The organism is Aeromicrobium endophyticum (assembly GCF_003586285.1).
Lineage (GTDB): Bacteria > Actinomycetota > Actinomycetes > Propionibacteriales > Nocardioidaceae > Aeromicrobium > Aeromicrobium endophyticum.
Genome location: NZ_QUBR01000002.1, coordinates 502,128 through 614,535, shown reverse-complemented (window position 1 = coordinate 614,535; position 112,408 = coordinate 502,128). Strand labels below are relative to the sequence as shown.

At 69.6% G+C, this 112,408-nt stretch carries 114 protein-coding genes (1 of these 114 running past the window's edge); 63 read left to right on the top strand and 51 right to left on the bottom strand.

What is annotated here, in order from left to right:
- Positions 1-38 precede the first annotated feature (38 nt).
- A complete protein-coding gene (gene arsB / locus DX116_RS13600; protein WP_119704789.1) occupies positions 39-1,130 on the top strand; it encodes an ACR3 family arsenite efflux transporter in 1,092 nt (363 codons plus the stop codon).
- Complete coding sequence (locus DX116_RS13595) at positions 1,127-1,522, top strand: arsenate reductase ArsC (protein ID WP_119704788.1); 396 nt, start codon at positions 1,127-1,129, stop codon at positions 1,520-1,522. Before arsB ends, DX116_RS13595 begins: the two co-directional genes overlap by 4 nt.
- On the opposite strand, the gene DX116_RS13590 is transcribed toward DX116_RS13595, so the two are convergent.
- A complete protein-coding gene (locus tag DX116_RS13590; RefSeq protein WP_199716079.1) occupies positions 1,523-1,894 on the bottom strand; it encodes a MerR family transcriptional regulator in 372 nt (123 codons plus the stop codon).
- 80 nt (positions 1,895-1,974) lie between these two features.
- Between DX116_RS13590 and DX116_RS13585 the strand changes: the two genes are divergently transcribed.
- Complete coding sequence (locus DX116_RS13585; RefSeq protein WP_233556769.1) at positions 1,975-3,492, top strand: SulP family inorganic anion transporter; 1,518 nt, start codon at positions 1,975-1,977, stop codon at positions 3,490-3,492.
- A gap of 28 nt (positions 3,493-3,520) precedes the next feature.
- On the opposite strand, the gene DX116_RS13580 is transcribed toward DX116_RS13585, so the two are convergent.
- From DX116_RS13580 to DX116_RS13570, 4 genes are all read right to left on the bottom strand, one after another.
- Positions 3,521-3,856, bottom strand: coding sequence for a hypothetical protein (locus tag DX116_RS13580; protein ID WP_119704786.1), 336 nt, complete (start codon positions 3,854-3,856; stop codon positions 3,521-3,523).
- Positions 3,857-3,947: 91 nt separating this feature from the next.
- A complete protein-coding gene (locus DX116_RS13575; RefSeq protein WP_119704785.1) occupies positions 3,948-5,333 on the bottom strand; it encodes a serine/threonine-protein kinase in 1,386 nt (461 codons plus the stop codon).
- A gap of 85 nt (positions 5,334-5,418) precedes the next feature.
- A complete protein-coding gene (locus tag DX116_RS20155) occupies positions 5,419-5,580 on the bottom strand; it encodes a GPGG-motif small membrane protein (RefSeq protein ID WP_199716078.1) in 162 nt (53 codons plus the stop codon).
- A 62-nt stretch (positions 5,581-5,642) separates the two neighbouring features.
- Positions 5,643-5,843, bottom strand: a complete 201-nt coding sequence (locus tag DX116_RS13570; protein WP_119704784.1) for a DUF6458 family protein — start codon at positions 5,841-5,843, stop codon at positions 5,643-5,645.
- A gap of 150 nt (positions 5,844-5,993) precedes the next feature.
- Between DX116_RS13570 and DX116_RS13565 the strand changes: the two genes are divergently transcribed.
- The gene (locus tag DX116_RS13565; RefSeq protein ID WP_119704783.1) at positions 5,994-6,362 is read left to right on the top strand and encodes an ArsR/SmtB family transcription factor; all 369 of its coding nucleotides are present in this window, start codon (positions 5,994-5,996) and stop codon (positions 6,360-6,362) included.
- Positions 6,363-6,415: 53 nt separating this feature from the next.
- Here the strand turns inward: DX116_RS13565 and fdhA are convergent, their stop codons facing one another.
- From fdhA to DX116_RS20370, 5 genes are all read right to left on the bottom strand, one after another.
- Positions 6,416-7,636, bottom strand: a complete 1,221-nt coding sequence (gene fdhA, locus DX116_RS13560) for a formaldehyde dehydrogenase, glutathione-independent (RefSeq protein WP_119704782.1) — start codon at positions 7,634-7,636, stop codon at positions 6,416-6,418.
- Positions 7,637-7,798: 162 nt separating this feature from the next.
- Positions 7,799-9,553 carry a pyruvate dehydrogenase gene (locus DX116_RS13555; protein WP_119704781.1) on the bottom strand — a complete coding sequence of 585 codons (1,755 nt, stop codon included), beginning with the start codon at positions 9,551-9,553 and terminating at the stop codon, positions 7,799-7,801.
- 58 nt (positions 9,554-9,611) lie between these two features.
- Positions 9,612-9,974: a UBP-type zinc finger domain-containing protein gene (locus DX116_RS13550; protein WP_119704780.1), complete on the bottom strand. Its 363-nt coding sequence runs from the start codon at positions 9,972-9,974 to the stop codon at positions 9,612-9,614.
- A 179-nt stretch (positions 9,975-10,153) separates the two neighbouring features.
- Complete coding sequence (locus DX116_RS13545; RefSeq protein WP_119704779.1) at positions 10,154-11,200, bottom strand: sodium:calcium antiporter; 1,047 nt, start codon at positions 11,198-11,200, stop codon at positions 10,154-10,156.
- A 65-nt stretch (positions 11,201-11,265) separates the two neighbouring features.
- Positions 11,266-12,015 (bottom strand): metal-dependent transcriptional regulator, encoded by a 750-nt coding sequence (locus tag DX116_RS20370; RefSeq protein WP_233556767.1) that lies wholly within the window; start codon positions 12,013-12,015, stop codon positions 11,266-11,268.
- Between the two features lie 27 nt (positions 12,016-12,042).
- Between DX116_RS20370 and DX116_RS20365 the strand changes: the two genes are divergently transcribed.
- The 3 genes from DX116_RS20365 to DX116_RS13530 are packed head-to-tail and all read left to right on the top strand — an operon-like array spanning position 12,043 to position 15,950.
- Positions 12,043-12,453, top strand: coding sequence for a hypothetical protein (locus tag DX116_RS20365; RefSeq protein ID WP_233556765.1), 411 nt, complete (start codon positions 12,043-12,045; stop codon positions 12,451-12,453).
- A gap of 58 nt (positions 12,454-12,511) precedes the next feature.
- A complete protein-coding gene (locus DX116_RS13535) occupies positions 12,512-13,912 on the top strand; it encodes a MoxR family ATPase (protein WP_119704778.1) in 1,401 nt (466 codons plus the stop codon).
- A complete protein-coding gene (locus DX116_RS13530; protein ID WP_119704777.1) occupies positions 13,905-15,950 on the top strand; it encodes a vWA domain-containing protein in 2,046 nt (681 codons plus the stop codon). Before DX116_RS13535 ends, DX116_RS13530 begins: the two co-directional genes overlap by 8 nt.
- Here the strand turns inward: DX116_RS13530 and DX116_RS13525 are convergent, their stop codons facing one another.
- Entirely contained in the window at positions 15,951-17,417 is a 1,467-nt protein-coding gene (locus DX116_RS13525) for a serine/threonine-protein kinase (protein WP_119704776.1), read from the bottom strand.
- A gap of 70 nt (positions 17,418-17,487) precedes the next feature.
- Positions 17,488-19,023, bottom strand: coding sequence for an acyl-CoA carboxylase subunit beta (locus tag DX116_RS13520; protein ID WP_199716077.1), 1,536 nt, complete (start codon positions 19,021-19,023; stop codon positions 17,488-17,490).
- Positions 19,024-19,115: 92 nt separating this feature from the next.
- On the opposite strand from DX116_RS13520, the gene DX116_RS13515 reads away from it, so the two are divergent.
- From DX116_RS13515 to DX116_RS13495, 5 genes are all read left to right on the top strand, one after another.
- Positions 19,116-19,535, top strand: a complete 420-nt coding sequence (locus DX116_RS13515) for a Fur family transcriptional regulator (RefSeq protein WP_119704775.1) — start codon at positions 19,116-19,118, stop codon at positions 19,533-19,535.
- Positions 19,536-19,588: 53 nt separating this feature from the next.
- Complete coding sequence (gene katG / locus DX116_RS13510) at positions 19,589-21,841, top strand: catalase/peroxidase HPI (protein ID WP_119704774.1); 2,253 nt, start codon at positions 19,589-19,591, stop codon at positions 21,839-21,841.
- A 648-nt stretch (positions 21,842-22,489) separates the two neighbouring features.
- Positions 22,490-23,011 (top strand): hypothetical protein, encoded by a 522-nt coding sequence (locus DX116_RS19770; RefSeq protein WP_147393669.1) that lies wholly within the window; start codon positions 22,490-22,492, stop codon positions 23,009-23,011.
- 72 nt (positions 23,012-23,083) lie between these two features.
- A complete protein-coding gene (locus tag DX116_RS13500) occupies positions 23,084-25,036 on the top strand; it encodes a hypothetical protein (RefSeq protein WP_147393668.1) in 1,953 nt (650 codons plus the stop codon).
- A gap of 118 nt (positions 25,037-25,154) precedes the next feature.
- A complete protein-coding gene (locus tag DX116_RS13495) occupies positions 25,155-25,355 on the top strand; it encodes a hypothetical protein (RefSeq protein WP_119704771.1) in 201 nt (66 codons plus the stop codon).
- A 1,884-nt stretch (positions 25,356-27,239) separates the two neighbouring features.
- Here the strand turns inward: DX116_RS13495 and DX116_RS13490 are convergent.
- Entirely contained in the window at positions 27,240-28,514 is a 1,275-nt protein-coding gene (locus DX116_RS13490) for a hypothetical protein (protein WP_147393667.1), read from the bottom strand.
- 221 nt (positions 28,515-28,735) lie between these two features.
- Here DX116_RS13490 and DX116_RS13485 point away from each other — a divergent pair, with 221 nt between their 5' ends.
- The 4 genes from DX116_RS13485 to DX116_RS13470 all read left to right on the top strand — a co-directional run bounded on the left by DX116_RS13485 (position 28,736) and on the right by DX116_RS13470 (position 33,015).
- Entirely contained in the window at positions 28,736-30,460 is a 1,725-nt protein-coding gene (locus DX116_RS13485; RefSeq protein WP_119704769.1) for a DEAD/DEAH box helicase, read from the top strand.
- A 36-nt stretch (positions 30,461-30,496) separates the two neighbouring features.
- Entirely contained in the window at positions 30,497-30,862 is a 366-nt protein-coding gene (locus DX116_RS13480; RefSeq protein WP_119704768.1) for a hypothetical protein, read from the top strand.
- A 92-nt stretch (positions 30,863-30,954) separates the two neighbouring features.
- Entirely contained in the window at positions 30,955-31,737 is a 783-nt protein-coding gene (locus tag DX116_RS13475) for an oxidoreductase (protein WP_119704767.1), read from the top strand.
- 144 nt (positions 31,738-31,881) lie between these two features.
- Positions 31,882-33,015, top strand: coding sequence for an HNH endonuclease signature motif containing protein (locus DX116_RS13470; RefSeq protein ID WP_119704766.1), 1,134 nt, complete (start codon positions 31,882-31,884; stop codon positions 33,013-33,015).
- Positions 33,016-33,093: 78 nt separating this feature from the next.
- Here DX116_RS13470 and DX116_RS13465 read toward each other — a convergent pair whose 3' ends face one another.
- Positions 33,094-33,843, bottom strand: a complete 750-nt coding sequence (locus DX116_RS13465; RefSeq protein ID WP_119704765.1) for an SDR family NAD(P)-dependent oxidoreductase — start codon at positions 33,841-33,843, stop codon at positions 33,094-33,096.
- A 95-nt stretch (positions 33,844-33,938) separates the two neighbouring features.
- Here DX116_RS13465 and DX116_RS13460 point away from each other — a divergent pair, with 95 nt between their 5' ends.
- Positions 33,939-34,523 (top strand): TetR/AcrR family transcriptional regulator, encoded by a 585-nt coding sequence (locus DX116_RS13460; RefSeq protein WP_119704764.1) that lies wholly within the window; start codon positions 33,939-33,941, stop codon positions 34,521-34,523.
- A 22-nt stretch (positions 34,524-34,545) separates the two neighbouring features.
- Here DX116_RS13460 and DX116_RS13455 read toward each other — a convergent pair whose 3' ends face one another.
- Together DX116_RS13455 and DX116_RS13450 are read right to left on the bottom strand one after the other, a co-directional pair.
- Entirely contained in the window at positions 34,546-35,481 is a 936-nt protein-coding gene (locus DX116_RS13455; RefSeq protein WP_119704763.1) for a hypothetical protein, read from the bottom strand.
- 58 nt (positions 35,482-35,539) lie between these two features.
- Positions 35,540-36,178 (bottom strand): dihydrofolate reductase family protein, encoded by a 639-nt coding sequence (locus tag DX116_RS13450; protein ID WP_119704762.1) that lies wholly within the window; start codon positions 36,176-36,178, stop codon positions 35,540-35,542.
- A gap of 88 nt (positions 36,179-36,266) precedes the next feature.
- Between DX116_RS13450 and DX116_RS13445 the strand changes: the two genes are divergently transcribed.
- On the top strand, positions 36,267-36,707 hold the full coding sequence (locus tag DX116_RS13445) for a VOC family protein (RefSeq protein WP_119704761.1): 441 nt from the start codon (positions 36,267-36,269) through the stop codon (positions 36,705-36,707).
- Here DX116_RS13445 and DX116_RS13440 read toward each other — a convergent pair.
- Entirely contained in the window at positions 36,676-37,896 is a 1,221-nt protein-coding gene (locus tag DX116_RS13440) for an MFS transporter (RefSeq protein WP_119704760.1), read from the bottom strand. The genes DX116_RS13445 and DX116_RS13440 overlap by 32 nt on opposite strands.
- A 29-nt stretch (positions 37,897-37,925) precedes the next feature.
- Here DX116_RS13440 and DX116_RS13435 point away from each other — a divergent pair, with 29 nt between their 5' ends.
- Together DX116_RS13435 and DX116_RS13430 are read left to right on the top strand one after the other, a co-directional pair.
- On the top strand, positions 37,926-38,681 hold the full coding sequence (locus DX116_RS13435; RefSeq protein ID WP_119704759.1) for a DeoR/GlpR family DNA-binding transcription regulator: 756 nt from the start codon (positions 37,926-37,928) through the stop codon (positions 38,679-38,681).
- 17 nt (positions 38,682-38,698) lie between these two features.
- Positions 38,699-39,139 carry a nucleoside deaminase gene (locus DX116_RS13430; RefSeq protein ID WP_233556763.1) on the top strand — a complete coding sequence of 147 codons (441 nt, stop codon included), beginning with the start codon at positions 38,699-38,701 and terminating at the stop codon, positions 39,137-39,139.
- Between the two features lie 3 nt (positions 39,140-39,142).
- Here the strand turns inward: DX116_RS13430 and DX116_RS13425 are convergent, their stop codons facing one another.
- A complete protein-coding gene (locus DX116_RS13425; protein ID WP_119704758.1) occupies positions 39,143-39,472 on the bottom strand; it encodes a nuclear transport factor 2 family protein in 330 nt (109 codons plus the stop codon).
- A gap of 79 nt (positions 39,473-39,551) precedes the next feature.
- Between DX116_RS13425 and DX116_RS13420 the strand changes: the two genes are divergently transcribed.
- Genes DX116_RS13420 through DX116_RS13410 form a run of 3 tightly spaced genes read left to right on the top strand, consistent with a single transcriptional unit; the run spans position 39,552 to position 42,136 of the window.
- Positions 39,552-40,379, top strand: coding sequence for a MerR family transcriptional regulator (locus DX116_RS13420; protein ID WP_119704757.1), 828 nt, complete (start codon positions 39,552-39,554; stop codon positions 40,377-40,379).
- A 34-nt stretch (positions 40,380-40,413) separates the two neighbouring features.
- A complete protein-coding gene (locus tag DX116_RS13415; RefSeq protein ID WP_233556761.1) occupies positions 40,414-40,941 on the top strand; it encodes a SigE family RNA polymerase sigma factor in 528 nt (175 codons plus the stop codon).
- On the top strand, positions 40,934-42,136 hold the full coding sequence (locus DX116_RS13410; RefSeq protein ID WP_119704755.1) for a hypothetical protein: 1,203 nt from the start codon (positions 40,934-40,936) through the stop codon (positions 42,134-42,136). The genes DX116_RS13415 and DX116_RS13410 overlap by 8 nt, the downstream gene beginning before the upstream one ends.
- 90 nt (positions 42,137-42,226) lie before the next feature.
- Here DX116_RS13410 and DX116_RS13405 read toward each other — a convergent pair whose 3' ends face one another.
- A complete protein-coding gene (locus DX116_RS13405; RefSeq protein ID WP_233556759.1) occupies positions 42,227-42,724 on the bottom strand; it encodes an Lrp/AsnC family transcriptional regulator in 498 nt (165 codons plus the stop codon).
- A gap of 121 nt (positions 42,725-42,845) precedes the next feature.
- On the opposite strand from DX116_RS13405, the gene hppD reads away from it, so the two are divergent.
- The 4 genes from hppD to DX116_RS13385 are packed head-to-tail and all read left to right on the top strand — an operon-like array spanning position 42,846 to position 47,251.
- On the top strand, positions 42,846-44,045 hold the full coding sequence (gene hppD, locus DX116_RS13400) for a 4-hydroxyphenylpyruvate dioxygenase (RefSeq protein ID WP_119705633.1): 1,200 nt from the start codon (positions 42,846-42,848) through the stop codon (positions 44,043-44,045).
- A 2-nt stretch (positions 44,046-44,047) separates the two neighbouring features.
- Positions 44,048-45,229, top strand: coding sequence for a homogentisate 1,2-dioxygenase (locus DX116_RS13395; RefSeq protein ID WP_119704753.1), 1,182 nt, complete (start codon positions 44,048-44,050; stop codon positions 45,227-45,229).
- Positions 45,226-46,362: a fumarylacetoacetate hydrolase family protein gene (locus tag DX116_RS13390; RefSeq protein WP_233556757.1), complete on the top strand. Its 1,137-nt coding sequence runs from the start codon at positions 45,226-45,228 to the stop codon at positions 46,360-46,362. The genes DX116_RS13395 and DX116_RS13390 overlap by 4 nt, the downstream gene beginning before the upstream one ends.
- 13 nt (positions 46,363-46,375) lie before the next feature.
- Entirely contained in the window at positions 46,376-47,251 is an 876-nt protein-coding gene (locus DX116_RS13385; protein ID WP_119704752.1) for a phenylalanine 4-monooxygenase, read from the top strand.
- On the opposite strand, the gene DX116_RS13380 is transcribed toward DX116_RS13385, so the two are convergent.
- Positions 47,188-49,611 (bottom strand): ATP-binding cassette domain-containing protein, encoded by a 2,424-nt coding sequence (locus tag DX116_RS13380; protein WP_119704751.1) that lies wholly within the window; start codon positions 49,609-49,611, stop codon positions 47,188-47,190. The two genes, DX116_RS13385 and DX116_RS13380, sit on opposite strands and share 64 nt — an antisense overlap.
- A gap of 10 nt (positions 49,612-49,621) precedes the next feature.
- The gene (locus tag DX116_RS13375) at positions 49,622-50,107 is read right to left on the bottom strand and encodes a MarR family winged helix-turn-helix transcriptional regulator (protein WP_158591997.1); all 486 of its coding nucleotides are present in this window, start codon (positions 50,105-50,107) and stop codon (positions 49,622-49,624) included.
- Positions 50,108-50,184: 77 nt separating this feature from the next.
- Between DX116_RS13375 and DX116_RS13370 the strand changes: the two genes are divergently transcribed.
- Together DX116_RS13370 and DX116_RS13365 are read left to right on the top strand one after the other, a co-directional pair.
- Positions 50,185-52,188, top strand: coding sequence for an MMPL family transporter (locus tag DX116_RS13370; protein ID WP_233556756.1), 2,004 nt, complete (start codon positions 50,185-50,187; stop codon positions 52,186-52,188).
- Positions 52,185-52,403: a hypothetical protein gene (locus tag DX116_RS13365; RefSeq protein WP_119704748.1), complete on the top strand. Its 219-nt coding sequence runs from the start codon at positions 52,185-52,187 to the stop codon at positions 52,401-52,403. The genes DX116_RS13370 and DX116_RS13365 overlap by 4 nt, the downstream gene beginning before the upstream one ends.
- A gap of 4 nt (positions 52,404-52,407) precedes the next feature.
- Here DX116_RS13365 and DX116_RS13360 read toward each other — a convergent pair whose 3' ends face one another.
- Together DX116_RS13360 and DX116_RS13355 are read right to left on the bottom strand one after the other, a co-directional pair.
- Complete coding sequence (locus tag DX116_RS13360) at positions 52,408-52,989, bottom strand: flavin reductase family protein (RefSeq protein WP_119705631.1); 582 nt, start codon at positions 52,987-52,989, stop codon at positions 52,408-52,410.
- Entirely contained in the window at positions 52,986-53,396 is a 411-nt protein-coding gene (locus DX116_RS13355; RefSeq protein ID WP_119704747.1) for a DoxX family protein, read from the bottom strand. Before DX116_RS13355 ends, DX116_RS13360 begins: the two co-directional genes overlap by 4 nt.
- 137 nt (positions 53,397-53,533) lie before the next feature.
- On the opposite strand from DX116_RS13355, the gene DX116_RS13350 reads away from it, so the two are divergent.
- On the top strand, positions 53,534-55,027 hold the full coding sequence (locus DX116_RS13350) for an MFS transporter (protein WP_119704746.1): 1,494 nt from the start codon (positions 53,534-53,536) through the stop codon (positions 55,025-55,027).
- A 7-nt stretch (positions 55,028-55,034) separates the two neighbouring features.
- On the opposite strand, the gene DX116_RS13345 is transcribed toward DX116_RS13350, so the two are convergent.
- Positions 55,035-55,787 (bottom strand): endonuclease/exonuclease/phosphatase family protein, encoded by a 753-nt coding sequence (locus tag DX116_RS13345; protein ID WP_119704745.1) that lies wholly within the window; start codon positions 55,785-55,787, stop codon positions 55,035-55,037.
- 37 nt (positions 55,788-55,824) lie between these two features.
- On the opposite strand from DX116_RS13345, the gene DX116_RS13340 reads away from it, so the two are divergent.
- From DX116_RS13340 to DX116_RS13330, 3 genes are read left to right on the top strand one after another with little or no spacing between them, the layout of a single operon-like run.
- Entirely contained in the window at positions 55,825-56,544 is a 720-nt protein-coding gene (locus DX116_RS13340) for a CPBP family intramembrane glutamic endopeptidase (protein WP_119704744.1), read from the top strand.
- Between the two features lie 17 nt (positions 56,545-56,561).
- A complete protein-coding gene (locus DX116_RS13335) occupies positions 56,562-57,413 on the top strand; it encodes a phosphatase PAP2 family protein (RefSeq protein WP_119704743.1) in 852 nt (283 codons plus the stop codon).
- Positions 57,317-57,910 carry a hypothetical protein gene (locus DX116_RS13330; protein WP_119704742.1) on the top strand — a complete coding sequence of 198 codons (594 nt, stop codon included), beginning with the start codon at positions 57,317-57,319 and terminating at the stop codon, positions 57,908-57,910. Before DX116_RS13335 ends, DX116_RS13330 begins: the two co-directional genes overlap by 97 nt.
- Here the strand turns inward: DX116_RS13330 and DX116_RS13325 are convergent.
- The 3 genes from DX116_RS13325 to DX116_RS13315 all read right to left on the bottom strand — a co-directional run bounded on the left by DX116_RS13325 (position 57,861) and on the right by DX116_RS13315 (position 61,514).
- Complete coding sequence (locus tag DX116_RS13325) at positions 57,861-59,141, bottom strand: glycoside hydrolase family 16 protein (RefSeq protein ID WP_147393666.1); 1,281 nt, start codon at positions 59,139-59,141, stop codon at positions 57,861-57,863. The genes DX116_RS13330 and DX116_RS13325 overlap by 50 nt on opposite strands.
- 91 nt (positions 59,142-59,232) lie before the next feature.
- Positions 59,233-60,639: a VWA domain-containing protein gene (locus tag DX116_RS13320; protein ID WP_119704740.1), complete on the bottom strand. Its 1,407-nt coding sequence runs from the start codon at positions 60,637-60,639 to the stop codon at positions 59,233-59,235.
- The gene (locus DX116_RS13315) at positions 60,636-61,514 is read right to left on the bottom strand and encodes an AAA family ATPase (protein WP_199716076.1); all 879 of its coding nucleotides are present in this window, start codon (positions 61,512-61,514) and stop codon (positions 60,636-60,638) included. Before DX116_RS13315 ends, DX116_RS13320 begins: the two co-directional genes overlap by 4 nt.
- 15 nt (positions 61,515-61,529) lie before the next feature.
- Here DX116_RS13315 and DX116_RS13310 point away from each other — a divergent pair, with 15 nt between their 5' ends.
- Both DX116_RS13310 and DX116_RS13305 read left to right on the top strand, forming a co-directional pair.
- On the top strand, positions 61,530-61,934 hold the full coding sequence (locus DX116_RS13310; RefSeq protein ID WP_119704739.1) for an SRPBCC family protein: 405 nt from the start codon (positions 61,530-61,532) through the stop codon (positions 61,932-61,934).
- A gap of 36 nt (positions 61,935-61,970) precedes the next feature.
- Entirely contained in the window at positions 61,971-63,263 is a 1,293-nt protein-coding gene (locus tag DX116_RS13305; protein ID WP_119704738.1) for a M20/M25/M40 family metallo-hydrolase, read from the top strand.
- A 36-nt stretch (positions 63,264-63,299) separates the two neighbouring features.
- Here the strand turns inward: DX116_RS13305 and DX116_RS13300 are convergent, their stop codons facing one another.
- Positions 63,300-63,485, bottom strand: coding sequence for a DUF5703 family protein (locus DX116_RS13300; protein WP_056610197.1), 186 nt, complete (start codon positions 63,483-63,485; stop codon positions 63,300-63,302).
- Positions 63,486-63,499: 14 nt separating this feature from the next.
- A complete protein-coding gene (locus DX116_RS13295; protein WP_119704737.1) occupies positions 63,500-64,453 on the bottom strand; it encodes an aldo/keto reductase in 954 nt (317 codons plus the stop codon).
- A 48-nt stretch (positions 64,454-64,501) separates the two neighbouring features.
- Here DX116_RS13295 and DX116_RS13290 point away from each other — a divergent pair, with 48 nt between their 5' ends.
- Positions 64,502-65,335, top strand: coding sequence for an undecaprenyl-diphosphate phosphatase (locus tag DX116_RS13290; RefSeq protein WP_119704736.1), 834 nt, complete (start codon positions 64,502-64,504; stop codon positions 65,333-65,335).
- On the opposite strand, the gene DX116_RS13285 is transcribed toward DX116_RS13290, so the two are convergent.
- Both DX116_RS13285 and corA read right to left on the bottom strand, forming a co-directional pair.
- Complete coding sequence (locus tag DX116_RS13285; RefSeq protein ID WP_119704735.1) at positions 65,332-65,610, bottom strand: hypothetical protein; 279 nt, start codon at positions 65,608-65,610, stop codon at positions 65,332-65,334. The genes DX116_RS13290 and DX116_RS13285 overlap by 4 nt on opposite strands.
- A 62-nt stretch (positions 65,611-65,672) precedes the next feature.
- Positions 65,673-66,632, bottom strand: a complete 960-nt coding sequence (corA, locus tag DX116_RS13280) for a magnesium/cobalt transporter CorA (RefSeq protein ID WP_119705629.1) — start codon at positions 66,630-66,632, stop codon at positions 65,673-65,675.
- 30 nt (positions 66,633-66,662) lie between these two features.
- Between corA and mshC the strand changes: the two genes are divergently transcribed.
- A complete protein-coding gene (gene mshC, locus DX116_RS13275; protein WP_119704734.1) occupies positions 66,663-67,889 on the top strand; it encodes a cysteine--1-D-myo-inosityl 2-amino-2-deoxy-alpha-D-glucopyranoside ligase in 1,227 nt (408 codons plus the stop codon).
- Here the strand turns inward: mshC and DX116_RS13270 are convergent.
- The 6 genes from DX116_RS13270 to metH form a co-directional block, all read right to left on the bottom strand.
- On the bottom strand, positions 67,886-68,761 hold the full coding sequence (locus DX116_RS13270) for an FHA domain-containing protein (RefSeq protein WP_147393665.1): 876 nt from the start codon (positions 68,759-68,761) through the stop codon (positions 67,886-67,888). The two genes, mshC and DX116_RS13270, sit on opposite strands and share 4 nt — an antisense overlap.
- A gap of 11 nt (positions 68,762-68,772) precedes the next feature.
- Complete coding sequence (locus tag DX116_RS13265) at positions 68,773-69,033, bottom strand: hypothetical protein (RefSeq protein WP_119704732.1); 261 nt, start codon at positions 69,031-69,033, stop codon at positions 68,773-68,775.
- A 90-nt stretch (positions 69,034-69,123) separates the two neighbouring features.
- Positions 69,124-69,381 (bottom strand): hypothetical protein, encoded by a 258-nt coding sequence (locus DX116_RS13260; RefSeq protein WP_119704731.1) that lies wholly within the window; start codon positions 69,379-69,381, stop codon positions 69,124-69,126.
- 3 nt (positions 69,382-69,384) lie between these two features.
- The gene (locus tag DX116_RS13255; RefSeq protein WP_233556753.1) at positions 69,385-70,236 is read right to left on the bottom strand and encodes a PAC2 family protein; all 852 of its coding nucleotides are present in this window, start codon (positions 70,234-70,236) and stop codon (positions 69,385-69,387) included.
- Positions 70,233-71,543, bottom strand: coding sequence for a hemolysin family protein (locus DX116_RS13250; RefSeq protein ID WP_119704730.1), 1,311 nt, complete (start codon positions 71,541-71,543; stop codon positions 70,233-70,235). Before DX116_RS13250 ends, DX116_RS13255 begins: the two co-directional genes overlap by 4 nt.
- Before the next feature lie 186 nt (positions 71,544-71,729).
- Positions 71,730-75,524, bottom strand: coding sequence for a methionine synthase (metH, locus tag DX116_RS13245; RefSeq protein ID WP_267897696.1), 3,795 nt, complete (start codon positions 75,522-75,524; stop codon positions 71,730-71,732).
- A 213-nt stretch (positions 75,525-75,737) separates the two neighbouring features.
- Here metH and DX116_RS13240 point away from each other — a divergent pair, with 213 nt between their 5' ends.
- The 3 genes from DX116_RS13240 to DX116_RS13230 are packed head-to-tail and all read left to right on the top strand — an operon-like array spanning position 75,738 to position 79,550.
- The gene (locus DX116_RS13240; RefSeq protein ID WP_119704728.1) at positions 75,738-78,344 is read left to right on the top strand and encodes a hypothetical protein; all 2,607 of its coding nucleotides are present in this window, start codon (positions 75,738-75,740) and stop codon (positions 78,342-78,344) included.
- Between the two features lie 11 nt (positions 78,345-78,355).
- Positions 78,356-78,904: a hypothetical protein gene (locus tag DX116_RS13235; protein ID WP_147393664.1), complete on the top strand. Its 549-nt coding sequence runs from the start codon at positions 78,356-78,358 to the stop codon at positions 78,902-78,904.
- 1 nt (position 78,905) lies between these two features.
- Positions 78,906-79,550: an HAD family hydrolase gene (locus DX116_RS13230; protein WP_119704726.1), complete on the top strand. Its 645-nt coding sequence runs from the start codon at positions 78,906-78,908 to the stop codon at positions 79,548-79,550.
- On the opposite strand, the gene DX116_RS13225 is transcribed toward DX116_RS13230, so the two are convergent.
- From DX116_RS13225 to DX116_RS19965, 3 genes are read right to left on the bottom strand one after another with little or no spacing between them, the layout of a single operon-like run.
- Positions 79,540-80,028, bottom strand: a complete 489-nt coding sequence (locus tag DX116_RS13225) for a hypothetical protein (RefSeq protein ID WP_119704725.1) — start codon at positions 80,026-80,028, stop codon at positions 79,540-79,542. The two genes, DX116_RS13230 and DX116_RS13225, sit on opposite strands and share 11 nt — an antisense overlap.
- On the bottom strand, positions 80,025-80,861 hold the full coding sequence (locus DX116_RS13220) for a RecB family exonuclease (RefSeq protein WP_119704724.1): 837 nt from the start codon (positions 80,859-80,861) through the stop codon (positions 80,025-80,027). The genes DX116_RS13225 and DX116_RS13220 overlap by 4 nt, the downstream gene beginning before the upstream one ends.
- A 34-nt stretch (positions 80,862-80,895) precedes the next feature.
- The gene (locus DX116_RS19965; protein ID WP_158591996.1) at positions 80,896-81,036 is read right to left on the bottom strand and encodes a hypothetical protein; all 141 of its coding nucleotides are present in this window, start codon (positions 81,034-81,036) and stop codon (positions 80,896-80,898) included.
- Positions 81,037-81,088: 52 nt separating this feature from the next.
- Here DX116_RS19965 and DX116_RS13215 point away from each other — a divergent pair, with 52 nt between their 5' ends.
- Genes DX116_RS13215 through DX116_RS13200 form a run of 4 tightly spaced genes read left to right on the top strand, consistent with a single transcriptional unit; the run spans position 81,089 to position 85,153 of the window.
- Positions 81,089-82,021 carry a site-2 protease family protein gene (locus DX116_RS13215; RefSeq protein ID WP_119704723.1) on the top strand — a complete coding sequence of 311 codons (933 nt, stop codon included), beginning with the start codon at positions 81,089-81,091 and terminating at the stop codon, positions 82,019-82,021.
- Positions 82,018-82,908, top strand: coding sequence for a tRNA (adenine-N1)-methyltransferase (locus DX116_RS13210; protein WP_119704722.1), 891 nt, complete (start codon positions 82,018-82,020; stop codon positions 82,906-82,908). Before DX116_RS13215 ends, DX116_RS13210 begins: the two co-directional genes overlap by 4 nt.
- Positions 82,909-82,966: 58 nt before the next feature.
- Positions 82,967-84,673 (top strand): proteasome ATPase, encoded by a 1,707-nt coding sequence (arc, locus tag DX116_RS13205; protein ID WP_119704721.1) that lies wholly within the window; start codon positions 82,967-82,969, stop codon positions 84,671-84,673.
- Complete coding sequence (locus tag DX116_RS13200; RefSeq protein ID WP_119704720.1) at positions 84,674-85,153, top strand: GNAT family N-acetyltransferase; 480 nt, start codon at positions 84,674-84,676, stop codon at positions 85,151-85,153. It begins immediately after the preceding gene.
- Here the strand turns inward: DX116_RS13200 and DX116_RS13195 are convergent.
- The gene (locus tag DX116_RS13195; RefSeq protein WP_158591995.1) at positions 85,140-86,015 is read right to left on the bottom strand and encodes a DMT family transporter; all 876 of its coding nucleotides are present in this window, start codon (positions 86,013-86,015) and stop codon (positions 85,140-85,142) included. The two genes, DX116_RS13200 and DX116_RS13195, sit on opposite strands and share 14 nt — an antisense overlap.
- Before the next feature lie 58 nt (positions 86,016-86,073).
- On the opposite strand from DX116_RS13195, the gene DX116_RS13190 reads away from it, so the two are divergent.
- From DX116_RS13190 to prcA, 5 genes are read left to right on the top strand one after another with little or no spacing between them, the layout of a single operon-like run.
- Positions 86,074-86,655 carry a TetR/AcrR family transcriptional regulator gene (locus DX116_RS13190; RefSeq protein WP_158591994.1) on the top strand — a complete coding sequence of 194 codons (582 nt, stop codon included), beginning with the start codon at positions 86,074-86,076 and terminating at the stop codon, positions 86,653-86,655.
- Positions 86,656-86,664: 9 nt separating this feature from the next.
- Entirely contained in the window at positions 86,665-88,167 is a 1,503-nt protein-coding gene (gene dop, locus DX116_RS13185; protein WP_119704717.1) for a depupylase/deamidase Dop, read from the top strand.
- Positions 88,168-88,183: 16 nt separating this feature from the next.
- A complete protein-coding gene (locus tag DX116_RS13180; protein ID WP_119704716.1) occupies positions 88,184-88,381 on the top strand; it encodes a ubiquitin-like protein Pup in 198 nt (65 codons plus the stop codon).
- Positions 88,381-89,202, top strand: a complete 822-nt coding sequence (gene prcB / locus DX116_RS13175; RefSeq protein ID WP_119705627.1) for a proteasome subunit beta — start codon at positions 88,381-88,383, stop codon at positions 89,200-89,202. The genes DX116_RS13180 and prcB overlap by 1 nt, the downstream gene beginning before the upstream one ends.
- A 24-nt stretch (positions 89,203-89,226) precedes the next feature.
- A complete protein-coding gene (prcA, locus tag DX116_RS13170) occupies positions 89,227-89,925 on the top strand; it encodes a proteasome subunit alpha (RefSeq protein WP_119704715.1) in 699 nt (232 codons plus the stop codon).
- On the opposite strand, the gene DX116_RS13165 is transcribed toward prcA, so the two are convergent.
- Positions 89,922-90,503: a hypothetical protein gene (locus tag DX116_RS13165; protein ID WP_119704714.1), complete on the bottom strand. Its 582-nt coding sequence runs from the start codon at positions 90,501-90,503 to the stop codon at positions 89,922-89,924. The genes prcA and DX116_RS13165 overlap by 4 nt on opposite strands.
- Positions 90,504-90,638: 135 nt before the next feature.
- Here DX116_RS13165 and pafA point away from each other — a divergent pair, with 135 nt between their 5' ends.
- The 8 genes from pafA to DX116_RS13125 all read left to right on the top strand — a co-directional run bounded on the left by pafA (position 90,639) and on the right by DX116_RS13125 (position 99,685).
- A complete protein-coding gene (gene pafA, locus DX116_RS13160) occupies positions 90,639-92,000 on the top strand; it encodes a Pup--protein ligase (RefSeq protein WP_119704713.1) in 1,362 nt (453 codons plus the stop codon).
- Between the two features lie 67 nt (positions 92,001-92,067).
- On the top strand, positions 92,068-93,006 hold the full coding sequence (locus DX116_RS13155; protein ID WP_119704712.1) for an FKBP-type peptidyl-prolyl cis-trans isomerase: 939 nt from the start codon (positions 92,068-92,070) through the stop codon (positions 93,004-93,006).
- Between the two features lie 12 nt (positions 93,007-93,018).
- Positions 93,019-93,990 carry a helix-turn-helix transcriptional regulator gene (locus DX116_RS13150; RefSeq protein WP_119704711.1) on the top strand — a complete coding sequence of 324 codons (972 nt, stop codon included), beginning with the start codon at positions 93,019-93,021 and terminating at the stop codon, positions 93,988-93,990.
- Positions 93,987-94,961, top strand: a complete 975-nt coding sequence (locus tag DX116_RS13145) for a helix-turn-helix transcriptional regulator (protein WP_119704710.1) — start codon at positions 93,987-93,989, stop codon at positions 94,959-94,961. Before DX116_RS13150 ends, DX116_RS13145 begins: the two co-directional genes overlap by 4 nt.
- Positions 94,961-95,197 (top strand): Sec-independent protein translocase subunit TatA, encoded by a 237-nt coding sequence (tatA, locus tag DX116_RS13140; RefSeq protein ID WP_119704709.1) that lies wholly within the window; start codon positions 94,961-94,963, stop codon positions 95,195-95,197. The genes DX116_RS13145 and tatA overlap by 1 nt, the downstream gene beginning before the upstream one ends.
- A gap of 57 nt (positions 95,198-95,254) precedes the next feature.
- A complete protein-coding gene (gene tatC, locus DX116_RS13135; RefSeq protein ID WP_233556751.1) occupies positions 95,255-96,064 on the top strand; it encodes a twin-arginine translocase subunit TatC in 810 nt (269 codons plus the stop codon).
- Between the two features lie 3 nt (positions 96,065-96,067).
- Positions 96,068-96,949 carry a YegS/Rv2252/BmrU family lipid kinase gene (locus tag DX116_RS13130; RefSeq protein ID WP_119704707.1) on the top strand — a complete coding sequence of 294 codons (882 nt, stop codon included), beginning with the start codon at positions 96,068-96,070 and terminating at the stop codon, positions 96,947-96,949.
- 9 nt (positions 96,950-96,958) lie between these two features.
- Positions 96,959-99,685 carry a DEAD/DEAH box helicase gene (locus DX116_RS13125; RefSeq protein ID WP_119704706.1) on the top strand — a complete coding sequence of 909 codons (2,727 nt, stop codon included), beginning with the start codon at positions 96,959-96,961 and terminating at the stop codon, positions 99,683-99,685.
- On the opposite strand, the gene DX116_RS13120 is transcribed toward DX116_RS13125, so the two are convergent.
- On the bottom strand, positions 99,675-100,592 hold the full coding sequence (locus DX116_RS13120) for a 5'-3' exonuclease (protein WP_233556749.1): 918 nt from the start codon (positions 100,590-100,592) through the stop codon (positions 99,675-99,677). The two genes, DX116_RS13125 and DX116_RS13120, sit on opposite strands and share 11 nt — an antisense overlap.
- A gap of 269 nt (positions 100,593-100,861) precedes the next feature.
- On the opposite strand from DX116_RS13120, the gene DX116_RS13115 reads away from it, so the two are divergent.
- A complete protein-coding gene (locus tag DX116_RS13115; RefSeq protein ID WP_119704705.1) occupies positions 100,862-101,941 on the top strand; it encodes a M24 family metallopeptidase in 1,080 nt (359 codons plus the stop codon).
- Positions 101,938-103,434, top strand: a complete 1,497-nt coding sequence (gene lnt, locus DX116_RS13110; protein ID WP_119704704.1) for an apolipoprotein N-acyltransferase — start codon at positions 101,938-101,940, stop codon at positions 103,432-103,434. Before DX116_RS13115 ends, lnt begins: the two co-directional genes overlap by 4 nt.
- A 58-nt stretch (positions 103,435-103,492) precedes the next feature.
- On the opposite strand, the gene DX116_RS13105 is transcribed toward lnt, so the two are convergent.
- The 5 genes from DX116_RS13105 to DX116_RS13085 all read right to left on the bottom strand — a co-directional run bounded on the left by DX116_RS13105 (position 103,493) and on the right by DX116_RS13085 (position 108,333).
- Positions 103,493-103,885, bottom strand: coding sequence for an RNA polymerase-binding protein RbpA (locus DX116_RS13105; protein ID WP_119704703.1), 393 nt, complete (start codon positions 103,883-103,885; stop codon positions 103,493-103,495).
- Positions 103,886-103,959: 74 nt separating this feature from the next.
- Positions 103,960-105,309 carry an MFS transporter gene (locus tag DX116_RS13100; protein WP_119704702.1) on the bottom strand — a complete coding sequence of 450 codons (1,350 nt, stop codon included), beginning with the start codon at positions 105,307-105,309 and terminating at the stop codon, positions 103,960-103,962.
- Positions 105,306-106,073 carry a glycerophosphodiester phosphodiesterase family protein gene (locus DX116_RS13095; RefSeq protein ID WP_119704701.1) on the bottom strand — a complete coding sequence of 256 codons (768 nt, stop codon included), beginning with the start codon at positions 106,071-106,073 and terminating at the stop codon, positions 105,306-105,308. The genes DX116_RS13100 and DX116_RS13095 overlap by 4 nt, the downstream gene beginning before the upstream one ends.
- Before the next feature lie 49 nt (positions 106,074-106,122).
- A complete protein-coding gene (locus tag DX116_RS13090) occupies positions 106,123-107,658 on the bottom strand; it encodes a UDP-N-acetylglucosamine 1-carboxyvinyltransferase (RefSeq protein WP_119704700.1) in 1,536 nt (511 codons plus the stop codon).
- A 15-nt stretch (positions 107,659-107,673) separates the two neighbouring features.
- On the bottom strand, positions 107,674-108,333 hold the full coding sequence (locus tag DX116_RS13085) for an MBL fold metallo-hydrolase (protein WP_158591993.1): 660 nt from the start codon (positions 108,331-108,333) through the stop codon (positions 107,674-107,676).
- A 56-nt stretch (positions 108,334-108,389) separates the two neighbouring features.
- Here DX116_RS13085 and DX116_RS13080 point away from each other — a divergent pair, with 56 nt between their 5' ends.
- Positions 108,390-109,274, top strand: a complete 885-nt coding sequence (locus DX116_RS13080) for an alpha/beta hydrolase (protein WP_119704698.1) — start codon at positions 108,390-108,392, stop codon at positions 109,272-109,274.
- 12 nt (positions 109,275-109,286) lie between these two features.
- Here the strand turns inward: DX116_RS13080 and DX116_RS13075 are convergent, their stop codons facing one another.
- Complete coding sequence (locus DX116_RS13075) at positions 109,287-109,673, bottom strand: low affinity iron permease family protein (RefSeq protein ID WP_119704697.1); 387 nt, start codon at positions 109,671-109,673, stop codon at positions 109,287-109,289.
- Positions 109,674-109,758: 85 nt separating this feature from the next.
- Here DX116_RS13075 and DX116_RS13070 point away from each other — a divergent pair, with 85 nt between their 5' ends.
- Positions 109,759-110,016: a DUF3072 domain-containing protein gene (locus DX116_RS13070; RefSeq protein ID WP_119705625.1), complete on the top strand. Its 258-nt coding sequence runs from the start codon at positions 109,759-109,761 to the stop codon at positions 110,014-110,016.
- 201 nt (positions 110,017-110,217) lie between these two features.
- A complete protein-coding gene (locus DX116_RS13065; RefSeq protein ID WP_199716073.1) occupies positions 110,218-110,526 on the top strand; it encodes a hypothetical protein in 309 nt (102 codons plus the stop codon).
- Positions 110,527-110,666: 140 nt separating this feature from the next.
- On the opposite strand, the gene DX116_RS13060 is transcribed toward DX116_RS13065, so the two are convergent.
- Positions 110,667-111,209 carry a hypothetical protein gene (locus DX116_RS13060; RefSeq protein WP_147393663.1) on the bottom strand — a complete coding sequence of 181 codons (543 nt, stop codon included), beginning with the start codon at positions 111,207-111,209 and terminating at the stop codon, positions 110,667-110,669.
- Between the two features lie 356 nt (positions 111,210-111,565).
- Between DX116_RS13060 and DX116_RS13055 the strand changes: the two genes are divergently transcribed.
- Positions 111,566-112,306, top strand: coding sequence for a class I SAM-dependent methyltransferase (locus DX116_RS13055; protein ID WP_158591992.1), 741 nt, complete (start codon positions 111,566-111,568; stop codon positions 112,304-112,306).
- Here the strand turns inward: DX116_RS13055 and DX116_RS13050 are convergent.
- Positions 112,299-112,408, bottom strand: partial view of a pyridoxamine 5'-phosphate oxidase family protein gene (locus tag DX116_RS13050; RefSeq protein ID WP_119704693.1) — the end only. The gene runs 451 nt beyond the window's last position; 110 of the gene's 561 nt are visible here — the last part of the coding sequence; its start codon lies beyond the right edge, outside the window; the stop codon is at positions 112,299-112,301. The two genes, DX116_RS13055 and DX116_RS13050, sit on opposite strands and share 8 nt — an antisense overlap.

Here is a 112,408-nt window from a genome sequence, read left to right as displayed (position 1 = left end):
AGTTTGACTGAGCGTCCGCGAAAGGTCAAGATCATGCCGTGACCACATCACCCGGGACCACCCGACCGGACGACGCAGACGTGATCGGCGGCCTGTCCCGCCTCGACCGGTTCCTGCCCGTCTGGATCGTCGTCGCGATGGCCGTCGGGCTCGTCCTCGGGCGCACCGTCGACGGGCTCGACGACGCACTCGAGGCCGTGAAGATCGGCTCGGTCTCATTGCCGATCGCCATCGGTCTGCTGGTCATGATGTACCCGGTGCTGGCGAAGGTCCGCTACGACGAGACGCGCCGGGTCACCGGCGACCGCCGGCTGCTGGTCGCGTCCTTGGTCATGAACTGGGTCCTCGGCCCGGCACTGATGTTCGCCCTGGCCTGGCTGCTCCTGCCCGACCTGCCCGAGTTCCGCACGGGCCTCATCATCGTCGGCCTGGCACGGTGCATCGCGATGGTGATGATCTGGAACGACCTCGCGTGCGGCGACCGCGAGGCTGCTGCCGTGCTGGTCGCCATCAACTCGGTCTTCCAGGTCTTCGCCTTCGCCGCGCTCGGCTGGTTCTACCTGCAGACGCTGCCCGGCTGGCTCGGCCTGTCCACCGCCAGCGCGAACTTCTCGGTGTGGGCCATCACCACCAGCGTCCTGGTGTTCCTCGGAGTCCCGCTCGTCGCCGGGTTCCTGACGCGCACGATCGGCGAGAGGGTCAAGGGGCGCGACTGGTACGAGGGCGCTTTCCTTCCCCGGCTGGGCCCTTGGGCGCTGTACGGGCTGCTGTTCACGATCGTGGTGCTGTTCGCCCTGCAGGGCGACGCCATCGCCAGCCAGCCGCTCGACGTCGTCCGCATCGCCATCCCGCTGCTGGTCTACTTCGCGATCACGTTCGGTGCCGGCATGCTGGTCGGCCGCTGGCTCGACCTCGGCTACGCCAAGACCGCGACCTTGGCCTTCACGGCAGCGGGCAACAACTTCGAGCTCGCCATCGCCGTGGCCATCGGCACCTTCGGCGTCGCGTCCGGCCAGGCCCTGGCCGGGGTGGTCGGCCCGCTCATCGAGGTGCCGGTGCTCGTGGGGCTGGTCTACGTCTCGCTGTGGGCCCGCCGATTCTTCACCCGTCCGCAAGGAGTCTCCGCATGAGTCGTCCCACCGTGCTGTTCGTCTGCGTCCACAACGCCGGGCGGTCCCAGATGGCTGCGGGCTTCCTCACCGCCCTGGCGGGCGAGCGCGTCGAGGTCCTCTCGGCCGGCTCGATGCCGGGCGACCAGATCAACCCGACCGCCGTCCAGGCCATGGCAGAGGTGGGCATCGACATTGCGGGGGAGCAGCCCAAGAAGCTGACCGAGGATGCGGTCATCGCGTCCGACGTCGTCATCACGATGGGGTGCGGCGACGAGTGCCCGTACTTCCCGGGCAAGCGCTACGAGGACTGGGTGCTCGACGACCCGGCCGGGCAGGGCATCGACGACGTCCGTCCCATCCGCGACGAGATCAGGCGGCGGATCGAAGGGCTGATCGCCTCGCTGGACTGACTACGGCGCCTCGCGGTCGAGGATGCCGATGAACTCGTCGGCCATCTCGAGCTGACGGACCAGCTTCTGGCGGCGCTCTCCGGCATCGGCCCGCACCGCGGCCAGGTGGGCGACCGCGCGCTCACGGACGGCACCGTCGGTGGCCGGGTCGCGCAGGGCCTCGAGGTGGGCGAGGGCGTCCTTCATCTCGTCGAGGCTGAAGCCGAGCGGCTTCATGCGACGGATGGCGAGGATCTTCTCGACATCGCCGTCGGTGTACAGGCGGAACCCGCCGTCGGTGCGTCCGGACGGCGTCAGCAGGCCGACCTCCTCCCAGTGCCGCAGGCTGCGGACTGACAGGTCGGTCCGCGCGGCGACCTCGCCGATGTGCATCGCCCCACCCGTCACCGCGACCTCTTCCATTCCAGACGTGATTTCAACTCTACCCTTACGTGAGGGTAGAGTTGGTGAGCGTGACTACTCGCTCTCCCGAGGCCCACCCTAGAGCCGAGCTCGAGCCGACCGTGCGCAACGCCTTCCGCTCGCCGAGGCTGATGCGCACCGAGGTGCTCGCCGGCCTCGTCGTCGCCCTGGCACTCATCCCCGAGGCCATCTCGTTCTCGATCATCGCCGGCGTCGACCCCCAGGTCGGTCTGTTCGCCTCGTTCACGATGGCGGTGGCGATCTCGTTCCTCGGTGGACGTCCCGCCATGATCTCCGCGGCCACCGGTGCCGTCGCCCTGGTGATCGCGCCGGTCATGAAGGACCACGGCTACGACTACCTCATCGCGACCGTCCTGCTGGGCGGGGTGATCCAGGTCGTCCTCGCCGTCGCGGGCGTGGCCAAGCTGATGCGGTTCATCCCGCGCTCGGTGATGGTCGGCTTCGTCAACGCCCTGGCGATCTTGATCTTCGAGGCGCAGATCGACCACCTGGTCGACGTCCCGTGGGCGGTCTACCCGATGATCGCCGTCGGCATCGCGGTCATCGTCGGGCTGCCGCGCATCAGCTCGGTGGTCCCCGCCCCACTGGTCGCGATCGTGGCGCTGACGGCGTTCACCGTCGTAGCCGCCGTGAACGTGCCGGACGTCGGCGACGAGGGCACCCTGCCTGACAGCCTGCCCGCATGGTTCGTGCCCGACGTACCCCTCACCGTCGAGACGCTGAAGATCATCGCCCCCTACGCCGTCGCGATGGCGCTGGTGGGGTTGCTCGAGTCGCTGCTGACGGCCACGCTCGTCGACGACATCACCGACACGGGCTCGGACAAGACCCGCGAGGCGTGGGGCCAGGGAGCGGCGAACGTCATCACGGGCTTCTTCGGCGGCATGGGCGGCTGCGCCATGATCGGCCAGACCATGATCAACGTGAAGGTCTCGGGCGCCCGCACACGTGTGTCGACCTTCCTCGCCGGCGTGTTCCTGCTCGTGCTGGTGGTCGGGTTCGGTGACGTCGTCGCGCTCATCCCGATGGCGGCGCTGGTCGCGGTGATGGTGATGGTGTCGGTCGGGACGTTCGACTGGCACTCCGTCCGCCCCAAGACCCTGCGGAGGATGCCCAAGAGCGAGACGACCGTCATGGTCGTGACCGTCGTCGTGACGGTGCTGACCCACAATCTCGCGATCGGCGTCGTCGCGGGCGTGCTGGTCGCCATGACGTTGTTCGCGCGTCGCGTCGCCCACCTCACCGAGACCCACCGCACCCTCGAGCGCGATGCGGACGGCAACACCCGCGCGGTCTACACCGTCACGGGCGAGCTGTTCTTCGCCTCGAGCAACGATCTCTCCACGCAGTTCGACTACGTCGCTGACCCCGACCACGTCGTCATCGACCTGGCCGCGTCGCACATCTGGGACGCGTCGACGGTCGCCTCGCTCGACGCGATCACGACCAAGTACGAGCGCAAGGGCACGACGGTCGAGATCGTCGGCCTCGACGCTGCCAGCGCCGAACGGCACGGACGCCTCAGCGGCGGGCTCGGCGGGCACTGACCCGATCGGTGGAGCAGCCCGCCAGGTGTCAGTCGTCGGTCGTGGTGCTGCCCGTCAGCTCGCGGTACTGCGCGACGGTGTGCCCGTCGTCCTGGCGCAGCACGAGCTCGCCGCGCTCGCCGCAGCTGGCGCACCAGTGGGGGAGGACGATCAGGTGTCGGCGGCCGGGCCTGCTGCCGTCGCCGATCGTCGCGGTCACCACGGACAGGCCCTCGCCTCCTGCGGCGTGCAGAGGGACGACGTCCGCGCCGGGGTCGATGAGGGAGACCTCGTCGAAGTGCAGACCGCTGTCGGACTGGCACCGGGGGCACTTGACCGCTCGGTCGCCTTGCAACGGGATCGTCAGCTCGAGCTGCTTCGCCATGGTGCCTCCTGGTGCAGTGGTACGGCCGTGCCATCGATGAGCGTCGATCCACCATACCCGGCCCTCCGGCCCTCGGGCCCAGCCGTGTGGATCAGCGCTTCTTGTCCTTGCCCTTCCCGTGCCCCTTCCCGTCGGGCTTGCCCTTGGCGCGCTGAGAGGGTGCGCTGCCGCGGGCGTCCTTGCGGGGGTCGGCCTTCTGGGTGTCGCCCGCGGTGGTCGCCGCTGGGGTCGCCGTCTCGGCGGGGGCGTCCTCGTCGGGTGAGGCGGACAGTGGCACCGCGACGTCGAGGGTGACGGTGGCGCCCAGCGGGACCTGCCCGGTGCGGTCGACGCCGACGACGACCCCGGACGTCTGCGAGCTGGCGACGTCATTGCGCGCTGCGGTGAGCCCCAGCCGTTGCAACGTCGCGGCGGCCTCGTCGACGGTGCGGCCGACGAGGTCGTCCGCGGACACGGCCACCGTGGTGGGTGCTGCGACCTGCTCGACAGGTGTCGGGTCGGGGGCCGGTGAATCGGGGGCGCCGGACGTCATCCGGTCGACGCCGAGCAGGAGCGCGGCAGCGACGACGAGGGCGACACCCGAGTAGAGGACGCGCGGGCGGCGGACTCGTCTACGCACCGGCGGCACGATCAGCGTGGTGGCCGGCACGACGACCGGGTGGGCAGCACCGGCACCTCCGGCGCGTCGAGCGACCTCGGCAGCATCGGCGGGACGGTCGACGGGGTTCTTCTCGGCCAGGTGCCGCACCAGGTCGCGCACCTCGTGGGGAACCGACGGGTCGAGCGCGGGCAGCTCGTCCTGCAGGTGGGCGAGGGCCGTGGCGAGGTGGTGGTCGCGCCGGAACGGAGAGGTGCCGGTCAGGCACTGGTAGGCGACGACACCGAGCGAGTAGAGGTCGGAGCGCGGAGTGGCGGGACGTCCGGCGGCCTGCTCGGGGCTCAGGTAGTCGGCGGTGCCGATCAGGGCGCCGGTCTCGGTCAGCGGCTCGCTCGCAGCCGAGCTGGCGATGCCGAAGTCGACCAGGACGGCCCGCCCCGTCGCGGTGAGCATGATGTTGGCGGGCTTGAGGTCGCGGTGCACGACGCCGGCGGCGTGAGCGGCCGCGAGGGCGTCGGCCACCTGCTGCACGACCGACATGACCTGCTCGACCGGGAGCCGGCCTTCCTCGCGCAGCACCCGCGCCAGGCTCCGGCCCTCGATGTACTCCATCACGATGAAGGCCATGCCGCCGTGCGTCGAGCTGCGGTCGTCGTAGTCGTAGATCTGGGCGACGCCGGGATGGTGCACCGTGCTGGCGAGGCGCGCCTCGCTGCGCATGCGCGAGCGTGCCACCTCGTCGGCCAGGGCGCCGCCGCGCAGGGCCTTCACGGCCACCGTGCGTCCGAGACGGGTGTCGGTGGCCCGGTAGACGGCGCCCATCCCGCCGGCGCCCACGATCTCGCCGAGCTCGTAGCGTCCGTTCAGCATCTGGCTCATCGCTGCACAGTCCTCCGGTGGGTGACGCGACGCACCTCGCCCGCCGCGAGAGCGGCGGGCGAGGTGCAGGGGTGCGGCATGGTGGTCAGGCGCGCGATCCGCGCCGGTTGAAGATCGACCATCCACCGGGACCGACGGCCAGGCCGACGACGATGAGGATGATGCCGAGCAGAATGCTGCCGTTGATGAGCGAGATGACGCCGTAGATGACGAGTGCGACGGCGATGATCCAGAGCAGGAAGCCCATGGTGTGTCCTTTCGTGGGCGGGCGACGCGCGATGCGCTGCCCGGGTGGAGGAGAGGCTGGTGTCAGCGCGGCGGGACGTCGTCGCGCACGACGACGCGGTCGCGTCGGCCGTTGGCGACGAGGCTCAGGACGATGCCGAGGGCACCGGCCGCCATGCAGATGTAGCCGACGACGACGAGGTCGACGCCTGAGATCCGGTCTTGCACGGCGAACGACAAGATGGCGCCGATGGCGATGAGGGCGATGGATCCACCGAAGTACATGGGGTGTCCTTCCGACGTGCGGTGCGGCCGCCAAGTGGCGACCCAGGGAGACGTGCCCCTGTAGCACGGGGCTCAAACCCACCGGATCGACATTTGTCGATCTGTGGCGATCGACGCCTGCGATTGGAGTGATCGGGCACAATTGACGACATGGTGTCTCTGCTGCCCATCGACGAGTCCGAGGCTGCTGACGTCTGCACTCCTGTGGCGAAGGAGGCGCTGCCGGCCGACGAGGCCGTCGCTCTGGCCGCACGCCTGAAGGCTCTTGCCGAGCCGGCCCGCCTGCGACTGCTCTCGGTGATCGCGGCGCACGAGGGGCGCGAGGCGTGCGTGTGCGACCTGACCGAGCCCGTCCGGCTCTCGCAGCCGACGGTGTCGCACCACCTCAAGATCCTCGTCGACGCGGGCTTCCTGACACGTCACAGGCGAGGGGCGTGGGCGTTCTACGCGCTGGTGCCGGGTGCTGTCGACGAGCTCTCCGCGGTGCTGCGGACAGCGGTCGACGTCCGGTCCGGCTAGGGCTCGAGACGCGCGACAGCCCGCCTCCCTGAGGAGACGGGCCGCCGGAGTTGTCAGGCCGAGGTGAAGCCGTGCGGATCGAGCACGTACTTGGTGGCGGCGCCGGCATCGAACTCGGCGTAGCCGCGCGGGGCGTCCTCGAGCGGGATGGCCTTGGCGTTCACGGCGTCGGCGATCTGCACCTTGTCGTGCAGGATCGCCATCATGAGCTGACGGTTGTACTTCATGACGGGGCACTGACCGGTCGTGAACGACAGCGACTTGGCCCATCCGGTGCCCAGCGACAGCGACAGCGAGCCGACCTTGGCGGCGTCGTCGACGGCACCTGGGTCGCCCGTCACGTAGAGGCCCGGGATGCCGATGGCACCACCGGCGGCGGTGACGTCCATCAGCGAGTTCAGCACCGTGGCAGGCGCCTCCTCGGCCTGCGCGCCGCCTCCGTGGCCGCGAGCCTCGAACCCGACGGCGTCGACCGCAGCGTCGACCTCGCGCACGCCGAGGATCTGCTCGAGCTGGTCCTCGACGCTGCCCGCTCCGACGTTGACGGTCTCGCAACCGAAGCTACGTGCCTGAGCGAGACGGTCGTCGTTGAGGTCGCCGACGATGACGACGGCGGCACCGAGCAGCTGAGCGCCGGCCGCAGCGGCGAGACCCACCGGACCGGCGCCGGCGATGTAGACCGTGGACCCCACCGTGACGCCCGCGGTGACGGCACCGTGGAACCCGGTCGGGAAGATGTCCGACAGCATCGTCAGGTCGAGGATCTTCTCGAGCGCCTGGTCGCGGTCGGGGAACTTCAGGGCGTTCCAGTCGGCGTACGGCACCATCACGTACTCGGCCTGCCCGCCGACCCAGCCGCCCATGTCGACGTACCCGTAGGCGCTGCCCGGACGATCGGGATTGACGTTGAGGCAGATGCCGGTCTTGCCCTCCTTGCAGTTGCGGCAGCGGCCGCACGAGATGTTGAACGGCACCGAGACGATGTCGCCGACCTTCAGGAACTCGACGCCGGGGCCCACCTCGACGACCTCGCCGGTGATCTCGTGGCCGAGCACCAGGTTCTTGGGAGCGGTCGTGCGTCCGCGCACCATGTGCTGGTCGGAGCCACAGATGTTGGTCGTCACCGTCTTGAGGATGACGCTGTGCGGTACCTTGCGGCCGACGTTCTCGGGGTTGACGCCCGGTCCGTCCTTCAGCTCGAACGTGGGGTAGTCGATGTCGATGACCTCGACGACGCCGGGCTCCTTGTAGGCAACTGCTCTGTTGTTCGGCATGTCATCCCTTTCGGTGCCGCGTGCCCAGCGGCGCTGACGGCGTCAGCGGAGTTGCCCCGAAAGGCGGTGACGAGCTGGGACACGCGTCGTGACGAACATCGCACTGTGGTGCAAGCCGGACAACGCAGATTTCACTCGGTGGAAGGTTGCCGCCGTCAGGGGCTACGGGCGGGGCACGTTGCGCAGGTTCGAGCGAGCCATGCTCATGGCCTCGCCGACGCCCCCGTTGAGCACGACCTTGCTGAGGGCTGTCGCGAACCCGCGCACCTGCTCGCCCGTGATGGTCGGCGGGATGGACAGGGCCAGCGGATCGGTGACCAGCTGCACGAGGGCGGGACCGTCCGTCGCGAACGCGCTCTCGAGCGCTTGGCGGATGTCCTTGGGGTCGTCGACCCTCTGCGCGTGGATGCCGGCGGCCGCAGCGATCGCGGTGTAGTCGACCGGGGGCACGTCGACCCCGAAGTCGGGCAGCCCGTCGACCAGCATCTCGGCCTTGACCATGCCGAGCGTGGAGTTGTCGAACAGCACGATCTTGACCGGCAGCCGGTACATCGCGACGGTCAGCAGCTCCGACAGCATCATCGACAGGCCGCCGTCGCCCGAGATCGACACGACCTGGCGGCCCGGGTGCGAGATCTGCGCACCGATCGCGTGGGGGAGGGCGTTGGCCATCGAGCCGTGCAGCATCGACGCGATGAAGCGGCGCTGACCCGTGGGGTTGATGTAGCGGGCGGTCCACACGTTGCACATGCCCGTGTCGGTCGTGAAGATCGCATCGTCGTCGGCGACCTCGTCGAGCACCGAGGCGGCGTACTCGGGGTGGATCGGCACGAGCGACTCGGCCGAGCGCGTGTAGGCGCCGACGGTCTTGTGCATCATCTTCTGGTGCTTGTCGAGCCACCGGTCGACGAAGCGTCGGTCGTCCTTGCGGCGCACGAGCGGTGCGAGCGCCTGCAGGGTCGCCAGCACCTCGCCGTGCACCGGCAGGTCGACCCGCGTGCGCCTGCCGATGACGCTGGCGTCGACGTCGACCTGCGCCGTGGTGACGTCGTCGGGCAGGAACTGCGAGTACGGGAAGTCGGTGCCGAGCATCAGCAGCAGGTCGGCGTCGTGCATGCCGGCGTGGGCGGCACCGTATCCGAGCAGACCGGTCATGCCGACGTCGTAGGGGTTGTCGTACTGGATGAACTCCTTGCCACGCAGCGAGTGGCCGACGGGCGCGCCGATCGTCTCGGCCAGCGCGACGACCTCGTCGTGGGCGCCTCGGACGCCGTAGCCGGCGAAGATCGCGACGCGCTCGGCGGCGTTGATGGCCTCGGCGAGCCGCTCGACGGTTGCCTGGTCGGCGACGATCGACGGACGTGCCGGCAGCGACAGCGGCACCGTGGCGCCCTCGGCCGACAGCTCGGCGACGTCGCCCGGCAGGGTCACGACCGAGACACCGTGGCCGCTCGTGGCGGAGTGGATGGCCGCACGGAACATCCGGGGTGCCTGCGCGGCGGTCAGCACCAGCTCGTTGAAGCCCGAGCACTCGCCGAAGATGCGGTCGGGGTGCGTCTCCTGGAAGTAGCCGGAGCCGATCTCGACGCTGGGGATGTGCGAGGCGATGGCCAGCACGGGTGCGCCGGAGCGGTGGGCGTCGTAGAGCCCGTTGATGAGGTGCAGGTTGCCAGGGCCGCACGATCCCGCACACACGGCGAGCTCGCCGGTCAGCTGGGCGTCAGCCGACGCGGCGAACGCGGCCGCCTCCTCGTGGCGCACGTGGATCCAGTCGATCCCGCCCTTGGCTGATCCGCCGGTGCGGCGCACCTCGTCGACCACGGGGTTGAGGCTGTCGCCGACGATGCCGTAGATGCGGCGCACACCGGCTTGGACGAGGTAGTCGACCAGCTGGCCGGCGACGGTGTTCGAGCTCATCGGACGCTTTCGTGGATCATCGTGTCTCCTTGAAGGGTGTGGGGGCGGTCGGCGCCGCTCAGTCCTGCCGGTTCGCCAGGATGTCCTGCCAGTCCGCGGGCAGCCGCTCGGCTGGCCCCGGCGCGGACTGCGTGACCGGATGGTGGTGAGGCGCGACGAGCTCGGGGCCGTCGAAGGCGGTCTGCGACGCGAAGTCCCAGAACCAGTCCTCACCGGGCTCGAAGCTCTGCATCACGGTGTGCCCGGTCTCGTCGTAGTGCTGGGTGGCGTGGCGCGAGAGCGAGTCGTCGCAGCAGCCGATGTGGCCGCACCGTGCGCAGCGGCGGAGGTGGAACCACCATCCACCGGTCTGCTCGCACTCGACGCAGCCCGTGCCCGTGGGCGGGACCGTCGGCACGAGGTCGTCGGGATCGATCTGCATGGTCGTTCCTCCCCAAGGGTGCTGGCACCGACGCGACGGTGCGCCTGCTCCAGTCATACCCTTCCACCACCAGGCGGTCCGTGCCGAGGTGCAGGGCACGCGCCCAAGATGTCGGCACTTGTGGTGCCTTTGAGCAGTCAGAACGGTGCAGAAGTGCCGACATCTTGGCGTCGGCAGGCTCAGACCGTCAGCACGAGCCCGGCGGCGAAGACCAGGTAGAAGCCGCCGGCGTAGAACAGCTTCGTCGCCGTGAACGACTTCTGGTGCATGACCCACAGCAGGTAGGCCACCGAGGCGAGGGTCGCGAAGCCCGCGAGCATCAAGGGGGTGTCGAACTTCCAGCTCGTGAAACCGATCCCGATCGCCGACGGGACGGTCGCCTGGATCATCATCGAGCCCGAGATGTTGGCGAGGGCCAGGTTGGCCTTGCCCTGGCGCACCCAGATGATCGCGTTCATGATCTCGGGCAGCTCGGTCGCGATGGGCGACAGCAGCAGGGCGACGACGACGGCCGGCAGGCCGAGGGCAGGACCGGCCCACTCGAGCTGCTTCACGAACACCTGCGACGCCGCGAAGATCACGGCCAGCGAGCCGACGGTCTGGGCCACGACGAACCACGTGCCGGGGGTGGCAGCCTTCGGACGCAGCTTGAGCGGCTCGAGGTCGTCGGCCGACGCGTCCTCGCCCTCGCTGGTCATCTCGCGGTAGAAGTAGACGCCGTAGGCCGCGAGGAACAGCAGGCCGAGCCACGGCTTGATCGCGAACGCCACGAGTCCGAGCGCCACCTTGAACACGAAGATGCTGAGGAACCAGACCTGGTCGCGGGCGAGGCGATGGGTGTCGATTCCCTCGTCGATGCGCAGGTCGTGACCTCCGGGGGCCGGCTCGCCAGGGCCCGCAGCGGCCAGCGCCATCGCCCGCTTCTTGCGGAACCGCAGGAACAGCATCGCCCCCGTGACGGCGTAGGCCAGGGTGCCGACGACGAGCGGGCCACCCATCGCGGCACCGACCGCGATGTCGTTGCCGTTCTTCTCGCTGCCGAACAGCACCGCCATCAGCGTCACGACCGACTCGGGCAGCGCGGTGCCGGCTGCGGCGAGGATCGTGCCGACCGCGACCCCGCCGACCTTCATGCGGACGCCGAGCCACTCGATGGCGTTGACGAACCACTCGCACGAGAGATAGATCGCGACGGCGCAGACGACCAGCAGGAGCACGTGAACCATGCGTCCGACGCTATGGTCGTGCGCGACCGAGGCAAACGTCGTCGCCCCAACAGCAGAGTTCGGGTTTACGAACTCTCCGGTCCGACGTGCTCGCACGCGGCGTAGTGGCAGCCGCCGGAGGTCGCGTCGACCGGGGGAGTGGGGCCGATCCAGAGCGCGGCGACGGCCTGCAGCCCCAGGTCGAGCGTCGTCGAGCCGTCGGCGGTGTCGACCCGTACCTCGGTGGCACCTCCGAACGGCTTGCGACCCGTCACGGTGAGGCCGACGTCGAGCACCAGCCCGTGCTCGGCGAACCAGCGCAGCAGCTCGGGGTCGTCGTCGTCGATGCGGACGACGTGGCCGCCCTCGTCCTCGGCGAGCTCGCCGAGCGGACGGGCGACGGGTCGGTGCAGGACGCCCTCGGACGTCGGGATCGCGTCGCCGTGCGGATCGCGCCACGGCTGGCCGAGCCGCCGGTCCATCCGGTCGAGCATGAGGTCGGAGATGGCGTGCTCGAGCACCTCGGCCTCGTCGTGCACCTCGTCCCAGCCGTAGTCGAGCGCCGTGACGAGATAGGTCTCGATGAGCCGGTGGCGTCGCACCATCTGCAGGGCTCGCGCGAGCCCGGTCTCGGTCAGGTCGACGTGGCCGTAGCGCTCGTGCTCGACCAGGCCGTCGTCGGTGAGGCGCTTGACCATCTCCGAGACCGACGAGGTGGACGCCCGCAGCCGGGCTGCGATGTCACCGACGGTGCGCGCGGACTCGTCCCACTCGCCGACGGAGTAGATGGCCTTGAGGCAGTCCTCGACCGCGACCACGTTGCGTCTGTTCGCCACGCCGAGAGGATACGACAGACTCGTGGCATGGAGACCGTGCGCGCGTTCGTCTACTACCGCGAGAACTACCTGATGGGCGTCGCCCGCCCCGGAGCCCTGACGTCCGACGGCAGCCACCTGACGCTGCAGTCGAACGACCTGCAGGTCGTCTGGCAGGCGCCCGTGAGCGACGTCCGGGTCAAGAAGGGCATGGGCATCCTGACCGTCAGCATCGAGGGCGAGAAGGCCTCGATCCTCACCGCCGTGGGAGGACGGACGTCGCCCCGGCCGTCCGACGAGCTGACGGCGCTGCTCGAGTCGGGCACCGGCATCGCCGGAGCGCCGGCGATGAGCGACGCGCAGCACGTCTCGTGGCGCGGCATGCCGGACGTCGGCGCCTACGCGCAGGGCCAGAAGGCGCTGCGCGAGTTGTTCGAGTCGCTCGGCGTCCTGGACTGACCGGACGGCGGTGGCTGGAGCGCCCTCCACCGTTGCGGGCAGGAGTAGCGTTTTGGACGTGACTGCATCCACCGCTCCCGCTCCTGCCATCTCGACCCTGGGCGAGCTGCGCGCCTCGGGGCACGTGCTCAAGACCCTGCGCGTCGAGATCCGCGACAACCTGCTCGCCGCCCTGCGCGAGGGCCGCGATCCGTGGCCGGGCCTGCACGGCTTCGAGTCGACCGTCGTGCCTCAGCTCGAGCGCGCCCTCATCGCGGGGCACGACATCGTGCTGCTGGGCGAGCGCGGCCAGGGCAAGACTCGCCTGCTGCGCACGATGGTGGGCCTGCTCGACGAGTGGTCGCCGGTCATCGAGGGCTCCGAGCTAGGGGAGCACCCCTACGAGCCGATCACCACGGCCAGCCTGCGCCGGGCCGCCGAGCTGGGCGACGACCTGCCGGTCGCGTGGCGCGGCCGTGACGAGCGCTACGCCGAGAAGCTCGCCACCCCCGACACGTCCGTCGCCGACCTGATCGGCGACGTCGACCCCATGAAGGTCGCCGAGGGACGCAGCCTGGGCGACCCCGAGACGATCCACTTCGGGCTCATCCCACGCAGCCACCGCGGCATCGTCGCCATCAACGAGCTGCCCGACCTCGCCGAGCGCATCCAGGTCGCGATGCTCAACGTGATGGAGGAGCGCGACATCCAGATCCGCGGCTACGTGCTGCGCCTGCCGCTCGACGTCCTGGTCGTGGCCAGCGCCAACCCCGAGGACTACACCAACCGCGGCCGCATCATCACGCCGCTGAAGGACCGCTTCGGCGCCGAGATCCGCACGCACTACCCGACCGAGCTGGTCGACGAGGTCGCCGTCATCCGTCAGGAGGCCGACCTGGTCGCCGAGGTGCCCGACTACCTCGTCGAGATCCTGGCCCGGTTCACGCGTGCTCTGCGCGAGTCGCCGGCGGTCGACCAGCGCAGCGGCGTCAGCGCCCGCTTCGCGATCGCGGGTGCCGAGACGATCGCCGCCGCGGCGATCCACCGCGCCACGCGCCAAGGCGAAGACGTCGCCGTCGCACGACCCGTCGACCTCGAGACCGCCGTCGACGTGCTCGGCGGCAAGATCGAGTTCGAGTCGGGCGAGGAGGGGCGCGAGGACGAGATCCTCGACCACCTGCTGCGCACGGCCACCGCGCAGACGGTGCGCGAGCACTTCCGTGGCATCGACTTCACGCTGCTGGTCGAGGCCATTGAGAACGGTGTCATGGTCACGACGGGCGAGCAGGTCACGGCCCGCGACTTCCTGACCGGCCTGCCGACCCTCGGCGAGTCCGAGCTGTACGACGAGGTGTGCGACCGCCTCGGCGCGACCAACGACGGTCAGCGGGCCGGTGCCATCGAGCTGGCGCTCGAGGGCCTCTACCTCGCGCGCAAGGTCAGCAAGGAGAGCGGCGGGGGCGAGACCATCTATGGCTAGGGCCAACCGCCGCCTCACCCGCGCGTCCCGCTACGGCAAGTACGTCGACGGGCCCGATCCGCTGGCCCCGCCGGTCGACCTGTCCGAGGCGCTCGACCAGATCGGCGAGGACGTCATGGCCGGCTACTCGCCCGAGCTCGCGATGCGCGAGTTCCTGCGGCGGGGAGGACGCGACCAGGCCGGTCTCGACGACCTCGCTCGACGGGTGCAGGAGAAGCGACGCGAGCTCGCCCAGAAGCACAACCTCGACGGCACGCTGCAAGAGATCAAGGAGCTGCTCGACCGCGCCGTCCTCAGCGAGCGCAAGCAGCTGGCCCGCGACGTCGAGATGGACGACGCCGACCGCACGCTGGCCGAGATGCAGCTCGACAACCTCTCGCCGTCGCCCGCAGCCGCCGTCAGCGAGCTGAACGGCTACGAGTGGCAGAGCAGCGAGGCTCGCGCCGACTTCGAGAAGATCAAGGACCTGCTCGGTCGCGAGATGCTCGACCAACGCTTCGCCGGCATGAAGGACGCTCTCGAGAGCGCGACCGACGAGGACCGCGCCGCGATCAACGAGATGCTCGACGACCTCAACAGCCTGCTCGAGAAGCACCGCAGCGGTGAGGGCACGCAGGAGCAGTTCGACGAGTTCATGGCCAAGCACGGCGAGTTCTTCCCCGAGAACCCGCAGACGGTCGACGAGCTGCTCGACGCGCTGGCCCAGCGGTCCGCCGCGGCGCAGCGCATGCGCAACTCGATGACGGCCGAGCAGCGCGCCGAGCTCGACGCGCTGGCGCAGCAGGCCTTCGGCTCGCCCGAGCTGATGCAGTCGCTGGCCCAGCTCGACGGCAACCTGCAGGCCATGCGTCCCGGCGAGGACTGGGGCGGCTCCGAGCGCATGGACGGCGAGGAGGGTCTCGGCCTCGGCGACGGCACCGGCGTCTTCCAGGACATCGCCGACCTCGACGATCTCGCCGAGCAGCTGGCGCAGTCGTACGACGGCTCGCGCATGGACGATCTCGACCTCGACAAGCTCTCGCGCCAGCTCGGCGACGAGGCGGCGGTCGACGCCCGCACGTTGCAGCAGCTCGAGAAGGCGCTGCGCGACAGCGGCACGCTCAAGCGCGGCTCCGACGGGCAGCTCAAGCTGACCCCCAAGGCCATGCGGCAGCTCGGCAAGGCGCTGCTGCGCGACGTCGCCGACAAGATGTCCGGACGCCAGGGCGCCCGTGACGTCCGCCAGTCCGGTGCGGCCGGCGAGCGGTCGGGCGCCACCCGCGAGTGGGCCTTCGGCGACACCGAGCCGTGGGACGTCACCCGCACCATCACCAACGCCCTGACCCGCACGGCGGGCGAGGGCGGGGCCACGGGCCACGGCGTCCGCATCGAGATCGGCGACGTCGAGGTGCAGGAGACCGAGGCCCGCACGCAGGCCTGCGTCGCGCTGCTGGTCGACACGTCCTTCTCGATGGCGATGGACGGCCGCTGGGTGCCCATGAAGCGCACCGCGCTGGCGCTGCACACGCTCATCAAGAGCCGCTTCCGCGGCGACGACCTGCAGCTCATCGCGTTCGGCCGCCACGCCGAGGTGATGGACATCGAGCAGCTCACGGGCCTCGACGCGATGTACGCCAAGGGCACCAACCTGCACCACGCGCTGCTGCTGGCCAACCGGCACTTCCGCAAGCACCCCAACGCGCAGCCGGTGCTGCTGATCGTCACCGACGGTGAGCCGACGTCGCACCTCGAGAGCAGCGGCGAGGTCTACTTCGAGTACCCGCCGCACCCGCTGACCATCGCGTACGCGGTGCGTGAGCTCGACAACGCGACCCGTCTCGGTGCACAGACCACGTTCTTCCGCCTGGGTGAGGACCCGGGTCTGGCGCGCTTCATCCAGTCGATGGCCCAGCGGGCCGGCGGCACCGTCGTGGCGCCCGAGCTCGACGACCTCGGCGCGGCGGTCGTCGGCTCGTACCTGGGCTCGCGCCGGCGCGGCGGCGGAGGCGGTGGCCCCGGCGACATGTTCGGCGGCCGACGCGGCTTCTGGGCCGGCTGATCAGACCTCGCCGGCGATCAGGAAGCTGTCGCCGGACTTCTCGAGCTGCAGCGTGACCGCGTCGGAGCGCGAGTCGCCGTCGAGGTCGTACGAGTAGGTGTACGACACGCGCAGCGACGCGGGGTCGGCCGAGACCTGCTGGACGTCGAGGTTCGACACGCGGCCCCAGAAGCCCTTGTATCCCTTGATGCCCTTGCTCTGCTTCTGGAAGTCGGGCGTCAGCATCGCGAAACCGGCGTCCGGGTCGTTGGGCGCCGTCGTGAGGTAGTCGGCGACAAAGCCCTTGAGGGCCTGCGTCGTGGCGTCCTCAGCGGGAGCGTCGGTCGTGGGTGCTGACGTGGGGGCGGGTGCCGACGAGCTGGGGGAGTCGGCGACCGGCTGGTCGTCGTCGCCGCCTCCGAGCCGCAGCCCGACGACCACCGCGATCAGCGCGGCGACCGCGCCGACGGCGACCCAGATCATCCGCGAGCGGCGCGGCGTGTCGCCCGCGTGCGACGCGACCAGGGGCGCCGCCTGTGGGTCTGGCTCGGGCTCGCGCTCGGGGATCGGCGGAGCCAAGGGCCTGAACGCGGTCGTGGCGCTCGGGGGAGCGGCGACGGTCGGCGCCTCCGGCACGGGCTGTGTCTCGCCGAAGGCCGCGAACCCCTGTGTCGCCTCGAGGTCGATCGGCGGCGCGACCGGGCCTCGTGGCAGCGATGCCGCGGTGTGCTCGACGGCAGCCATCGACGGCCGTGCGTCGGGATCGTGCTGCATCATCGAGGTGACCAGCGCGGTCATCGGGCCGTCGTCGAGACGCGGCGGCTCCTCGTTGACGATGCGGTACAGCGCGCCCAGCACGTTGTCGCCGACCGAGTACGGCGGGTGCCCGCTCAGGGCGTGGAACAGCGACGCGCCGAGCGACCAGACGTCGCTCGCGCTGGTGGCGGTGCGTCCGCTGGCGACCTCGGGCGACAGGTACGCGGGGGAGCCGGTGACCAGTCCGGTCTGGGTGAGCGAGGCGTCCGCCTGGGCCCGGGCCACCCCGAAGTCGGAGAGCTTGGCGACCCCGCCGCTGGTGAGCAGGATGTTGGACGGCTTGACGTCACGGTGCACGATGCCGTGCGCGTGGGCGGCGGCCAGCGCGCGGGCCACCTGCTCGGCGATGGGGGCGAGGTCGGCGGCCTCGATCCACCCGCGCTCGGCGATGAGGCCGGCCAGTGTCGGACCGTCGACGTGCTCCATCACCAGCCACTGGAAGCCGTCCTCGTCGACGAGGTCGTAGACGGCCACGACGTTCTGGTGGTTGATGCGGGCGGCCAGGTGGGCCTCGCGCTCGGCGCGCTCGAGGTCGGGTGCGGTGCCGCCGGTCGTCATGCCGATCTGCTTGACGGCGACGTCGCGACCCAGCACGGTGTCGTGACCGAGCCATACCGAGCCCATGCCGCCGCGACCGATCTCGTGATCGAGCTCGTACCTGCCTGCGAGCATGCTGCCTCCTGTCGTCCGTCATCCAACGTAGGGGATGGACGGCGACACCGCGGCGTCGAGGCGAGCCGGATCACCAGGTGTCGATGCGGGCGCCGCTGCCGGTGAGGCGTCCGTCGCGTGCTGCGGCGGAGATCAGCTGTGCGACCAGGCCGCGCGTCTCGGCCGGATCGATCACGTCGTCGATCTCGAAGTGTCGAGCGACGTTGAGCGCCGAGGCGTTGGCCTGGGCGTGGGCGGTCAGCTCGCGCACCTGCTGCTCACGCTCCTCGAGGTCGTCGATGGCCTCGAGCTCCTTGCGCATCGCGAGGCGGACGGCGCCCTCCAGGCCCATCGCCCCGAGATGTGCCCCGGGCCAGCCGACCGTCATGAGCGGCTCGTGGGTACTGCCGCCCAGCATCGCCTGGGCGCCGAGCCCGTAGGCGCGTCGCAGCACCACGCCGATGAGCGGGACGCTCAGCTGGGCGCCGGCCACCAGCAGCCGGGACGTGTGCCGCACCAGCCCGGTCTGCTCGGCGTCCGGGCCGACCATCATGCCGGGGGTGTCGACCAGCGAGACGACGGGGAAGCCGTGGGCGTCGCACAGCTGCAGGAACCGGGCGGCCTTGTCGCCGGCGTCGGCGGTGATGGCGCCGGCGGTGTGTCGCGTGTCGTTGGCGACGATGCCGACCGTGCGGCCCTCGACGCGTCCGAGGGCGGTGACGAGCTCGGGAGCGAACGAGGGGCGCAGCACCGTGACGCTGTCGTCGTCGCAGATGGTCTTGACGATCGGGACGACGTCGTACGAGCGCCGCTCGCCCTCGGGCACGGCCTCGCGCAGCCACGACTGGTCGGGTGCCGTCCAGTCGTCCGTCGGCCCGGTGAAGTAGCCGAGCAGGCGGCGGGCCTCGTCGATGACGTCGTCGGCGTCCACCACGACGTCGATGACCCCGTTGGCGGTCATGACGTCGACCGGTCCCACGTCGGCGGCATCGACGTCGCCCAGGCCGCCGCCGGCGATCATGGCGGGACCGCCCATGCCGAGGGACGCCCGCGGGGTGGCGACGATCAGGTCGGCGCAGCCCGCGATGACGGCGTTGCCGGCGAAGCAGCTGCCGTCGACGACGGCGATGCGCGGCACGCGGCCCGACAGCCGCGCCCACGCGGCGAAGGTCGTGACGTCGAGGGCCGACACGAGCGGGATGTCGGTGTCGCCGGGACGTCCGCCGCCGCCTGAGGCGAAGAACACCGTGGGCAGCGCGAGCTGGGTGACGACGTCGAGCAGGCGGTCGGTCTTGCGGTGGCCGCGCATGCCCTGGGTGCCGGCCATGACGAGGTAGTCGTACGACATGACGGCGCAGGCGTGCCCGTCGACGGTGGCGATGCCGCCCACGATGCCGTCGGCCACGGTGCGGTCGAGCAGGTCGTCGTCGGTGCGGCGCCCGGCCTGGGCGGCGGTGACGAAGCGTCCGTACTCGACGAAGCTGCCGTCATCGACGAGGTCGGCGACGTTCTCGCGGGCGGTGCGGCCGCCGCGGGCGTGCAGGCGCTCGACGGCGTCGGGACGGGCTGCGTCCTCGGTCAGTGCGCGTCGGGCCAGCAGGTCGAGCAGCTCGGGTCGGATCGTCACGAACGCACGCTAACAGCCACGCGGCGGTGACGATCGGGAGAACAGCGCGTGTCTTTCCTTGACTCATTCAAGTTTGTCCGTAGGGTGGAGACATGCCCACCGCCGTCGAGATCGAGCAGCTCGTCCGAGCAGCCGACCTGCGCGTCACGCGTCCGCGCGTCGCGGTGCTGACGGCGGTGCACGAGCACCCGCACGCCGACACCGAGACCATCATCGGCGAGGTGCGCACGCAGGTGGGCGACGTCTCGCACCAGGCCGTCTACGACGTGCTCAAGGTGCTGACGGGTGCCGGTCTCGTCCGCCGCATCCAGCCGTCCGGCTCGCTGTCGCGCTACGAGGCGCGGGTCGGCGACAACCACCACCACGTGGTGTGCCGGTCGTGCGGCTCGATCGCCGACGTCGACTGCGCGCACGGCAGCGCGCCGTGCCTGGTGGCGTCCGACAACCACGGCTACGCGATCGACGAGGCCGAGGTCATCTACTGGGGCACCTGCCCCGCCTGCACTCCCTGATCCCTGCACGACGCTGATCTTTCTACGACCACGCCCCACCCGGAAGGAACCACATGACCGAGAACACCCACCACAACGCCGTCGTCGGCGACATGGACGACGAGAGCAACGAGGGCGTCGGCAAGTGCCCGGTCATGGGTGGCGAGCGTCCGCACCCGACCGCCGGTTCGGCCAACCAGGAGTGGTGGCCCAACCAGCTCAACCTCGGCATCCTGCGCAAGCACCCCGTCGTCGCCAACCCGATGGGTGACGACTTCGACTACGCCGCAGCGTTCAACGAGCTCGACCTCGACGCCGTCAAGGCCGACCTGGCCGCGCTGATGACCGACTCGCAGGACTGGTGGCCGGCCGACTTCGGTCACTACGGCCCGTTCTTCATCCGCATGGCGTGGCACAGCGCCGGCACCTACCGCACCAGCGACGGTCGCGGCGGCGCCGGAGCGGGCATGCAGCGCTTCGCGCCCCTGAACAGCTGGCCCGACAACGGCAACCTCGACAAGGCCCGCCGTCTGCTGTGGCCCATCAAGAAGAAGTACGGCGCCTCGATCTCGTGGGCCGACCTGATGATCCTCACCGGCAACGTCGCGCTCGAGACCATGGGCTTCGAGACGTTCGGCTTCGCCGGTGGCCGCGCCGACGTGTGGGAGCCCGACGAGGACGTCTACTGGGGCCCCGAGAGCGAGTGGCTCGGCGGCGAGCAGGGCGGCAAGCTGCGCTACAAGGGTGACCGCGAGCTCGAGGACCCGCTCGCAGCCGTCCAGATGGGCCTGATCTACGTCAACCCCGAGGGCCCGGAGGGCAACCCCGACCCGCTCGGCTCGGCGCGCGACATCCGCGAGACCTTCGGCCGCATGGCCATGAACGACGAGGAGACCGTGGCGCTGATCGCCGGCGGCCACACCTTCGGCAAGACGCATGGTGCGGGCGACCCCGACCAGTTCGTCGGCCCCGAGCCCGAGGGCGCCTCGATCGAGGAGCAGGGCCTCGGCTGGAAGCAGACGCTCGGCGACGGCAAGGGCGACAACGTCATCACCAGCGGCCTCGAGGTCACCTGGACGTACCACCCGTCGCGCTGGGACAACGAGTTCTTCCACATCCTGTTCGCGTACGAGTGGGAGCTGTTCCAGAGCCCGGCCGGCGCCAACCAGTGGCGTCCCAAGAACAACGCCGGCGACGACCTGGTGCCCCTGGCCCACGACGACAGCAAGCGTCGTGAGCCTCGCATGCTGACGTCCGACCTGGCACTGCGCTTCGACCCGATCTACGAGCCGATCGCGCGCCGCTTCAAGGACGACCAGGCGGCCTTCGCCGACGCGTTCGCCCGTGCCTGGTTCAAGCTGACGCACCGCGACATGGGCCCGATCCAGCGCTACCTTGGCCCCGAGGTGCCGCAGGAAGAGCTGATCTGGCAGGACCCGCTGCCCGTCGCGCCCGCCGAGGTGATCGATGCCAACGACATCGCGGCGCTCAAGCAGCAGATCCTCGACACGGGCCTGACGGTCTCGCAGCTCGTCTCGACCGCGTGGGCGTCGGCCTCGACGTTCCGCGGCAGCGACAAGCGCGGCGGCGCCAACGGTGCGCGCATCCGTCTCGAGCCGCAGAACGGCTGGGAGGTCAACAACCCCGACCAGCTCGCCACGGTGCTGCGCACGCTCGAGGGCGTCCAGACGGCGTTCAACGCCGAGGGCACCAAGGTGTCGCTGGCCGACGTCATCGTCCTCGGTGGTGTCGCGGGTGTCGAGCAGGCGGCCAAGGCTGCCGGTCACGACGTCACGGTGCCGTTCACGCCGGGTCGCACCGACGCGCTGCAGGAGCAGACGGACGTCGAGTCGTTCTCCGCGCTGGAGCCGTCGGCCGATGGCTTCCGCAACTTCCTCGGCAAGGGTCACCGCCTGCCGGCGGAGTTCCTGCTCGTCGACCGCGCCAACCTGCTGACGCTGAGCGCTCCGGAGATGACCGTCCTCGTCGGCGGCCTGCGGGTGCTGGGCACCAACTGGGACGGGTCGCAGCACGGTGTACTGACCGACGCGCCGGGCACGCTGACGAACGACTTCTTCGCCAACCTGCTCGACATGGGCATCTCGTGGAAGGCGACCTCGGACGCCGAGGACGTCTTCGAGGCCCGTGACGACAGCGGCACCGTCAAGTGGACCGGCACCCGCAACGACCTGGTGTTCGGCTCCAACTCCGAGCTGCGCGCCCTCGCCGAGGTCTACGCCAGCGACGACGCCAAGACCAGGTTCGTCACCGACTTCGTCGCAGCGTTCGACAAGGTCATGAACCTGGACCGCTACGACGTCGCCTGAATCACCACCTAGTTCGCACAGAGCCTCCACCGGCACCCTGCCGGCGGGGGCTCTGTGTGTTGGTGGGGGTATGCGGTGCGCCGAGCGGTGGGTGGTCGCTCGCCGGCGCGCCGCGTATCACAGGTCAACCGCGGGATAATTGCGCGACATTCCGCCCAGAATGACGCGGGTCGCGCCTTGAGCGATAGCGCCGTAGACAGTCCATAGTTCCTGCCAGTGAAGGTCGGCATCAGGAGCTGGACCCGCGAGGCAGCAGTTTCCGTCCGCAAATCAGGTAGACTCTCAGTCACAACTCGAAATTTGTTTTCGCTGTAGTCGTCTGCCACCGCGGGCCCACCTATCGCTGAGAGATCCACTGGTTCGATCAGCACCTATATGCCGAAGCCTCACGTCACGACGTCGGACTCCGCCACCCAAGCTCTCGACCAGCCGCTACACGGACACGAACACCGGTCTCGTCGCAACTGCGACGTCGCGCCGGGATCGTCGAAGGGGCGTCGGACCGCATCCCGAACACCACAGCAACCCGCTGGGGCGTATGCGGCAATTACACCGGGAGCAAGACCGATGGACCCCTCCGATCCTCAGGCGTGCACGCGCCGGCGGCCTTCAGCGCCGTACCGCGTACCGCCCGACCAGGGCTGAACCGTGAGTGCCGCAAGCAGGCACCTCGGCGCCGAGCACAACGATGACCCGTCGGCAAACCCCGACGAGGTCGAGCCAGACTTTGCCGTCACCCCGGAACCGACTCCGACGCAATCAGTCGCGCCCGGAACCTTGCAGGTAGACCCATCGCCTGCGCTCCCGGCAATCGCCGAGCCGCCCCCTGGCCCGGTGTCGAACTACATCCTTCGGATCGTGCCGGTAATCCGATCGGCTCACGTGGTCATCCGCGCGCTCGGAGACGTCGGCGAGGACCAGCCTTGGGCTGCCATCGCAGCCAAAACCTCGCTTCGATTCCTCGGTTTTTGGCTGTTCGGCACCTCGGTGATCCACCAGGCCCAGGACCCGTCGGCGCCGACCCCGACCGACCGCATTCTCGGCGTAGCCGGCCAGTGGCACACCTGGGTGCTGGCGCTCCTCGTCGCCGAGGCAGCCTGGGCCTGCTTCAAGCGCGTCCGGAATTGGCGGCGACGGCGCAACGCCGAAGGCCAGGTCGGCTTGGACTGAATGCCGCGATTCCCTGCCCCAGCCGAACCTCTCGCGCAACACCGACTCTCAACACGGAAGTGAGGACGTCACGTGACCCACGCCCCTGACCTCGACATCCCCAGCCCCCTGCCGCCGATGCCCGAGCTCCCGAAGGCGCCAGCGGTCCAGAGGCTCATCACCACACTGACCGGACGAGGCATCCACCTCCACACGGCTCGGGCCATCGGGTACGCCGTGTGCGACCCCTCTGCAGTACGACGCCAGCTCGAGGAACCGGCCGAGATCCGCGTCAACGGTGGAGCACTTCTTGCCGTCCACGCACAAGTCTGGGTGCCCGGCGTCCTCATGTGGCCCGAGAACCCCCGCCTTCTGCCCGGACTCACCTACGCCGTTGAGAGCCGCGCCAAACGCCGCCACCCCCTGCCTCCGACACATCCCGGTTCAGATCCGGCTTCCCCTGAACTAGTCATGGACATGGTGCCCACCGCAGAACTCGTGGGCTACCTCGACAACCAGATGTCGTACCTGCGCAACACCAACGACCTGAGCACCAGCGTCGGGAACCACGGCATTCTCTCCGAACTCCTGCTCGTGCCGCTGGTCTTCAACAGCGGGTACGCGGATCCCGACGACGTCGACCTGCTCAAGGATCTTGAGATCGCTCACGATGACGGGAGCCGGACGGTCCTCACCTCGGTCGACGGAAACTCGCGCCTGGCCGGCGCATACCGGCACCTCCGGCTCGACCCCTCCGACGTCCTGACCAAGCTGGTCAACAGCCCCCGTACGCTGCGCCAGCGCATCGGGACCTACCTTGCCTTCGCGGACAACCCGGAGATGACCCTCGAGGAAGCAGCGGCGCTCCGGAGCCTCACTGCCCCCGCCGCGATTGTCGTCGGGTTCCGCGCAGACACCCCGCACATCAATCTTGTAGAGGCGGTTCAGTCGCGCCTGGGTGCGATCCATGTGTCTCCCGCAAGTCCCTGGAGCACCTCGAGCCAGCTCGACATGCTTCTGAACGCGACCCTCGATGCACGTCAGTCCGACTTCGAGTCGTGGTCCAACGTCAACGAGGGCGCTTTCACCGCCGGGCAGTACCGCGACTGGCTCGCCGGAAACCTCGACGCGGACCAGGCAACCGAAGCCGGCCTGGACCCACATCCAGACGTACGAGCTGCGTCGCTGCGATGGTGGCTGCGCGATCATGACCTCCAAGTCGCCAAAGCCATCCGCCGCCTCGACGTCGTCAGGTCGATGGACGCGTCAGTCCGAACGAACATCGCTGCGGAAGGCGCTCTGCGCTCATTCCGCTCTGAACTTCGCACCGACTCAGAGGCCGACAACGTCCGTCGTGTACTCGTCGCCCTCTGGCAGATAGACGACCTCAAGGGGGATTGGGAAGTCGACGACGACGAAGGGCTTGGGTCCTTGAAGAAGCTCATGACCGACGCCACAGGAGAGGTCGCACTCCTCGGCCGTCCCGGGGACCGAGGGCGGCTCCTCATGGTCGTCGCGTTCTACTGGATGGCCCGAGCGCGCCTCGTGCCCCTGCAAACTCGCGGTGGCATGAAGGACCGTCGCAAGGTGGGCGACGTCGTCACACTGATGTGTCGCACCGAACACGGGATGCGTCAGTTGGCGCGCATCGTTCACGACTCCCGCGCCGAACGCACACCCGTCCGGGTGAACCCCAAGGGACAGCCCATCCTCGGCCCGGACGGGCGCGAACTCCTCTTCACCGACGAATGGATGCGCGACACCTGGTCGAGCGGGTATTCCAAGAGCCCGGTCGTTCCGCTTTCAGCCGAGAAAGACCTCGAGAACCGCGAGGCGGTTCTCGTAGGGGCCATCGAGAAGGTCGTCCACGAGCTCGCCAGCCTGCGCGAACCTCAGGCCGGTGACGGAACCCCACTCGTCGACACCTCAGGAATCCAAGTTGCTAACGCCGATAGGGCGCTGGCACAGCTCAAAGAGATCGCAGAGACAGTGACCGAGTACAGGTTTCTAGCAAGGCGTGCCAACCCGGCAGCAGATGCCGAGTAGGCGCGATATTCAGCACACCGGAGCTGCAACCAACCTTCAATGGGTCCAGGTTGTTGCAGGTCTGACAATCCAAACCTGTCACGCGAGAAGCGTCGGACCCTTCGGGCACGATCTAGGCATGGATACCTACGACTCACTGGAACTGGCACGGGAGTTCAAGCCCCTGCGCAAAATCCTTGGCTTCGTGCTCGTCGTGGCCGCGATTTTCTTCAACGATGAGCTCGTCTCCTTCATCATCGCGATAAGCCAGGAGCACACCGCAAACATCCTCGAACCGTTCCTCGAGACACTCACGCCTGCTCCGGCGCCCGCCGGCTGACTCGGCCGCACCTCTATCCCGACCCTTCGGGAGGAGACGGATGACTGACGACTCACCTGGGTATGTGGTGATTCGCGAAGACATCGACAACAAGCTTTCGTTCGAAGCGGGTGGCCCGGTCACCACGTAATCGCGAGCTGGTGTCGGGTTAATGGTTGACCTGTCCCGGATTTCCCGGACGGGTCAGTGGGTCAGTCCACCGCAACTGCTCTGCACAATCAGGTCGAGCAATCCGATCGTTTGGTTGCTCGATCGACGTTGAATTTCCGACAGTCTGAGCCTCTGCGCAGCAGTCGGTCGTCACGGCTCATCCAATCTTCAATAGAACAGTCGACACGACCAACCGGACTGCAGGTCTATAGATGCATCTCAGAACTGACCTACCGTTGGGTGACGCTAGGAGCGTGGCATCAATCGAGTTGATTCGTTCGATATGGGAAATGGCAGCCCAAATTGACAACGCCCCCTCCAAACACCATGCCCTAGCCGCCCTAGTCGCGCTGCTACCGCAGTCCGAGCGCGCGTAACCCGCAGTGGTATGAGTCTTCCTCGCCCACTTGCATGGCCATCGGACTCCGGCAAATAGGCCATTCCGCCGCTTTCTAGGATTAGGGACTTTTTCACCCGCATGTGCCGAAGATGCGAGATTCAGTTCTGGTTAGCAGCGGCCATTAGTGCCGGGTGGCACTGAGCGTCGTCGCACGAGCCGCGAACTTAGAGCTGTAGACCCGGACGAGCCCGCGCGAGCACCCGGCATGCGCCTCCCACCCTGAGGGCTGGAGGGGGCGGCGAGACGCTTGCGAGATAGCGACAATGTTGACAGGAAGGTCGCCGAGAACGTTCCGAAGACGAGAGCGGCGGCCGCGGAAACTGTGGCGAGGTGCTGCGCCTGCGCCTGATCTAGGACGGTTCGTCTTGCCTGGAATCCGGTCTGCCCACTCCAGTGAGGGCTCGGTGCCACCTTCAACTCTGGTTGCGCTATTTCGGTCAACGCATTCAGGTTGCTGGAGGACGCCTCTACGGAGGTGAAAAGACCGGGCGGAATGATCGCTCCTTCAATGCTCAGCTCAGGGATCTCAAACTCGCCGCTATCGCCGAGAGGTCGGTCCGGCATCGCGCCCATCAGCGGCATCGTCTCGGCAATCCGGGGAGCCGTGAAAGGCCAGTACCTTCGAGTCGAAACGATCGGGGCAGAGATATTGCCCTCGATTCTGGTTGCTCTCCCAACGAAGCCGGTGTCGTCGGATTGCACGGTCGAGATACAGGGGTCCAGCTTCGAAATGTCAATGGCTAGCGACTGGATGTCCCCGAGGGGAACTGTCCCATCGAAGGACGCGCCAGACAGCTGGGCCTCACTCGTGAACTGCAGACGACCGTCGGAGAGGTCCCCCAGACCGAAGGAGGCGTCTGTCAAGCGGGCGTCGCCGCCGAAAATCAGGTGACCGCTGATGGCCCCTTCTCCGCACGCCGCAAGGTCTACGCGTATTCGCGGTCGAGGACCGTAGGACAGCGGGCCAAGGGCGAGCCAAATCTGCTGCCCAGATCCGAGAGTGGCCGTGTCTTGGAGAAACACGACAAATCCATTGAACTGTTCATCGCGCGGAACCGATGACGAAGCCAAACTAGAAGAGACAAACGCTCCGGCCGCTAGCGCGGAGACTACGCCCGTGACGATCAACGGGAACCGCGCAGCCCACTTTGAAAGTCTGGTGCCCGAGCTATTCACGAAGGTCACGATACCGATCGTCTGCGCCCGTCGTGCCAACCTCGGGACGTCGTCGATGGCTGGACGACCGCGTCATTCCCCGCCTACTAAGTGAAGCGTCATTCTCGCGTTCAACAGATGTGCAGCGAGACCCTCACCGGTTATACCTCGAAACGAAGCTATCGCTCAAGGCGTCGGTTGGTCTCATACAGGTAGAACAGCTCGTTGCTCTCTACGTCGCCAGTTGCAGCGCGGCGAGTACGAACAGCGCTGAGAGCGACTGAGGCCGCTTGAGGTACGGCAGATGCCCCGGTCGCCACCAAGCCGGTTGCTAGCGCATCAAGGCTCGTCGAGTTCGCGAAAGCAAAGTAGGTCCCGGACGTCCAGAAGCCGAAGTTGCGGACGTCCTTCACATTCAGCGAGCGAGCCAGTTCTCTCACAAGTCCGTGATCGGCCATCTCGTCTTTTAAGTCCATCAGCATCGGCTTCACGCTCTCATCCCAACGCTGCTGCACTTCGAATGCCAGACCCTCGCCAACCATTGGCTCAATGTTCTTTGAGAAGCGGATCACAGCGCCCCGATATCTCGCCAGCGGCAATGCAAGCTCTGCGCGCAAATCAATCAATTCGTCCATCTTCGCCATGGGAAAGGCGGGGAGACGCTCTGCAAATCCCGCCCCCAGAGCGGCTTGAGCGGCTAGCCGCATCCCCTGCGGGCTTGCAGGGATCTTCCCCTCGTCGTACATCGACTGGATCAGATTCCCGGCGTCCCGATCGAACAGAAGACGCGTTCGCCGGTCCGTAAGTCTCGATATGAGCGCGTCAATCCAGTTCCAGATCTGCTGGTCGGTCTCGGTGGCACGAACGTCCGCAGGCCGGAGCGTCGTGGACGGAGTGATACCCAAGTCGGCGACCTTGACCACTTTGGCGCGCAAGGCGACGACGAGTTCAGTGGCTCCGAACTGCTCAAACAATGCTTCGATGTCGGCTTGGGTGCTACTGCCTATCTCCTCGGCCGCCTCCCGAAGTTCGCGCAGCACCTGAGCGCTCCCCGGATCGGTACGCTCAAGAGCGTTCGGATCCAGGGCAAGGGCCCGGCCGAGCATCTCTCTCCAATTGACCGGCAGCTCAGCGTTCCCGCCCTGACTTGCGATATGCGCGAGTGTTTCATCGTCCATCGCGGCCAAAAGGTCGAAACCGCCATGATCGCCCGAGTTCATGGCCTGCTGCAGTTCATCGAACATCGACACGCCGAGGCTGACAATTTCAACTTCGTCCGCGTAGAGAAGTGCGGCTTTGACGAGCGCGACGTCCTGATGCATCTCCGGTTGGCCGTCCGAACCGGACTTCGGTGTTGTCGCAATCGCGACCTTGATCGGCTCCTCGCTGACGGTCGGCCTACTCCGGCCACGCTCGCGGTTCGGTCCTGAGCCTTTCCGACGAGAGCCTGTCATGCAGGAAGTATCTACGAAGACACTGACACTCGGTGGCAATGACTTTCCCGAACCTTCGAAACCTGTGCACGCAAGCGTCATTCCACCGCCAATGAAGCAGCAGATGCCGCGCGGTGAGGCGGAGGCACGATCGACGCCAGCGCTCGCTGCAAGTGCGTGACCTAGGTCTGCCATCGGCACGTCAGCTCTACTCGGGCCCGCGAGCCGTGTAGCGTCCGGAAGTGGCCAGTCCCCGCCGATCCAAGGCTCGCCGGCGCAGTGCGTCGCCGCGCCGTGGCGGGGCGAGCCAGCAGCTGCCGGTCGCCGGGCCGGGGGAGCGGATCTGGGTGGTCGACGTCCCGTACGGGACGCAGGTCGACGGCGCCGCCTGGCACACGGCGGTGAAGACCCACTTGTTCGTCGGGCGTGATCTTCCCGAGCACCTCGCTCCGTATGCCCCGGGGGCGCACACGCTCGGTCGGTTCATCGAGAACTCCCTGAACCCCGATGATCCGACACCTAACCCCGAGCCGACGGGCGCTCTCGAACCGCGCAAGATCCAGTTCGAAGCAGCCGACGCGATCGCCGAGCGCGCCGCGGCGGGTGGACGGCAGTTTCTCCTGGCCGACGAGCCTGGGGTGGGGAAGACGATCTCGGCCGTCCTCGGCGCGACGGCGGTCGGCGACCTGCGCGGCGCGCAGCGGGTGCTCGTCGTGGCCGACCGTCCCGCTGCCATCACCATCGGCCACTGGTGCCGCACGATCACGGCACTTGGCGACGGTGGTCTGGAATGGGTCGTCATCACCTGGGACAGGCTCGACAAGGTCAAGGACCACACCTGGGACGTCATCATCGCCGACGAGGCTCATGCCCTGCGACGGACGACGACGAAGCGCTGGAAGGCTTGGACGAAGATCTCGGGCCACAGCCGTCCGCACGACAAGGCACCGTTCGTCATCGCGACGACGGCGACGCCCGGGCACACACCGCTTGAGCTGCCCTACCTCGCTCCCGCCTACGCGCAGGTGCTCGGCGAACCCATGCGGGAGTGGACCGCCGCGACGCAGGCCGGCACGACGTTCGCCGCTGCGCTCGAGCGCCACGGCGTGGGGGTGGAACACGGACGCTACGGCGCCACCTGGACCACCGATCCCACCCGCCGCGCTGCCGACCTCAAGCTGGTGCGCGGCTGGCTCGCCGACGAGCGACCCCCGGCGATGTTGCACCGCGCAGCGCCGTGGGGCCCGGTGCCGATCTCCGGCATGCCCGTGACGCTCACGCCGGCCGAGCGAGCCGCCTACGGGGCCGAGTGGGGCGAGTTCTGCCGCGAGATGGACCTCGCTCGACGGGGTCGCAGCATCGCGAAGGGACGGGCTGCGCTGCTGCGCTTCCGACAGAAGGCCGGCTTGATCCGGGTCGACTCGACGGTCGCCTGGATCGCCCAGCAGGTCGAGGCCGAGCGTCAGGTGGCGTGCTCGGTCGAGTTCGTCACGACTGCTGCCGACCCCATCGCCGACCGGCTGCGCGACGCAGGCATCGAGGTGGCGTCGATCTACGGTGGCGACCGGTTCGACGCCGAGGCCGAGCGACTCCGGTTCCAGAAGGGCGAGGCCAAGGTCTGCGTCTTCACCACGGTCGCCTCGATCAGCCTGCACGCCGGCGAGACCCTCGCGGACGGACGCCGGGCGAGCACCGAGCCGCGCGTCGGCATCTTCCACCAGGCCCGCTTCTCCGGCATCGCCGCGCGACAGGTCACCGGACGCACCCACCGCGACCACCAGGTCTCGCCCTGGCACATTGCCTACGCCGAGGGGACGGTCGAGGAGCAGGTCGGCAAGGTGATGGTCGAGCGCATCGCCGCCGCTTCCGACTCGGTGGGGAGCGACACCACCGGCCTCACCGACCTCGCCCATCTGCTCGGCGCCGACTGGCTGCCGCCCACGGCCATGACGACGGACGACTCCTGACCAGGGTCCGACCTGCACTGACTATGGTTGCGAGCGATGATCACTCGCCGCGACGCCGCACAACGCCTGGACATCCCTCTGGAGATGGCCGCCCGGCACGGCCTCCCGGCGCACCTCACCGAGGCCCAGCTGAGCGAGATCACGGACAACCCGCCGCCGTGGCTGGTGCAGTCGCGCGCCAACCGGACCGGCAAGAAGCCGGTCTGGGTCGACCTGGTGTGCGATGTCTGCGGGTTCGCCGAGAAGGCGCGGCCGAAGAAGTGGTGGCCGACGTTCACCTACATCAGCTGCGACACCCACGACTCGTCCGATCTGCCGCAACCGCGTCCCAGTGACGTGCGCGCCGAGATCCCAGGCATCGGCAGCCGTTTCGTCGGCTGGGTCGACACCCCGCTGGACTGAGCGTTCGTTCGGCTTGACCCTCCCTCCGGGGGAGGCCTCAGCGTGAGGTGTGAGCGCGCCGTCGGGCGCGACACATCGTCGAGAGGCACCTCATGTCGTACCCAGTAGCACTGTCCCTGGCCGGTCGTCGAGCACTTGTCGTCGGAGGCACCCGCGGTCTCGGTGACGCCGTCGTCCGGCGTCTTGACGACGCGGGTGCACGGGTCATCGCGGTCGGCCGCACCGAACCTGGGACGACCGTCGCCGCACGCGTCGTCATCGCCGACAGCACGCAGCCCGAGGCGGCGGACGTCATCGCCGCGGCTGTCGAGGAGCAGGGTGGCATCGACATCCTCGTCCACGTGGCCGGCGGGTCGAGCTCGCCCGGCGGGGGACATGCCTCGCTCTCGGACGCGGACTGGGATGTCGAGCTGTCGCTCAACCTGCTGTCGGCGGTGCGCGTCGATCGGGCACTGACGCCGTCCATGCTGCGGCAGGGGCGTGGTGCGATCGTGCACGTCGGATCCATCCAGGCGCGCATGCCTCTGCACGACGGGACCCTCGGCTACGCCGCGGCGAAAGCCGCACTGCGCGCGTACAGCAAGGGGCTCGCCAACGAGCTCGCCCCGCAGGGGATCCGGGTCAACACGGTCTCGCCGGGCGGCATCGACAGCCCGAGCGCCAGGGCGCTCGCCCAGCGCATCGCCACTGCCCGCGGCATCAGCGAGGAGGCCGGGATGCAGACGCTCATGGACTCGCTCGGTGGCATCCCCGACGGGCGGTTCGCGCCGCCGTCCGAGATCGCGGACGTCATCGGGTTCCTCGTCTCGGACGCCGCTGGGTCGGTGGTGGGCGCCGACATCGTCGTTGACGGCGGGACGATCAAGACGATCTGAGATCGCCGAGCGTGACACCTTCGCGTGCAGCGATCCAGGGATCTGGAGCTCTGAACCACGACGATCCGCACACGGAGAGAGCACTGTCCACAGCCTCCGTTTGCAGTGAAAAGGGGTGTCGGTGGTGGCCTCTAGGTTGGATGTATGGCCACCTCGACAACCGATCCGATCGATGTCTTGACCGACGTCGCTCGGGCTCGTGCGCGGGGTGAGTTTCGTGAGCTGGCCGCGATGCTGGAGTTCCGCGACCTGGAGCTGGAGCGGATCGAGGCCGAGGTCGAGTCTGCGATCAAGCGGTTCAATGAACGTGGCGCGATTGCTTTGGAGATCGGTGAGGCGATGGGTTTCAGCGAGGGTCAGGTGCAGTATCGGTTGTCGTTCGCCGACACCGTCCGCGATCAGTCACCGACCACCTGGGGTGCGTTCAGCGAGGGTCGGGTCGATCTGGCGCGGGTGCGCGAGATCGGACACACGATCAGCCAGCTCAAGCGCGCCGAGTCCGTCCACCGGCTCGACCAGCGGGTCGTGACCTATGCCGAGACCCACACCGTGGCCGAGCTGCGGGTCTGGCTGAAGCAGTTCGTGCGGCGGGTCGAGGCTGATCTCGCTGTTGAGCGGGCCGACGATGAGCGGGCCAAGCGGCACGTGTCGTTCCAGCACGGTGACGACTCGATGGGATTCATGGGCGCCTACGCCCCGTCGCACGAGATCGCTGCGGTTGAGGACCGCATCCGCAAAGCCGCGCGCAGGCCTGTCGACGCCGATGATCAGCGCACAGTCGCTCAGCGTGAAGTCGACCTGCTGATGGCGTGGCTCCTTTCGACAAGCTCAAGGGCCGAGAGCGTGATCGACGCGAATATCGCGGTCACGGTCGACGCCGACGTCCTCGGCGGGGCGAACCCGGGGTTCGCCGAATCCGCAGACGGACGCTGGGGCGTCCCGGCCCAGTGGATCGCCGACGTCGCTGGGTCCGGCAGCACGTTCTGGCACCGGATCGTGGTCGATCCGGTCAGCGATGACGTCCTCGCCCACGAATACCTCGGCAGGTTCGCGCCGGACGTCCTCAACATCGCGTTGAGATTCCTCTACGGAACGTGCCAAGGCCCAGGCTGCATGGTGCCGGCCGAACGGTGCGACATCGACCACCGAGTCCCGTTCCCTCACGGACCGACCCGCGGCGACAACCTCGGCCCCTTGTGTCGAAGACACCACACCTACAAAGGCCACGGCATCCTGCACTGGACCACCAGACCCGAGCCGGCCACCCCAGCAGCCTGACCGTACGTCGAGCCGCAGTTCAGCCGTGTCGTCGGCGACCAGATCGCCTGCCTGCAGACCCACGTGCCGGTCTGACCGCTACACCTGCGCGTGCCCGCCGTCGGCCGCCAGCTCGCTGCCGTTGACGAAGCTCGAGTCGGGCGAGGCGAGGAAGAGTGCCGCCGCCGCGATCTCGGACGCCGCGGCGACGCGCCCCGACGGAAGCTCGGAGGCGAACGTGTCGAGCAGTCCCTGCTGCTGGTCCTCCGGCACGAGCCCGACCAGACCGGGCGTGCGGGTCGGGCCGGGAGCCAGGGCGTTGACGCGGATGCCGCGCTCCTTGAGGTCGAGAGCCCAGCTCCGGGCGAAGTTGCGGATCGCTGCCTTCGACGCGGCGTAGATGCTGAAGGCGGCGCCGCCCATCGTCGCCGACGACGAGCTCATCAGCACGACGGATGCCCCATCGGCCAGCAGAGGCAGCGAGCCCTGCACCGTCAGCAGTGTTCCCTTGACGTTGGAGTCGAAGGTGTCGTGGTACTGCTCCTCGGTGATCGCGCCGAGCGGGGCGAACGAACCGCCCCCGGCGTTGGCCACGAGGACGTCGATCCGTCCGGCCTTCTCGCGGACGACGTCGAACAGCGCGGCGACGTCGTCGGCTTTCGACGCGTCGGCGAGCACACCGGTCGCATCGCCGCCGATCGTGGCGACGGCGTCGTCGAGCGCGTGCTGCCGGCGCCCGGTCACGAAGACCCGCGCTCCCTCGGCTGCGTAGCGCTGCGCGATCGCCAGGCCGATGCCGCTCGTGCCTCCGGTGATCACGGCGACCTTTCCTGCCAGAACCTGTGTCATGAGAACTCCCTCATCGTTAACGGAACGTACGGTCCAGAATGGGCCGAGACCCACCATAACGGAACGATCAGTCCGTGACGAGGTAGGGTGGGCACATGGCACGCACCAAGACCTTCGACGAGGCGAGCGCCTCTCGGCTGGCGCGTGAGACGTTCCACGACCACGGCTACGCGGCGACGTCCGTGCAGCAGCTCACGGCAGCCACCGGGCTGAGTCGCAGCAGCCTCTACGACACGTTCGGCGACAAGCACGGCCTGTTCCTGCGGTCGTTCGCCCAGTACTGCGAAGACAATGCCGACGTCATCGAGGACGAGCTGGCTGGCGACCAAGGTGGAGCGCGGGAGCGCCTCCAGCGTCACCTCCGCACGAAGATCGACGGCCCGTCGTCCCAGCGCGGATGCCTGCTGGCCAAAGCCACGGCCGAGCTCGGGGCCACGGACGACGACGTCGCGAAGACGTCCACCGAGTTCTACACGCGGTACGAGCGCGCGCTGGCGGCATGCGTCCGAGACGCCCAGGCCGCAGGCGACGTGCGCGACGACCTCGACGCGATGGCGATCGCCGCCATGCTCTTGTCGCTGCTCCGTGGCATCGAGACGCTCAACCGTGCCGGGTACCCGACTACGTCGCTGGCGTTTGCGGTCGACACGACCATGACGATGCTGGCGCCTGCCACCTGAACGTCGTAATGCACACCGACCTCTAGGTCAGGGACGACGATAGAGCCTGCTTGTAGGCCTCAGCGACGTCGAGGCAGAAGGTCAACAGTGGCCCAGAGGTGGCGGTCGTGAGCCACCCTGCCCGAGTCCGGGCCTGTTTCTCGGTGCCACTGAACTGGAACAACGCATCGGCACCTTCGCGGAACTCGGACGTCGTGAGCGTGGGGATCTCGATCCCGCTGTTGACGCCGGCGTACGAGCTGAACGGCACCAGCACCTGACCGTCGTTGAATACGGCCACGACCGTCCGCACCCCACTGACTGCAGGGCCGGCGGCCTCAAGCACCACGTGGTTGAGGCCGATGCGGCGCTTGTGACCGGCCGCGAGCCAGTTGGTGATCACCGACTCGGCAGCCGATCGAAGGTGCGAGCTCGTGAACTGCCCAAAGAACTCGTCCAGCGTCCCGGGCTTTTCGGCGAGCTTGGCCTGCTCGACCGTCGCCGTAAATTCGTTGGGTTCGACCACTGTCGTGAACAACGGAGCCCAGTTGCTGTCGCCGATGCGGACGGCCTTGGCTTCGACCAGCCATACCGAGACGCCGCGATCACGGTCGAGCTCTGCAAGATCGTTCAAGTACTGGGCGACGGCCTTGAACTCGTCTCGGTGCTCCTCAGCCACCACGACAAGTCCCCGCGCGTGACGAGCCACGGCGTAGGCGAGTCCGCGGGTCAGGTGGTCATGGTCGGCTCGGCCGTATTGGTTCTCGATGACGAACTCCGCGCCGTCATCGCCATGCGCAACGATGTCAATGCGTCGTCGGCCCGCCGTCAGTACTTCGGATTTGCCGACCGCAGCGAGGTCGATCCCCAAAGCATCGCCAAGACTGTCCAGCTGCTCGGCCAGCAGGGGGGTGAAGTCAGACGCTTCGCCTTTCCACGCTTCGGTGAGCCTGCCGAACACCAGCTTCGCCATCGTCATGGAGAAGGTCTACCAGAAGTTGACATGGCGAGCTGTCAGTGACAGACGCTCGAGATACCTACCGCCTGAACGTCACGTGGGTCGTGCCGCTCTCGGCCACCTCGGACGTCACCTGGTGGGTGAGCTCGAGGCCCGCCAGCCCGTCCCACACCCGCACGCCCCGGCCGAGCACGATCGGCGCGACGGCGACGTGCAGGTCGTCGACCAGGCCGGCGCGGACGAAAGCGGTCGCGGTGCTCACGCCTCCGCCGATGCGGACGTCCAGTCCGTTCGCAGCCTCGACGGCCTCGGCCAGGACGTCCTCGATCGCGGCGCTCCGGAAGTGGAAGGTCGTCTCACCCAAGGTCAGCGACGGACGCGGAGCGGCGTGCGTCAGCACGAACACCGGCATGCCGAACGGCGGCTCGTCGCCCCACCACCCCTGCCAGTCCGGATCGTCCGAGAAGTGGAAGCCGAACATGCCCGCGCCGAGGATCTCCGACCCGACGCCCTCGAAGTAGGCGGCGGCGTAGGCGTCCTCGATGCCCGTCGTGCCCGCGCCGGTGGTGTCGCCGAAGACGCGCTCCTGCATCGTGCGGGTGCCGGTGTACGCCGCCATCAGGCGTCCCCAGTCCTCGCCCATCGGGTTCTCGGCGCTCTGCTCGCCGGACGCATAGCCGTCCAGCGAGATGTTGAGGTCGACGCGCACACGGGTCATGTCAGGAGTCCTTCGAGGAGGGGGCGTCGTCATCGTCGGACACGGTGACAGGGCATGTCCATCGGCCAAGCATGGCAGTCTCGGGGCCATGACCCACATCAAGCGTCTCGACCACGTCGGCATCACCGTGGCGGACCTCGACCGCGCGACGTCCTTCTTCGTGCTGCTCGGTCTCGAGGTGGAAGGGACGGGCTCCGTCGAGGGCGAGTTCGTCGAGACGGTGTGTGCGATCCCCGGCGCTCGCTGCCGCATCTCGATGCTGGCGTCGCCCGGTGGGGGAGTGCGACTCGAGCTGTCGAGCTTCGACACACCCGAGCACGTGACGGGATCAGCCTCGGCGATGGCTAACGAGACCGGCATCCGCAACGTCTCGTTCGAGGTCGCCGACCTGCAGGCGGCCGTCGCTGCTGTCGCCACGGACGGCTACGGCCTCGTCGGCGGCATCGGCGAGTACCAGGGCAGCGTGCGCATGGCCTACGTGCGGGGGCCTGAGGGCATCATCGTGTCGTTGTTCGAGCAGCTCGGCTGACGCGCACGGCGCGCTTGGACGCGAGGTGCGCCATCACCGCTGCGACCAGACCCGCTGCGACGGGGATGACGAACGCGAACCGCAGGCTCGTGAGGTTGGACAGCCCACCCACCGCGGGCGAGGTGAACACGAACCCGAGCCGCATGAGCCAGCCGAGCATCGCCACCCCCGTGCCGGCGGGCAGACCAGGCACGCGGTCGGCGGCGGCGAAGGCGGCCGGCACCAGCGTCGCGCTGCCGAAGCCTGCCAGGGCCAGGCCCGCGAGCGCCACGGCCGCGGTCGGGCTGACGGCCGCGGTGGCCATGCCGAGCGCGATCAGCACGCCACCGGCACGCGCGACTCGCTCGCGTCCCCAGAGATCGGTCATCCGGTCGCCGAGCAACCGACCCACGAACTGCGCTCCGATCATCACCGAGATGGCCAGGCCGGCGACCGCGACCGGCGCGCTGGTCTCGTCGCGCATGAACAGCACGGCCCAGTTGTTGGCGATGTCCTCGATGAGGGTGCCGCAGATGGCCAGCAGCACCAGGGGGAGCAGCAGTCGTCGCGCCCTCCGTGGGGCGCTCGGAGCTGGCGCCGCGTCGTCGCCGAGCACCGGCTGTGCAGCCAGGGACGCCGCTGGCGACGCCAGGCGGCTGGCGACCAGGGCGACGACGCTCCACACCGTGCCGTTGACGACCATCTGCACGCCGATGCCGACGTCCGCCGCGGCAGCCAGAGCGCCGATCAGGCCGCCGGTGGCCGCGCCGAGGCTCCACAGGGCGTGCAGCGAGTTGATGATCGACCGTCCGTACGAGCGCTCCACCGCGATGCCGGCGACGTTCTGTGCCGCGTCGACGATCGCGTCGGTCAGCCCGGCGACGAACAGCGCCGCCGCGAACAGCCACACGCTGGGGCTCGCTCCCGCCAGCGCCATCGTGGCGGCGAGGACGATCGACCCCACCCAGGTGACTCGGGTCGCGCCGACGCGCCTGATCAACGGCGCGGCGGCACCTGCGGCACAGATGGCGCCCGCGGCGAACCCGACGACGGTGAGCCCGAACTGCGCATCGTTGAGGTCGAAGTGCTCCTTCAGCTCGGGATACCTGGGCAGCAGCGCGCTGAAGAGGACGCCATTGGTGAAGAACATCAGCGAGGCGCCGAGCCGTCCGCGACGAGCGGCGGACTGAGGTGTGGTGGAGGTCGTCACCGGACGACCGTAGGTGATTGGATGATCACGTGCAGCGATCACTTCGACACAAAGCGATCATCCACGCGGTCGGCGGACGACGTGAGGTGCTGGTGGCCGACCTCGTCGGGCTGACCGGCGCGTCGGCGGTGACGATCCGGCGCGACCTCGCCGAGCTGGAGTCGCACGGTGCCCTCAGCCGCACCCACGGCGGCGCGCGGCAGGCCTTCAAGCGCGGCAGCCCGCTGCCGTTCTCGTCGCGTCTCGACGACGACCAGGAGATCAAGACGGCGCTCGCCGAGGTGGCTGCCGGGCTGGTCGACGACCACGAGTCGGTCATCGTCGACAACGGCACGACCTGCCTGGAGGTCGCGCGGTGCCTGGCGGGCCGTCCGATCACCGCGCTGGCTTTGTCGCTGCACGCGGCCGCGGCGCTGGCGTCCCGTCCCGGCCCGTACGTCACCGTGCCGGGAGGTCCGGTCGAGACCGACAGCCTGGCGATGACCGCGTCCGGCATCGAGGCGGTGCGCGACATGCGGGTCGACGTCGCAGTACTCGGCGCCTGCTCCGCGTCGGCCACGCACGGCCTGACGTCCACCACTTTCGAGGATGCAGCCCTCAAGCGCGCCGTCATCAAGGCGTCGAGCCGCACGGTGCTGGTGGCCGGTGCCGCGAAGCTGAGTCGCTCGTCGACCTTCCGGTTCGGCAGGCCCGAGGACCTCACGCACCTCGTCACCACCCGCGACGCACCGGACGACCTGCTGTCGTTGTTCGCCGACCTCGGGGTCAGCATCCACCTCTGCTGACACCTAGGGTTGGGCGCATGGATCCCGAGCGCATGAACGACGAGACACTCCTGCGCCGCGTCATCGAGCTGGCCGCCGCGGCCCGCCTCCAGGGGGAGGCGCCGTTCGCGTCGCTGCTGGCGAGACCCGACGGCTCCGTGATCGCAGAAGACCACAACACCGCGCAGTCGACCGGCGACGAGACGGCCCACCCCGAGCTGAAGCTCGCGATGTGGGCGGCGCGCGAGCTCAACGCCGACGAGGCGTCCGAGGTCACGATGTTCACGAGCTGCCAGCCCTGCGCGATGTGCACCGGCGTGATCGACCGCGTCGGGCTGCGACGCGTCGTGTTCGCCCTCTCGAGCGAGCAGCTGGACGCGATCGCCCCGCAACCCGTCCGCCAGGCAGTGCCGCTCGACGGGCCCTACCTGCACGACGAGATCCGCGAGGCGATCGGCGACCACTACTCGGCGTCGTGAGCGTCAGCCGATCGACAGCTCGGTGATCAGGTCGTCGACGAGCGTGAACCGGTAGCTCAGGTCGGCGACGCCTCCCGGGAAGTCGCCCTCCAGCCGGATCGCGACGACCCAGTGCTCGTCGTCGACCTGCTCGACACCGCGCTCCTCGCTCGTGTAGGTGTACTCGCTGCCCGCCTCGCGCAGGAAGCGGTCCACGTCGTCCGTGCCGCGGAAGGTCTCGCCCTGGTCGGTGACCACGGCCGTGGGGGAGAAGGTCCGCAGAGCGGTCTCGTGGTCGTCCGCCGTGTGGGCGTCGAGGTAGGTGCGGATGGTGGGATGAAGTGATGTCGTCATGCTCCCCAGCGTGGGTGGTCGCCGAGCGAGAGGGTCAAGGCGTGGACTCTCCCCCCGAGGGAGGGTGGAGACTGTTTCCGTGCTGGCGATCGGTGAGTTCTCGCGCTTCACCCACCTGAGCGTGCGGACGTTGCGCCGCTACCACGACGCCGGGCTGCTGGTGCCCGCCGAGGTCGACACCGCCACCGGCTACCGCTACTACAGCGCCGAGCAGATCCCGACCGCGCAGGTCATCCACCGGCTGCGCGAGCTCGACGTCCCGCTCGCGGACGTCCGCGAGATCGTCGGCTCGGCCGATCCCGACGACCGCGCGTCCCTCGTGGCCGACCACCTCGGACGGCTGGAGGCCGAGCTCGACCGCACCCGGGCCGCCGTGGCGTCGTTGCGCAGGCTGCTGGCCCCCGAGCCCGCGAGCCTGGACGTCGAGCTGCGCGTCGTGCCCGCCATGACCGTCGCGGCCGTCGAGGACGACGTCGCGCTCGACGACGTCCTCGGCTGGTACGCCGGCGCGATGGCCGAGCTCGACGCCGTGGTCGCCGAGCCCGTCGGCGCTCCCGGCGGCCTGTACGACAACGCGCTGTTCGAGGACGGCCGCGGGCACCTGCTGGTGTACCGCCAGGCAACCGAGCCACCCCACGTCGGGCGCGTGCGTCCCGCCACGCTGCCGGCCGTCGAGCTGGCGGTCGCGGTGCACCGAGGCGCCCACGACGACATCGAGGTGACGTACGGCGAGCTCGGCACGTGGGTCGTCGACAACGCGCTGGCGGTGGCCGGGCCGGTGCGGGAGGTCTATCTGGTGGGGCCCCGGGACACCGCCGATGCGAGTGCCTGGCGCACCGAGATCGGCTGGCCGGTCTTCCGCGTCGGATCACCCGACCCAACCGATCGGACGTCCCACCCCGTCTAGGTGGTGTCAGTGTCGTTCGAACCAGGGAGCCAGCGTGCGTCAGACCAGCGAGGCGGACTTCAGCGAGTTCGCCCGATCCGCGTGGCCGCGCCTGTACCGCACGGCCGTGGTGATCGTGGGCGACCGGCAGCTGGCCGAGGACCTCGTGCAGTCGGCGCTGGTCAAGAGCTACGTCGCGTGGCCGAGGCTGCGTGAGGCCGACAAGGCGTATGCCTACACGCGGCGGGCGATGGTCAACGTCGCACACGACTGGTTCCGCAAGCACGGGTGGGCCAAGGAGAGCGCGACCGACCTCACGGCCGACTACGGCGGCCGGGCCGATTCGACCGACGACCATGCGTCCGCATCGGTCGAGCACCTCGCGCTGAACGACGTCCTGCGGTCGCTGCCGCTCGGTCAGCGGTCGGCCGTCGCGCTGAGGTTCCTCGACGACCTGTCGGTGCAAGAGACCGCCGACATCCTCAACATCACGTCCGGCACGGTCAAGAGCCAGACGTCCGCCGCTCTCGCGGCACTCCGCTCGCACGCCCACCTCGTCCCCGAAGGAAGCCACCATGACTGATCAGCTGCTCGAGAAGATCCGTGACCACGCCGGCGCCGAGCCGGTGCCGGAGATCGACCTGGACGGCATCATCCGTCGCGGTCGCCGCGTGCGCCGTCGTCGCACGGTGGCGCGGCGAGGCATCGTGACGCTCGCCGTCGGCGCCATCGCCGGCGCGGTGGTCGTCACGGGCATCGACCACGGCGGGCCGACCCGCCTCGACGCCAGCACGACCATCTCCGCGGGGGACGTCGACCTCGTGTCGGCGGCCTACCGCGCCGGTGGTGCGTTCTCGCGCGGCGACACGTTGTGGTTCAGCGATCCCACCTACTCCGTCGACCTCGGCGTGACGGTGCAGATGATGTTGTACACGTCGCAAGGGGTCGTCGCGGGAGTGACGAACAGCGACGACGGAACGGCCAGGCGCGACTACGTCTACGTCGGCACCGACGGATCGGTGCGCCCGCTCGACCTGCCGGGCAAGGTCGTGCCGGGCACCGATGCGCAGGCCGATCGTCTCGTCTACCTGACCAAGGAGGGCCCGGGCTGGCGCATCCACGTGGTCGAGGCGTCCACGGGACGCGAGGTCGCATCCGTCACGTATGCCGCTCGCTACACCTGGGCGGGTTGGGACGTCCCGCCGATCGGTCTGACCGGCGACTTCGTCGTGCTCGGCGTCGACGGCGACCAGCAGGTCGTCAACTGGCGCACCGGTGAGAGAGTCGCCGACGTCCCCGGCACGCAGCTGCCGGCCGTGGGCGGCGGACGCGCGCTCGGCGGTCCGCTGAGCGACAAGACCTATCAGCTGGGGGACTCCAAGAAGCTGCGGTCGACGACCGACCTGGCGGTGCGGATGGAGGGCAGCTCGGAGCCGTACGCGCGCAACTCGTTGTCGCCCGATGGTCGGTTCGTCGAGACCACCAACACCTTCGTCGGTCTCGACAAGCCCGGGGGTCCGGTGACGGGTGTCAGCGACGGGGTGACGGGAGAGACGGTTGCCGACCCCGTCGTCCACGTGACTGACGTCGCGACGGGCCGGCGCATCACCCTGCCGGGGCACGCCCTCACCTACGGCTGGACGCCCGACGGACGCCTCATGCGCGTCGACGGCACGAAGGTGACGACGTGCGACGCATCAACGGGGGAGTGCACGTCGACCTCGGTTCCCGCAGGCAGGGGAGCCATCCGGATGGCCGGCCGCTACCTGGGTTCGTGAGGGGCGTCGGAGGCGAGCTCGCGGTCGCAGCCACGAGGATCCGCTCGATCCTCGGCACGGCGGTGTGCTCGTCCGGTGACGTCTCTTCTCTCAAGCACCCTGCTTGAACGTCGGCGACCTCGTGGGGCCGTCCGACGCGCCCTTGCGCAGCATCGGCAGGATGCGCGGGGGCACCAGCTCCGACAGCACGATGACGCTCGTCGACCGAGCCACCGAGCCCGACCGGCTGATGTGCAGCAGCGTGTCCTTGAGGTCCTCGTGCGAGGTCGCCGCGATCTTGCACACGACGTCGGCGCTGCCGCTCGTGATGTAGGCCTCCAGCACGTTGGGCAGCGAGTCGAGCTCGACCGTCACGGCGTCCAGCGCGCCCTGCACGATCTCGAGCGTCACGAAGGCCAGCACAGGGTTGCCCGCTGCCACGAGGTCGACGTCCGGGCCGTAGCCCGTGATGACGCCACTGCTCTCCAGCTTCGCGAGTCGCGACTGCACCGTCGCCCGTGCGACCTTCGTGAGCCGTGACAGCTCGAGGTCGCCGACGCGCGGGTTGGCCTTCATCGTCTCGACGAGAGCGACATCGAGCTGGTCCATCATGTCTCCGTCCAGTCAGTCTGCCTAGTTCGGCTGCTCCATGATGCGCTGGATCGTCATGTTTGACCACCTCTGGACGTGCCGGTTGCTCATCGGTGCTCGACCGAGTGTGCTGGGTCACATGACGATCGATCTCACTGACTCCGAACGCCTCGCCGAGCTCGACCTCGACCAGCTCAAGCAGCTCGTCGGGCTGGTCGAGCACGATCCCGCCACCGACCCCTTCCCGGTCACGGGCTGGGACGCCGTCGTGTGGGCCGTCGGCAACGCCACGCAGTCGGCGCACTTCTACATGTCGGCCTTCGGCATGGACCTCGTCGCCTACTCCGGCCCCGAGACCGGCAACCGCGACCACCACGCCTTCGTGCTCGAGAGCGGTGCCGTCCGCTTCGTGCTGAAGGGGGGCGTCGACCCCGACAGCCCCGTGCTCGACCACCACCGTGCGCACGGCGACGGCATCACCGACATCGCCCTCGAGGTGCCGGACGTGGACACGTGCATCGACCACGCCCGCGCGCAGGGCGCGACGATCCTCGAGGAGCCGCACGACGTCACCGACGAGCACGGCACCGTCCGGGTCGCCGCGATCGCCGCCTACGGCGACACCCGCCACACCCTGGTCGACCGCAGCGGCTACACCGGTCCGTACCTGCCGGGCTACGTCGCGCGGACGTCCTCGCTCGTGCGCCCGGCCGACGCCCCCAAGCGCATCTTCCAGGCCCTCGACCACGTCGTCGGCAACGTCGAGATGGGCCACATGGACGAGTGGGTCGACTTCTACAACCGCATCATGGGCTTCACCAACATGGCCGAGTTCGTCGGCGACGACATCGCGACCGAGTACTCGGCGCTCATGAGCAAGGTGGTGGCCAGCGGCAACCACCGGGTCAAGTTCCCGCTCAACGAGCCCGCGGTCGGCAAGAAGAAGTCGCAGATCGACGAGTACCTCGAGTTCTACCGCGGCCCCGGCGCGCAGCACCTGGCGCTCGCCACGGGCGACATCCTCGACACCGTCGACCGCCTGCGCGCCGCCGGCATCGAGTTCCTCAACACGCCCGACTCGTACTACACCGACCCGGCACTGCGCGAGCGCATCGGCGAGGTGCGGGTGCCGATCGAGCAGCTGCAGCAGCGCGGCATCCTGGTCGACCGCGACGAGGACGGCTACCTGCTGCAGATCTTCACCAAGCCGATCGGCGACCGTCCGACCGTCTTCTTCGAGATCATCGAGCGGCACGGATCGCTGGGCTTCGGCAAGGGCAACTTCCAGGCGCTGTTCGAGGCCATCGAGCGCGAGCAGGCCCTGCGCGGGAACTTCTGACCATGCCGCACTACCGGCACGCCGGCAGCATCCCGCCCAAGCGTCACACCCAGCACCGGGCGCCCGACGGTGCGCTCTACCGTGAAGAGCTGATGGGGGAGGAGGGCTTCAGCTCGGACTCCTCGCTGCTCTACCACCGTGGTGTGCCGTCGGCGATCGTGGACGCCCGTCCGTGGGCGCTTCCCGACCTGTCGACGACGCCCAACGAACCCCTGCTGGCGCGGCACCTGAAGCTGCACGACCTGTTTGAGTCAGGTGAGGGAGTCGACGTCGTGACCGGACGGCGGCTGGTGCTGGCCAACGCAGACGTGCGCATCTCGTACGTCGTCGCGGCCGAGACGTCGCCGCTCTACCGCAACGCCACCGGCGACGAGTGCGTCTTCATCGAGGCGGGCATGGGCGTGCTCGAGACGGTGTTCGGGCACCTGCGGTTCGGCCCGGGCGACTACCTGGTCGTGCCGCGGGCGACGACGCACCGGTGGGTGCCGGACGGTCCAGTGCGGGCGTACTGCATCGAGGCCAACAGCCACATCGCGCCGCCCAAGCGGTACCTGTCGCGGTTCGGCCAGCTGCTCGAGCACGCGCCCTACTGCGAGCGCGACCTGCGCGGGCCGTCCGAGCCCGAGATGCGCGACGAGACCGACGTCGAGGTGCTCATCAAGCACCGCGGGTCCGGGCCTCTCGGCCTGACGGGCTCGGTGCACGTCGTGCCCCAGCACCCCTTCGACGTCATCGGCTGGGACGGCTGCCTGTACCCGTACGCCTTCAACGTCGCCGACTTCGAGCCGATCACGGGTCGCGTGCACCAGCCGCCGCCCGTGCACCAGGTGTTCGAGGGCAGCAACTTCGTCATCTGCAACTTCGTGCCGCGCAAGGTCGACTACCACCCGCTCGCGATCCCCGTGCCCTACTACCACTCCAACGTCGACTCCGACGAGGTCATGTTCTACGTCGCCGGCGACTACGAGGCCCGCAAGGGATCGGGCATCGGCAGAGGCTCCGTCTCGCTGCACCCCGGCGGCCACTCCCACGGGCCGCAGCCGTCCGCGATCGAGGCCAGTCTCGGCGCCGAGTCGTTCGACGAGCTCGCCGTCATGGTCGACACGTTCCGCCCGCTCGAGCTCGGCGAGGGCGGCCGCGCTTGCGACGACGGCGTCTACGCCTGGTCGTGGAGCAAGGGGTGAGCACCGACTTCGGGCACACCACGCTGCCGTACTGCTCCTTCGTCGGCACAGGCGAGAAGCGTCCGAAGGTCGGGGTGGGGGTGGGCACGGACGTCCTCGACCTCACGGCCGCGGCCGCGCGGGTGGTGCCCGAGCGCGCCGCCCTGTTCGCCGACGGGACGCTCGACGCCCTGCTCGGCGCGGGCCGCGCGGCGTGGGGCGAGGTGCGCGACGCGTTGCTCGCCTGGGTCACCGGGCCCGCCGCCGCGCGGTACCTCGTGCCGGCGTCCGACGTCGAGCTCGTGCTGCCGTTCACCGTGGCCGACTACGTCGACTTCTACGCGTCCGAGCACCACGCCACCAACGTCGGACGCATCTTCCGTCCGGACGGCGAGGCGCTGTCGCCGGCGTGGAAGCACCTGCCCATCGGCTACCACGGGCGGGCGGGGACGGTCGTGGTCTCGGGCACGCCCGTCCGTCGTCCGTCAGGTCAGCGCCGTGCCGGCGAGGGCGTCTCGTTCGGGCCCACCGCGAAGCTCGACGTCGAGGCCGAGATCGGCTTCGTGGTGGGCACGCCGTCCGTGCTCGGCCAGCCGGTGTCGGTCGAGGACGTCGAGCAGCACGTGTTCGGGCTGTGCGTCGTCAACGACTGGTCGGCCCGCGACGTCCAGGCCTTCGAGTACGTGCCGCTCGGCCCGTTCCTCGGCAAGTCGTTCGCGACGTCGGTGTCGCCGTGGATCGTGACGTTGGCGGCGCTCGACGAAGCCCGCACCGATCCGCCCACGCAGCACCCCCGACCGATGGACTACCTCCAGGCCGACGCCCCGTGGACGCTCGACCTCGAGCTGACGATCCGCATCGGCGACACCGTGGTCTCGCGGCCACCCTTCGCCACCACGTACTGGACGCCGGCACAGATGCTGGCGCACCTGACGATCAACGGCGCCTCGCTGCGCACGGGGGACCTCTTCGCGTCCGGCACCGTCAGCGGTCCGGACGCCGACCAGGTCGGCTCGCTGCTCGAGCTGCACCACGACACCACCTACCTCGACGACGGCGACACGGTCACGATCTCCGCGACGGCCCGCCTGGCCGACGGCCGGCAGATCGAGCTGGGCGACGTCGTCGGCACCGTCCACCCCGCCACCGCCTGAACCAGGAGCGCGCATGTTCGAAGAAGGTCAGTACTTCGCACCCGTCGTCGCCAAGACCGACGGCAGCCTCACGGTCGAGCTCGGCGAGGGGCATCCCGGTCTGCACGACCCGGAGTACCGCCAGCGGCGAGACGTCATCGCGACGACCGCCGACCGGTGGACGCCGGGGGAGCCGGCGCCTGCCGTCGCCTACACCGACGACGAGCACGAGGTGTGGCGCGTGGTGTGCGACGACCTGCGCGGCAAGCACCGGACGTACGCCTGCCGCGAGTTCCTCGACGGCAAGGAGGCGTTGGGGCTGCCGGCCGACCGCGTGCCACAGCTCGAGGAGCTGTCCGACTGGATCGAGCCGCTCACCGGCTTCCGCTACCGTCCGGCAGCGGGCCTCGTGCCCCTGCGCGAGTTCTACGGCGCACTCGCCGACCACGGATTCTGGGCGACCCAGTACGTGCGCCACCACTCGGTGCCGCTCTACACACCCGAGCCCGACGTGCTGCACGAGGTCGTCGGCCACGGCAACACGCTGGCCGACCGACGCTTCACCGAGCTGTACGAGGCGGCGGGAGCGGCGTCACGACGCGTCGAGAGCGCCGAGGCGCTGGAGTTCGTCAGCCGCGTCTTCTGGTTCACGCTCGAGTTCGGGGTGGTGCACGAGGCGGACGGGCTCAAGGCGTACGGAGCGGGCATCCTGTCGAGCCCGGGCGAGATCGAGGAGTTCCGGTCGATGACGATCCTGCCGCTCGACATCGCCGCGATGGGCACGCAGGACTACGACATCACCCACTACCAGGAGGTGCTGTTCGCGGCCCGCTCGTTCGCGGAGGTTCAGGACGTCGTCGGCGACTTCTGGTCGACGTGCGACGACGACTCGATCGCGCGCCTGAGGTAGGGCGCGGTCACGCTGTCGGCGTGGTCGAGCAGGTCGGCGGGCGTCGCCGCGGCGACGATCGTGCCGCCCTGGTCGCCACCGGCGGGGCCCATCTCGATGACCCAGTCGGCGGCCGCGATGACCTGCATGTCGTGCTCGACGGCCACGACGGTGTCGCCGGCGTCGACGAGCCGGCCCAGCACGCGCACGAGGTCGCGGACGTTGACGGGGTGCAGGCCGCCGGTGGGCTCGTCGAGCATCACGACGCTGTTCTCGCGCCGGGGCCGCTGCAGCTCGGTGGCCAGCTTGATGCGCTGGGCCTCGCCGCCCGACAGCTCGGTCGCCGGCTGACCGAGGGTCAGGTAGCCCAGGCCGACGTCGAGCAGCGTGGTCAGCGACCGGTGGATGGCGGGGACGTCGGCGAAGAAGTCGGCCGCCTCCTGGGCCGTCATCGCCAGCACCTGGCCGATGTCGCGGCCCTGGTAGGTCACCTCGAGCGTCTCGGGGTTGTAGCGCGAGCCGTGGCACGTGGGGCACGACGAGTAGCTGGTCGGCAGGAACACCAGCTCGATCGCGATGAATCCCTCGCCGTCGCACGTGGGGCACCGACCTTCAGCGACGTTGAACGAGAACCGGCCCGCCGTCCAGCCGCGCTCCTTGGCCTCGGGGGTGGCGGCGAAGAGCCGGCGGACGCCGTCGAACAGGCCCGTGTAGGTGGCCAGGTTCGATCGCGGCGACCGGCCGATCGGACGCTGGTCGATCACCGTGATGCGTCGCTGCTCGTCGGCCGCCTCGAGCCGTTCGGTCAGCGCGGTCAGCAGGGACGACTTGCCGGAGCCCGAGACGCCCGTGATCGCCGTCATGACGCCGAGCGGCAGGCGGATGCTGACGTCGTCCACGTTGTGGCGCGTCAGGTGGTCCATGGCCATCCACTCGGCCGGCTCGCGAGCCGTCAGTGCAGGCCTCTCGGTGCGGTCGAACATGAACTCGGCCGTGGCGGACTCGGCGACGTCGGCCAGCCCGTCGGGCGGGCCGCTGTAGACGATGCGGCCACCGAGCACGCCGGCGCTGGGCCCGACGTCGACGACCCAGTCGGCCTGGCGCGCGATCGACAGGTCGTGCTCGACGACGAACAACGAGTTGCCGCCGGCGACGAGCTGGCGCAGGGCGTCGTAGAGCGCCTCGGAGTCGGCAGGGTGCAGCCCGGCCGACGGCTCGTCGAGCACGTACAGGACGCCGAACAGCCCCGAGCGCAGCTGACCGGCCAGGCGCACGCGCTGCAGCTCACCGGGGGAGAGTGCCGTGCTCGACCGGTCCATCGACAGGTAGCCGAGCCCCAGGCCGATGATCGCCTCGACACGCTCGCCGAAGTCCTTGACGAGCGAGCGTGCCGCCTTGGAGGCAGCAGCACCGTGCCGGTCGGTGCCCAGGGCCTGCTGCGCGAGCCCCTCGTCGAGCAGCGCGCAGACCGACGACAGCGGCATCGCGGCCAGCTCGGCGATGTCGACGCCGGCGAACGTCACGGCCAGCGCCGCAGGACGCAGGCGCTTGCCGTGGCAGGTGGGGCACGGGCCCTCGGCCCGGAAGGCCTCGAGCTTCTCGCGCTGCGAGTCCGACTGCGTCTTGGCGAGGTTGCGCATCAAGAACTTCTCGGCCGACGACCAGTGGCCGTGGTACTGGCTCGCCTCGCCCTGCTTGTTGCCCTGCAGGAGCATCCGCGGCTCCTCGTCGGTGAACAGCAGCCAGTCGCGGTCCTTCTGGGGCAGCGTGTGCCACGGGGCGTGGATGTCGATGCCCAGCTTGGTGACCATGCGACGCACGTTGAGCCCGACCCAGGCGCGGTTGGCCCAGACGCCGATCGCGCCCTCGTCGATCGACAGGGTCGGGTCGGGCACCAGCAGCTCTTCGGTGGTCGACCGCGAGACGCCGCTGCCGCCGCACGTCGGGCAGGCGCCGACGGCGGTGTTGGGGGAGAACGCGGACGCCGGCAGGTGCTCGGCCCCGTCCGGATACGTGCCGGCCCGGCTGTAGAGCAGGCGCAGGACGTCCGACAGCGAGCTCAACGTGCCGAGCGACGACCGCGCGCTCGTCGCACCGCGGGCCTGCTGCAGCGCGACGGCCGGCGGCATCCCGTCGATCGAGTCGACGTCGGGAGCGCCGACCTGCGAGAGAAGCCGGCGGGCGTACGGCGCGACCGACTCGAAGTACCGCTTCTGCGACTCGGCGAACACGGTGCCGAACGCCAGCGACGACTTGCCCGACCCCGAGACGCCGGTGAACACGACGAAGCTGTCGCGGGGGAGGTCGACGTCGACGTCGAGGAGGTTGTGCTCTCGGGCGCCGCGCACGCGGATGAAGCCGGACGGCTCGGATGACTGCATTAGGACGACGTTAGTCGCCCGGAGCGCTCCCCGCCTCCTCGCTGGCCGCGCGGGCCGCGGCATTGATGCGCTCCATCAGGGCGGCCATCGCTGCGAGCTCGTCGTCGCTGTGCTCGTCGAGGACGCCGCGCATGTGCCGGGCGAGCAGGCCGAACATCGACGAGCCGACCGCGAGGGCCTGCTCGGTGATCTCGACCGTGACCGACCGCCGGTCGGTCTCGACCCGCTCGCGCCGCACGTGGCCCGCGCGCTCGAGACGGTCGATCATCGCGCTGGTGGCCGACGGGCTGAGGTTGAGCCCCTCGGCGATGTCCTTCGGCGTGGCTCCGCCGCGGTCCATCACGAGCCCGATCGCCGACAGGTCGGTGCGGTGCATCGCGTGCACGTGGCTCATCCGCAGGATGTAACGCTCGATCTCGAGGTTGAACAGGCGCAGCTCGCGGACCAGGTCGTTCGCCCCGGTCGAGCCCATGTCGCGTCGAGTGGCATCCGTCATGATCGCATCGTACTGTTTCACTCGTGGAATCATTCGATGATGGAACTAAATGGCGACGGCCGGCTCGTCGAGCGTCGGTGCTGACCGTGCTCGCGTTCGTGCTGCTGACGGGTCTGGTCTTCGCGCTGGCACCCGAGGCGCGCGAGGCCGACCAGGCGACGAGCGGCCTGCCCGACTCGGCCGAGTCGACGACGGTCTCGGCGATCCAGCGAACCCTGCCATCGAGCGGGGTCTCACCGGCGATCGTCGTGGTCAGCCGCGACGGACAGGTGCTGGGGGAGGGCGGTCGAGCTGCCGTCACCGACCTCGCAGGACGGCTGGGCCGGTTCGGCGTCGGTGGGGCCGACCTGACGCCGACGTTCTCGGACGACGGCGAGGTCGGTCTGGTCGCCGTGCCGCTGAAGGCGTCGACGGGCTCGGCGAAGGTCGAGGCCATCCGCGACGCCGTCGCGTCGCTGCCCGGCGGACTGGCGGCCGAGGTCACGGGCGGTCCGGCCTTCCAGGCGGACATCGAGAACGCCTTCGCCGGAGCCGACGTGCGCCTGCTGGTGGCGACCGCGCTGATCGTCGCGGTGCTGCTGCTCGTCACCTACCGCAGCCCGTGGCTGTGGCTCGTGCCGCTGGTCGTCGTCGCGGTCGGGGACCGCGTCGCCTCGCTCGCCGTGGCCGCCGCGACGCAGCTGTTCGGCTACGAGGTCGACGGATCGACGACCGGCATCACCTCGGTGCTGGTGTTCGGCGCCGGCACCAACTACGCGCTCCTGCTGATCGCGCGCTATCGCGAGGAGCTGCGCCGCCACGACGACCGGTTCGCCGCGATGCGCGCCGCCTGGCGCCAGGCGGCCCCCGCCATCCTGGCCAGCTCGGGCACCGTGACGCTGGCCCTGTTGACGCTGTCGTTCGCCGACGCGCCCAGCAACCGCGCGCTGGGCTGGTCGGCCGCGATCGGCATCGTGGTCGCCGTCCTGTTCGGGCTGGTCGCGCTGCCCGCCGCGATGGTGCTGTTCGGGCGTGGCCTGTTCTGGCCCTTCGTCCCCCGGGTCGGTCAGGACGATCCGGCTCGCACCGGCGTCTGGTCGAGGGTCGGTCACGCCGTCGTCCGTCGCCCGCGGACGTTCGTCGCCGGGTCGGTGGCTCTGCTCCTGCTGCTGTCGCTGGGCGCGGCCGGCCTGCAGGTCGGCCTCACGCAGAACGAGCGCTTCCGCGTGACGCCCGAGTCGGTCGTGGGGCAGGAGAGGCTGGCCGAGGCGTTCCCGGCGGGCTTCGCCGAGCCGACCGTCGTCCTCGCCCGTCCGGGCGCCGTGGCGGACGTCGCCCGGCGCGCGTCGAGCGTCGACGGTGTCTCGTCCGTGCGTCCCGGTGCCGCGTCGGACACGTGGGCCTCGCTCCAGGTCGTGCTCGACAGCGACCGTGGCTCGGACCGGTCGGCCGACACGGTCGAGCGGCTGCGCTCGTCCCTCGGCGACGAGGCACTGGTCGGAGGGCCCGATGCCCAGGACATCGACGCAGCGTCGGCGGCCTCGCACGACCGGCTGCTCATCATCCCGCTCGTGCTCGTGATCGTCATGATCGTCCTGCTGGTGCTGCTGCGGTCGGTCGTCGCGTCCGTGGTGCTCGCGCTGACGGTCGTGGCGACGTACGTGACCGCCGTGGGAGCGGGATGGTTCGTGTTCACGCACCTGTTCGACTTCCCGGCGCTCGACCTGCCGGTGCCCCTGTTCGCCTTCATCTTCCTGGTCGCACTGGGCGTCGACTACAACATCTTCCTGACGACCCGCGCTCGAGAGGAGGGCGCGACCCAGCCCGTGGCGGGGGCCATGACCAGCGCGCTGGCGGTGACGGGTGGCGTCATCACCAGCGCGGGCATCGTGCTCGCGGCCGTGTTCGCGGTGCTGGGGGTGCTGCCGGTCGTGGCCTTGACCCAGATCGGCGTCATCGTCGGCATCGGTGTGCTGCTCGACACGCTGGTGGTCCGCAGCCTGCTGGTGCCGGCCCTCGCGACGATGCTGGGCGAGCGCTTCTGGTGGCCGAGCCACCCGCGGCGATTGGACGGCGACGCGGAGGGTACGACGCGGCCATGAGTGACTACGAGAGCGAACAGATCGAGGCCATCCAGAACGTCGTCGACCGCGTGTCGGCCTACCAGGACGGTGCGACCGAGGTCGTCGTCGTCGAAGAGCTCCGCAAGGGCTTCGACGAGGTGGCGGTCGAGGTGCAGCCCGACGACGTCACGAAGATCGCGGAGGCGATCGAGTCCGAGGACGGCGACGTCTCGGTGCAGCAGCTGCTGGGCTAGCCAGCTAGTTGGGCCGGTCGACCGCCCTGACCGCCGGCGGCAGACCCCACTCGTCGATGCCGAGTCGCGACACGGTCTGCAGCTTGGCGAAGTCGGGGTGGTCGCCGTCCATGGCCTCCTCGACGACCGTCACGGCCACGACGTCCCCGAGCACCAGCACCGAGTCGCCCAGCTCGATCGTGGAGTGCAGCGTGCACTCCAGCGACGCGGGCGAGCTGACCACCCGCGGCGGGGCCACGCGCTCGCTGGGCTCCATCTCGATGCCCAGCGCCTCGGCCTCGTCGTGGTGCGGCTCGAAGGTCGCGCTCGTCGCGTTGACGAGGTCCATGTCGGGCAGCGTCGCGAGGTTCACGACGAACTCCCCGGTGGCCAGGACGTTGGTCAGCGTGTCCTTCTGGCGCACCGAGGTCCACGACACGATCGGCGGGTTGGCGCACGCGACGCTGAAGAACGAGTGCGGGGCGAGGTTGCCGATGCCGTCGGCCGAGAGCGTCGATATCCAGGCGATCGGGCGCGGCACCACGAGTGAGTTCAGCAGGGCATAGGCCCCGGCGTCGGGCCGGTCGGTGTGGATCACGCGTCTCATGCGTCCATCCTCGCCCGTCGCGGTCGCTGCCGCCACGCGTCGGTCGACCACAGCGCCCACGCCACCAGCGCGGGCTGGAACGGCAGCCGCAGCCACCGCGCAAGATCGGTGTCGAGCCCGAACGCGTCGGTGTGCGTCACGAGCTGGTTGACGTTGCCCGGGAGCACCGCCACGAAGAAGGCCGCCACGACCCAGCCGACCAGCACCCGTCGACGCGTCAGGGCGATCAGCGCCAGGCCCAGCGCTATCTCGACGACCCCGGACGCCACCACCGCGAGGTCGACGTCGATCGGCAGCCACTCGGGCACCTGGGCACGGAAGGTCGTACGGGCCCAGAAGAGATGGCTGAGGCCGGCGAGCACGAGGAAGGCGCCGAGGAGACGACGGGCGATGGTGCGGGCGGTCATGTGGCGAGTGTGACAGTCGCCACGGAACAGTCGTCGGAACTGTTTTTGTCGGTCCGGAATAGCAGGATGACGGACGGTGCTGACCTCGTCGGCGCCGATCGGCCGTCACCCCACCCTTTTCCTCGTGAGGACCCCCCATGTCCACTGCTCCTGCTCCCGACCCGAAGCGCTGGCTCGCGCTCGGCGTCATCGCGGTCGCCCAGCTGATGATCGTGCTCGACGCGTCGATCGTGAACATCGCGCTGCCATCGGCGCAACGCGATCTCAACATCAGCGACGCCGACCGCCAGTGGGTCGTCACGGCCTACACCCTGGCGTTCGGCGGGCTCCTGCTGCTCGGCGGTCGCATCGCCGACTTCGTCGGTCGCAAGCGCGTGTTCGTCATCGGCCTGATCGGCTTCGCCGCCGCCTCCGCCCTCGGCGGCATCGCGTCGACCGCCGGGCTGCTCTACGCGGCCCGCGGGCTGCAGGGTGCCTTCGCGGCGCTGCTCGCGCCCGCGGCGCTGTCCCTGATCTCGGTGACCTTCACCGAGACCAAGGAGCGAGCCACGGCCTTCGGCGTGTTCGGCGCCATCTCGGGCGGTGGGGCCGCGATCGGCCTGCTGCTCGGCGGCGTGCTCACCGAGTACGCCTCGTGGCGCTGGTGCCTCGGGGTCAACGTGCCCATCGCCCTGCTCGCCGCCTGGGCCGCCACCCGCGTGGTCCGCGAGAGCAAGGCCGAGGGCGACACCAAGTACGACATCCCCGGCGCCGTCCTGGTCACCCTGGGCCTGGTCTCGCTCGTCTACGGCTTCACCGAGGCCGCGAAGGAGAAGAACCCCGGCAAGAGCACCGAGGTGCTGGGCTGGACCGACAGCAGCACCCTGACCTTCCTCGGCGTCGCGGTCGTCCTGCTCGTGGCCTTCGTGCTGTGGGAGCGCCGCACGGCCCACCCGCTGCTGCCGCTGCGCGTCGCGCTCGACCGCAACCGCGGTGGCTCCTACCTGGTGTTCCTGTTCATCGGGGCCGGGCTGTTCGCGATGTTCCTGTTCCTGACGTTCTACTTCCAGGCCACGCTCGGCTACACCCCGCTGCGCTCGGGCTTCGCCTTCCTGCCGTTCAGCCTGGGCATCATCGGCGGCGCGGGCGTCATCTCGCAGCTGCTGCCCAAGCTCGGGCCCAAGCCGCTGATGGTGCCCGGGTTGGTCAGCGCCGCAGCCGGCATGCTCCTGCTCACGCAGATCACGGCCGAGACGTCCTACTGGACGCACGTCCTGCCCTCGCTGGTGCTCATGAGCGTCGGCATGGCCGCGGTGTTCATCCCGGCGTCCAGCACGGCCCTGGTCGGCGTCGGATCGCACGACGCCGGCGTGGCCAGCGCGCTGCTCAACACCTCGCAGCAGGTCGGGGGCTCGCTCGGCACGGCCCTGCTCAACACCCTCTACGCCGGTGCCGTCACGAGCTACCTGGCCGACAACATGAGCAAGGGTGCCGACCAGCGCAAGGTCGCCGCCGACGCGCTGCTCAGTGGCTATCACACGGCCTTCTTCTGGGGCGCCGTCATGCTGGTGCTGGCCCTGATCACCGCCATCACGCTGATCAACGCCAAGAAGGACGACATCCCGGCCGAGGGTGCGGTGGGCGTCGCCTGATCCGCATCTAGCCGATGCGCACGGTGCAGACCAGACCCAGGTGGTCCGAGCTCTCGGGCTCGGACACCTGGACCCGGCCGTCCAGGGCGGTCACCCGAGGGCCCAGGTAGATCGCGTCGAGGTGCCGCCCGGTCCGTGGATTCGGGCGGCCGAGCGCATGGTGCACGTCGTGGTCGACGTTCTCGACCTCGACGGCCGCGCGCCAGTCGACGTAGCCGGCCGCCTGCAGGATGCCGCGCGGGGTGTCGGGCCGCACCGCGATGTTGTTGATGTCGCCGGCCAGCACGTCCACCCCGTGCTCGTGGCACAGCTCGGCCAACCGGGTGCCCTGCACCTGCCGCGAGGTGGCCGCCAGCTCGGCCGTCGTGCCCACCGACGACGACAGGTGGGTCGTGGCGCCCGTCCACTCCACCCCGCTGGCCAGGTGCTGGTAGCGGACGATCGTGGCGTACCGCTGCTGACGGGTCGCCGTTCCCAAGGCGATCTCGTGCGACTCGACGACGCGGTGGACGCGCGGATCGCTGTACGCGTCGTTGTGCCCGCGCGAGCGGACCACGTCCCAGCCCGGCAGGATCGCGGCGAGGCTGCGGCGCTCGGGCGGACGATTGACCTCGACCAGGAAGTAGACGCTCGCGTCCATCCCACCCGGCCCGGTCATCTCGCGCTCGAGCATCGCGGCACGGCCAGGCCAGCGGTTGCGCAGGGGCGTCCAGTTGGAGCCGAGGACGTTCTTGAGCCCCAGCCGGAAGGTGGCCGTCATCGGGCGAGGGTATCGGAGACCTTGTAGCGTCGAGGTGATGTCTCTCCTCCGCACCCTCGTCGACAAGGTCCCGCGCGACCACCTGCAGTCCGATGCGGCGTTCCACCGCCGCAGACGGGTCGTGGCGGGCGTCAGCCTCGCCGGCGCGGCCCTGCTCGGCAAGTCGTTGTCGACCGAACCCGACTCCCGCGAGTTCTACGGCCTGACCCTGGGCGTGGCCGCCACCTGGACGGCGGGCGCGTTCGCTTCCGGTCCGCTGCACCTCGGCTGGGAGCAGACCCACGACGCCGGTCTGCGCAGGCCCGTCGTGACCCCCGTGGTGCTGGGTGTCGGTGCCTTCGGCGCCTTCTACGGAGCCGCCCTGGTGGCTCGGCGCATCCCGGTGCTCGACCGTGCGCTCACCCACATCCTGGCCTTCGCCGACCAGGGGTCGGCACCGCTCGTGACCCTGACGACGTTCGCCAACGGTGCGGCCGAGGAGGTGTTCTTCCGGGGCGCGCTCTACGCCGCGGTGGGCACCGAGAACCCGGTGGCCAAGTCCACGGCCGTCTACGCGCTGGCGACCACGGCGACCCGCAACCCTGCCCTGGTGCTGGCGGGCAGCGTCATGGGCACGCTGTTCGCGCTGCAGCGTCGTGCCTCCGGCGGCATCCAGGCCCCGCTGCTGACCCACCTGACGTGGTCGGGCCTGATGCTGCGATACATGCCGCCGCTGTTCCGACGCGCCGGCGAGGACGAGGTGCAAACGCCGGCCTGATCGACCACACTGTCCTGGTGCCGTGGCCGTCGTGGGAGCAAGCAGCCATCGCGGCGCTCCTCAGCGTCATCGGATGGCTCGCCGTCGGACGACTGCCGCGGTCGCGGGTCGGCGACGCCCTGCTGCCGGCCTTTCGCGAGTTCGCCCTCGTCGCGGGGCTCTACGCCGTCTGGCGGCTGGCGCGCATGCTGCCCATCACGCACGAGTCCGGCGCGATCGACCGCGCCCGCGACATCGACCGCCTGCAGCACGCCCTGCACCTGCCGACCGAGATCTCGGTGCAGCACCTGGTGATCGCGCACGACTGGCTCGCCCGCTTCGTCAACGGGTACTACGCGATCGTGCACGTCCCGGCGCTCATCGCCTTCATGGTCTGGGCCTTCGTGCGGCACCGCGACCTCTACCCGCACTGGCGCAACGGCCTGGTGGCCGTCACGGCGGGCTGCCTGGTCATCCGTTTCATCCGGGTCGCTCCGCCGCGGTTCGTCGACGAGCTCGGCTTCGTGGACCTGTCGACCCGGTACGGCCTCGGCGTCTACGGAGACGTCGGCACGGGCGTGTCCGACCAGTTCGCGGCCATGCCGTCGATCCACGTCGGGTGGGCGGCCGTCGTGGCGCTCGGGACGTTCGCGATGACCCGCAGCCGCGTGCGCTGGATCGTCCTGATGCACCTGCCCGTCACGGTGTTCGTGGTGGCGGCGACGGGCCACCACTGGTGGCTCGACGGCGTCGTCGCGCTGCTGCTTCTCGTGGGCGGGCTTAGGCTCGACGGATGGAGACGACGCGCACGAGCACGCGCACCGCGATCGCAGTCCTCGCACCTCCCGTCGTCATCGGACTCGTCGGCCTCACCCATCCCGCGCACCTGACGCAGGACGCGTCCGCATGGTGGCGCGACCTGCACATCGTGCTGCTTCCGCTCTTCCCGTTGCTGGCCGTGGGACCGTGGCTCGTCGCTCGCTCGATCGAGCCCGTGTACGGGCGCATCACGCTGGTGCTGGCGTACGTGTACGCCTGCTTCTACTCGGCGCTCGACGTCCTCGCCGGGATCGCGGCAGGCGCCCTGAAGTACGACCGCGAGGGTGGCCTCGCCACGGTGTTCGGCTACGCGAGCGACCTGGGTCAGATCGGCTCGATCGCCTACATCGGGGCCACCGCGGCCGCCGCCGGATGCCTGTTGCGCGTCGCGGGAGCGTGGGTGCTGCCAGGTGCCGCGCTCGCGCTGCTGGGTGCCTACGGCTTCATGGAGAACCACGTGTACCCGCCGTGGGGCGTGCTGTCGATGCTCGCGATCGCTGTGGGGTGGGCGTTGATGCTCACCGCAGCAGGTCGCGGCCCTGGTGCACGCGCACCCAGTCGATCTTGAAGTCGAACTCCGGACGGGTGTGGGCCGGGTCGGCCCAGCCCCAGTACTTCGAGCCGACCTGCATGTTGAGCCGCAGGTGGAAGGTGTCGGCGAACGTCGGCCCGCGGAAGTACGGCAGCGTCTTCGGGTCGTCGAACAGCACGGTGGCGACCGTCCGACCGTCGTAGGTGTAGCGCAGGCACGTGGGCGACCAGTTGACGCCGTAGGTGTGCCAGCCCTGCCAGATCTTGTCGCTGCCGACGTTCGCGCGGCCCTGGGTCTTGAGCTTCACCGGCTCGTTGGTCGAGCCCTGCGCGGTGTCGGCCCAGCTGTTCCACTCGTACGAGCTGGAGGGGTCGAACGAGCGGATGGTCGGCGCTCCGTACGACTCCATCGGGTCGATCTCGCCCGGCTGGTGGTCCGCGCGCAGCCAGAACGCCGGCCAGATGCCGCGCGACATCGTGTCGGCGCTCGGGACCCAGGCACGCACCTCGAAGTTGCCGTAGCGCTGGCTGAAGCGGCCGATCGTGTCGATGTAGCCGGTCGAGTAGTCGCGCACCATGTTCTCGGTGCCGTACAGGGCGTTGGGGTTGTTGCGCCACTGGTCCTGCGGCAGGCGCCGGCCCGTGATGGCGAGGTGCCCGTCGTGCACCGAGACGGCGTCCTTCGTGATCCACGCCTTGTCGTGGTTGAGGAAGGTGTTGTCGCGGACGCGCCAGCGGGTGGCTGCGAGCGTCGAGCCGTCGAACTCGTCGGCGAAGGTCTCCACGCCCTGTGCCGGGTCGGTGTAGTCGATCGCCTCGCAGGCGACGCTCGTGACGGGGGTCGTGATCGGATCCGTCACGGGTGGGGGAGCAGGCGGTGCGGGAGCAGCCGGTGGGAGGCGCACCAGCCTGCGCGCAGAGACCCGGGTCGCTCGAGCCGTCAGCTGCACGCGGCTGCCCGCATGCTGGGTGCGCAGCGACACGCGCAGGCGGCGCCAGCTCCGTGACGAGGCCTTGACGGTCTTGGTCCGCGTCGCCACCACGCGTCCGTGGTTGCGCTCCACGATGCGCAAGGTCATGCGCCGTCCGGGGTGGCTCGACCGAAGCCGCGCGGACGCCGTGACGAGCGTCCCGGCCTGCTCGACGGTCGCCGACAGCTCGGAGCGTGTCGACCTCGTGCCGGCCTCGGCCGGCGCGATCAGGGCGGCGGCGGTCGTCGCGACGACGATCGCGCCCACGGCGGCGGCCCGGCGTCTGCTTCTGCCCATACGACAGACGGTAGGCGGTCGGCCGCCTGCGCGCGAGGCAAACGTCCGAATCTGTCAAGACCTTGGACGGTCCCGGATTGGTCCTGACTTGCTAGACCGGCAGCAGCCGGGTGATGAACCGTGTCAGCTGGTCGACGTTGCTGCACTGGTGCATCTCGACGACATCGGCGTACTGGTGGGCCACGGAGTCGCCGAGACCCCACCGCATCGTCGCCTCGGGGTTGAGCCAGAACGTGCGGCGCGCCTTCTGGTTGATGTCGTGCAGCGCGCCGAGGTTGGGGTCCTGGTTGTTGTTGCGGGCGTCGCCGAGGATCAGCACGGCGGTGCGGGGGCCGATCGCGTCCATGTAGTCGGCGTGGAAGTCGCCCAGCGCCTCGCCGTAGTCGCTGCTGGTGTGCCACTTGGTGATGCGCGCCTCGGCCTGGATGCGTGCCGACAGGTCGTCCGAACCGGGGCCCGCGGTCGTCTCCTTGACCAGGTCGGTCACCTCGTCCATCGCGTTGACGAAGGCGAACACCCGCACCTTGCTGAACTGCCCGCTGAGCGCCTGCACGAGGTGCATCGTGAAGCTGCTGAAGCCCGCGACCGAGCCCGACACGTCGCACAGCAGCACCAGCTCGGGGCGTGACGGGTGCGGCTTGGCGAACGCAGGCTGCATCGGCACGCCTCCGGTGGACATCGACCGGCGCAACGTCTTGCGGATGTCGATGCGGCCGCGGCGGTTCTTGCGACGACGCGCGGCCAGGCGCGTGGCGAGCTTGCGCGACAGCGGCTGCACCGAGCGGGCGAGCTCCTCGAGCTGCTGACGGCTGGCGCTCAGGAAGTCGACCCGATCGGTACCCGAGCGGACGGCGTGCCGGGTGACGACGTCGCGCCCGCGCACCTCCGCGGTGCGGCGGCGTGCCTCGGCCGCCACCATGGCGCGGAAGCGCTCGATGCTCTGGCGGATCTCGTCGCGCTCGAGCCGCTCGGTGAAGTCGCCGCCGCCGGATCCCTGGCCCTGGCCTTGCTGCCCGCCCTGGCCCTGCCCGCGCAGCCCCAGTGCCTGCGTCAGCAGCGTCTGGGGGCGCAGCCGCTCGAGGGTCTGGTAGGCCGAGAAGCCCTCGCTCGGGGTGTCGGCGGTGCCGACACGGCCCAGCAGGTCGATCGCGATCTCGGCCACCTGCTCGAGCGTGCGCAGGTCGTCGTCGGCCAGGGCCATCGCCAGCAGGTCGCGCAGGTCGTCGAGGTCGAAGTCGTCGTCGACGTCCATCGCGGCCTGGGGTGCGCCCACCCCGGCAGGGAAGTAGATGTCGAAGGCCATGTCGAACACCTCGCGCTGGCCACCACGGCGGATGAGCGCCGAGGCGAGTCCCTCGCGCAGCTGCTCGCGGTCGCCCAGCCCCAGCACCTGGATGACCGCAGCGGCATCGACCGTCTCGCTGGTGCCGGCCGTGACGCCTTTGCTGCGCAGCGCCGCCACGAGCTCGACCAGGCGCCCGGCGAGGTCCTGCGTCACGGCGAGAGGACCTCGTCGAGGTCGAGCCGCGTGCGGGCCTTCTCGAGGTCGTCCTGGTGCTTCAGGATGACGCCCAGGCTGTCGCGCACGGTCTCCTCGTCGAGGATGTCGGCGCCGAGAGCGACGAGGGTGCGGGCCCAGTCGATCGTCTCCGACACCGACGGCGCCTTGCGCAGCGGCATCGCGCGCAGGGCGTTGACGACGCGCACCAGCGACTCGCCGAGCGACTGGTCGAGCCCCGGCACCTTGAGCCGGACGATCTCCTCCTCGAGGGCGGTGTCGGGGAAGTCGACGTGCAGGAACAGGCAGCGACGCCGCAGCGCCTCGGACAGCTCGCGCGTGGCGTTGGACGTCAGCACCACGAACGGGCGGTGCTTGGCGGTGATGGTGCCGAGCTCGGGGACCGTCACCTGGAACTCGCCGAGCACCTCGAGCAGAAGGCCCTCGATCTCGACGTCGGCCTTGTCGGTCTCGTCGATCAGCAGCACGGTCGGGTCGTCGCTGCGGATGGCCGTCAGCAGCGGGCGGGGGAGCAGGAACTCCTCGGAGAAGATGTCATTGCGAGCCTCGTCCCACGTCTCGCCGTGACCGGCTGTAATCCGCAGAAGCTGTTTCGCGTGGTTCCACTCGTACAGCGCACGGGCCTCGTCGACGCCCTCGTAGCACTGCAGGCGGATGAGGTCGGCACCGCAGCTCTCGGCGACGGCACTGGCGAGAGCGGTCTTGCCGACACCGGCGGGCCCCTCCACCAGCAGCGGCTTGCCCAGCTCGCTGGCGAGGAAGACGGTGGTCGCGATCGCGTCGGACGCCAGGTACCCCGCGGAGGCGAGCTTGGCCTTGACGTCGGCGATCGAGTCGAACGGCATGGTGCGCATGCCTACGATGATGCCGTGGCCCTGATCGAGATCGTGCGCGAGGTACCTCTGAGCCCAGCCGAGGCGTGGGGGCGGGTCACGGCGTGGCAGCGCCACGGAGAGTTCGTCCCTCTCACGCGCATCGCCCTGACTCCCCGCGGCTTCGACGCGTTCACCGGGGTGGGTCGTATCGGCTTCCACGACCCCATGGACGTCGTCGAGTGGCGCGAGCCGTCGTTCTGCCGCCTCGAGAAGCGCGGCCGTGTGGTCACCGGCTGGGCGGAGCTGTCTGTCGACGCCGTCGCCGCCGGCAGCCGGGTCACCTGGCGCGAGGACATCCACGTCACGGGCATGCCGCGCTTCATGGACGGCGTCACGAAAGCGTCGAGCCGGGCGCTCTTCTCGCGCGTCATCGACGGGTTGCTGCGTTCCGCTCCTTGAGCTTGTCGAAAGGACCCCTCCCCGTACGATCGCGGTATGGCCTACGCACCGGAGACCGAAGCCGTCGACATCTGCCGCGACCTGATCCGCATCGACACCAGCAACTACGGTGACGACTCCGGTCCGGGGGAGCGCGCGGCGGCCGAGTACGTCGCGGCCTCGCTCGCCGAGGTGGGCATCGAGTCCGAGATCATCGAGTCGATGCACGGCCGCGCCAGCGTGGTCGCCCGGTGGGGCAACCAGCAGTCGTCGCGTCCGGGCCTGCTCGTGCACGGGCACCTCGACGTCGTGCCGGCCCAGGCCGCCGACTGGACCGTCGACCCGTTCGCCGGCGAGATCGTCGACGGCTACCTGTTCGGCCGCGGCGCGGTAGACATGAAGGACTTCGACGCGATGCTGCTGTCGGTCGTGCGCGCCCGCCAGCGTGCGGGCGTCATCCCCGACCGTCCGATCCTGCTGGTGTTCACCGCCGACGAGGAGGCGGGCGGCGTGTGGGGCGCGCACTGGCTGGTCGAGCACCGTCCCGAGCTGTTCGAGGGCTGCACCGAGGCCGTGGGCGAGGTCGGCGGCTTCTCCACCGAGATCGGCGGCAAGCGTCTGTACCTCATCGAGTCGGGCGAGAAGGGCATCGCGTGGATGCGCCTGCGGGCCCGCGGCACCGCCGGCCACGGCTCGATGCGCAACGACGACAACGCGCTGATGCACCTGTCGCGCGGGCTCCTGGCCCTCGGCGAGCACGAGTGGCCCGCCGAGCCCGGTCCGTCGATGCAGCGGCTGCTCGCCACGGTGCGTGAGCTGACCGGCAGCGACGGGACACCCGACGAGCTGCTCGAGCACTTCGGCCCGGCGGTCCGCATGATCGGGGCGGGTGTTCGCAACACCACCAACGCCACGATGCTCGAGGCCGGCTACAAGCACAACGTCGTGCCCGGCGAGGCCGTCGCGTACGTCGACGGACGCTTCCTGCCCGGCCACGGCGACACCTTCGTGCCCGCCGTCGAGGGCATCGTCGGCGACGCCGTCTCGGTCGAGCCCTACATCAGCCAGCCGGCGCTCGAGTACGTCTTCGAGGGCGACCTGGTCGATGCCATGACCGTCGCGCTGCACTCGCAGGACCCCGACGCCCACATCGCGCCGTTCGTGATGTCGGGCGGCACCGACGCCAAGGCGTGGGACAAGCTCGGCATCACGTCGTTCGGCTTCGTCCCGCTGCGCCTGCCGACCGATCTCGACTTCACGGCGCTGTTTCACGGCGTCGACGAGCGGGTGCCGACCACGTCGCTCGAGTTCGGCGCGACGGTCTTCGACACGTTCCTGGGCCTCGCCTGACGCTGACGCGCGGGTTGCGCCCCGTTGACGCGTGGGTTACAGCGTGCTGCGCATGCGGATGATCTTGCGGCGCAGGGTGACGGTGCGTTGACCGCTGCCGTCCTTGCGCAGGCGGTCGAGCTCCCAGCCCTGGTACTCGGCGGCGTCGGTGAGCATGCGGCAGACGGCCGAGCGCGACTTCGTGCGGTCGATCGTCAGGTTCCAGAACTCGTACTCGATCATCGACTCACCTCTCATCAGCGTGCCGCCTGCGACACGTCGTCCAGCGCCAGCAGGATCTCCGGCGGCAGCTCGAGCTCTTCGGCGGCGAGGTTCTCCTGCAGCTGCGGCGTCGTGCGGGCCCCGATGATCGCGGACGACAGCTGCGGCCGGGCCAGCAGCCACGACAGCGCCACGTGGGCGATCGAGACGTGCAGCCCCTCGGACGCCCGCGCCAGCGCCTCGACGACGCCCGACTTGGCCGGCGTCAGGTAGGCGCCCACGAACTCGTCCCACCCCGGCGTCGCGCCGCGCGAGTCGGTCGGCACCCCGCCGCGGTACTTGCCCGTGAGCACGCCTCGACCGAGCGGCGACCAGGCCAGCAGGCCCATGCCCAGATGGGTGGCAGCGGGGACGACCTCGTCCTCGGGATCGCGGTTGACCAGCGAGTACTCGACCTGGTTGCTGACCAGCGGGACGCCCTCGGGACGTCCGGCGAGCCAGGTGTGGGCGATGCCCGTCTGCCAGCCGGTGAAGTTGGAGACGCCGACGTAGCGGGTGCGCCCGGTGCGCACGGCGTGCTCGAGCGCGCCCAACGTCTCCTCGAGCGGCACGTCGAGGTCGGGGGTGTGGATCTGCCACAGGTCGAGGTGGTCGGTCTGCAGCTGGCGCAGCGAGGTGTCGAGCTGGTCGAGCAGGGTGCGGCGGGATCCGTCCTTCACGACCTCGCCGCCGCGACGCGCGAAGCCTGCCTTGCCGGCCAGCACGATCTCGTCGCGGACCCCGGCCTTGGCCAGCAGAGAGCCGAGCAGCTCCTCGCAGGCCCCGTCGCCGTAGATCGGCGCGGTGTCGACCAGGGTGCCGCCGGCGTCGAGGAACGTCGTCAGCTGGTCGTCCGCCTCGTAGGAGTCGACCGAGGAGCCCCAGGTCATGGTGCCGAGGCCGAGACGCGAGACCTCCAGGCCGGAGTGACCGACGCGACGACGTTGCATGCCGCCAAGATAGTCGGCCCCGTGAAGGCGCGGCGGTAGGCTCGCACGGTGGACTTTCTCCGTGCCGTCGTCCTGGGGGTGGTGCAGGGACTGACCGAGTTCCTCCCGATCTCCAGCAGCGCCCATCTCGCGATCATCCCCAAGCTCCTCGGCTGGGACGATCCGGGAGCCGCGTACACCGCGGTCATCCAGATCGGCACCGAGCTCGCCGTGCTCCTGTACTTCTGGCGCGACATCTGGACCATCGGCTCGGGGTGGGTGCGAGGCGTCTTCTCGCGCGAGGCTAGGCAGGCCCCCGAGTGGCGCATGGGCTGGTTCGTCATCATCGGCTCCGTGCCGATCGTGGTGCTGGGCCTGCTGCTGCAGGACGCGATCGACCGCGAGTTCCGCAACCTGTGGGTCATCGGCACCACCCTGATCGTGCTGGGCATCGTGCTGGGCATCGCCGAGCGCGTCGGGCGCAAGACCAGCCCGATCGACGACCTCACCATGACCCACGCCATCCTGCTGGGCCTGGCGCAGGCCGGGGCGCTGGTGCCGGGCGTGTCACGCTCGGGCGCGACCATCAGCATGGGCCTGCTGCTCGGCTACGAGCGCGCTGCGGCGACTCGCTACGCCTTCCTGCTGGCGATCCCCGCCGTCGTCGGCGCGGGCATCTTCAAGCTCAAGGACATCGGCGGCGACAACGCCTACGGCGCCGGGCCCACGATCGTCGGCACGGTCGTGTCGTTCGTGGTGGGGCTCGCGGTCATCCACTGGCTGCTCAAGTACGTCAGCACGCACTCGTACACGCCGTTCGTGGTCTACCGCGTCGGCCTGGGCGCCGTCGTGCTGGTGCTGGTCGGCACCGGCGTCATCGCCGCCGGCACCACGGTCGGCTAAAGCTCGTCCAGCAGGTCCTCGACGGCCAGGTAGGCGTCGAGGCGCCACACAGGGTCGATCGAGTCGAGATACTCGCGAACGGCGGCGCCCGACGTGAACTCGCCGTGCAGGAAGGCATCCGGCAACGCGTCCTCTTCGGAAGACCGCGGCTCGCGCGCTTTCATGGCGTCGAGGATCGCGTCGAGCGAGTCGTAGAACTCCTCGGATGTCTCAGCGAGGAGAGACCGGTCAGCGTCGCCGAGCGCCTCGATCGATCGCACGAACTCCTCGGTCATCGCGCTTCTCGGATCAGGCAGGGCGACGGTGTGGGCTCTTCCGTCGGGCGACTTCCACATGGCTAGAGCCAGCCCGATTTCTTGAAGCGGCGGTAGATGTAGCCGCACAGGCCGGCGATGACGGCCAGGCACATCGGGTAGCCGTACGTCCACGACAGCTCAGGCATGTGCTCGAAGTTCATCCCGTACACGCCTGCGATGGCGGTCGGGACGGCGAAGATCGTGGCGCCGGCGGTGAGCTTGCGCATGTCCTCGTTCTGCTGGACGCTCAGCTGCGCCAGGTGCGCCTGCAGGGCGTTGTCGAGCAGGTGGTCGATCGAGTCGATGGCCTCGGCCGCACGGGCCAGGTGGTCGGCGATGTCGCGGAAGTATGGCCTGGCGTCCTCCGGCGCTGTCGCGAGGGCGAGCCGGTGGATCGGCTCGCGCAGGGGGAGCACGGCGCGGCGGAACTCGAGGGTCTCGCGCTTCAGGCGGTAGATGCGCGAGGAGTCGTTGGTGCGCTCGGCCCCGAACACGGAGGTCTCGACCTCCTGCACGTCGGTCTCGAGCTCGGCCGCGACCTCCTCGTAGTGGTCCACGATGCTGTCGACGACCGCGTAGAGCGCCGCCGTCGGTCCGTGCGAGAGCGGCTCGATCATGCCTTCGGCCGCCTTGCGGGCGTTGCGCAGCGTCGGGCCGCCGTGGCGAACGGTCAGCAGGAACTTCTCGCCCAGGAAGATGTTGACCTCGTGCGTCGTGATGTCGTCGTCGCTGTAGGAGACGGTGCGGATCGAGATGAACGTGTGGTCGGAGTACTTCTCGACCTTCGGACGCTGGTGCGCCTCGAGGGCGTCCTCGACCGCGAGCGGGTGGAGGCCGAGGGAGTCGCCCACCCGCTGCATCTCGTCGGCCGTCGGATTGCCGATGCCGACCCACAGGAAGTCGTCCTCACCGAGTCGGGAGAGGGCGGCGTCGAGGGACTCGGAGTCGTGCTCGGTCGTCTCGCGCACTCCGTCGCGGTAGACGGCGCAGTCGATGATCACGTCGTCATTGTCCACCGATAGGCTCAAGGCATGCGCAGCTGGTCGAGTCCTGAGGTCCCTTCTCTCAGCGACCTCGGTCTCGGCACCGGTGCGCCGTTGGCGGTGCACGACACGTCGTCCGCCGCCCTGCGCACCGTCGACCCCGACGAGAGCGCCCGCCTGTACGTCTGTGGCATCACCCCGTACGACGCGACGCACATGGGCCACGCGGCCACCTACCTGACGTTCGACCTCATGCAGCGCGTCTGGCGCGATCGCGGGCTCGACGTCACCTACACGCAGAACGTCACCGACGTCGACGACCCGCTGCTCGAGCGCGCGACCGCCACCGGCGTCGACTGGGTCGAGCTGGCCGAGCGCGAGACCCAGCTGTTTCGCGAGGACATGACGGCGCTGCGCGTCCTGGCACCCGCACACTACGTGGGCGCGGTCGAGTCGATCGACCTCGTGGTCGACCTGGTGGGACGTCTGCGCGAGGCCGGTGCCGTCTACTCCGTCGACGACGACCTCTACTTCGACGTGCACGCCGACGCCGGTTTCGGCCTCGTGTCGGGCTTCGACGAGGCGACGATGCGCGAGATCTTCCCGCGGCGCGGGGGAGACCCCGACCGCCCGGGCAAGCGCGATCCGCTCGACTGCCTGCTCTGGCAGGCCGAGCGTCCTGGCGAGCCGGCCTGGGACACCTCGTTGGGCCGAGGCCGTCCCGGCTGGCACATCGAGTGCGCGGCCATCGCGCTGCACCACCTCGGCACGGCCTTCGACGTGCAGGGCGGTGGCTCCGACCTGGTGTTCCCGCACCACGAGATGTCCGCGTCCGAGGCCACCGTCGCCACCGGCGAGCCCTTCGCACACGCCTACGTCCACGCCGGCATGGTCGGCTACGAGGGCGAGAAGATGTCGAAGTCCAAGGGCAACCTGGTGCTCGTCTCCAAGCTGCGCGCCGCCGGGCACGACCCCATGGCCATCCGCCTCGCGCTGCTCGCGCACCACTACCGCAGCGACTGGGAGTGGTTCGCCGACGAGATCGATCGTGCCGAGGCCCGGCTCGCCGAGTGGCGGGCGGCCGTCACGCGCACGGTCGCGCCGTCGGGCGAGGCCCTGCTCGAGCGCATCCGCACGGCGATGGCCGACGACCTCGACGCCCCGGCCGCCCTGGCCGCGATCGACGCATGGGCGTCCGACGACGCCGGCGTCGACCCGCAGGCCGGACGCACCGCGCGCAGCGCGATCGACGCGCTGCTGGGCGTCGCGCTCTAGAAGCCCTGCCGGCTGCGGTTCGGGGGCTTCGGCTGGGTGCGCTGACGGCCCAGCTCGCCGCCGATACGACCGCCGTACGGGCGTCCGTGGTCGGCGAACTCGTCACGGACGTACGCGAGACGCCACGTGCCGAGCTGGATGCGCGACCCGGTGTGCAGCGTCTGCCGCGGCAGCTGGCGACCGCTGACCGTCGTGTTCACCCTGCTGCTGCGCGCGATCAGCACGTACTCGTCGTCGTCGGTGCGGATGATCTCGGCCTGCACGTCGTCGACCCCGTCGAGGCGCAGGCCCGAGCCCGCAGCACTGCCGATCACGACGCCCTCCGCCGGCAGCGCGAACACACCGACCCGTCGGTCGACGGCCGGGTCGGACGTGTCGGACAGATAGAGCCGCGGGTGACCTCGACCGCCGACGGCATCGTGGGTCGTCGTGACCGTCCGCGGCACGGGCCTGAGCGGCACGAGGGGCCACGGCGTGCCCGGTGGCAGTCCTGCGCTCGACAGGTCCATCGCGCCGTGGGCGGACGGCCGACGAGCCACGACGGCCCGCAGCACGTGCGACCAGGCGCCGAGGCGCAGGTGGCGCGATCGCGTCACCAGCCGCTGCAGGAGCGGGGCCTGGACGGCTCCCATCGTGACCACGGTGCCGCTGGGCCCGGAGATCTCGACCACCAGGCCGAGCCGGGCCAGCGCATCGGCCATGCCACGCACAGCTGCACGCGATGGCTGGCCGGCCACCGCAAGCAGGTCGTCGGTCTGGACCGTCACCTGGTTGCCCGCGGCTCGGATCGTCCCGTGCACGTGCCGGTCGGATTCACCGCGACGGCCGCCGGTCTCGATGTCGAAGGTGAGGTCCGCGTGAAGGTGCAGCACCGCCGTCATGGCTACGGGCGGTGCTCGTCGGCGCCGGCGCGCTCGTCGTCGCTGGTCGTGATGCGCAGCGTGCCGTTGAGCTTCCACGTGGCTCGCGGAGCGTCCTCGCCGGTGTCGCGAGGAACCTCGACCGCCATGTCGATGAACTCGTAGTTGACCGCTGCGCCCTTGCCGGTCAGGTAGCTCCACATCTCCTGGCCGAGATCGGCCCAGTCGGTGACGGGCTGGATGGTGGGGGGCGGTGTGGGCTGGGTGGGTGCTGGATCGGACATGTCACTCCTGGGGTGAGCGGTGGAAGGTGCCACCACACTCAGGGTCACACTCGTACAGCGTTGCGCAAGTTGTGAACAGGTTCAATTCACTCAACCGGCGGCGTCGCACTCCGTCCCGCTGAAGCAGGGGGCCCGCCCGGGTCCCGACGGCTGCGGGTCCGGGTCGCGGCGCAGGTCGAGCGTCGGCACGGCGAGCACCACGGCGGTCACGACCGCCAGCAGCAGTCCGACGCCGGCGCCTCGGGCGATCCACCGCAGGTCGTCGCGCAGGCCCACCGCGAGCGCGACGACCAGCACGCCCAGGCAGAGGGACGCCCTGGCGACGGCCGCGGGCCGTCCGTCAGCCATCGCCTACTCCGGGTCGACGTTGCGGCGGCGGAGGTAGCGCTCGAACTCCTTGGCGATCGCGTCGCCGCTCGCCTCCGGCAGCTCGCTCGTGTCGCGCTCGTTCTCGAGCGCCTGGACGTACTCGGCGATCTCGTCGTCCTGCGACGTCAGCTCTTCGGCACCGCGCTGCCACGCCTCGGCCATCTCGGCCAGCACGCCCTGGGGGAGCGGCATGCCGACGGCGTCCTCGAGCGCGCCCAGCAGGGCCAAGGTGGCCTTGGGGCACGGCGGCTCGGCCAGGTAGTGCGGCACCGCAGCCCACAGCGCGGCCGACGCGATGCCCCCGATCGACGCGACCTCGTTGAGCACCGACGTGATGCCGACCGGTCCGGTGTAGGTCGACGGCATCAGCGACATGCGCTGCATCAACGCGGGATCGGTCGTCGAGCCGCTGACCGGTACGGGACGCGTGTGGGGGGAGTCGGCCAGCAGGGCCCCCATCGTCACCAGCTCGGTGACGCCGGCCTGGCGCGCGACCTCGATGACCGACGAGCAGAACGCCTTCCAGCGGAAGTTGGGCTCGGGCGCCCGCAGCAGCAGCACGTCGCGCTCGAGCCGTGCCGGCCGGGCCACGTAGATCTGCGGCGCAGGCCAGACGATCTGTCGTTCGCCGTCGTCCATGGACCGCACCTGCGGTCGCTGCACCTGGAAGTCGTAGAAGTCCTCCGGGTCGAGCTCGACCATCAGCTCGGCGTCCCACTCCTCGATCAGGTGGTCGACCGTGCCCGAGGCGGCGTCGGCCGCGTCGTTCCATCCCTCGAACGCGGCGACCATCCACGGGTTGCGCAGGGGCTGGCCGTCGGTGGGTGAAGTCACTCCTCCAGCCTAGCCTCGGGCTCGGGCGCGTCATGACGCTCGACCATCACCTGCGAGATGCGGCGACCGTCCAGCTCGGCGACCGAGAGCGTGGCGTCGCCGACCTGCACGGCGTCGCCGACCTCGGGCATGCGGCCGAGCTGGTCGATGATGAAGCCGGCCACGGTCTCGTACGAGCCGTCGACCAGCTCGATGCCGGTGACCTCGGAGAAGTCCTCGATGTTGAGCCCGCCGTCGAAGAGCCCGTCGCGGCGCACGTCGTGCGCCTCCTCGGTCTCGCCGGGCAGGTCGTACTCGTCGCGGATCTCGCCGACCAGCTCCTCGACCAGGTCCTCGAGCGTCACGATGCCGTCGGTGCCGCCGTATTCGTCGATGACCAGGGCGATGTGGACGCCGTCGTGACGCATCTGGGCCATCGCCGGCAGGATGCGGTTGGTGCCGGGCAGCACGGGGATGTCGCGGGCCAGCGAGCCCACCGTGGCCGTGGGGTCGACATCGGCCTGCAGCAGGTCGCGCACGTGCACGAAGCCCAGCACGTCGTCGACCGACGAGCCGGTGACGGGATAGCGCGAGTGCGGCATGTCGCGGACGCCCGCAGCCGCGTCGGCCAGGCGGGTGGACGCCGCCAGGAAGTCGACGCTGTGGCGGGGCTGCATGACCTCCTTGACGGTGCGCTGGGTGGCGGAGAAGACGTCCTGGACGATGCGTCGCTCGTCGATGTCGAAGCCCTCGTGGCCGCCGACGAGGTCGCGCAGCTCGTCCTCGCTCATCTCCTCGTTGGTGGCGTGGGGGTCACCGCCCAGCAGCCGGACGACCGCGTTGGTCGACAGCGACAGGAACCAGATCACCGGACGCATCAGCGACGCGAAGCGCGAGAGCGGGGGAGCGACGGCCGTCGCGAGCCCGGCCGACTTCTGCAGCGCGAACCGCTTCGGCACGAGCTCGCCCAGCACGAGCGACAGGTAGGCGATGACCAGGGTCATGACCACGAGCGCGACGTTGTCCGCGGCCCCCGCAGAGAGGCCGAGTCCCGAGAACGCCGGGGCGACGTCGGGCGCCAGGGTCGAGGCGCCGTAGGCCGCCGACAGGAAGCCGGCCACCGTCACGCCGATCTGGACGGCGGCGAGGAACCGGTTGGGGTCGCGCGCCAGCGAGGCGACCTTGGCGCCGCGACCACCCTGCTGCTCGAGGCGGTCGAGCTGGCTGGGACGCAGCGACACCAGGGCCATCTCGGTGGCGGAGAAGACCCCGCCGACCAGCACGAACACGAGCACCAGACCGAAGTTGAGCAGGGTCTGCTGATCCATCAGCGCCCACCTGCTCGGTGCTCAACGGATATGGCCGCGGGTCTTCGAGGTTTTTTCACCTGACCGAGTCTATGGGACGGCCGAATCCGTCGGCTCATGCACAGCGAGCGCAGCGAGCAGCCGGCCCGGTGCGAGCGCCAGCGAGTACCGGGGGTGAGCGGCGACGAAGGAGCCGCGGCCGGGTACCTACTCGTTCTCGGTGCGGTAGCCGAGGTTGGGCGAGAGCCACTTCTCGGCCTCCTCGAGCGTCCAGCCCTTGCGCTGGGCGTAGTCCTCGACCTGGTCGCGTCCGACGCGCCCCAGCACGAAGTACTGCGAGTCGGGGTGCGAGAAGTACAGCCCGCTGACCGAGGCGCCGGGCCACATGGCCATGCTCTCGGTGAGCTCGATGCCGGTGTTGGCCTCGACGTCGAGCAGCTCCCAGATGGTCTGCTTCTCGGTGTGCTCGGGGCAGGCCGGGTAGCCGGGCGCCGGGCGGATGCCCGCGTACTTCTCGCCGATCAGGTCGGCGTTGCTCAGCGACTCGTTGGGGACGTACGCCCAGAACTCCTTGCGCACGCGCTCGTGCATGCGCTCGGCGAACGCCTCGGCCAGCCGGTCGGCCAGCGACTCGAGCAGGATCGCGTTGTAGTCGTCGAGGTCCTTCTTGAACTCGGCGATCTTCTCGCCGATGTGCACGCCGGCCGTGACGGCGAAGGCGCCCACGTAGTCGCGTAGCCCCGTGTCCTTGGGCGCCACGAAGTCGGCCAACGACTTGCGGGCCGATCCCTCGCGGCCCTCACCCTGCTGGCGCAGCTGGTGCAGGGTCGAGAGCACCTCGGTGCGCGACTCGTCGGTGTAGACCTCGATGTCGTCACCGGCCACCTGGTTGGCCGGGAACAGGCCGAAGACGCCGTTGGCGCGGATCCACTTGCCCTCGATCAGCTGGTCGAGCATCGCCTGCGCGTCGTCGTACAGCTTGCGCGCGGCCTCGCCCGTGGCCGGGTTGTTGAGGATGTCGGGGAAGCGCCCCTTCATCTCCCAGGCGTTGAAGAACGGCTGCCAGTCGATGTACTCGCGCAGCTCGTCGAGCGAGTAGTCGGTGAACGTCTTGACGAACTGCGTCGCCTCACCGTGGCGGTGGTCGCAGCCCGGGCCCGAGCACAGGTCGCGTGCCTGCTGGGCCAGCATCCGCGGACGGGGCGGCTGGTAGTCGCTCCACTCGATCGGGGTGGCCTTGGCCCGGGCCGCCGCGATCGACAGCAGCGAGCGAGTGTCCTGGCGGGCGGCGTGACGCTCGCGCAGCGTCTCGTACTCGGCGGCCGTGTCGGCCAGCAGCTTCGGGCGCTGCTCGTCGGACAGCAGGGCCGCGACGACGGGCACCGATCGCGACGCGTCCTTCACCCAGATGACGGGACCGTGGTACTGCTGGGCGACCTTGACGGCCGTGTGGGCGCGCGAGGTCGTCGCACCGCCGATCATCAGCGGGATGTCGAAGCCCTGGCGCTCCATCTCCTTGGCGAAGTTGACCATCTCGTCGAGCGACGGCGTGATGAGGCCCGACAGCCCGATGACGTCGGCGCCCTCCTCCTTGGCGGCGTCGAGGATCTTCTGCGCCGGCACCATGACGCCCAGGTCGACGACGTCGTAGTTGTTGCACTGCAGCACCACGCCGACGATGTTCTTGCCGATGTCGTGCACGTCGCCCTTGACGGTGGCCATGACCACCTTGCCGATGCTGCGCTCGACGTCACCGGGCTTCTTCTCGGCCTCGATGAACGGGATCAGGTACGCGACCGCGCGCTTCATGACGCGGGCCGACTTGACCACCTGCGGCAGGAACATCTTGCCCTCGCCGAACAGGTCGCCGACGACGTTCATGCCCGCCATCAGGGGACCCTCGATGACCTCGATCGGCCGTCCGCCGCGGGCGCTGATCTCGGCGCGCAGCTCCTCGGTGTCGGACTCGGCGAACTCGTCGATGCCCTTGACCAGGGCGTGGGTGATGCGCTCCGACACAGGGAGGGACCGCCACTCCTCGCTGGCGACCTCCTTGACCGAGCCGTCTCCGGCGAAGTCGGCGGCGATCTCGAGCAGGCGCTCGGTGCTGTCGGGACGACGGTTGAGGATGACGTCCTCGATGCGCTCGCGCAGCAGCTCGGGCACCTCGTCGTAGACCTCGAGGGCGCCGGCGTTGACGATTCCCATGTCCATGCCCGCGTTGATCGCGTGGTACAGGAACACCGCGTGGATCGCCTCGCGCACCGGGTTGTTGCCGCGGAACGAGAACGACACGTTCGACACGCCACCCGAGACCAGGGCGCCCGGCAGGTTCTGCTTGATCCATCGCGTGGCCTCGATGAAGTCGACGCCGTAGTTGGCGTGCTGCTCGATGCCGGTGGCGACGGCGAACACGTTGGGGTCGAAGATGATGTCCTCGGGCGGGAAGCCGACCTCGTCGACCAGGATGTCGTACGCCCGCTGGCAGATCTGCTGGCGACGCTCGAGGTTGTCGGCCTGGCCGTCCTCGTCGAAGGCCATGACGACGACCGCCGCGCCGTACTTGCGGCACAGACGGGCCTCGCGCACGAACTTCTCCTCGCCCTCCTTCATCGAGATCGAGTTGACGATCGCCTTGCCCTGGACGCACTTGAGGCCGGCCTCGATGACCTCCCACTTGGACGAGTCGATCATCGTCGGCACGCGACAGATGTCGGGCTCGGTGGCGACGAGCTTCATGAACCGGTCCATCGCCTCGACGCCGTCGATCATCCCCTCGTCCATGTTGACGTCGATGATCTGGGCGCCGGCCTCGACCTGCTGGCGGGCCACCGCGAGGGCGGTCGTGTAGTCACCGGCCTTGATCAGGTTGCGGAACCGGGCCGAGCCCGTGATGTTGGTGCGCTCACCGACGTTGACGAACAGCGTGTCCTCGACGACCGTGACGGGCTCGAGCCCGGACAGGCGCAGCGCCGGTCCGGCCTCGGCGACCTCGCGGGGCGTCTTGCCCTCGACGTCGCGCGCGATCGAGGCGATGTGCGCCGGGGTCGTGCCGCAGCAGCCGCCGACCATGTTGACGAAGCCCGCGTCGGCGAACTCCGACACGATGGCCGACGTCTGGTCGGGCTCCTCGTCGTACTCGCCGAAGGCGTTGGGCAGGCCGGCGTTGGGGTAGCACGACACGAAGGTGTCGGCGACGCGCGCCATCTCGGCGATGTAGGGACGCATCTCCTTCGCGCCCAGTGCGCAGTTCAGACCGACCAGCAGCGGCTTGGCATGCCGGATCGAGTGCCAGAACGCCTCGGTCACCTGACCCGACAGGGTTCGTCCCGAAGCGTCGGTGATGGTGCCGGAGATGACGATGGGCCACCGCTGGCCGAGGTCCTCGAAGACCGACTCGACGGCGAAGATCGCGGCCTTGGCGTTGAGCGTGTCGAAGATCGTCTCGATGAAGATCACGTCGGAGCCGCCCTCGAGCAGGCCACGGGTCGCCTCGCGATAGGCCTCGACGAGCTCGTCGTAGGTCACGTTGCGCGCACCCGGGTCGTTGACGTCGGGCGAGATCGACGCGGTGCGGCTCGTCGGACCGAGCGTGCCGGCGACGTAGCGCGGACGTCCGGTGGCCTCGGCGACGGCGTCGCACTCGCGCCGGGCCAGTCGGGCCGACTCGAAGTTCAGCTCGTAGGCGAGCTCCTCCATGCCGTAGTCGCTGAGCGAGATCGTGGTCGCGTTGAACGTGTTGGTCTCGATCATGTCGGCGCCGGCCTCGAGGTACTCGCGGTGGATGCCGGCGATGAGCTCGGGCTGCGTGAGCGTCAGCAGGTCGTTGTTGCCCTGGACGTCGGACGGCCAGTCGGCGAAGCGATCGCCGCGGTAGCCGGCCTCGTCGGGACGGTCACGCTGGATCGCGGTGCCCATCGCGCCGTCGAGGACCATGATGCGGCTCTGCAGCAGGGCGGTGAGCTCAGCGGTGGCGTCGGGGCGGAGGTAGGTGTCTGGCACGAGCATTCCTCGAGGTGTGAATCGATAAGGAGTGCTGGGGAGCTCCAGCCGGCGGCGGGCTCGCCTGGGCCTTGGTGGGTTCCCGAACTACTGCGTCCATTGTCTCACGGAGGTCCAGCACCCGTCGGAGCTCGACCACGGCGTGGACCTGTCGCAATCTCCCGGACCTTCGATAGGGTTCCCACGAGACATCACCAGAGCAGCGGGGGCATCATGGTTGATCGAGAAGACGGTCCGTTCGAGTACTACGACGAGATCTACGCAGGCGTCACGGGTGACACCATCCGGGCCGACGCGCAGGACCCGGGGCTGAACGCCTCCACCCTGGAGGCCTTGGCCGGCGAGCTCGATGGAGACGCGGCGCGGGTCGCGAGCCAGCTCGAGGGGCAGATCACCGCCAGCGTCCAGGCCAATCCCGAGACGGCGGCGGGGCCTGTTCGCAACCTCGCCAAGAACGGCCACTATGCGGTCGGCCTGATCAACAGCTTCGCGGGCATGGTCGACGTCTTCGACACCGAGGTCAGTGCCATCAACCGTCAGTACCGCAGCGATCTCGCGTCGGCCCTGCGCTATGCCGGTCAGGCTGCGGCCGCGACCGAGTCCGAGACCGATGACGAGAACGCGACCGAGGCCGTGATGGGCCCCCAGACGAAGGCCAACCTGCAGCCGCGCTACAACCAGGCGCTCGCCAAGCTCGACGAAGATGCAGACTCCATCGCCGTCAAGTTCGAGCAGGGGCCCACGGACGAGAACGTGCGAGAGCTCATCCGCAGTGGCCTGATCCCGCTGTCGGCCGCCGGCTTCTGGCCCGGCATCCAGCTGACCGACGACGACCGCAGGCAGTACTTCGCCAGCATCCTCGCCGGCATGACCGAGGAGGAGCAGGTCGCGTTCATCCTCGCCCACACCGACGAGATGCCCCCGGGGATCGCCGATGTCATCCCGCCGGGCGTCCAGGAGCAGATCGCCGACCACGTCGCCGACGACATCGAGGACCCGGAGAACATCGACACGCAGACCGTCGCGCTGATGGCGTTGCTGCAGGGGTCCGCCCCGTTCGCCGACCGTCTCTACTCACGCGTCACGCCTCAAGAGATGAGCGACGCGATCTCCGAGCTCAACTACCGGGTCTTCGGTGCGGGTGAGCACGACGACGGCTCGGGCCGCACGCTCAACGGTCCGCCCGAGCTCGAGCTGTACGACAAGTTCATGAACTCCGCGGGCATCACGCTCGCGACCCACAGCCGGTCCGATGGCGTCGACCCGGAGGAGCTTGCCCGCACCTGGGGCGACGCGATCAAGGACGAGGACCACCAGCAGAACGCCGCGGCGCTCACGCTGCTGATCCGCGAGGGCGGCGAGTCCGGCGCAGACTACGACCCCACCTTCATCGACAAGCTCAGCAGCGACATGCTCGAGTGGGAACAGGGTCAGGACGGTCCTGTGTGGGGCCCGCGCAACGGTGCCGACGGCGTGTTCATCCGCGATCCCGACAAGGTCGAGATCAACGAGTCGGTCGACGAGTACGGCAACCAGGTCTACAGCGTGTCCGGCGGCCTGGCCAGCGACGGCATGGCCAATCTGCTGGCCGGCATGGGCTCGTCGCCCGAGGGTGCGCAGCGGTTCTTCACCAACGACTCCGGCGAGACCGACCAGGAGCGGCTCGAGTACCTGATGCTGCACCGCACGTTCTCCGAGTCCAACGACAGCGACGAGGGCGACGGGCTCGGTGAGGCGCTGCGAGCCGCGACGGTCGGCGGCACCGAGGACCGCAACGGCGACTACACCGACGACAAGGCCGCCGCGCTTGCCACCGACCTGTTCCAGCTGATCGCCGACAACAGCGGCACCGACGACCACGACAAGCTCGGCACGGACGAGGCGGGTGGCCCGCTCGACGGCGACATGAACAACGAGTGGCACGTGTGGGAGGACATGACCGACAGCCTCGGGGCCATCGGGGCGGGCTACTCCGACGACATCTACTCGACACTGGGCCCGGGCACGGGGTCGGGTCGCGAGCTCGACGTCGATGCGGACGACCTGCTGCGCGTCGTCGCCGAGATCGGCCACTCGGACTCCAAGACGGGTCTCGAGACGCTGCTCGCCGGCGTCGCCAGCTCCGGCATGGAGCAGCAGGTCGGCGACCGGCTCGACAACTTCGTGGACGGCCAGGGCGACGGTCCGATCGACATGACCGCCTTCCGCGAGAGCGGCATCAACCTCGACACGTCGAGCATCGGCCAGGTGCTGGGCGACATCGTCAACGCCTCCGACGACGTGTACAACGACGAGGCCATGGCGGAGTCCACGCGCAACGCCTACGTGGCCAAGGCGTTCGAGATCGGGACGAGCTTCATCCCTGGCGGCAGCACGCTGGCCGCCGGCGCCTCCGACGCCGCACAGAACGTCGTCGACCTCACCAAGGACGAGATCATCAGCAGGATGCAGGACCAGATCACCAGCACGCCGTCCGCTGCTGGGGGCGACTACCGGACGTCGGTGCCCGACAGCATGCAGTACGCCCTCGCCAACCAGTTCCTGCAGCACGGGATGCTGGGCGAGCAGGCCAACCCCGGATCCACCCCCGATCCGTTCCCGGGCGTCCAGCCGACGATCGTCACGGACGGGCCTGGCGGGACGCAGCTGTTCGATCCCGATCTGTTCTTCGGTCGGACGCCGGGCACGAACGCGGACTGGGACGACTGGGTCAACAGCAACCCGTACGCGGAGGTCAACGATCTCAACGACGAGCTGGCCGACGGTTTCGACCGGACCCTCAACGCCGAACGAGACCCGACCCAGGACCCGAGGAACTGATGCGCGCACCCATGAAGGCAGTCCGGGTCGGTGTGGCGGTCGGTGCGATCATCGTGCTGGCCGGGTGCGAGGGCTCGGCCGACGACGAGCCCGCACCGTCGCCGACGCCGACGGTGTCTGCCGGTGCCTACTGCGGGCTGGTCTCGACCGATCTGGCGCAGTCGTTGCTGGGCAAGGGCGTCACGGTCACGGGCGACCTCGTCACGGCTGCACCCGGCGCGGGATCCCTCGAGTGCAAGATCAAGGGCGACAGCGACGGACCCTCGGCCATCACGGTCGTGGTCGACCCCGACACCGGTCGGCCCACGCCCCAGAGCGTCGACACCGAGGGCTGCACGCCCATCACGGTCGAGGGCTGGGGACCGGTCACGTCGTGCCCCAGTGACACCTCGGTGACCCTGCCTGCCTATCCACCCACCGAGGGCAGGTTCATCAGGGTCACGGTGCGTCTCGACGAGCCCGGCGCCCAGCTCAGTGCCACCGACGAACAGCTTCAGGAGATGACCGATGCCGCAGTCCTCGTGGCCAAGGACGTCAACACTCGTCTCGACCAGTTCTGAGGTGGCTGCCTACGCGGCCGTGCTCTGGGACCTCGACGGCACGATCGTCGACACCGAACCCCTCTGGATGGCCGCCGAGCACCGGCTCGCGCTTGAGCACGGCAAGGTCTGGACCGACGAGGACGCGATGCAGCTCGTCGGCAACTCGCTGATCGCGTCGGGCGAGTACATCCGCGACCGGCTCGAGATCACGATGTCCGCCGAGGAGATCGTCGACTACCTCGTCGCCTCGCTCGCCGGCTCGTTGCGCGAGCACGTCGAGTGGCGGCCCGGCGCTCGCGAGCTCATCGCGGCGCTGGACGCCGCCGGGGTGCCGCAAGCGCTCGTCACGATGTCGTACACCGCGATCGCCGAGCCGATCGCGGCGCAGCTGCCCTTCGCGGCCGTCGTCACGGGCGACACGGTCGAGCGGCCGAAGCCGTTCCCCGACCCGTACCTGCTGGCGGCCGAGAAGCTCGGCGTCGACGCCGCGGACTGCCTGGCGATCGAGGACTCCCGAACGGGCGCCACCTCGGCCAACGCGGCGGGCTGCGACGTGCTGGTGGTGCCGCACTTCGTGACCGTGCCGGACGCCGAGCGCCGTGTGCTGGTGCCGACGCTAAAGGGCGTGACCCCCGCCGACCTCGCAGCACTCTTCAGCGGTTGAAGAGGCCTCCGAGGAAGCCCTTCTTGCGCTTCCAGCCGTGCTGCTCGAGGAACGTGAAGAGCGGCTCCTTGATGCGGCTCGTCTCGAACGAGTAGGCCAGGGGAGCGACAGTGATGTCGTCGTCCTTCTTGGTGATGCCGCCGAAGGAGACGTTGAACTGCTTGCTCGAGCTCTTGCCGGAGAAGAACTGCTTCTCGCCACCGAGCGTGAGGGTGTCGCCGTCGATGTCGGCCGAGCCGGTGGTGGAGGTGCGGTTCTCGGTGAAGTCGTACGTGCCCTTGTCGGCGTCGAGCTCGACCGTGATGCGATAGTCCTCGTCGACGTGCTCGACCTCGAGCACGGTGGGGTAGAGCGTGGTGGCCTTGACGATGTCCCACGCACCGACGATGCGGTCGCCCTCGACGGTGAAGACGAAGGGCTCCTGCGGGTCGTTGATCGTCGGGACGGCTGCGAGCAGGTCAGGGATCGGGGTGGTCATGACGACGACGCTACCTGCAGCAGCGGCAGCTCGGGCGGTGTGCCGCCCCACGCCGGGCAGATGTCCTGGTGCGCGCAGAACCTGCAGAGCCCGCTCTTGCGCGGCGGGAAGTCGCGCAGCTCGATCGCCCGCTCGATGGCCGCCCACAGCGCGAGCAGCTTGGTCTCGGTGTGCAGCAGGTCGGACTCGGTGGGCTCGTAGCGCAGGAACTGGCCGTCGCCGAAGTACATGAGCTGCAGCAGCGTGGGGATGACGCCCCGGGTGCGCCACATGACCAGCGCGTAGAACTTCATCTGGAAGAGCGCCTTGCTCTCGTACGCAGGATGGGGCGACGCGCCGGACTTGTAGTCGACCACCCGGATGCGTCCGTCGGGAGCGATGTCGATGCGGTCGACGATGCCGCCGAACGACAGACCGGGCTCGGGCTCGTACGACACCCGCTCCTCACGGGCCTCGGGCTCGAGGTAGCGGGGGTCCTCCATCGTGAAGTACGTGGTGAGCAGGTCGATGGCCGACGCCAGCCACGCGGTCTCGTCGGCGGCCTGCTCGCTCGTGAACAGCTCGGCGGTGCGGGGGTCGGACTGCCGCAGCTGCTCCCACTCGCTGGGCAGCAGGTCGACCGCGCGCTCGAGCGTGCGGAGGGGCGCGGGCTCGGCGAACAGGTCTTCGAGCACGGCGTGCACGAGCGTGCCGCGCACCATGGCGGGGCTGGGCGGCTCGGGCAGCCGGTCGATGGTGCGGAACCGGTAGAGCAGCGGGCAGTTCTGGAAGTCGCCGGCGCGGCTCGGCGACAGCGACCGGCGGTAGGTCAGCGGCGCGGGCTCTTCGGTCATGCCGACGATCCTAGGTCCGCCCGCCGACACGTCGTCAGGCGTACGGACCCGTGAACGGCGCCGGTGCGTCGGGATCGTCCGGCGCGCTGTCGAGGTTCGGGTCGGTCTCCTTGTGCTTCTGGTCGTCGTCGGGGTCCTTGGCGACCCGTGGGTCCTCGGACGGCATCTCGCTCATGCCGACAGTCTGCCCCGCATCCGCGTCGGCGGCGACCCGATAGGTTGACGCAGTGAGCTCCCAACGCCCTGGCACGTGGCGCATCGGCCGGGTCGTCGGCGTCGACGTCCTGATCAAGCCGTCATTGCTGCTGATGGGTGCCGCGCTGGTGCTGCTGTTCGCGCCTCGCTGGGAGGACCGGTCGGACGCCAGCCCGTACCTGCTGGCAACGATCTTCGTCATCGCCCTCTACGTGTCGGTGCTGGTGCACGAGATCGCCCACGTGCTGGCCGCGCGCGCCTACCGGATGCGGGTCGACTCGGTCACGCTGCACCTCCTCGGCGGTGAGACCGTCATCCAGGGGGAGAGCCGCACGCCGGTGCAAGAGCTCGTGACGGCCGTGGTCGGCCCCCTCGCGTCGCTGGCGATCGCCGCCGGCGCCTTCGCGGGCGTCGATGCCCTGGGCTACGGCACGACCGCCGACGTCGTGTGGTCGATCGCCTGGGTCAACCTGCTCGTGGCCGGCTTCAACATGCTGCCGGGCCTGCCGCTCGACGGCGGCCGCGTGTTCCGCGCGATCGTCTGGCAGGTCACGGGTCGCGAGGACGTCGGGGTGCGCATCGCCGCATGGATCGGACGCGCTGCGGCCGTCGCGGTCGTCGTGGTCGCGGTGCTCACCCGGGGCGACACCCGCGACACCACGATCAACCTGCTCATCGCCGCGCTCGTCGCCTGGTTCTTGTGGGAGGGCGCGAGCGACGCCCTGCGCAACGCCGGGCGCACCGCGCGCATCAACCAGCTGGTGGCCCGCGACATCGGGTTCACCGGCGCCACCCCGCCGCCAGGCGCGCCGAGACTCTCGGCCGACCTGCGCGGCTCCGACCTCCTCCGGGCCATGGCGGCGCACCCGGCGGAGGCGTACGCCCTCGTGGAGCAAGACGGCTCCGTGCTCGGTGTGCTCACGTCCCGCGCCGTCGACGAGACCTACAGAGCGAGCCGCCGATGACCTCCTACACCCGCAGTGGACCCCTCGTCGAAGGGGAGTGGGTCCGCCTGACCGATCCCAAGGGACGCCGGCACAACGTGCAGCTGGTGCCCGGCAAGGAGTTCTCCACCAAGAAGGGCCAGCTGCGCCACGACGACATGCTGGGCCAGCCCGAGGGCATCGTGATCCACTCGTCGATGGACCACCCGTACCAGGTTTTCAGGCCCCTGCTGTTCGAGTACGTCGTCTCGATGCCGCGCGGCGCGGCCATCATCTACCCCAAGGACGCGGCCCAGATCATCGTGCAGGCCGACATCTACCCCGGCGCACGAGTCGTCGAGGCCGGCGCCGGGTCGGGCGCGCTGACGTCGTACCTGCTGCGGGCCATCGGTCCGACCGGCACCCTCGGCTCGTACGAGCTGCGCGACGAGTTCGCCGACAACGTGCTGCGCAACGTCCACGAGGTCTCCGGCACCGACCTGCCGGGCTGGACGCTCACGGTCGGCGACCTCCGGGAGGTCGTCACCGAGACCGAGATCGACCGGCTGATCCTCGACATGGTCGACCCGTGGAGCTGCATCCCACTCGCCGCGGAGCGCCTGACGCCCGGCGGCATCGTGTGCGCCTACGTGGCCACGACGACGCAGCTCTCGCGGTTCGTCGAGACGGTTCGCGAGCACGGAGGGTTCACCGAGCCGCGAGCGTGGGAGACGCTCGAGCGCGAGTGGCACCTCGAGGGGCTCGCGGTGCGGCCTCAGCACTCGATGAACGGCCACACCGCCTTCCTCGTCACGGCACGCCGCATGGCTCCGGGTCATCACTCGATGGGCACCTCGCGGCGTCCGGCGCCCGGTGCGTACGGCCCCGACTACACGGGACCGCGTCCGTTCGGCCACGACGAGGCCTAGATCACGTCACGAGGTGGCGGCGACGGGTAGGGTCGTCGATACGAGCAGGAGGTGGCGGATGAGCGACAACGGACCCGATCAGGAGATCGCTTACTTGCGTGCGGAGGTGGAGCACCTGCGGCGCCGTCTGGGCACCGAGCGGTCCACCGACTCCCGCCTGAGCGAGCTCGAGGCGAAGCTGACGGCGACGAGCGGCCAGAACGAGCGGCTCACCTCGACGCTGCGCGAGGCGCGCGACCAGATCGTCACGCTGAAGGAAGAGGTCGACCGCCTCGCCCAGCCGCCCACCGGCTTCGGCACCTTCCTGCAGCGCAACGACGACGAGTCCGTCGACGTCTTCACGGGCGGGCGCAAGCTGCGCGTCAACGTCAGCCCCAGCGTCGACAAGGACGCCCTGCGCCGCGGCCAGGAGGTCATCCTCAACGAGGCGATGAACGTCGTCCTGGCGCTCGAGTTCGAGCAGACGGGCGAGGTCGTGTCGCTCAAGGAGATCCTGGCCGACGGCGAGCGCGCCCTCGTGATGGGCAATGCCGACGAGGAGCGCGTCGTGCGCTTGGCCGAGCCGCTGATCGGGCTCAAGATCCGTCCCGGCGACTCGCTGCTGCTCGACGGACGGTCCGGATACGTCTACGAGCGCGTCCCGAAGTCCGAGGTCGAGGAGCTCGTCCTCGAAGAGGTGCCCGACATCGACTACGAGTCGATCGGCGGCCTCCGCAACCAGATCGAGTCGATCCGCGATGCGGTCGAGCTGCCCTACCTGCACCCCGAGATCTTCATCGAGCACGAGCTCAAGCCGCCCAAGGGCGTGCTGCTGTACGGCCCGCCCGGCTGCGGCAAGACCATGATCGCCAAGGCGGTCGCCGCGTCGCTGGCCAAGAAGGTCTCCGAGCGCACGGGCGAGGAGGGGCGCTCGTTCTTCCTCAACATCAAGGGCCCCGAGCTGCTCAACAAGTACGTCGGCGAGACCGAGCGGCACATCCGTCTGGTGTTCCAGCGCGCCCGCGAGAAGGCCAGCGAGGGCACCCCGGTCATCGTCTTCTTCGACGAGATGGACTCGCTGTTCCGCACCCGCGGCTCAGGCGTGTCGTCCGACGTCGAGAACACGATCGTTCCGCAGCTGCTCAGCGAGATCGACGGGGTCGAGGGGCTCGAGAACGTCCTGGTCATCGGCGCCTCCAACCGCGAGGACATGATCGACCCGGCGATCCTGCGTCCGGGACGTCTCGACGTCAAGATCAAGATCGAGCGCCCCGACGCCGAGTCGGCCCGCGACATCTTCAGCAAGTACCTGACCGCAGGTCTTCCCCTGCACGCCGACGATCTGGCCGAGTGGGGCGGTGACCGTCAGGCCTGCGTCAGCGGCATGATCCAGCGCACCGTCGAGCGGATGTACACCGAGTCCGAGGACAACCAGTTCCTCGAGGTCACGTACGCCAACGGCGACAAGGAGGTCCTGTACTTCAAGGACTTCAACTCCGGCGCCATGATCCAGAACATCGTCGACCGTGCCAAGAAGATGGCGATCAAGGACCTCCTCGAGCACCAGCAGCGTGGTCTGCGCATCCAGCACATGCTGCAGGCGTGCCTCGACGAGTTCAAGGAGAACGAGGACCTGCCCAACACGACCAATCCCGACGACTGGGCGCGCATCTCCGGCAAGAAGGGCGAGCGGATCGTGTTCATCCGCACGCTCATCTCGGGCAAGAGCGGCAACGAGCCCGGCCGGTCGATCGACACGGTCGCCAACACGGGGCAGTACTTGTAGATGCGCGGGTTCGACCTCCGGGTCGTCTCGTACGCGATCGACGACGCCCAGCTGCTGACGGCCGAGGTGCAGGCCGAGTACGCGCGACGGTACGGCGGCGACGGCGACATCTCGCCGATCGACCTGCACCAGTTCGACGCGCCCGGCGGGCACTTCGTGATGGCCTACGTCGACGACGTGCCGGCTGCGATGGGCGGGTGGCGCCGCGGTGGTCCGGCGGGGGAGTCCGACGCCGAGATCAAGCGGATGTTCGTTCGCCCGGCCTTCGCCCGCCGCGGGCTGGCCCGCGCGATCCTGGCCGAGCTCGAGCGCACCGCGGCCGCGGCCGGCATCACCCGGCTGGTGCTCGAGACCGGCACCGCGCAGCCCGAGGCCATCGCCCTCTACGAGTCGTCGGGCTACGCGACCATCCCGGCGTTCGGCTTCTACGCCGACTACGACGACAGCGTGCACCTGGCGAAGCCGCTCATGCCTGCCTGACCGGACGGAGCGCGAGCGCCACGCCGGCCGCGCACACCGCGAGACCCGCCAGGCCCAGCGCGCCGATCGGGTCGCCGAACATCCATCCCGCCCACACCATGGTGGAGGGCGGGGTCAGGTACAGCCAGGTGCTGGCCCGCGTCGCACCGTCCCGGCGGGCGACGTGGAGGTACGCCCCGTACCCGCCGAAGCTCGACAGGACGACCACCCAGGCGATCGCCCACCAGAAGCCGGGCTCCGCCGGAGCGTCAGCAGTGCCTTGCAGGCCGGCGACGACCCAGAACACCGTCGCCGCCGTCACGGTCTGGATCGCCAGCGACACCACCACGGACTCCTCAGGCTGCCAGTGCTGCTGGAGGACCGTGCCGGCCGAGAGCGCGAGCATGCCGCCGGCCGGGAGGAGGTAGACCCACCAGGCCGCGCCGCCCCCGGCGAGGTCGCCGCCGACGACCAGCGCCACCCCGCACAGCCCCGTCGCGAGCCCGACGAGCTGACCGAGGCGTGTCCTCTCGCCCAGCACCAGGGCAGCCAGCGCCACCACGGCCAGCGGCTGGAGCGAGGCGATGAGCGAGGACGTCCCCGCGGTCGCCCCCAGGCCGACCCCGGTCACGACCAGGCCTAGGTACCCCGCCTGCACCAGCATGCCGAGCACGACCTGGCGGGCGATGGCCGACCGAGTGATGCGCTCGCGGCGCCACACGCACCAGGCGACCAGGAGCGCCGCCGCGACGAGGTACCGCCACGCCAGCAGCGTCGACGCCGGCGCCTCGCGGGTGCCCAGCTCGGCACCGACGAATCCCGAGCTCCAGAGCACGACCAGTGCGGCGGGTGCGAGGACGTCCGCACGGGATGACAGGCTCATGCCGCGACGTAACCATACCGGTCGGTATACTCGCAGTGTAGATTTGGAGGTATTCCCGATGACGGCCATCACACCGCCCCGCATGACACCCACCGCCGTGCGCATCCTCGACACCGCGGAGGTCCTGTTCTACCTGCACGGTCTGCGCGCCGTCGGCGTCGAGCGCATCGCCGAGGAGGCCGAGACCACCAAGAAGACGATCTACGACCGCTTCGGGTCCAAGGACGGCCTCATCACCGCCTACCTGGCGCAGAGGCGCGACCGGTGGCACGCCTACGCCCTAGCCTTCGTCGACCGGCACGAGCCCGACCCCGGGGCGGCACGGGTGCTGGCCCTGCTGCGGGCCCTCGACAGCTGGATGGACGACAACGCCCGCGGCTGCGGCTTCGTGAACGCCTACGCCGAGCTCGCGGGCACCGGGCACGCCGGCCTGTCGATCATCGCCGACGAGAAGCAGTGGACCCGCGACTACTACGTCGAGCTGCTCACCGAGGCCGGGATCGCCGACCCGCAGCGCCGCGGTCGAGAGCTGGCCCTCGTCCACGAGGGGGTCGTGGTGCAGCTGACGGCCGGAGCCCAGCCGCACGCCATGGCCGACGCCCGGTCGTTGGCCGGGCGGATCGTCGGGCCCTGGCCGTAGGGTGGCGCCATGACAGTTCGCCGCGTGCAGGGCAGCGAGGTCGAGTACGGCATCGCCGTGCAGGGACAGCCCAACGCCAATCCGATGGTCGCCTCGACGCACGTCGTCAACGCCTACGCGGCGGCGCACGGGCTGACCCGCCGTGCTCGGTGGGACTTCGAGGAGGAGAGCCCGCTGCGCGACGCCCGCGGCTTCGACCTGAGCCGCGAGGCGGCCGATCCGTCGCAGCTGACCGACGACGACATGGGCCTGGCCAACATCATCCTCACCAACGGCGCCAGGCTCTACGTCGACCACGCGCACCCCGAGTACTCGAGCCCCGAGGTCACCAGCCCGCTCGACGTCGTGCTGTGGGAGAAGGCCGGCGAGGACGTCATGCGCCGCGGCGCCGAGCTAGCGGCGCAGATCCCCGGCACGCAGCCGATCGTGCTCTACAAGAACAACGTCGACAACAAGGGCGCCTCGTACGGCTCGCACGAGAACTACCTCATGCGTCGCGACGTCCCCTTCGACCAGATCGTCGAGCACCTCACCCCCTTCTTCGCGACGCGTCAGGTCTTCACGGGCGCCGGCCGGGTCGGGCAGAAGCAGGACGGCAGCGTGCATGCCTTCCAGATCAGCCAGCGAGCCGACTACTTCGAGGTGGGCGTCGGCCTCGAGACGACCCTCAAGCGTCCCATCATCAACACGCGCGACGAGCCGCACGCCGATCCCAAGAAGTACCGGCGCCTGCACGTCATCATCGGCGACGCCAACTGCTCCGAGATCGCGATCTACCTCAAGCACGGCACGACGTCGCTCGTGCTGGCCATGATCGAGGCGGGTTTCATCACCGGCAGCCTCGAGCTGGCGCGCCCCGTGCGCGCCGTCCACGACATCTCGCACGACCCCACGCTGACCCAGCGCGTCGAGCTCGCCGACGGCCGCAGCCTCACGGCCCTCGAGGTGCAGCGCGAGTACCTCGAGCTCGCGAAGGCGTTCGTCGCCCAGCAGGGCTCCGACGAGCAGACCGACGACGTCCTGCGGCGCTGGGAGAGCGTGCTCGACCGGCTCGCCCGCGACCCCATGGAGTGCGTCCGCGAGCTCGACTGGGTCGCCAAGCTGGCTCTGCTCGAGCGCTACCGCGAGCGCGACTCCCTCGACTGGGACCACGCCAAGCTGCACCTCGTCGACCTGCAGTACCACGACATCCGGTTGCACAAGGGGCTCTACCACCAGCTCGTCCGCACGGGCCGGATCGACCGCCTGTTCACCGACGAGCAGATCGCGGCTGCTGTCACCGATCCGCCGCACGACACCCGCGCGTACTTCCGCGGCATGTGCCTCGCCCGCTTCAGCGGCGACATCGCCGCAGCCTCGTGGGACTCGGTGATCTTCGACCTGCCCGGGCGCGACTCGCTGCAGCGCATCCCCACCATGGAGCCGCTGCGGGGCACGGCCGAGCACGTCGGCGCGCTGTTCGAGTCCAGCGCGACAGCAGCAGAGCTGTTCACCGCGATCACTGGACGCTAAGGGCTAGGGTTGAGACATGTCTGAGCAGCAGCACAAGAGCACCCGCAAGCCGTCCGAGGCCGACGACGAGCAGGTCGAGACCACGGGCGTCGACGCCGAGGCCAAGGCCAAGCTCGACGACGACGTCGACTCGATCCTCGACGAGATCGACGACGTGCTCGAGGAGAACGCCGAGGAGTTCGTCCGCAGCTTCGTGCAGAAGGGCGGACAGTGATGCTGCCGGAGGGCACCCGCCTGACCGGTTCGTCCTCGTTCGCCGACTACCTCGCCACCACGGCCCCCGAGCTGATGCCCGGAGCCGCCTCGCGCGCCGGGGGAGCCCACGGTGACCTGGCACCCCACGCCACGACGATCGTCTCGGCGACGTTCGACGGTGGCGTCATCATGGCCGGCGACCGCCGAGCCACGATGGGCAACGTCATCGCCCAGCGCGACATCGAGAAGGTCTTCCCGGCCGACGAGTACTCGTGCATCGGCATCGCCGGCAGCGCGGGTCTGGCCATCGAGATGGTGCGGCTGTTCCAGGTCGAGCTCGAGCACTACGAGAAGATCGAGGGCACGGTGCTCTCGGCCGACGGCAAGGCCAACCGCCTGGCCGCGCTCATCCGCGGCAACCTGGGCCTGGCCATGCAGGGCCTGGCCGTCGTGCCGCTGTTCGCCAGCTTCGACCTCGAGACCCAGCAGGGCCGCATCTTCTCGTACGACGTCACGGGTGGGCGCTACGAGGAGCACAGCGGGTTCCACACCGTCGGGTCGGGCTCGGTCTTCGCACGCGGCTCGCTCAAGAAGCTCTACAGCCGCGGCCTCACCGAGGGCGACTGCGTCACCGCCGCCATCCAGGCGCTCTACGACGCCGCCGACGACGACTCGGCCACCGGCGGCCCCGACCTGACGCGGCGCATCTTCCCCGTCGTGTCGGTCGTGACGGCCGACGGCTACCGGCGCCTGGCCGACGACGAGGTCGGCGCGATCGCCGACGACGTCATCGGCAGCCGCCTCCAGCGTCCCGACGGCCCGTCCGCCCCCCTGAACTAGCCCCTCTCAACCAGGAGTCCTGCGATGACCCAGCAGTTCTACGTCTCGCCCGAGCAGCTCATGAAGGACCGGGCCGACTTCGCCCGCAAGGGCATCACGCGCGGTCGCAGCGTCGCCGTCATCCACTACGCCGACGGCATCCTGTTCGTCGCCGAGAACCCGTCGCAGGCGCTGCACAAGATCAGCGAGATCTACGACCGCATCGGCTTCGCGGCGGTCGGCCGCTACAACGAGTTCGAGAACCTGCGCATCGCCGGCGTGCGGCTGGCCGACATGCGCGGCTACGCCTACGACCGGCGCGACGTCACGGCCCGCGGGCTCGCCAACGCGTACGCGCAGACGCTCGGCACGATCTTCTCGTCGGGCGGTGAGAAGCCCTACGAGGTCGAGATCTTCGTCGGCGAGCTCGGCGACGACGCCTCGCACGACCAGGTCTACCGCCTCATGTACGACGGGTCGGTCGCCGACGTGCAGGGCTTCGGCGTCATGGGCGGCCAGAGCGAGCAGGTCGAGGCCTACCTCGGCGAGCACTTCGCGCCGGGGCTCGACCTCGCGTCGGCGATCCGCATCGCCGTCACGGCGCTGGGCCAGGACACCGACCCGGCCCGCACCGTCGAGGCATCCGCCCTCGAGATCGCCACGCTGTCTCGCTCGCGCCCGCAGCCGCGCAAGTTCAAGCGGCTGACCGACGCCGACGTGCGGGCGGCCCTGGGGTCGGCCTAGGTCACGGGCAGCCGGACCCGCCCGTACGCGATCCAGGCCTCTCCGCCGCGACGGACGAGCGTGAACTCGCCGCGGCCGACGCTGGCAGGGGCGACAGCCGGCCACGGTCGATCGACGCGGACGAAGCGGCGACCGTCTCCTCGGAACAGTGCGATGCTCACCGTGGCGGGGTCGTACTGGGGCTGCGTCGCGAGGAGGTACGGACGACCGTCAATGACGAACCGATGTGCGTCGGGCTCGTCCTCGAGGTACAGGCCCGCGACGAGGCTGACGACCGCGACGAAGGGGATGCCGGCCAACCAGGCGATGCCCATCATGAACGCACCGAGCACCTGCAGCACGGGATGCTGCCAGTGGTACATGACTCGCGTGATGCCCACCGTCACGCCGAGCCAGCACGACACGGCAGCCACCGCGGGCAGCACGATGCGAATCTCGTCGGCCTGCACCGGCCCCACCATGACGATGACGTCGGGCGACGCGTCGACCGCGAGCAAGCAGAGAGCCGACCCGACGCACGCGATGGGGACGGCGACGGTCAGCAACAGCACCCACGGCGGGCGGACGGAGCGAGTCATGCGCGACCTCCTGGCTCTCCCGACGAGCCTGGCGGTCGCCGAGGGCCTGCCGCATCGTCCTCAGGTGCCGCCGACACGACACAGGTACCGATCGGTTGGTCCGCGCTGTCACGGTCCGCGGTCTATCGTTACGTCATGGACCGGCGGATCTTCGGCATAGAGAACGAGTACGGCGTCACCTGCTCGTTCAAGGGCCAGCGCCGCCTGTCGCCCGACGAGGTCGCGCGATACCTGTTCCGGCGGGTCGTGTCGTGGGGCCGCAGCAGCAATGTCTTCCTGCGCAACGGTGCGCGGCTCTACCTCGACGTCGGCAGCCACCCCGAGTACGCGACGCCCGAGTGCGACGACCTCGTCGACCTGGTGACCCACGACCGAGCGGGGGAGCGCATCCTCGAGGGCCTCATGATCGACGCCCAGAAGCGGCTCGCCGACGACGGCGTCGAGGGCGACATCTACCTGTTCAAGAACAACACCGACTCCGCCGGCAACTCCTACGGCTGCCACGAGAACTACCTGGTGAGCCGTCAGGGCGAGTTCAGCCGCCTCGCCGACGTCCTCATCCCGTTCCTGGTGACCCGCCAGATCATCTGCGGAGCGGGCAAGATCCAGCAGACCCCGCGGGGCACGATCTTCTCGGTCAGCCAGCGCGCCGAGCACATCTGGGAGGGCGTCTCGAGCGCCACCACGCGATCGCGCCCGATCATCAACACGCGCGACGAGCCGCACGCCGACGCCGAGCGCTTCCGCCGGCTGCACGTCATCGTCGGTGACTCCAACATGAGCGAGACCACCACCCTGCTGAAGGTCGCCACGACCGACCTGGTGCTGCGGATGATCGAGGCCGGCGTCTCGATGCGCGACATGACCCTCGACAACCCCATCCGTGCCATCCGCGAGATCGCCCACGACATGACCGGCCGGCGCAAGGTCCAGCTCGCCAACGGGCGCGAGCTGTCGGCCCTCGAGATCCAGGCCGAGTACTTCGCCAAGGCCGCCGACTTCGTCGACAAGAACGGCCTGCACACACCGACGATCAACCGGACGCTCGACCTGTGGGAGCGCACGCTGAAGGCCGTCGAGTCCGAGGACCTGTCGCTGGTCGAGCGCGAGATCGACTGGGTCATCAAGTACAAGCTGCTCGACCGCTACCGCGCCAAGAACGACCTGACCTGGAGCGACCCGCGCATCGCCCAGCTCGACCTGGCGTACCACGACATCCGGCGCGACCGCGGCATCTTCTACCTGCTCGAGAACAAGGGAGCCGTCGCACGCGTCACCAACGACCTCGACGTCTTCGCGGCCAAGTCGGTGCCGCCCCAGACCACCAGGGCGCGGCTCCGCGGCGACTTCATCAAGCGGGCGCAGGAGCGCCGCCGCGACTTCACGGTCGACTGGGTGCACCTCAAGCTCAACGACCAGGCCCAGCGGACGGTGCTGTGCAAGGACCCGTTCCGGTCGCACGACGAGCGGGTGCAGCGCCTGATCGACGGCATGTAGACCGACCCTTGGCAGGTGTCGATACGCTGAACGGCGTTCTGTCGCCTCACCACCGAAGGTCGTACACGTGCGTCGAATCCTGCTGGTATCCGCGGCTGCCCTCCTCGTCCTGGCCGGCTGCGGCGACAGTGACAGCGGTGGCGGCAAGGCCTCCGGCGACCTGGACTCGATCTCGGTCAACGGCGCGGCCAAGCCGAAGGTCAGCGTCGGCGAGGGGTTCTCGGTCGCCAAGACCGTCAGCAAGGTGCTGAAGAACGGCGACGGCGACAAGGTCGTGGCCGGTGACGCCGTCAAGGTCAACTACGTCGCCGTCAACGGGCGCACCGGCAAGCAGTTCGACAGCTCCTTCTCGACGGGCACCCCCTTCACGGTCGACCTCACCGAGGGCAGCATCCTTCCGGGGTTCATCAAGGGTCTCGAGGGACGCACGCTCGGCTCTCGCGTGCTGGTGGCCATCTCGCCCGAGGACGGGTTCGGGCAGGCGCAGAAGCAGATGGACATCAAGAAGGACGACACGCTGGTCTTCATGTTCGACCTCGTCTCGAAGGTCCCCACCGAGGCCTCCGGCACGGCGGTCCCGCTCCCGAAGGACCTGCCCAAGATCACGTACGACGCCGACGGGCACCCCAGCGGCTTCAAGAAGACCTCGACCACCAAGGCCAAGCAGACCGAGCCCAGCGCCCACGTGGTCGTCCAGGGCGACGGTCCGGCCATCGCCAAGGGCCAGTCGGTGCGGTTCGAGTACGTCGGCCAGGTCTATCCCGCGGGCACGACGTTCGACGAGTCGTGGAGCAAGACCCAGCCGTTCGTGCCGCCGATCGGCACCGGCAAGCTCATCCCGTGCTGGGACCAGCTCATCCCGGGCCAGAAGATCGGCAGCCGCGTGGTGCTGGTGTGCCCCTCGAAGGTGGCCTACGGCGACGAGCCGAACGACCCCAACCGCAGCCCGGACATCAAGGCCGGCGACACGCTCATCTTCGCAATCGACTTGCTCGACGCTTCCTGACATCCTCCTCCTATGGCCGAACGCAAGACCGAGAGGTTGATGAACCTCATCTTCGCGTTGCTGGTCAGTCGCCAGTACCTCACGAAGGACCAGATCCGCGAGTCGATCGCCGACTACCGCGAGTCGACGCCCCAGGCGTTCGACCGCAAGTTCGAACGTGACAAGGAAGAGCTGCGCGAGCTGGGCATCAACGTCGAGACGGGTCAGAACGACAAGTACTTCAACGACGAGCCGGGTTATCGCATCCGCCGCGACGAGGCCGAGCTGCCCGATCTCGAGCTGTCCCGCGAGGAGGCGGCCGTCATCGGCCTGGCGACCCAGGTCTGGGAGCACGCCGGCCTGGCCAGCGAGTCGGCCACCGCACTGGTCAAGCTCAAGGCCATCGGGGTCGACGTCGACACCAGCGTCCTGCGCATGGCCGAGCCCCGCCTCTCGACCGACGAGCCGTCGTTCGACGCCATGTGGGACGCCGTCACGCGGCGCGTGCCGATCTCGTTCGTCTACGCGCGTCCCGGACGCGAGCCGATGCAGCGGCACCTGCAACCGTGGGGGATCATCTCCTGGCACGACCGCTGGTACGTGGGCGGATTCGACCTCGACCGCGACGAGCCCCGCATCTTCCGCCTGTCGCGGGTCGTCGGCGAGGTGACGACCGAGGGCGACGCAGGCTCCTACGAGATCCCCGAGGGAACCGACATGAAGGACGTCGCGCGCGAGCTGTTCCCGCCCGAGCCCGCAGAGGCCGCGGTGCTGCGCATCCGGCAGGCCCGCGGCCACTCGCTGCGACGCATCGCCCAGAGGGTCACCCCGCTGGGCGACGGCGTCGACGAGGTCGAGATCCGGTACTCGTCGCGCTGGGAGCTGGCCTCCGAGGTGGCCTCGTACGGCCCCGACGTGGTGGTCGTCTCCCCGCCGGACGTGCGCGACGCCGTCGTGCAACGGCTGACCGCTGCCGTCACCGGCAGCCTGGAGCCCACGTCGTGAGCAGGTCGCGGCAGCAGGTCGTCCGCATGCTGGCACTCGTGCCCTACCTGCAGGGCAACGACGGCATCCCCGTCAACGAGGTCGCCGCCGAGTTCGGCGTCAGCCCCAAGGTCATCCGAGACGACCTGCGGCTGCTGATGTACACCGGCACGGGGGAGTACGCCGGCGAGCTCATCGACTTCGACCTCACGGCCCTCGAGCGCGACGGCATCGTGCACATCCGCGACGCGGAGTTCATGGACCGCCCGCTGCGCATCAGCGCGCGCGAGGGCGTCGCCCTGATCGTGGCGCTGCGCACGCTGCGCGCCTCGGCCAGCGGTCTCGAGCTGACCGTGATCGACAGCGCCCTGGCCAAGCTGGAGAGCGCGGTCGGCGACACGGCCTCGCCCGCCGTCGACGTGCTGGTCGACGAGGTCGACCCGGCAATCCACGGCACGATCGTCGAGGCGCTCACGGGCCGCAAGCGGCTCGCCCTGACCTACGCGACGGTCTCGCGCGACGAGCAGACCGACCGCGACGTCGACCCACGCCGGCTGTTCACCGAGCAGGGCAAGCTCTACCTCGAGGCGTGGTGCCTCAAGGCCGAGGACCTGCGCTTCTTCCGGCTCGACCGCATCGTCTCGGCCGAGGTGCTGGCGATCGACGCCGAGGAGCACGACGCCGCGCAGCGCGACCTGTCCGACGGCATCTTCACGGTGGGGGAGCAGACGCCGTTCGTCGTCGTCGACCTGCACCCACGGGCGCACTGGCTGACCGAGTACTACCAGGTCGACCTGGTCTCCCAGGGCGACGACGGGGTGTGGCGCGCCAAGATCTACGGAGCCGACTGGTCGTGGCTGCGGCGCCTCGTGCTCCGCAACGCCGGCTCGGTCTCGGTGATCGAGCCCGCCGCCCTGCGCGAGCAGGTGGTTGACGACGCTCGGCTGGCCCTCAAGGCGTACGATGACCATGTCGTCTACGAGGAGTCATGATGTTCCGTCAGATCGGTCCCACAGAGATCCTGATCATCCTGGGTGTCGTCCTCCTGCTGTTCGGGGGCAAGAAGCTCCCCGAGCTCGCTCGCGGATCGGGCAAGGCCCTGCGCATCTTCAAGTCCGAGGTCAAGGCCATGAACGACGACGACGATGACGAGACCAAGCCGGCCAAGCCCGCGTCGCTCCAGACCGTCGAGGCCGCCGAGCTGGACGAGAAGCGCGAACAGGGCTGACGCTTGGCGCTGAGAAGCGGCAGGCCAACCCCGGCACCGGGCGGCTCGATGCCGCTCATGGATCATCTGCGCGAGCTGCGCAACCGGTTGACCATCGCCGTCCTGTCGATCCTGATCGGCACGGTCGTCGGGTGGATCATCTACCCCGAGGCCTTCGACTTCATCAAGCAGCCCTACGTCGACGGCATCCAGCCGCTGCTCGAGCGTCGGGGGTTCAACGCCGAGCTGGTGCTCAGCGGCGGCGTGGGCTCGGCCTTCAGCTTCCGGCTGAAGCTGTCGCTCGCGATCGGGCTCGTGGTCTCCAGCCCGCTGTGGATGTGGCAGATCTGGGCCTTCATCCTGCCGGCCCTGCACCGCAACGAGCGCCGGTGGGCAGCTCTGCTGGCCGCGACCGGGGCCCCGCTGTTCGCCGGCGGCGTCACGGTCGGCTACCTCGTGCTGCCCAAGGGCATCGAGGTGCTGATCAGCTTCGCGCCCGACTCCGTCAACGTCCTGCTGTCGCTCGGCGACTACCTCAACTTCGTCATCCGCACCGTGCTGGTGTTCGGTGTGGCCGCGCAGATCCCGCTGGTCGTGGTGATGCTCAACCGGCTCGGGCTCGTCAGCGCCAAGCAGCTGGTCAGCGCCAGGCCGTGGACCATCATCGGCATCTTCATCTTCGCCGCGATCGCCACGCCCAGCACCGACCCCCTCACGATGCTGTTCCTCGCCGTGCCGATGACCGTGCTCTACCTGATCTCCGAGATCATCGCGAAGCTGACCGATCGCAAGCGCCGCAAGACCGTCGGCACCGACGTGTCCGACGACCAGGCCGCTCCGATCGACGGTCCGTCCGAGCTCGACCGCCCGTCCGACCTGCGCGACTGACGCGTGCGCCTCGCTCTCGTCGTCAACCCGGAGTCCGGACGCCGGCGCGCGCCCGTCGTCGCCGACCACGCGTCGTCGCGGCTCGTCAGAGCCGGGCACAGCACCCAGCTGATCGAGGGTGCCGACGGGGCGTCGTCGCGCCGGCTGCTGAGCCAGGCGATCGGGGCGGGGATCGACGGGGTCGTGGTGGTCGGCGGCGACGGGGCGCTGCACGAGGTCCTCGACCTCGTGGCCGGCACTGACCTGCTCCTCGGTCTCGTCCCTGCCGGCACGGGCAACGACACGGCGCGCTCGCTGGGCATCCCCACCAAGGACGTCGACGCCGCCATCGACATCGTCCTGGCCGGTCACGTGCGCACGATCGACCTGGCTCGCACGGGCACGACCGAGGTGGCGACCGTCATCGCGTCGGGCTTCGACTCCAAGGTCAACGAGCGGGCCAACGACATGACCTGGCCGCGCGGCAACATGCGCTACAACCTCGCCATCGTGGCCGAGCTGCGCTCGTTCGAGCCGCTGCCGTTCACCCTCATCCTCGACGGTGCCGTCGTCGAGCGTGAGGCGATGCTGGTCGCCGTCGGCAACGGACCGTCCTTCGGCGGAGGGCTGCGCATCTGCGAGGGCGCCGTGATGGACGACGGGCTGCTCGACGTGGTCGTCATCAACCCCGTCAGCAAGGCCAAGCTGCTACGGGTCTTCCCGCAGCTGTACCGCGGCACCCACGTGGCGCTGCCGGAGTTCGAGCGTCACCTGGTGCGCGAGGTGACCTTGTCGTCGCCGGGCATCGTGGCGTACGGCGACGGCGAGCGTCTGGGTCCGCTGCCGCTGACGGCGGCCGTCCGACCGGGCGCGTTGCACGTCATCGCTCCACCTGGCTCCCCGTAGGCTGGACGCATGAGCAGCCCGGCGGAGAAGTACGCACAGGCCCGCGCGAGCCGGCAGCATCCGCACCTCGCGGAGTTCCGCGGCCTCTACGACTTCGGTCTCGACGGCTTCCAGGTCGACGCCTGCAAAGTCGTCGAGGACGGCCACGGCGTGCTGGTCGCCGCGCCCACCGGATCGGGCAAGACCCTGGTGGGAGAGTTCGCCGTCCACCTGGCGCTGCAGACGGGTCGCAAGTGCTTCTACACGACGCCCATCAAGGCGTTGTCCAACCAGAAGTTCTCCGACCTGGTCGAGCGCTATGGCGCCGAGAACGTCGGCCTGCTGACCGGCGACAACACGATCAACGGCGAAGCTCCCATCGTCGTCATGACGACCGAGGTGCTGCGCAACATGCTCTACGCCGGCTCGCGCACGCTCGACACGCTGGGCTACGTCGTGATGGACGAGGTGCACTACCTGGCCGACCGCACGCGCGGGGCGGTGTGGGAGGAGGTCATCATCCACCTGGCCGAGTCGGTGTCGGTGGTCGCGCTGTCGGCGACGGTCTCCAACGCCGAGGAGTTCGGCGACTGGCTCACCGCGGTGCGCGGCGACACCGTCACGATCGTCGAGGAGCGTCGCCCCATCCCGCTGCACCAGCACGTGCTGGTCGGACGCAAGATGTTCCCGCTGTTCGAGCCGAGCCCCGACGACCGCGGCGTCGAGGTCAACAAGGCCCTCGAGCGACTGGCCCGCGAGGACTGGCAGCTCAGCCGCATGATGAAGGGGCACAAGGGCAAGGGCGGTCGCCGTCCGCGCAGCAACAACCGCACACCCAGCCGGGTCGACGTCGTCGAGCGGCTCGATGCCGAGGGCCTGCTGCCGGCGATCACCTTCGTGTTCAGCCGAGCCGGTTGCGCCGCCGCCGTGCAGCAGTGCCTCGACGCGAGGCTCTCGCTCACGACGCCCGAGGAGCAGGCCGAGATCACGGCGTTCGTCGATGCCGCGTGCTCGCACCTGCCCGAGGCCGATCTGCACGTGCTCGGCTACTACGAGTTCCGCGACGGTCTCGCCCGCGGCATCGCAGCGCACCACGCCGGCATGCTCCCGACCTTCAAGGAGTGCGTCGAGGACCTGTTCAGCGCCGGGTTCGTCAAGGTCATCTTCGCGACCGAGACGCTGGCACTGGGCATCAACATGCCCGCCCGATCGGTCGTCATCGAGAAGCTGTCGAAGTGGAACGGCGAGACGCACGCCAACATCACGCCGGGGGAGTACACGCAGCTCACGGGCCGCGCGGGACGCCGCGGCATCGACGTCGAGGGGCACGGCGTCGTGCTGTGGCAGCCGGGCCTCGACCCCAAGCAGGTCGCAGGTCTGGCCAGCACCCGCACCTACCCGCTCAACTCCTCGTTCCACCCGTCGTACAACATGGCGGTCAACCTCGTGGGCCAGGTCGGTCGGGGGGTCGCCCGCGAGCTCCTCGAGCAGTCGTTCGCACAGTTCCAGGCCGATCGCGCCGTCGTCGGCATGGCTCGTCAGATCCGCAAGGCCGACGACGCCCTCGACGGCTACCGCGAGAACATCGCCTGCGACCGCGGAGACTTCATGGAGTACGCCTCGCTGCGCCGCGAGCTCAGCGACATCGAGGCATCCGGCTCGAAGGCGCGACGCCAGGCCGAGCGCGACGAGATCATGACGTCGTTGACCAAGCTGCGACCGGGTGACGTCATCCACGTGCCGGTCGGCAAGTTCGCCGGCATCGCCGTCGTGCTCGATCCCGGCCGGATGACCGACAGCGACGGGCCGCGGCCGATGGTGCTCACGGCGTCTCTGCACGCCCGCCGGCTGGCGATGATCGACTTCACGGCGCCGGTCGTCCCGGTGACGACGATGCGCATCCCCAAGTCGTTCAGCGCCCGCAACCCGCAGGCGCGTCGCGACCTCGCCTCGGCCCTGCGCAGCCGCGCCGACGGCGTCGCCTGGCATCAGGAGAAGCGCAACCGCTCCCAGCCCTCGCGCGAGGACCCGCGCATCGCGGCGATCCGCGACAAGCTGCGCGACCACCCCTGCCACCAGTGCCCCGACCGCGACAAGCACGCCCGGTGGGCCGAGCGCTACCTCAAGCTCGAGCGCGACACCCAGAACCAGCGCGGACGCATCGAGCAGCGCACCAACACGGTCGCGCGCCAGTTCGACCGCGTGTGCGAGGTGCTCGACGTGCTGGGCTACCTCGACGGCGACGAGGTCACCGCCGACGGCAAGAAGCTCAAGCGCCTCTACAGCGATCTCGACCTGCTGGTCAGCGAGTGCCTGCGCCAGCGCGTGTGGGACGGGCTCGACGCCGCCGAGCTCGCGGCGGTCGTCAGCGGACTGACCTACCAGTCACGCCTCTCCGACGAGCTGCCGGCGCCGCGCTTCCCGACCCAGCGCGTCCGCGAGGCGGCTGCCACGATGTCGGGGCTGTGCACCGACCTGCAGCAGCTCGAGCGCGAGCACCGCGTCAAGTTTTTGCACCAGCCCGACTTCGGCTTCTCCCAAGCCGTCTGGCAGTGGTGCAACGACGCGAGCCTCGACGACGTGCTGGGCGAGATGGAGCTCGCCGCCGGCGACTTCGTCCGTGCCATGAAGCAGCTGATCGACGTGGTCGCGCAGATCGCCGACGCCTCGGGCGCCGGACCGCTGCGCGACACGGCGCGCGAGGCGCTCGACCTGCTGCGCCACGGCGTCGTCAGCTACACCAGCATCACGAGCTGACGGCCTTCAGCGCGCGCTCGGTGACGCCGCCGAGACCCCACGTCGTGCCGAACTCGGTGAAGGCCTTTGCGTCGGCCTCGAGGTCGAACGAGGGCAGCCGGCACACGTCGCGGTGCACCGCGACCACCTGGCGGGCTGCCCGGATGTAGTCGACGGAGTCGAGCAGCGACTGCCGCACGCGGGGCTTGATCGACGACGAGGTGTCGTCGGCGGCCGCGAGGATGCCGTCGAGGTCGCCGAACTCGTCGAGGAGCACGGCCGCCGTCTTGTCACCGATGCCGGCCACGCCCGGCAGGCCGTCCGACGGATCCCCGCGCATCACGGCGAAGTCGACGTAGTCGGAGGCCCCGATGCCGTACTTCGCGCGCAGCCACGCGTCGTCGACGACGTCGTGCTTGGAGACACCCTTCGCGACGTACAGCACGCGGATCTCGTGCTCGTCGTCGACGAGCTGGAAGAGGTCGCGGTCGCCCGTGACGATGTCGACGGGCCCGTCCCAGAGCTCGGCGAGGGTGCCGATGACGTCATCGGCCTCGTAGTCGGCCGCACCGACCACCGGGATGCCGAGCAGCCCGAAGGCATCGGCGATCAGCGGCACCTGCGGACCCAGCAGGCCGTCGGTGGTGTCGGCCTCTCCGCCGTCGTCGTCCAGCCGCTGGGTCTTGTAGGTGTCGAGCAGGTCGACCCGCCACTGGGGCCGCCAGTCGTCGTCCCAGCAGGCCACGACGTGCTGAGGCGAGTACTGGGTGCGCAGCGACGACGTGAAGTCGAGGATGCCGCGCAGGGCGTTGACCGCGGTGCCGTCGGGCGCCGTCAGGGTCTTGGGGATGCCGAAGAAGGCGCGGAAGTACAGGCTCGCGCTGTCGAGCAGCAACAGGCGTCCGGGGGATGCGTCGGTGGTGGCCACGCACCGAGCGTAGAGGCCGCGGCCAGGTCTTGTCGGGTCCCTCGCCGAGCTCACGCTGCTGCCGCGCGCGATAGGCCTGGCGCTGCTCCTCGGCCCGGGCACGCAGCGCCCGTCGGTAGGCCGCCTTGCGGTCGGGGTCGGCATCGACCTGGTGCACCGGACGCTCGCGATCGTGCACCGACGGCACCGAGGTGCCGAGATTGCCCTTGTAGGTGCGAGGGTCTCGTGCGGTCGAACGCCGGCGATGATCCCACCGGTATCGTCGGGGTGTGAGCACATGGCGCAAGGCACAGCAGCTGGCAGCGGAGCAGGGCATCGACGCCCTCCTGATCACCCCCGGAGCAGATCTGCGATATCTGACGGGCTACGTGGCGCTGCCGCTCGAGCGCCTCACCTGCCTGGTGCTGCCCGCCCACGGTGAACCGACCCTGGTCGTGCCCGCGCTCGAGCGCCACGCAGCGGAGGCGTCCGGCGTCGAGATGGACATCGCCACCTGGGGCGAGACCGACGACCCGTTCGCGCTCGTGGCCTCGCTGGTCGGCGATGCCACCGTCGTCGGCCTCGACGACCACATGTGGGCCTCGCGGGTCTTCGCCCTCGGTGAGGCCATCCCGACCGCCGACCAGGTGCTGGCCGGCTCCCTCGTCCAGCAGCTGCGCATCCGCAAGGACGCCGTCGAGGTCGAGGCGCTGCGGCAGGCGGGGCTCGCGATCGACCGGGTGCACCTGCGGGTGCACGAGTGGCTGCGGCCCGGGCGCACCGAGCGCGAGGTCGGCGCCGACATCGCGCGCGCGATCATCGACGAGGGCCACGAGACGGTCGACTTCGTCATCGTCGGCTCCGGCCCCAACGGCGCCTCGCCGCACCACGAGCTCTCCGACCGCGTGATCGAGGCCGGCGACCCCGTCGTGGTCGACATCGGTGGCACGATGCCGTCGGGATACTGCTCGGACTCCACCCGCAACTACCTCGCCGGCGGCACCCCCGACCCGCTCTACCTCGAGGCCTACGCCGTGCTCGAAGAGGCTCAGCGGGTCCAGCTCGAGCACGCCCGTCCCGGCGTGACCGCCGAGTCGATCGATGCCGTCGGACGCCGCATCATCGCCGACGCCGGCTTCGGTGATCTCTTCATGCACCGCACGGGCCACGGTATCGGCCAGGAGACCCATGAGGAGCCGTACATCGTCGAGGGCAACGACCTGGTGCTCGAAGAGGGCATGGCCTTCTCGATCGAGCCCGGCATCTACCACGACGGACGCTTCGGGGCACGCATCGAGGACATCGTCGTGTGCACCGCCGACGGCCTCGAGGTGCTCAACAACACGCCGCGCGGACTCGTCTCCCTGTGACATCGCACCGCGTCGGCTGGAAGGTCGCGTGGCCGTCGGCGGTGGTGCTGGGCGTCATCTCGTCGCTCAACTTCGACCCGGTGGGCCTGCCGTTCGCGATGATCGTCGGCGTCGCCGGGCTCGCGTGGCTGGCGCGTGGCCTGTCGGACGCGCGCAAGCGCACCGTGGCCGTCACGGGCCTGCTGTACGGACTGGGGTTCATGGGGCCTCTCATCTGGTGGATGAACGCCGTCAGCCACGGCGCCTACGTCGGTCTCGCGCTTGCCGAGACGCTGTTCTTCGTGCCGATCATGCTGGCGCTGCGCGCGGCCACCCGGCTGCGCGCGTGGCCCGTGTGGGGTGCCGGCGTCTGGGTCCTGGGGGAGTGGGCCAGGGGCCGCTTCCCGTTCACGGGCTTCCCGTGGGGACGTCTGGCGCACACCTCGATCGACACGCCGTTCTCGTCGTACGCCCGACTCGTGGCGATGCCGGGCACCAGCGCTGTGCTGTTCGTCGTCGCCGCCCTCCTGGTCGTCGTGGTCACCGGACCGAGCCTGCGACGCCGGGCGACGGCGACCGCTGGCATCGTCGCCCTCGTCGGCGTCGGGGCGCTGCTGCCGACCGGCATCGCCGGGGCGGCCGGCACCCGTCAGGTGGCCCTGGTGCAGGGTGACGTGCCCGGCGTCTTCCTCACGTGGCCCCGCGGCGAGATCTTCGACCTGCACGCGGCCGAGACGGCGCGCCTGGCCGAGCGCATCCGCGACGGCAAGGTTCCGCAGCCCGACATGGTGCTGTGGCCCGAGAACGCGACCGACATCGACCCGTACCACGACGAGGTCGTGCGCGACCAGATCGAGAACCTGTCGGCGCTGCTGAAGGCCCCCATCCTCGTGGGCGGCATCTTCGACGGTCCCACGGTCGACACCGCCCGCAACTCCGGCGTGGTCTGGACGGCGGACGGTCCGGGCGACCGCTACGACAAGCTCAAGCCGGTGCCGTTCGGCGAGTACGTCCCGTTCCGCAAGGAGGCCGGCGCGATCGTCAACCGGCTGGCCCGCGACATCCCCCGCGACATGCTGGCCGGCGACCAGCCCGGTGCCATGACGATCGGCGACACCCGCATCGGCGACACGATCTGCTACGACATCGCCTACGACAGCGTCACCCGCCGCGCCGTCGACGGGGGAGCCCAGCTCATGGTGGTGCAGACCAGCAACGCGGCCTTCACGGGAACCTCCCAGCCCGAGCAGCAGTGGGACATCTCGCGGTTGCGCGCGATCGAGACGGGACGCTGGGTCGTCGTGCCGTCGACCAACGGCATCTCGGGCGTCGTCGACCCGTCGGGGCGCAGCGTCCAGCGGGCTCCGCTGCACCGGCCCGCCACCATCAGCGCTCAGGTGACGCTCGCCTCCGGCAAGACCCCTGCCCTGGTGATCGGCCGCTACCTCGAGTGGCTGCTGGTCGCGACAGGGCTCGCGGGCTGGTTGCTCGGCGCACGCCGCAAGACGTCCTGACGACGCAGAAGGACCCCGGCCGGAGCCGGGGTCCTCGTCGTGCGGGCGTCGGTGTGACCTAGGCGCTCTTCTTCTTCGCAGCCGACTTCTTGGCCGGCCGGTGCAGGTGCGGCGGTCCGATCTCGCCGCCGCGGAGCAGCTCGAGCCGCTCCGTCAGGATCTCCTCGAGCTCGTCGACTGAGCGACGCTCCAGGAGCATGTCCCAGTGGGTACGGACCGGCTTCTCGGCCTTGCCCTCGGGCTTGACGCCGTCGGCCAGCTGACCGATCGCCCCGGTCTTGGGGTCTTCCCACTCGAACGGGATCTCGGCCTCGTCGGCCATCACGACCGTGAAGGTGTGCCCGTCGGCGCAGACGTACTCGACCTGCTGTCGGGGAGCCATCTCGACTCCGCGCTCGTCCTCGAAGCTCTGCGTCCCGAGTCGAGCGCCTCGCAGTGCACGTTCAGCCATGTGCGTCCCCTTTCGTGTGCCTTACCACTGTCCAACGTAGATGACACACATGAGATTCCCCTGAACGGGCACTTCTATGCGGCCGGTTCTGCGCGAGCGGCTCCCGCGGCGCGGTCACCCGTCAGCGGCGGCACCCTCAGGAGCGCCAGCAGCCCGACCAGCAGCACCAGCATGATGCCGATGATGCCCCACCGGTCGTCGCCCAGCACGAAGGCGAAGAGCCCGAACAGGGTGGGCGCGAGGAACGAGGCCGCTCGCCCGGTCATGGCGTACAGGCCGAAGTGCTGACCCTCCTTGCCCGGGGGAGTGAGGCGCACCAGGTACGTGCGCGACGCCGACTGTGCGGGACCGACGAACAGGCACAGCACCAGGCCGAACACCCAGAAGCCGGCCATGCCGTCGAGGAACAGCAGGATCAGGCCGGCCGCGAGCATCGCGAGCAGCGAGAAGACGATCACGCGCCGCGGGCCGAGCCGGTCGTCGAGGCGTCCGGCCACGATGGCTCCGGCGGCAGCGGCGACGTTGGCAGCGATGCCGAACGGGATGACGGTGTCGTCGGTGAAGCCGTAGACGCTCACCGCGATGACGGCTCCGAAGGTGAACACGCCGGTCAGGCCGTCACGGAACAGGGCACTGGCGATCAGGAACTGCAGCACGTGGCGGTCGTCGCGCCACATCGTCCGGATCTCGGCGAACAGCACGCGGTACGACTCGCGGAAGCCGGCGTCGGGCGCAGGGCTTTCCCCGTCGAGAAGCGCAGTGGCGGGCAGCTCGGGCACCGCGAGGAGGACCGGGATCGAGAACGCGAGGAACCAGGCGGCCGCGACGACCGCGACCCACCGGATGTTGAGGCCGTTGTCGGTGCTGACGCCGAGCACGCCGCCGTCGCCGGAGATCAGCCCGACGTAGACGATGATCAGCAGCACGATGCCGCCCAGGTAGCCGAAGGCCCAGCCGACCCCCGACACCCGGCCGACGGTCTCGGGCGTGGAGACCTGGCGCAGCATCGCGAAGTACGGCACCTGCGCGAGCTCGAACAGCACCGTGCCGACGGCGATCAACGCCAGGCCCAGCCACAGGAACGAGGGACTGTCCTGGACGAAGAACATCAACGCGGTGGCGACGACGACCGACAGCGTCAGCAGCGCGAGCGACCGCTTGCGGTGACCGGACGCGTCCGAGCGCTGCCCCATGACGGGCGCAAGGATCGCGATCACCAGGCTGGCCGCCCCCACGGACCAGCCGAGCCACGAGCTGGCCGAGACAGGGCCGGAGAGGTCGTCGCCGACCGAGTCGGTGAGGTAGACCGAGAACACGAAGGTCACGATGACGGCGTTGAACGCCGCCGAGCCCCAGTCCCAGAAGCTCCACGCGAGGACGGGACCGCGCCGCGTGGCGTCGGCGACGGCGGGGGAGCGGGTCATCGGGGGTCCTTCCAGGAGCCTCGCGCGGTGAGGACGTCCTTGAGGACGTCGGTGCGATCGGTCACGATGCCGTCGACGCCGAGATCGAGCAGCCGGTGCATCTCGTCGGCCTCGTCGATCGTCCAGACGTGGACCTGCAGCTGCAGCGCGTGGGCCTTGCGCACGAAGGTGGAGGTGACGACCCGCAGACGGCCCCGCCGCGCGGGCACCTGCAGGCACACGGGGGCGAGGCTGATCCGGCGGAGCAGGCTCAGCGGCAGCAGCTTGACGGCGGCGGCCTCGAGGCTCGACGCGGAGGTCGCGACGTGCGGCAGCAGACGACGAGCTCGGCGCAGCCGGCGGTGCGAGAACGAGGCGAGCAAGGTGCGGTCGACCGCACGGTGCTGCGAGATCAGCTCGATCGCGGGCTCGATCACGTCGTCGGACTTCAGGTCGATGTTGAGGCGGGCGTCGGGGAACGTCTCGTAGAGCGCACCGAGACGGGCGAAGGGCTCGCGCTGGTCGAGACGCTGCAGGTCGAGCGCCTCGGCCGTCAGCGCGCTGACGGCGTCGGTGCTGCCGGTGAGCCGGTCGAGCGCCTCGTCGTGGATGGCGTAGACGACCCCGTCGGACGACGAGCGCACATCGGTCTCGAAGTAGCGGAACCCCAGCTCGTAGGCGTGCACGAACGCTGCCAGCGAGTTCTCGATGCCGACGTTGCCGGGAACGCCTGATCCGCCGCGGTGCGCGAGGGCCAGGGGAGGGGGGTCGAGGTAGCCGGGCACGCCCCCACGCTAAGCCCTCGTGGGGGCAGACCCGATGACCCGCGACGCGTCAGATGTCGCGGAACGTCTCGATCTGGGCGCCGAGGGCGTTGAGCCTCTCGGCGAGGTCCTCGTAGCCCCGGTTGATCACGTAGACGCTGCGCAGCACCGAGGTTCCCTTGGCGGCCAGCATCGCCAGCAGGATCACGACGGCGGGGCGCAGCGCGGGCGGGCAGACCAGCTCGGTGCCGCTCCAGTGCGTCGGTCCCTCGATCAGCACCCGGTGGGGGTCGAGCAGCTTGACCTGCGCGCCCAGCTTGTTGAGCTCGGTGAGGTAGATGGCCCGGTTCTCGTAGACCCAGTCGTGCAGCATCGTCTGCCCGTCGGCGGTCGCGGCGATGACCGCGAAGAACGGCAGGTTGTCGATGTTGAGCCCGGGGAAGGGCATGGGGTGGATCTTGTCGATCGGCGCGTGCAGGGACGACTCGTGCGTCGTGATGTCGACCAGCCGCGTCTCGCCGTTCTCGGCCGCGTACTCCTCGCCACGGTCGTACTGGAAGCCCATCTCCTCGAGCAGCGCCAGCTCGATCTCCATGAACTCGATCGGCACACGGCGCACGGTGATGCTGGACTTGGTGACGATCGCTGCCGCGATGAGGCTCATGGCCTCGATGGGGTCCTCGCTGGGGGCGTACTCGACGTCGCAGTTGATGACCGGCTTGCCGGTGACCCGCAGCGTCGTGGTGCCGATGCCCTCGATGCCGACCCCCAGCTTGACCAGGAAGAAGCACAGGTCCTGGACCATGTAGTTGGGGCTGGCGTTGCGGATGACGGTCACGCCGTCGTAGCGGGCCGCGGCGAGCAGGGCGTTCTCGGTGACGGTGTCACCGCGCTCGGTCAGGACGATCGGACGCTCGGGACCAGCGCCCTGGGCCGAGGTGGCGTGGTAGCTGCCCTCGGTGGCGACGACCTTGAGCCCGAAGGGGCGCAGCGCCGTCATGTGGGGCTCGACCGTTCGGGTGCCGAGGTCGCATCCACCCGCGTAGGGCAGCTCGAAGTCGTCGTAGCGGTGCATCAGGGGGCCGAGGAACATGATGATGCTGCGGGTGCGACGGGCCGCGTCGGCGTCCATCGCCGCGAGGTCGAGCGTCGCGGGGACGACCAGCTCGAGGTCGTTCTCGACATTGAGCCACGTGGCCTTGACGCCGATCGAGGTCAGCACCTCGAGCAGCCGGTTGACCTCCTCGATGCGCGCGACCTTGCGCAGCACCGTGGTGCCGGCGTTGAGCAGCGAGGCGCACAGCAGCGCGACGCCGGCGTTCTTGCTCGACTTGACGTCGATCGCGCCCGAGAGCTTGGTGCCGCCGGCAACGCGCAGGTGGCTGGGGCCGGAGGTTCCGACGCTGACCAGCTCGGAGTCGAGGGCGCTGCCGATGCGCGCCAGCATGTCGAGGGTCAGGTTCTGCTGCCCCTTCTCGATGCGGTTGATCGCGCTCTGGCTCGTCCGCAGCTCGGCTGCCAGCTCGGCCTGGGTGAGGCCGCTGTGCTGGCGGGCGTCCCGGATGAGGGCTCCGATGCGGGAAAGGTAGTCGTCACGAACACTCATGCCGACCACGTTATCTCAGTTGTGAGATAACTCAAACGAGGCCTGTTCGGTCTGCCCCAGCAGCCGGCTGTCGTCGACGCCGCCGTGCCCCGACACCTGTCCCCAGTACGTGCCGTACGCGATCTCGGCGATGGTGCAGTCGTGGATCGGGAACATCGCGGCGGGGGAGACGCGCTGGACGAAGTCGACCGTCTCGCTCGACTTGGCCCACGGCGCCGACAGGGGGAGTGCGAGCACGTCGACGCCGTCGGGTGCGTACTCGTACGTGTCACCGGGGTGGAACAGGGCCGGCTCGCCGGGCGCCGACAGCACCACGCCGACGTTCGCGATGCGGGGGATCGACGGCAGGATGACGGCGTGCCGGGCGCCCACGCCGCGCAGCGTCACGGCACCCACCGTGGTCTCGAGGCCATCGGCGTTCTCGGTCCAGGTGCCGAACGACACGACGGCCGCCGTCTCCGGGTCGCACAGCAGCACGGCGTCGGGATTGCGCTCGAGCAGCGCCGGCGCGCGGTCCTGGTCGAGGTGGTCGGGATGTTGGTGCGTCACGACGATCGCGTCGAGGTCCGTCAGGTCGAAGGTCTCGTCGACGCTGAAGACGCCGGGATCGATGAGGATGCGGGTGCCGGCGACGTCTACCAGCACGGCTGCATGACCGAAGCGCGTGATGTTCATGACTCCCATCGTGCACCAGCAGCCAACCGGTGGCCCGCCGGCTACGAACCCACCACATGGCACTGATCCACGACGCGTACGCCGTCATGTCCGGTCTGCTCGCGCCCGTCACCGTGACGTACGGCCGGGCGTTGCGCTTCTCCGGTCAGGAGCTGCCGAGCCCCGAACGACGGACGGTCCCGACCAGGCACGGGCGCGTGAAGGTCGACGTCTACCGCCCCGCGGCGGCCACGTCGCCGGCGGTGCACGTGCACTTCCACGGCGGCGCGTTCATCATGCGCTACCCACGGATGGACGACTTCTTCTGCCGGCACCTCGTCGCCGAGGCCGGGGTCGCCGTGGTCAACGTCGACTACCTGGCGGCTCCGCGCGTCCGCTACCCGGTCGCCCACGAGCAGGCCCACGACGTCGTGGCGTGGCTCAGCCAGCACGGAGGGGAGTGGGGTCTCGACGCCGGCCGCATCACCGTGGGCGGCTTCAGCGGGGGCGGCAACCTCGCCGCGTCGGCCTGCCTGCAAGCGCGCGACCACGGCACCGCATCGCCACGGCTGCAGCTGCTGGCGGTGCCGTCGCTGGAGGTGGCCGGCGACGTCGACGACAAGAAGTCGACGATCGCGCGCCCCATGATCACGCCGGGACTGCTGAGGATCGTGCGGGCGACGTACTTCAAGGACGCCTCCCGCCGGTCGGAGCCGTACGCGTCGCCGCTGCTCGCCGAGTCCGTCGCGGGCCTGCCGCCAGCGGTCGTCTACACCGCCGCGCACGACGTCCTGCGCGGCGAGGGGGATGCCTATGCGGGGCGGCTCGCCGCCGAAGGCCTGCTGGTCGAGCACCGCGTCGTGCCCGGCCGCGACCACTACTTCCTCGACGGCGGCGACCCCGCGCAGGCTCGCGGCCTGCTCGACGACCTCGCGTCCCACGTGCGCGCGGCGACGAGCTGACGGCGCACGGCGTCAGTGACGTTCCTCCAGGCCGACGGCCTCGCGCAGCTTGCGTGCGGCCTCGGCCAGGGCGGGATCGTTGCGGCCACCCGAGACCATCAGCTCCGACAGAGCCTCCGCGATGACGTTGAGCTTCTCCTGCGATGCCTCCTCGGCTCGCCTGCTGGCGTTCTCGAGCAGCACGAGCAGGAGCAGCGAGATGACCGACGCCACCGTGTGGATCGCGACCTGCCACGACTTCAGGTCGGGCCACAGCGGCACGCTGGCGAACCAGACGATGACGATGCCTGAGCACAGGACGAAGAACGGGGCTCGGCTGACGCGCTGGTACGACGCCTCGACGAACTTGTCGAACGGTGAGCGGTCGTCGCCGCTGGTCGGCACCTCGTGCGTCTTCATGGCGAGAACCTAGTGGCGAACGCGCGGATCGGCGAGTCGTGCGCTCGAGATGCGTGCCGCGCCGGCCGGACGTAGCGTGGGCGACATGACTGAATCGAACATGCATTCGACCGATGCTCAACCGACCGGCGACGTCATCGGTGCCGACGCTGCGAACACGACCGAGAAGGATCCCCACGACTGGGTGACCGGCGACGAACCGATGACCGGTGCCCAGCGCAGCTATCTCGACACGTTGGCCCGCGACGCCGGCGAGACGTTGTCGGCCGACCTGACCAAGGCCGAGGCGTCCGAGCACATCGAGCGGCTGCAGGAGAAGACGGGCCGCGGCAGCGAGTCGTAGCCAGCTCCTGTCCATCCGGGTGTCCGATGACGTATCAGCGTCGCGGTAGCCTCCCGTGTGGGGTTCTCTCCTTGGGGTCTGCTGGTCGGGCTCGTCGTCCTCGCGCCCAATCTGCTGCTCGTGTGGTTTCCGCCCACGTCTCCCGTCCCAGCAGCACGGGTTCCGCGTCCGTTGGGGTTGCTCGAGCGCTCGGGTCAGGCGATGTGCCTGGTGGTGCCAGTGATCACTCGTCCGGGGGAGCTCGACCCCTGGTGGGCGCCAGTGGTGATGGTCGCTCTGATCAGCTACTACGCGCTGTGGGCGCGCTATCTGCACTCAGGTCGCGCGTGGGTGGAGCTGTACCGGCCGACGCTCGCTGTGCCGGTTCCGATGGCTGTCGCGCCGGTCGTCGCCTTCCTGGCCGCTGCGGCGTGGCTCAGCAACCCGTGGATCGCTGCCGCAGCGGTGGTTCTTGCTGCCGGTCACATCCCGGCAGCCGTCCTCATCGCACGTGCTGCGACCTCACGATGACCCATGGGCGCAAGGCTGGTCGAGCGCGGGTCGGCGTCGGATCGCACCGACGTGAGACGGCGGGTTGTCAGCAGCATCTGCACCGCTTCCCACTCAGCCATTCGTTTGTCCGATAATGCACATTATGTCAACTAGTACGATCAGGGCAGCGAGGCGACGACGATCATGGTGACCACGACGACGAGCAACAGGCCGATCGCGAGGCCCAGGCCCAGCACCACTCCGTAGCCGGCGCGACGCACGCGCGCACCTGATCGCCGGGCTGCCGCGAGGAAGGCGGGTCCTCCTTGCTGGGCGAACGCGGACGCGTCCGCCGCGAGGTTGCCGGCACGCGCCGCCGTGGCGGCGCCGTACACGATCTCGACGCCCGCGAGGTGGGCCGTGCTCCCGGCCACGCCCAGCGCAGATCCGATGACCGGGCCACGTGGACGGGCCAGCACCGGGTAGGACTGGCCGCCGACCGTCACGGTGATCCGCTGGGCGGCCGACGTCACCCGCGCCTGGCGTGTCGGGACCCGGAAGATGTCGACGTACCCCGTCGGGCTCTCCCCCGGCGCCACCAGCGCGACGACGCCGTGCTCGGCGACCAGCCAGACGGGCACCGCGCCAGCACCGTCGGGCGCCATCCAGTAGCCCTGGAAGGCAGCGCGCGGTTGAGACGGACCGGCGTCCGGATGACTCATCGGGTGCCCCTCACACCGACCATGTTGATCCCTTCCTCAAGCCTGCACCGAGAGCTCGGCCCGGCGCTTCGTCTGATCGTGATCGTATGTCACACCTGTCCCCCGGCGCCGTCACGTGGCGGCGCGCATCCCGGCTCCCAGCCCACGGTGCCGGGTGCGACGGCCTCGCCCAGGAGGTGGGCAGATCGCTGAGCGGATCATCGCCAGCCACGTCAGCGGGACCGCAGAGACGCAGGTGGCCACCGTCCGGCGTCTGTGCCCCTCGACCAGGTTCAGTCGGGACTCGTTCGCCACAGGGCCAAGGTTCCACGGTGCAGGTGGCCGGTCTGCTCCCCCGCCGGTGGCACGATGAAGGCATGTCGACGTCCGACGACCGCGCGCTCTCGTTCGGTGCGGCAGCCGAGGCCTACGACCGTGCGCGTCCTTCGTATCCCGACGAGGTCGTGGACTGGCTCCTGGACGGTGTCGACGGCCCCGTCGCCGACGTGGGCGCGGGCACCGGCAAGCTCACCAGCTCCTTGGCAGCTCGCCACGGCGATGTCGTCGCCGTCGAACCCGACGCCCAGATGCGCGAGATCCTGCAGGCCACCGTGCCTGGAGCCGACGCCCGGGACGGCACGGCCGAGCACCTGCCTCTGGGCGCCGGTTCGACGAGCCTCCTGACGATGGCCCAGGCGTGGCACTGGGTCGACGTCCCGCGTGCATCGGCAGAGGCGGCCCGGGTCCTGGCCCGGCCGGGGCGTCTCGGGCTCGTCTGGAACTACCGCTCCCCCGCAGACCCGTGGGTCTCTCGGCTCAGTGCTGCGCTGGGCGGCGCCGACTCGGCCGGGCAGATGGACGGCATACGGGACGACGGGCCGGCCGTCGCCGCTCCATTCAGCTCGTGCGATCGGATCGTCGTGGCATGGAACCACCTCATCGATGTCGACTCGCTCGTGACCTTGGCTGCTTCGCGCAGCTACGTCATCGTGCGTCCGGAGCACGAGCGGGAGCAGGTGCTGGGCGCCGTTCGCGCGCTCGGCCAGGAGCGTGCTGACGTGGACGGATCGGTGCGGCTGCCGTACGAGACCTATGCGTTCCGGTACGACGTCACCTGACGTCGGGCAGCCCGGGTAGACCAGGTAGCCCGTCGATGCTGGTGGCGTTCTTGAGCACACGATAGGCGGCCATGCCGTCCTCCCCCTTCTTCTCGGCGTTCT

Bases quoted from the DNA above. Each gene is read 5' to 3' on its own strand.
- DX116_RS13595 (WP_119704788.1), top strand. From the start codon at position 1,127: ATGAGTCGTCCCACCGTGCTGTTCGTCTGCGTCCACAACGCCGGGCGG.
- DX116_RS13590 (WP_199716079.1), bottom strand. From the start codon at position 1,894: ATGCACATCGGCGAGGTCGCCGCGCGGACCGACCTGTCAGTCCGCAGC.
- DX116_RS13580 (WP_119704786.1), bottom strand. From the start codon at position 3,856: ATGGCGAAGCAGCTCGAGCTGACGATCCCGTTGCAAGGCGACCGAGCG.
- DX116_RS13575 (WP_119704785.1), bottom strand. From the start codon at position 5,333: ATGAGCCAGATGCTGAACGGACGCTACGAGCTCGGCGAGATCGTGGGC.
- DX116_RS20155 (WP_199716078.1), bottom strand. From the start codon at position 5,580: ATGGGCTTCCTGCTCTGGATCATCGCCGTCGCACTCGTCATCTACGGC.
- DX116_RS13570 (WP_119704784.1), bottom strand. From the start codon at position 5,843: ATGTACTTCGGTGGATCCATCGCCCTCATCGCCATCGGCGCCATCTTG.
- DX116_RS13565 (WP_119704783.1), top strand. From the start codon at position 5,994: ATGGTGTCTCTGCTGCCCATCGACGAGTCCGAGGCTGCTGACGTCTGC.
- fdhA (WP_119704782.1), bottom strand. From the start codon at position 7,636: ATGCCGAACAACAGAGCAGTTGCCTACAAGGAGCCCGGCGTCGTCGAG.
- DX116_RS13555 (WP_119704781.1), bottom strand. From the start codon at position 9,553: ATGAGCTCGAACACCGTCGCCGGCCAGCTGGTCGACTACCTCGTCCAA.
- DX116_RS13550 (WP_119704780.1), bottom strand. From the start codon at position 9,974: ATGCAGATCGATCCCGACGACCTCGTGCCGACGGTCCCGCCCACGGGC.
- DX116_RS13545 (WP_119704779.1), bottom strand. From the start codon at position 11,200: ATGGTTCACGTGCTCCTGCTGGTCGTCTGCGCCGTCGCGATCTATCTC.
- DX116_RS20365 (WP_233556765.1), top strand. From the start codon at position 12,043: ATGGAGACCGTGCGCGCGTTCGTCTACTACCGCGAGAACTACCTGATG.
- DX116_RS13530 (WP_119704777.1), top strand. From the start codon at position 13,905: ATGGCTAGGGCCAACCGCCGCCTCACCCGCGCGTCCCGCTACGGCAAG.
- DX116_RS13525 (WP_119704776.1), bottom strand. From the start codon at position 17,417: ATGCTCGCAGGCAGGTACGAGCTCGATCACGAGATCGGTCGCGGCGGC.
- DX116_RS13515 (WP_119704775.1), top strand. From the start codon at position 19,116: ATGCCCACCGCCGTCGAGATCGAGCAGCTCGTCCGAGCAGCCGACCTG.
- katG (WP_119704774.1), top strand. From the start codon at position 19,589: ATGACCGAGAACACCCACCACAACGCCGTCGTCGGCGACATGGACGAC.
- DX116_RS13495 (WP_119704771.1), top strand. From the start codon at position 25,155: ATGGATACCTACGACTCACTGGAACTGGCACGGGAGTTCAAGCCCCTG.
- DX116_RS13490 (WP_147393667.1), bottom strand. From the start codon at position 28,514: ATGACAGGCTCTCGTCGGAAAGGCTCAGGACCGAACCGCGAGCGTGGC.
- DX116_RS13480 (WP_119704768.1), top strand. From the start codon at position 30,497: ATGATCACTCGCCGCGACGCCGCACAACGCCTGGACATCCCTCTGGAG.
- DX116_RS13475 (WP_119704767.1), top strand. From the start codon at position 30,955: ATGTCGTACCCAGTAGCACTGTCCCTGGCCGGTCGTCGAGCACTTGTC.
- DX116_RS13470 (WP_119704766.1), top strand. From the start codon at position 31,882: ATGGCCACCTCGACAACCGATCCGATCGATGTCTTGACCGACGTCGCT.
- DX116_RS13465 (WP_119704765.1), bottom strand. From the start codon at position 33,843: ATGACACAGGTTCTGGCAGGAAAGGTCGCCGTGATCACCGGAGGCACG.
- DX116_RS13460 (WP_119704764.1), top strand. From the start codon at position 33,939: ATGGCACGCACCAAGACCTTCGACGAGGCGAGCGCCTCTCGGCTGGCG.
- DX116_RS13455 (WP_119704763.1), bottom strand. From the start codon at position 35,481: ATGACGATGGCGAAGCTGGTGTTCGGCAGGCTCACCGAAGCGTGGAAA.
- DX116_RS13450 (WP_119704762.1), bottom strand. From the start codon at position 36,178: ATGACCCGTGTGCGCGTCGACCTCAACATCTCGCTGGACGGCTATGCG.
- DX116_RS13445 (WP_119704761.1), top strand. From the start codon at position 36,267: ATGACCCACATCAAGCGTCTCGACCACGTCGGCATCACCGTGGCGGAC.
- DX116_RS13430 (WP_233556763.1), top strand. From the start codon at position 38,699: ATGGATCCCGAGCGCATGAACGACGAGACACTCCTGCGCCGCGTCATC.
- DX116_RS13425 (WP_119704758.1), bottom strand. From the start codon at position 39,472: ATGACGACATCACTTCATCCCACCATCCGCACCTACCTCGACGCCCAC.
- DX116_RS13410 (WP_119704755.1), top strand. From the start codon at position 40,934: ATGACTGATCAGCTGCTCGAGAAGATCCGTGACCACGCCGGCGCCGAG.
- DX116_RS13405 (WP_233556759.1), bottom strand. From the start codon at position 42,724: ATGGACCAGCTCGATGTCGCTCTCGTCGAGACGATGAAGGCCAACCCG.
- hppD (WP_119705633.1), top strand. From the start codon at position 42,846: ATGACGATCGATCTCACTGACTCCGAACGCCTCGCCGAGCTCGACCTC.
- DX116_RS13395 (WP_119704753.1), top strand. From the start codon at position 44,048: ATGCCGCACTACCGGCACGCCGGCAGCATCCCGCCCAAGCGTCACACC.
- DX116_RS13385 (WP_119704752.1), top strand. From the start codon at position 46,376: ATGTTCGAAGAAGGTCAGTACTTCGCACCCGTCGTCGCCAAGACCGAC.
- DX116_RS13380 (WP_119704751.1), bottom strand. From the start codon at position 49,611: ATGCAGTCATCCGAGCCGTCCGGCTTCATCCGCGTGCGCGGCGCCCGA.
- DX116_RS13375 (WP_158591997.1), bottom strand. From the start codon at position 50,107: ATGACGGATGCCACTCGACGCGACATGGGCTCGACCGGGGCGAACGAC.
- DX116_RS13365 (WP_119704748.1), top strand. From the start codon at position 52,185: ATGAGTGACTACGAGAGCGAACAGATCGAGGCCATCCAGAACGTCGTC.
- DX116_RS13360 (WP_119705631.1), bottom strand. From the start codon at position 52,989: ATGAGACGCGTGATCCACACCGACCGGCCCGACGCCGGGGCCTATGCC.
- DX116_RS13355 (WP_119704747.1), bottom strand. From the start codon at position 53,396: ATGACCGCCCGCACCATCGCCCGTCGTCTCCTCGGCGCCTTCCTCGTG.
- DX116_RS13350 (WP_119704746.1), top strand. From the start codon at position 53,534: ATGTCCACTGCTCCTGCTCCCGACCCGAAGCGCTGGCTCGCGCTCGGC.
- DX116_RS13345 (WP_119704745.1), bottom strand. From the start codon at position 55,787: ATGACGGCCACCTTCCGGCTGGGGCTCAAGAACGTCCTCGGCTCCAAC.
- DX116_RS13340 (WP_119704744.1), top strand. From the start codon at position 55,825: ATGTCTCTCCTCCGCACCCTCGTCGACAAGGTCCCGCGCGACCACCTG.
- DX116_RS13330 (WP_119704742.1), top strand. From the start codon at position 57,317: ATGGAGACGACGCGCACGAGCACGCGCACCGCGATCGCAGTCCTCGCA.
- DX116_RS13325 (WP_147393666.1), bottom strand. From the start codon at position 59,141: ATGGGCAGAAGCAGACGCCGGGCCGCCGCCGTGGGCGCGATCGTCGTC.
- DX116_RS13315 (WP_199716076.1), bottom strand. From the start codon at position 61,514: ATGCGCACCATGCCGTTCGACTCGATCGCCGACGTCAAGGCCAAGCTC.
- DX116_RS13305 (WP_119704738.1), top strand. From the start codon at position 61,971: ATGGCCTACGCACCGGAGACCGAAGCCGTCGACATCTGCCGCGACCTG.
- DX116_RS13300 (WP_056610197.1), bottom strand. From the start codon at position 63,485: ATGATCGAGTACGAGTTCTGGAACCTGACGATCGACCGCACGAAGTCG.
- DX116_RS13295 (WP_119704737.1), bottom strand. From the start codon at position 64,453: ATGCAACGTCGTCGCGTCGGTCACTCCGGCCTGGAGGTCTCGCGTCTC.
- DX116_RS13285 (WP_119704735.1), bottom strand. From the start codon at position 65,610: ATGACCGAGGAGTTCGTGCGATCGATCGAGGCGCTCGGCGACGCTGAC.
- mshC (WP_119704734.1), top strand. From the start codon at position 66,663: ATGCGCAGCTGGTCGAGTCCTGAGGTCCCTTCTCTCAGCGACCTCGGT.
- DX116_RS13265 (WP_119704732.1), bottom strand. From the start codon at position 69,033: ATGTCCGATCCAGCACCCACCCAGCCCACACCGCCCCCCACCATCCAG.
- DX116_RS13260 (WP_119704731.1), bottom strand. From the start codon at position 69,381: ATGGCTGACGGACGGCCCGCGGCCGTCGCCAGGGCGTCCCTCTGCCTG.
- DX116_RS13250 (WP_119704730.1), bottom strand. From the start codon at position 71,543: ATGGATCAGCAGACCCTGCTCAACTTCGGTCTGGTGCTCGTGTTCGTG.
- DX116_RS13240 (WP_119704728.1), top strand. From the start codon at position 75,738: ATGGTTGATCGAGAAGACGGTCCGTTCGAGTACTACGACGAGATCTAC.
- DX116_RS13235 (WP_147393664.1), top strand. From the start codon at position 78,356: ATGAAGGCAGTCCGGGTCGGTGTGGCGGTCGGTGCGATCATCGTGCTG.
- DX116_RS13225 (WP_119704725.1), bottom strand. From the start codon at position 80,028: ATGACCACCCCGATCCCTGACCTGCTCGCAGCCGTCCCGACGATCAAC.
- DX116_RS13220 (WP_119704724.1), bottom strand. From the start codon at position 80,861: ATGACCGAAGAGCCCGCGCCGCTGACCTACCGCCGGTCGCTGTCGCCG.
- DX116_RS19965 (WP_158591996.1), bottom strand. From the start codon at position 81,036: ATGAGCGAGATGCCGTCCGAGGACCCACGGGTCGCCAAGGACCCCGAC.
- DX116_RS13210 (WP_119704722.1), top strand. From the start codon at position 82,018: ATGACCTCCTACACCCGCAGTGGACCCCTCGTCGAAGGGGAGTGGGTC.
- arc (WP_119704721.1), top strand. From the start codon at position 82,967: ATGAGCGACAACGGACCCGATCAGGAGATCGCTTACTTGCGTGCGGAG.
- DX116_RS13200 (WP_119704720.1), top strand. From the start codon at position 84,674: ATGCGCGGGTTCGACCTCCGGGTCGTCTCGTACGCGATCGACGACGCC.
- DX116_RS13195 (WP_158591995.1), bottom strand. From the start codon at position 86,015: ATGAGCCTGTCATCCCGTGCGGACGTCCTCGCACCCGCCGCACTGGTC.
- DX116_RS13190 (WP_158591994.1), top strand. From the start codon at position 86,074: ATGACGGCCATCACACCGCCCCGCATGACACCCACCGCCGTGCGCATC.
- dop (WP_119704717.1), top strand. From the start codon at position 86,665: ATGACAGTTCGCCGCGTGCAGGGCAGCGAGGTCGAGTACGGCATCGCC.
- DX116_RS13180 (WP_119704716.1), top strand. From the start codon at position 88,184: ATGTCTGAGCAGCAGCACAAGAGCACCCGCAAGCCGTCCGAGGCCGAC.
- prcB (WP_119705627.1), top strand. From the start codon at position 88,381: ATGCTGCCGGAGGGCACCCGCCTGACCGGTTCGTCCTCGTTCGCCGAC.
- prcA (WP_119704715.1), top strand. From the start codon at position 89,227: ATGACCCAGCAGTTCTACGTCTCGCCCGAGCAGCTCATGAAGGACCGG.
- DX116_RS13165 (WP_119704714.1), bottom strand. From the start codon at position 90,503: ATGACTCGCTCCGTCCGCCCGCCGTGGGTGCTGTTGCTGACCGTCGCC.
- pafA (WP_119704713.1), top strand. From the start codon at position 90,639: ATGGACCGGCGGATCTTCGGCATAGAGAACGAGTACGGCGTCACCTGC.
- DX116_RS13150 (WP_119704711.1), top strand. From the start codon at position 93,019: ATGGCCGAACGCAAGACCGAGAGGTTGATGAACCTCATCTTCGCGTTG.
- tatA (WP_119704709.1), top strand. From the start codon at position 94,961: ATGTTCCGTCAGATCGGTCCCACAGAGATCCTGATCATCCTGGGTGTC.
- tatC (WP_233556751.1), top strand. From the start codon at position 95,255: ATGGATCATCTGCGCGAGCTGCGCAACCGGTTGACCATCGCCGTCCTG.
- DX116_RS13125 (WP_119704706.1), top strand. From the start codon at position 96,959: ATGAGCAGCCCGGCGGAGAAGTACGCACAGGCCCGCGCGAGCCGGCAG.
- DX116_RS13105 (WP_119704703.1), bottom strand. From the start codon at position 103,885: ATGGCTGAACGTGCACTGCGAGGCGCTCGACTCGGGACGCAGAGCTTC.
- DX116_RS13100 (WP_119704702.1), bottom strand. From the start codon at position 105,309: ATGACCCGCTCCCCCGCCGTCGCCGACGCCACGCGGCGCGGTCCCGTC.
- DX116_RS13090 (WP_119704700.1), bottom strand. From the start codon at position 107,658: ATGAGTGTTCGTGACGACTACCTTTCCCGCATCGGAGCCCTCATCCGG.
- DX116_RS13085 (WP_158591993.1), bottom strand. From the start codon at position 108,333: ATGAACATCACGCGCTTCGGTCATGCAGCCGTGCTGGTAGACGTCGCC.
- DX116_RS13080 (WP_119704698.1), top strand. From the start codon at position 108,390: ATGGCACTGATCCACGACGCGTACGCCGTCATGTCCGGTCTGCTCGCG.
- DX116_RS13075 (WP_119704697.1), bottom strand. From the start codon at position 109,673: ATGAAGACGCACGAGGTGCCGACCAGCGGCGACGACCGCTCACCGTTC.
- DX116_RS13070 (WP_119705625.1), top strand. From the start codon at position 109,759: ATGACTGAATCGAACATGCATTCGACCGATGCTCAACCGACCGGCGAC.
- DX116_RS13065 (WP_199716073.1), top strand. From the start codon at position 110,218: ATGTGCCTGGTGGTGCCAGTGATCACTCGTCCGGGGGAGCTCGACCCC.
- DX116_RS13060 (WP_147393663.1), bottom strand. From the start codon at position 111,209: ATGAGTCATCCGGACGCCGGTCCGTCTCAACCGCGCGCTGCCTTCCAG.
- DX116_RS13055 (WP_158591992.1), top strand. From the start codon at position 111,566: ATGTCGACGTCCGACGACCGCGCGCTCTCGTTCGGTGCGGCAGCCGAG.